The 115,343-nt window shown below is 56.8% G+C and carries 101 protein-coding genes, 1 other RNA gene and 1 pseudogene (2 of these 103 running past the window's edge); 29 read left to right on the top strand and 74 right to left on the bottom strand.

Annotation, left to right across the window (positions count from 1 at the left end):
* The 4 genes and pseudogenes from QZQ97_RS16955 to QZQ97_RS16940 form a co-directional block, all read right to left on the bottom strand.
* A protein-coding gene (locus tag QZQ97_RS16955; RefSeq protein WP_311994392.1) for a carbohydrate porin crosses the window boundary here: on the bottom strand, positions 1–1,225 show its 5' portion. The gene continues 155 nt to the left of window position 1, outside the view; only the first 1,225 of its 1,380 coding nucleotides appear in the window; the start codon lies at positions 1,223–1,225; its stop codon lies off the left edge, out of view.
* 182 nt (positions 1,226–1,407) lie between these two features.
* Positions 1,408–1,610, bottom strand: a pseudogene (locus tag QZQ97_RS16950) (PTS lactose/cellobiose transporter subunit IIA).
* A 74-nt stretch (positions 1,611–1,684) separates the two neighbouring features.
* The gene (locus QZQ97_RS16945) at positions 1,685–3,364 is read right to left on the bottom strand and encodes a glycoside hydrolase family 43 protein (RefSeq protein ID WP_311994391.1); all 1,680 of its coding nucleotides are present in this window, start codon (positions 3,362–3,364) and stop codon (positions 1,685–1,687) included.
* Between the two features lie 66 nt (positions 3,365–3,430).
* On the bottom strand, positions 3,431–4,870 hold the full coding sequence (locus tag QZQ97_RS16940) for an MFS transporter (protein WP_311994549.1): 1,440 nt from the start codon (positions 4,868–4,870) through the stop codon (positions 3,431–3,433).
* Between the two features lie 442 nt (positions 4,871–5,312).
* Between QZQ97_RS16940 and QZQ97_RS16935 the strand changes: the two genes are divergently transcribed.
* Positions 5,313–5,498, top strand: coding sequence for a hypothetical protein (locus tag QZQ97_RS16935; RefSeq protein ID WP_311994555.1), 186 nt, complete (start codon positions 5,313–5,315; stop codon positions 5,496–5,498).
* 80 nt (positions 5,499–5,578) lie between these two features.
* Here QZQ97_RS16935 and guaA read toward each other — a convergent pair whose 3' ends face one another.
* Positions 5,579–7,156 (bottom strand): glutamine-hydrolyzing GMP synthase, encoded by a 1,578-nt coding sequence (gene guaA, locus QZQ97_RS16930; protein ID WP_119804932.1) that lies wholly within the window; start codon positions 7,154–7,156, stop codon positions 5,579–5,581.
* Positions 7,157–7,259: 103 nt separating this feature from the next.
* The gene (gene guaB / locus QZQ97_RS16925; RefSeq protein WP_004952045.1) at positions 7,260–8,723 is read right to left on the bottom strand and encodes an IMP dehydrogenase; all 1,464 of its coding nucleotides are present in this window, start codon (positions 8,721–8,723) and stop codon (positions 7,260–7,262) included.
* Positions 8,724–8,893: 170 nt separating this feature from the next.
* Here guaB and xseA point away from each other — a divergent pair, with 170 nt between their 5' ends.
* Entirely contained in the window at positions 8,894–10,267 is a 1,374-nt protein-coding gene (xseA, locus tag QZQ97_RS16920) for an exodeoxyribonuclease VII large subunit (RefSeq protein WP_311994390.1), read from the top strand.
* A gap of 133 nt (positions 10,268–10,400) precedes the next feature.
* Here the strand turns inward: xseA and QZQ97_RS16915 are convergent, their stop codons facing one another.
* The gene (locus tag QZQ97_RS16915) at positions 10,401–12,767 is read right to left on the bottom strand and encodes a glycoside hydrolase family 31 protein (protein ID WP_311994389.1); all 2,367 of its coding nucleotides are present in this window, start codon (positions 12,765–12,767) and stop codon (positions 10,401–10,403) included.
* A gap of 11 nt (positions 12,768–12,778) precedes the next feature.
* Positions 12,779–14,086 (bottom strand): MFS transporter, encoded by a 1,308-nt coding sequence (locus QZQ97_RS16910; protein WP_311994388.1) that lies wholly within the window; start codon positions 14,084–14,086, stop codon positions 12,779–12,781.
* A 365-nt stretch (positions 14,087–14,451) separates the two neighbouring features.
* Between QZQ97_RS16910 and QZQ97_RS16905 the strand changes: the two genes are divergently transcribed.
* Genes QZQ97_RS16905 through QZQ97_RS16895 form a run of 3 tightly spaced genes read left to right on the top strand, consistent with a single transcriptional unit; the run spans position 14,452 to position 16,961 of the window.
* Positions 14,452–15,534 carry a LacI family DNA-binding transcriptional regulator gene (locus QZQ97_RS16905; RefSeq protein ID WP_311994387.1) on the top strand — a complete coding sequence of 361 codons (1,083 nt, stop codon included), beginning with the start codon at positions 14,452–14,454 and terminating at the stop codon, positions 15,532–15,534.
* A gap of 60 nt (positions 15,535–15,594) precedes the next feature.
* Positions 15,595–16,620 carry a M4 family metallopeptidase gene (locus tag QZQ97_RS16900; protein ID WP_311994386.1) on the top strand — a complete coding sequence of 342 codons (1,026 nt, stop codon included), beginning with the start codon at positions 15,595–15,597 and terminating at the stop codon, positions 16,618–16,620.
* Positions 16,620–16,961, top strand: a complete 342-nt coding sequence (locus tag QZQ97_RS16895; protein ID WP_119804929.1) for a protealysin inhibitor emfourin — start codon at positions 16,620–16,622, stop codon at positions 16,959–16,961. Before QZQ97_RS16900 ends, QZQ97_RS16895 begins: the two co-directional genes overlap by 1 nt.
* 4 nt (positions 16,962–16,965) lie before the next feature.
* On the opposite strand, the gene QZQ97_RS16890 is transcribed toward QZQ97_RS16895, so the two are convergent.
* The 13 genes from QZQ97_RS16890 to QZQ97_RS16830 all read right to left on the bottom strand — a co-directional run bounded on the left by QZQ97_RS16890 (position 16,966) and on the right by QZQ97_RS16830 (position 35,536).
* Positions 16,966–17,187 carry a zinc ribbon domain-containing protein gene (locus tag QZQ97_RS16890; RefSeq protein ID WP_311994385.1) on the bottom strand — a complete coding sequence of 74 codons (222 nt, stop codon included), beginning with the start codon at positions 17,185–17,187 and terminating at the stop codon, positions 16,966–16,968.
* A 13-nt stretch (positions 17,188–17,200) separates the two neighbouring features.
* Positions 17,201–18,157, bottom strand: a complete 957-nt coding sequence (locus tag QZQ97_RS16885) for an AEC family transporter (RefSeq protein ID WP_311994384.1) — start codon at positions 18,155–18,157, stop codon at positions 17,201–17,203.
* Between the two features lie 97 nt (positions 18,158–18,254).
* Positions 18,255–19,736 (bottom strand): ribosome biogenesis GTPase Der, encoded by a 1,482-nt coding sequence (der, locus tag QZQ97_RS16880; protein WP_119804927.1) that lies wholly within the window; start codon positions 19,734–19,736, stop codon positions 18,255–18,257.
* Positions 19,737–19,869: 133 nt separating this feature from the next.
* Positions 19,870–21,051, bottom strand: coding sequence for an outer membrane protein assembly factor BamB (bamB, locus tag QZQ97_RS16875; RefSeq protein ID WP_311994383.1), 1,182 nt, complete (start codon positions 21,049–21,051; stop codon positions 19,870–19,872).
* 11 nt (positions 21,052–21,062) lie between these two features.
* Positions 21,063–21,683: a YfgM family protein gene (locus QZQ97_RS16870; protein WP_311994382.1), complete on the bottom strand. Its 621-nt coding sequence runs from the start codon at positions 21,681–21,683 to the stop codon at positions 21,063–21,065.
* Positions 21,684–21,696: 13 nt separating this feature from the next.
* Entirely contained in the window at positions 21,697–22,971 is a 1,275-nt protein-coding gene (gene hisS / locus QZQ97_RS16865) for a histidine--tRNA ligase (RefSeq protein ID WP_311994381.1), read from the bottom strand.
* A 139-nt stretch (positions 22,972–23,110) separates the two neighbouring features.
* Positions 23,111–24,232, bottom strand: coding sequence for a flavodoxin-dependent (E)-4-hydroxy-3-methylbut-2-enyl-diphosphate synthase (gene ispG / locus QZQ97_RS16860; RefSeq protein WP_004952070.1), 1,122 nt, complete (start codon positions 24,230–24,232; stop codon positions 23,111–23,113).
* Between the two features lie 47 nt (positions 24,233–24,279).
* Positions 24,280–25,263, bottom strand: coding sequence for a cytoskeleton protein RodZ (rodZ, locus tag QZQ97_RS16855; RefSeq protein WP_311994380.1), 984 nt, complete (start codon positions 25,261–25,263; stop codon positions 24,280–24,282).
* Entirely contained in the window at positions 25,253–25,999 is a 747-nt protein-coding gene (gene pilW, locus QZQ97_RS16850; RefSeq protein WP_311994379.1) for a type IV pilus biogenesis/stability protein PilW, read from the bottom strand. Before pilW ends, rodZ begins: the two co-directional genes overlap by 11 nt.
* Before the next feature lie 87 nt (positions 26,000–26,086).
* On the bottom strand, positions 26,087–27,283 hold the full coding sequence (locus QZQ97_RS16845) for a bifunctional tRNA (adenosine(37)-C2)-methyltransferase TrmG/ribosomal RNA large subunit methyltransferase RlmN (protein WP_311994378.1): 1,197 nt from the start codon (positions 27,281–27,283) through the stop codon (positions 26,087–26,089).
* Between the two features lie 268 nt (positions 27,284–27,551).
* A complete protein-coding gene (ndk, locus tag QZQ97_RS16840) occupies positions 27,552–27,977 on the bottom strand; it encodes a nucleoside-diphosphate kinase (protein ID WP_004952077.1) in 426 nt (141 codons plus the stop codon).
* Between the two features lie 181 nt (positions 27,978–28,158).
* Complete coding sequence (gene pbpC, locus QZQ97_RS16835) at positions 28,159–30,483, bottom strand: peptidoglycan glycosyltransferase PbpC (protein ID WP_311994377.1); 2,325 nt, start codon at positions 30,481–30,483, stop codon at positions 28,159–28,161.
* A 61-nt stretch (positions 30,484–30,544) separates the two neighbouring features.
* Complete coding sequence (locus tag QZQ97_RS16830) at positions 30,545–35,536, bottom strand: alpha-2-macroglobulin family protein (protein ID WP_311994376.1); 4,992 nt, start codon at positions 35,534–35,536, stop codon at positions 30,545–30,547.
* Between the two features lie 292 nt (positions 35,537–35,828).
* On the opposite strand from QZQ97_RS16830, the gene QZQ97_RS16825 reads away from it, so the two are divergent.
* The 3 genes from QZQ97_RS16825 (at position 35,829) to QZQ97_RS16815 (ending at position 39,721) form a co-directional block, all read left to right on the top strand.
* Positions 35,829–37,394, top strand: a complete 1,566-nt coding sequence (locus tag QZQ97_RS16825) for a PTS transporter subunit EIIC (protein WP_311994375.1) — start codon at positions 35,829–35,831, stop codon at positions 37,392–37,394.
* Between the two features lie 13 nt (positions 37,395–37,407).
* Positions 37,408–38,766 carry a 6-phospho-alpha-glucosidase gene (locus QZQ97_RS16820; protein ID WP_311994374.1) on the top strand — a complete coding sequence of 453 codons (1,359 nt, stop codon included), beginning with the start codon at positions 37,408–37,410 and terminating at the stop codon, positions 38,764–38,766.
* Between the two features lie 166 nt (positions 38,767–38,932).
* On the top strand, positions 38,933–39,721 hold the full coding sequence (locus tag QZQ97_RS16815) for a MurR/RpiR family transcriptional regulator (RefSeq protein WP_311994373.1): 789 nt from the start codon (positions 38,933–38,935) through the stop codon (positions 39,719–39,721).
* A gap of 11 nt (positions 39,722–39,732) precedes the next feature.
* Here QZQ97_RS16815 and sseB read toward each other — a convergent pair whose 3' ends face one another.
* The 11 genes from sseB to trmJ form a co-directional block, all read right to left on the bottom strand.
* Positions 39,733–40,563 (bottom strand): enhanced serine sensitivity protein SseB, encoded by an 831-nt coding sequence (gene sseB, locus QZQ97_RS16810; RefSeq protein ID WP_311994372.1) that lies wholly within the window; start codon positions 40,561–40,563, stop codon positions 39,733–39,735.
* 89 nt (positions 40,564–40,652) lie between these two features.
* Complete coding sequence (pepB, locus tag QZQ97_RS16805) at positions 40,653–41,948, bottom strand: aminopeptidase PepB (RefSeq protein WP_311994371.1); 1,296 nt, start codon at positions 41,946–41,948, stop codon at positions 40,653–40,655.
* A gap of 83 nt (positions 41,949–42,031) precedes the next feature.
* The gene (iscX, locus tag QZQ97_RS16800; protein WP_006327336.1) at positions 42,032–42,232 is read right to left on the bottom strand and encodes a Fe-S cluster assembly protein IscX; all 201 of its coding nucleotides are present in this window, start codon (positions 42,230–42,232) and stop codon (positions 42,032–42,034) included.
* 32 nt (positions 42,233–42,264) lie between these two features.
* Entirely contained in the window at positions 42,265–42,600 is a 336-nt protein-coding gene (gene fdx, locus QZQ97_RS16795) for an ISC system 2Fe-2S type ferredoxin (RefSeq protein ID WP_004952086.1), read from the bottom strand.
* Positions 42,601–42,602: 2 nt separating this feature from the next.
* Positions 42,603–44,453: a Fe-S protein assembly chaperone HscA gene (hscA, locus tag QZQ97_RS16790; protein WP_311994370.1), complete on the bottom strand. Its 1,851-nt coding sequence runs from the start codon at positions 44,451–44,453 to the stop codon at positions 42,603–42,605.
* A gap of 26 nt (positions 44,454–44,479) precedes the next feature.
* Positions 44,480–45,001 (bottom strand): co-chaperone HscB, encoded by a 522-nt coding sequence (gene hscB, locus QZQ97_RS16785; RefSeq protein ID WP_311994369.1) that lies wholly within the window; start codon positions 44,999–45,001, stop codon positions 44,480–44,482.
* Positions 45,002–45,064: 63 nt separating this feature from the next.
* Entirely contained in the window at positions 45,065–45,388 is a 324-nt protein-coding gene (gene iscA, locus QZQ97_RS16780; protein ID WP_004952089.1) for an iron-sulfur cluster assembly protein IscA, read from the bottom strand.
* A gap of 62 nt (positions 45,389–45,450) precedes the next feature.
* Positions 45,451–45,837 (bottom strand): Fe-S cluster assembly scaffold IscU, encoded by a 387-nt coding sequence (gene iscU / locus QZQ97_RS16775; protein ID WP_004952090.1) that lies wholly within the window; start codon positions 45,835–45,837, stop codon positions 45,451–45,453.
* Positions 45,838–45,861: 24 nt separating this feature from the next.
* A complete protein-coding gene (locus tag QZQ97_RS16770; RefSeq protein ID WP_311994368.1) occupies positions 45,862–47,076 on the bottom strand; it encodes an IscS subfamily cysteine desulfurase in 1,215 nt (404 codons plus the stop codon).
* 54 nt (positions 47,077–47,130) lie between these two features.
* Positions 47,131–47,625, bottom strand: coding sequence for a Fe-S cluster assembly transcriptional regulator IscR (gene iscR / locus QZQ97_RS16765; RefSeq protein ID WP_006318200.1), 495 nt, complete (start codon positions 47,623–47,625; stop codon positions 47,131–47,133).
* A gap of 194 nt (positions 47,626–47,819) precedes the next feature.
* Positions 47,820–48,554, bottom strand: a complete 735-nt coding sequence (gene trmJ / locus QZQ97_RS16760) for a tRNA (cytosine(32)/uridine(32)-2'-O)-methyltransferase TrmJ (protein ID WP_311994367.1) — start codon at positions 48,552–48,554, stop codon at positions 47,820–47,822.
* A gap of 119 nt (positions 48,555–48,673) precedes the next feature.
* Between trmJ and suhB the strand changes: the two genes are divergently transcribed.
* Positions 48,674–49,477 (top strand): inositol-1-monophosphatase, encoded by an 804-nt coding sequence (gene suhB, locus QZQ97_RS16755; RefSeq protein ID WP_004952100.1) that lies wholly within the window; start codon positions 48,674–48,676, stop codon positions 49,475–49,477.
* 63 nt (positions 49,478–49,540) lie between these two features.
* On the opposite strand, the gene QZQ97_RS16750 is transcribed toward suhB, so the two are convergent.
* Both QZQ97_RS16750 and QZQ97_RS16745 read right to left on the bottom strand, forming a co-directional pair.
* The gene (locus QZQ97_RS16750) at positions 49,541–50,563 is read right to left on the bottom strand and encodes a nickel/cobalt transporter (RefSeq protein WP_311994366.1); all 1,023 of its coding nucleotides are present in this window, start codon (positions 50,561–50,563) and stop codon (positions 49,541–49,543) included.
* A complete protein-coding gene (locus tag QZQ97_RS16745; protein ID WP_311994365.1) occupies positions 50,554–51,189 on the bottom strand; it encodes a DUF1007 family protein in 636 nt (211 codons plus the stop codon). The genes QZQ97_RS16750 and QZQ97_RS16745 overlap by 10 nt, the downstream gene beginning before the upstream one ends.
* Positions 51,190–51,367: 178 nt before the next feature.
* Here QZQ97_RS16745 and csiE point away from each other — a divergent pair, with 178 nt between their 5' ends.
* Positions 51,368–52,633 carry a stationary phase inducible protein CsiE gene (csiE, locus tag QZQ97_RS16740; protein WP_311994364.1) on the top strand — a complete coding sequence of 422 codons (1,266 nt, stop codon included), beginning with the start codon at positions 51,368–51,370 and terminating at the stop codon, positions 52,631–52,633.
* On the opposite strand, the gene QZQ97_RS16735 is transcribed toward csiE, so the two are convergent.
* Together QZQ97_RS16735 and glyA are read right to left on the bottom strand one after the other, a co-directional pair.
* Entirely contained in the window at positions 52,630–53,781 is a 1,152-nt protein-coding gene (locus QZQ97_RS16735) for a 3-phenylpropionate MFS transporter (protein WP_311994363.1), read from the bottom strand. The two genes, csiE and QZQ97_RS16735, sit on opposite strands and share 4 nt — an antisense overlap.
* A gap of 154 nt (positions 53,782–53,935) precedes the next feature.
* Entirely contained in the window at positions 53,936–55,189 is a 1,254-nt protein-coding gene (glyA, locus tag QZQ97_RS16730) for a serine hydroxymethyltransferase (protein WP_311994362.1), read from the bottom strand.
* A 373-nt stretch (positions 55,190–55,562) separates the two neighbouring features.
* Between glyA and hmpA the strand changes: the two genes are divergently transcribed.
* Entirely contained in the window at positions 55,563–56,753 is a 1,191-nt protein-coding gene (hmpA, locus tag QZQ97_RS16725; protein ID WP_311994361.1) for an NO-inducible flavohemoprotein, read from the top strand.
* Positions 56,754–56,794: 41 nt separating this feature from the next.
* Here the strand turns inward: hmpA and QZQ97_RS16720 are convergent, their stop codons facing one another.
* The 15 genes from QZQ97_RS16720 to purL form a co-directional block, all read right to left on the bottom strand.
* Positions 56,795–57,982, bottom strand: a complete 1,188-nt coding sequence (locus tag QZQ97_RS16720; protein WP_311994360.1) for a c-type cytochrome — start codon at positions 57,980–57,982, stop codon at positions 56,795–56,797.
* On the bottom strand, positions 57,979–59,889 hold the full coding sequence (locus QZQ97_RS16715) for an NAD(P)-binding protein (RefSeq protein ID WP_311994359.1): 1,911 nt from the start codon (positions 59,887–59,889) through the stop codon (positions 57,979–57,981). The genes QZQ97_RS16720 and QZQ97_RS16715 overlap by 4 nt, the downstream gene beginning before the upstream one ends.
* Positions 59,890–59,976: 87 nt before the next feature.
* Positions 59,977–61,401, bottom strand: coding sequence for an aminobutyraldehyde dehydrogenase (patD, locus tag QZQ97_RS16710; RefSeq protein ID WP_311994358.1), 1,425 nt, complete (start codon positions 61,399–61,401; stop codon positions 59,977–59,979).
* A 35-nt stretch (positions 61,402–61,436) separates the two neighbouring features.
* On the bottom strand, positions 61,437–62,243 hold the full coding sequence (locus QZQ97_RS16705; protein ID WP_212557638.1) for an ABC transporter permease: 807 nt from the start codon (positions 62,241–62,243) through the stop codon (positions 61,437–61,439).
* Positions 62,233–63,177 carry an ABC transporter permease gene (locus tag QZQ97_RS16700; protein WP_311994357.1) on the bottom strand — a complete coding sequence of 315 codons (945 nt, stop codon included), beginning with the start codon at positions 63,175–63,177 and terminating at the stop codon, positions 62,233–62,235. Before QZQ97_RS16700 ends, QZQ97_RS16705 begins: the two co-directional genes overlap by 11 nt.
* Before the next feature lies 1 nt (position 63,178).
* The gene (locus QZQ97_RS16695; RefSeq protein WP_311994356.1) at positions 63,179–64,207 is read right to left on the bottom strand and encodes an ABC transporter ATP-binding protein; all 1,029 of its coding nucleotides are present in this window, start codon (positions 64,205–64,207) and stop codon (positions 63,179–63,181) included.
* A 54-nt stretch (positions 64,208–64,261) separates the two neighbouring features.
* Complete coding sequence (gene ydcS, locus QZQ97_RS16690; RefSeq protein WP_311994355.1) at positions 64,262–65,416, bottom strand: putative ABC transporter substrate-binding protein YdcS; 1,155 nt, start codon at positions 65,414–65,416, stop codon at positions 64,262–64,264.
* A 73-nt stretch (positions 65,417–65,489) separates the two neighbouring features.
* Positions 65,490–66,953: a gamma-aminobutyraldehyde dehydrogenase gene (locus QZQ97_RS16685; protein WP_311994354.1), complete on the bottom strand. Its 1,464-nt coding sequence runs from the start codon at positions 66,951–66,953 to the stop codon at positions 65,490–65,492.
* 115 nt (positions 66,954–67,068) lie between these two features.
* Positions 67,069–67,992 (bottom strand): LysR substrate-binding domain-containing protein, encoded by a 924-nt coding sequence (locus tag QZQ97_RS16680; protein WP_311994353.1) that lies wholly within the window; start codon positions 67,990–67,992, stop codon positions 67,069–67,071.
* A 457-nt stretch (positions 67,993–68,449) separates the two neighbouring features.
* Complete coding sequence (glnB, locus tag QZQ97_RS16675) at positions 68,450–68,788, bottom strand: nitrogen regulatory protein P-II (protein ID WP_004847623.1); 339 nt, start codon at positions 68,786–68,788, stop codon at positions 68,450–68,452.
* A 13-nt stretch (positions 68,789–68,801) separates the two neighbouring features.
* Positions 68,802–70,424, bottom strand: a complete 1,623-nt coding sequence (locus QZQ97_RS16670) for an NAD+ synthase (RefSeq protein WP_311994352.1) — start codon at positions 70,422–70,424, stop codon at positions 68,802–68,804.
* A gap of 129 nt (positions 70,425–70,553) precedes the next feature.
* Positions 70,554–71,891: a two-component system response regulator GlrR gene (gene glrR / locus QZQ97_RS16665; RefSeq protein WP_004952130.1), complete on the bottom strand. Its 1,338-nt coding sequence runs from the start codon at positions 71,889–71,891 to the stop codon at positions 70,554–70,556.
* Positions 71,888–72,760 (bottom strand): two-component system QseEF-associated lipoprotein QseG, encoded by an 873-nt coding sequence (gene qseG, locus QZQ97_RS16660; protein ID WP_311994351.1) that lies wholly within the window; start codon positions 72,758–72,760, stop codon positions 71,888–71,890. The genes glrR and qseG overlap by 4 nt, the downstream gene beginning before the upstream one ends.
* Positions 72,761–72,763: 3 nt before the next feature.
* Positions 72,764–74,200 carry a sensor histidine kinase gene (locus QZQ97_RS16655; RefSeq protein ID WP_311994350.1) on the bottom strand — a complete coding sequence of 479 codons (1,437 nt, stop codon included), beginning with the start codon at positions 74,198–74,200 and terminating at the stop codon, positions 72,764–72,766.
* Positions 74,201–75,103: 903 nt separating this feature from the next.
* Entirely contained in the window at positions 75,104–78,994 is a 3,891-nt protein-coding gene (gene purL, locus QZQ97_RS16650; RefSeq protein WP_311994349.1) for a phosphoribosylformylglycinamidine synthase, read from the bottom strand.
* Positions 78,995–79,272: 278 nt separating this feature from the next.
* On the opposite strand from purL, the gene mltF reads away from it, so the two are divergent.
* Positions 79,273–80,733, top strand: a complete 1,461-nt coding sequence (mltF, locus tag QZQ97_RS16645) for a membrane-bound lytic murein transglycosylase MltF (protein WP_065506493.1) — start codon at positions 79,273–79,275, stop codon at positions 80,731–80,733.
* Here the strand turns inward: mltF and tadA are convergent, their stop codons facing one another.
* Entirely contained in the window at positions 80,734–81,240 is a 507-nt protein-coding gene (gene tadA / locus QZQ97_RS16640; protein ID WP_004952136.1) for a tRNA adenosine(34) deaminase TadA, read from the bottom strand.
* Between the two features lie 184 nt (positions 81,241–81,424).
* On the opposite strand from tadA, the gene QZQ97_RS16635 reads away from it, so the two are divergent.
* Positions 81,425–82,477, top strand: coding sequence for a DUF2157 domain-containing protein (locus QZQ97_RS16635; RefSeq protein WP_311994348.1), 1,053 nt, complete (start codon positions 81,425–81,427; stop codon positions 82,475–82,477).
* An 85-nt stretch (positions 82,478–82,562) separates the two neighbouring features.
* On the opposite strand, the gene yfhb is transcribed toward QZQ97_RS16635, so the two are convergent.
* The 3 genes from yfhb to murQ are packed head-to-tail and all read right to left on the bottom strand — an operon-like array spanning position 82,563 to position 85,503.
* Entirely contained in the window at positions 82,563–83,219 is a 657-nt protein-coding gene (gene yfhb, locus QZQ97_RS16630) for a phosphatidylglycerophosphatase C (protein WP_311994347.1), read from the bottom strand.
* Between the two features lie 3 nt (positions 83,220–83,222).
* A complete protein-coding gene (locus QZQ97_RS16625; RefSeq protein WP_311994346.1) occupies positions 83,223–84,590 on the bottom strand; it encodes a PTS transporter subunit EIIC in 1,368 nt (455 codons plus the stop codon).
* Positions 84,591–84,609: 19 nt separating this feature from the next.
* Positions 84,610–85,503: an N-acetylmuramic acid 6-phosphate etherase gene (gene murQ / locus QZQ97_RS16620; RefSeq protein WP_311994345.1), complete on the bottom strand. Its 894-nt coding sequence runs from the start codon at positions 85,501–85,503 to the stop codon at positions 84,610–84,612.
* A 343-nt stretch (positions 85,504–85,846) separates the two neighbouring features.
* On the opposite strand from murQ, the gene QZQ97_RS16615 reads away from it, so the two are divergent.
* Together QZQ97_RS16615 and QZQ97_RS16610 are read left to right on the top strand one after the other, a co-directional pair.
* A complete protein-coding gene (locus tag QZQ97_RS16615; RefSeq protein WP_311994344.1) occupies positions 85,847–86,695 on the top strand; it encodes a MurR/RpiR family transcriptional regulator in 849 nt (282 codons plus the stop codon).
* A gap of 53 nt (positions 86,696–86,748) precedes the next feature.
* Positions 86,749–87,009 (top strand): YfhL family 4Fe-4S dicluster ferredoxin, encoded by a 261-nt coding sequence (locus QZQ97_RS16610; protein ID WP_311994343.1) that lies wholly within the window; start codon positions 86,749–86,751, stop codon positions 87,007–87,009.
* A gap of 63 nt (positions 87,010–87,072) precedes the next feature.
* Here QZQ97_RS16610 and acpS read toward each other — a convergent pair whose 3' ends face one another.
* From acpS to lepA, 7 genes are all read right to left on the bottom strand, one after another.
* Positions 87,073–87,453 (bottom strand): holo-ACP synthase, encoded by a 381-nt coding sequence (gene acpS, locus QZQ97_RS16605; RefSeq protein ID WP_126528613.1) that lies wholly within the window; start codon positions 87,451–87,453, stop codon positions 87,073–87,075.
* Complete coding sequence (gene pdxJ, locus QZQ97_RS16600; RefSeq protein ID WP_212557621.1) at positions 87,453–88,184, bottom strand: pyridoxine 5'-phosphate synthase; 732 nt, start codon at positions 88,182–88,184, stop codon at positions 87,453–87,455. The genes acpS and pdxJ overlap by 1 nt, the downstream gene beginning before the upstream one ends.
* Before the next feature lie 72 nt (positions 88,185–88,256).
* On the bottom strand, positions 88,257–88,988 hold the full coding sequence (gene recO, locus QZQ97_RS16595) for a DNA repair protein RecO (RefSeq protein ID WP_004953582.1): 732 nt from the start codon (positions 88,986–88,988) through the stop codon (positions 88,257–88,259).
* Between the two features lie 8 nt (positions 88,989–88,996).
* Entirely contained in the window at positions 88,997–89,905 is a 909-nt protein-coding gene (gene era / locus QZQ97_RS16590) for a GTPase Era (RefSeq protein ID WP_119804913.1), read from the bottom strand.
* On the bottom strand, positions 89,902–90,582 hold the full coding sequence (rnc, locus tag QZQ97_RS16585; RefSeq protein ID WP_004953587.1) for a ribonuclease III: 681 nt from the start codon (positions 90,580–90,582) through the stop codon (positions 89,902–89,904). The genes era and rnc overlap by 4 nt, the downstream gene beginning before the upstream one ends.
* Before the next feature lie 182 nt (positions 90,583–90,764).
* Entirely contained in the window at positions 90,765–91,742 is a 978-nt protein-coding gene (gene lepB, locus QZQ97_RS16580) for a signal peptidase I (protein ID WP_311994342.1), read from the bottom strand.
* 32 nt (positions 91,743–91,774) lie between these two features.
* Positions 91,775–93,574, bottom strand: coding sequence for a translation elongation factor 4 (gene lepA, locus QZQ97_RS16575; RefSeq protein WP_311994341.1), 1,800 nt, complete (start codon positions 93,572–93,574; stop codon positions 91,775–91,777).
* A gap of 540 nt (positions 93,575–94,114) precedes the next feature.
* Here lepA and QZQ97_RS16570 point away from each other — a divergent pair.
* Positions 94,115–94,954, top strand: a complete 840-nt coding sequence (locus QZQ97_RS16570; protein ID WP_311994340.1) for a hypothetical protein — start codon at positions 94,115–94,117, stop codon at positions 94,952–94,954.
* On the opposite strand, the gene rseC is transcribed toward QZQ97_RS16570, so the two are convergent.
* From rseC to rpoE, 4 genes are read right to left on the bottom strand one after another with little or no spacing between them, the layout of a single operon-like run.
* Positions 94,951–95,427 carry a SoxR-reducing system protein RseC gene (gene rseC, locus QZQ97_RS16565; RefSeq protein WP_311994339.1) on the bottom strand — a complete coding sequence of 159 codons (477 nt, stop codon included), beginning with the start codon at positions 95,425–95,427 and terminating at the stop codon, positions 94,951–94,953. The genes QZQ97_RS16570 and rseC overlap by 4 nt on opposite strands.
* Entirely contained in the window at positions 95,424–96,383 is a 960-nt protein-coding gene (gene rseB, locus QZQ97_RS16560; RefSeq protein ID WP_311994338.1) for a sigma-E factor regulatory protein RseB, read from the bottom strand. Before rseB ends, rseC begins: the two co-directional genes overlap by 4 nt.
* A complete protein-coding gene (rseA, locus tag QZQ97_RS16555; RefSeq protein ID WP_006318469.1) occupies positions 96,383–97,036 on the bottom strand; it encodes an anti-sigma-E factor RseA in 654 nt (217 codons plus the stop codon). The genes rseB and rseA overlap by 1 nt, the downstream gene beginning before the upstream one ends.
* A gap of 30 nt (positions 97,037–97,066) precedes the next feature.
* Complete coding sequence (gene rpoE / locus QZQ97_RS16550) at positions 97,067–97,642, bottom strand: RNA polymerase sigma factor RpoE (protein WP_004929136.1); 576 nt, start codon at positions 97,640–97,642, stop codon at positions 97,067–97,069.
* A gap of 214 nt (positions 97,643–97,856) precedes the next feature.
* Here rpoE and nadB point away from each other — a divergent pair, with 214 nt between their 5' ends.
* Positions 97,857–99,458 (top strand): L-aspartate oxidase, encoded by a 1,602-nt coding sequence (gene nadB, locus QZQ97_RS16545; protein ID WP_311994337.1) that lies wholly within the window; start codon positions 97,857–97,859, stop codon positions 99,456–99,458.
* 28 nt (positions 99,459–99,486) lie between these two features.
* Here nadB and trmN read toward each other — a convergent pair whose 3' ends face one another.
* Positions 99,487–100,236: a tRNA(1)(Val) (adenine(37)-N(6))-methyltransferase TrmN gene (gene trmN, locus QZQ97_RS16540; RefSeq protein WP_311994336.1), complete on the bottom strand. Its 750-nt coding sequence runs from the start codon at positions 100,234–100,236 to the stop codon at positions 99,487–99,489.
* A gap of 132 nt (positions 100,237–100,368) precedes the next feature.
* Here trmN and srmB point away from each other — a divergent pair, with 132 nt between their 5' ends.
* Positions 100,369–101,694, top strand: a complete 1,326-nt coding sequence (gene srmB / locus QZQ97_RS16535) for an ATP-dependent RNA helicase SrmB (RefSeq protein ID WP_126484674.1) — start codon at positions 100,369–100,371, stop codon at positions 101,692–101,694.
* A gap of 60 nt (positions 101,695–101,754) precedes the next feature.
* Here srmB and QZQ97_RS16530 read toward each other — a convergent pair whose 3' ends face one another.
* The 3 genes from QZQ97_RS16530 to grcA all read right to left on the bottom strand — a co-directional run bounded on the left by QZQ97_RS16530 (position 101,755) and on the right by grcA (position 104,036).
* On the bottom strand, positions 101,755–102,510 hold the full coding sequence (locus tag QZQ97_RS16530; protein ID WP_311994335.1) for an ankyrin repeat domain-containing protein: 756 nt from the start codon (positions 102,508–102,510) through the stop codon (positions 101,755–101,757).
* Entirely contained in the window at positions 102,503–103,465 is a 963-nt protein-coding gene (locus QZQ97_RS16525) for a phospholipase (protein ID WP_311994334.1), read from the bottom strand. Before QZQ97_RS16525 ends, QZQ97_RS16530 begins: the two co-directional genes overlap by 8 nt.
* 187 nt (positions 103,466–103,652) lie before the next feature.
* Positions 103,653–104,036: an autonomous glycyl radical cofactor GrcA gene (gene grcA / locus QZQ97_RS16520; protein WP_004953623.1), complete on the bottom strand. Its 384-nt coding sequence runs from the start codon at positions 104,034–104,036 to the stop codon at positions 103,653–103,655.
* A 346-nt stretch (positions 104,037–104,382) separates the two neighbouring features.
* Between grcA and ung the strand changes: the two genes are divergently transcribed.
* Positions 104,383–105,066: a uracil-DNA glycosylase gene (ung, locus tag QZQ97_RS16515; RefSeq protein WP_013814190.1), complete on the top strand. Its 684-nt coding sequence runs from the start codon at positions 104,383–104,385 to the stop codon at positions 105,064–105,066.
* A gap of 62 nt (positions 105,067–105,128) precedes the next feature.
* Here ung and grpE read toward each other — a convergent pair whose 3' ends face one another.
* On the bottom strand, positions 105,129–105,701 hold the full coding sequence (gene grpE / locus QZQ97_RS16510; RefSeq protein ID WP_311994333.1) for a nucleotide exchange factor GrpE: 573 nt from the start codon (positions 105,699–105,701) through the stop codon (positions 105,129–105,131).
* 124 nt (positions 105,702–105,825) lie between these two features.
* Between grpE and nadK the strand changes: the two genes are divergently transcribed.
* The 3 genes from nadK to bamE all read left to right on the top strand — a co-directional run bounded on the left by nadK (position 105,826) and on the right by bamE (position 109,152).
* Complete coding sequence (nadK, locus tag QZQ97_RS16505) at positions 105,826–106,704, top strand: NAD(+) kinase (RefSeq protein ID WP_004953629.1); 879 nt, start codon at positions 105,826–105,828, stop codon at positions 106,702–106,704.
* Positions 106,705–106,790: 86 nt separating this feature from the next.
* A complete protein-coding gene (gene recN / locus QZQ97_RS16500; protein ID WP_311994332.1) occupies positions 106,791–108,452 on the top strand; it encodes a DNA repair protein RecN in 1,662 nt (553 codons plus the stop codon).
* Positions 108,453–108,813: 361 nt separating this feature from the next.
* A complete protein-coding gene (gene bamE, locus QZQ97_RS16495) occupies positions 108,814–109,152 on the top strand; it encodes an outer membrane protein assembly factor BamE (RefSeq protein WP_004953634.1) in 339 nt (112 codons plus the stop codon).
* A 114-nt stretch (positions 109,153–109,266) separates the two neighbouring features.
* On the opposite strand, the gene QZQ97_RS16490 is transcribed toward bamE, so the two are convergent.
* Together QZQ97_RS16490 and QZQ97_RS16485 are read right to left on the bottom strand one after the other, a co-directional pair.
* Positions 109,267–109,551, bottom strand: a complete 285-nt coding sequence (locus QZQ97_RS16490; RefSeq protein ID WP_006327391.1) for an RnfH family protein — start codon at positions 109,549–109,551, stop codon at positions 109,267–109,269.
* The gene (locus QZQ97_RS16485; protein WP_004953639.1) at positions 109,544–109,978 is read right to left on the bottom strand and encodes a type II toxin-antitoxin system RatA family toxin; all 435 of its coding nucleotides are present in this window, start codon (positions 109,976–109,978) and stop codon (positions 109,544–109,546) included. The genes QZQ97_RS16490 and QZQ97_RS16485 overlap by 8 nt, the downstream gene beginning before the upstream one ends.
* A 161-nt stretch (positions 109,979–110,139) precedes the next feature.
* Here QZQ97_RS16485 and smpB point away from each other — a divergent pair, with 161 nt between their 5' ends.
* Positions 110,140–110,622, top strand: a complete 483-nt coding sequence (smpB, locus tag QZQ97_RS16480) for an SsrA-binding protein SmpB (RefSeq protein ID WP_004953643.1) — start codon at positions 110,140–110,142, stop codon at positions 110,620–110,622.
* Between the two features lie 49 nt (positions 110,623–110,671).
* Positions 110,672–111,052: a transfer-messenger RNA gene (gene ssrA / locus QZQ97_RS16475) on the top strand.
* A 292-nt stretch (positions 111,053–111,344) separates the two neighbouring features.
* Here ssrA and QZQ97_RS16470 read toward each other — a convergent pair.
* A complete protein-coding gene (locus tag QZQ97_RS16470; protein WP_311994331.1) occupies positions 111,345–112,244 on the bottom strand; it encodes a LysR family transcriptional regulator in 900 nt (299 codons plus the stop codon).
* Positions 112,245–112,384: 140 nt separating this feature from the next.
* Here QZQ97_RS16470 and QZQ97_RS16465 point away from each other — a divergent pair, with 140 nt between their 5' ends.
* The 5 genes from QZQ97_RS16465 to QZQ97_RS16445 form a co-directional block, all read left to right on the top strand.
* Complete coding sequence (locus QZQ97_RS16465; protein ID WP_311994330.1) at positions 112,385–112,708, top strand: superoxide dismutase; 324 nt, start codon at positions 112,385–112,387, stop codon at positions 112,706–112,708.
* Positions 112,705–113,394 (top strand): type 1 glutamine amidotransferase domain-containing protein, encoded by a 690-nt coding sequence (locus QZQ97_RS16460; RefSeq protein ID WP_311994329.1) that lies wholly within the window; start codon positions 112,705–112,707, stop codon positions 113,392–113,394. The genes QZQ97_RS16465 and QZQ97_RS16460 overlap by 4 nt, the downstream gene beginning before the upstream one ends.
* Positions 113,395–113,532: 138 nt before the next feature.
* Entirely contained in the window at positions 113,533–114,567 is a 1,035-nt protein-coding gene (locus tag QZQ97_RS16455) for an amidohydrolase family protein (protein ID WP_311994548.1), read from the top strand.
* A 148-nt stretch (positions 114,568–114,715) separates the two neighbouring features.
* Positions 114,716–115,291 carry an NAD(P)H-dependent oxidoreductase gene (locus QZQ97_RS16450; protein WP_311994328.1) on the top strand — a complete coding sequence of 192 codons (576 nt, stop codon included), beginning with the start codon at positions 114,716–114,718 and terminating at the stop codon, positions 115,289–115,291.
* A gap of 14 nt (positions 115,292–115,305) precedes the next feature.
* Positions 115,306–115,343: the start of a putative quinol monooxygenase gene (locus QZQ97_RS16445; protein ID WP_311994327.1), read on the top strand. 682 nt of this gene lie beyond the right edge of the window; 38 of the gene's 720 nt are visible here — the first part of the coding sequence; the start codon lies at positions 115,306–115,308; the stop codon falls past the right edge of the window.

Genomic DNA, 115,343 nt, shown 5'->3' with positions numbered 1-115,343 from the left:
CGTTCTGCGACAACGTCAGCTTCCAACCCTTGTTATCCCCGCCCTGATCATAGTCCACGCGCTGATAACCCGCTTCCAGCCAGGTGGAATGCACATCGTTCCAGAAATACATCGGCCGCACGATGGCACCGTAGTTTTTACGGTTGTCGGTGTTGTCCTTGCCGTTATCGTAGTCGTGGAAGGCCAGCAGATATTCGATCTGCGCCTGCTGAGTGAATTTATGACCGCCCTCGAAGCTGGCGTAGACAGTGGTCAGGTCGTCGGTTTTGTTGTAGACGCTGTTATCCGAGTTGTCGGAGTAACGCAGAATGACCTTGTTCACCCCGCTGTCGTTGGAGTGGCTCAGTACCAGTCCGCCCTGCCAGGCATCGAGTCGCTCGTCGCCATCCACCGCTTTCGAGTCAAAGCCATAGTTGGCGTACACTTCGACGTCGATCGGCCCGGCCTTGATGCCGTGGGTTTTGGTCGTCAACGCGTAATGGCCGTTATCGCCGGTATCGGAGCTGCCAGTGCAGGTGATACGTGATGGGTTAGTCTCATCGGCCATGACTTCCGGGCTACAGGATTTCACCTGCGACACCGTCGCCACGTCAAACAGTACGCCGCCAATATCAAAGTTCTTCACCCCGGCCCCCTGGCCGTCGTGGTTCATCCAGAAGTAGTCGTTGATCCCCTGTTGCGGACGTTGGTGGAAATCGCGGCCAGCCCAGAGATAAGCATCCGGGTTCGATTCGAGTACGTTGGTGACGCCTACATAAGCCTTTTTCAGGTTCACTTCGTCGCTCCAGTGGTCAAACATGACGTTAATATCCCAGATGGCCCCTTTGGTGCTTTTGAAGGCTTTGCTGATCTGGAATTCGCCGCCGTTGCTTTCGTTACCCAAACGGCCGATCGCCGAAGCGCCGTTATAAGATCCGTCGACGCCGACATATTTCTGATCGCCGGTCTGGAAATGGGCGCCATAACGAGCGTAGCCGCTGAACTTGAGACCGAATGGAATCGCTAAATCCGGTGAGGCCGCAGTGGTTTGCGGGTTGGTAATGACGTCGACATTTTTATCGGCGGCGGCGGTGATTTTCGCCTGCCGTTCGGCCAGCGCTTTATCGACCGCTTTAGCGACGATGGCGTCAATCTGTTCCTGAGTGAATTCCTGCGCCTGTAGGGTAATAGGGCACAGCGCGGCCATAACCGCCATAGCTAAATGAATTTTTTTTACAGTTTTCATGGCTATCTCAAATTAAATATATTCTCAGAAAACAACCATCCCGTTTCGGTGTAAATAGAAAGAACGTCACCAAAACAAGTTGATTTTATTTTTATTTCTCAGAGGTAAAGTTAAATAATTAGCGTAGTGAGTGTCTCCGTAGTCATAATAATTAAATATTAACATTGATAGAGGTGAATAATTTATTCCGCTAATTCACGCACCAGCAAGGAACCCATCAGATAATTCTGTGCATACAGCATTATCATGGTCCTAGGCTGGCGCGCTTCGCCTGCACCTGCTCAATCAACCGGGTTGGTATCTGGTGCGACTGGCAGGCGTAACCATCGGCTTCCCTCAATAGAATTCAAGCTTCCTCAACTTCGTCTTTACGCACGGCGTGCAGCGCTTATCAGTAGCCCCCCTCCTCACCTTCATGGCCGGGCGTTGCACTTATTATCTGAATTCGCGCTTTATTACTTAATTAAATCGTGATTCACTTGCTTCCCAGCAATAAGTGTCATTCGCAATTAATGAATCACCAAGTTCACGATAATCGAAATTATAAAACTCTGCACTGGCAGAGTAACCAGAGTAGTCTACTACCGCAAGGCCAATGAACGCCCCGGTAAAGAACCCACCGTAACTTTGTAGTACGTAATCGTCCGAAAGAATTGCGGCATCTAATTTGACAGGAATTTCAGTGAAGTTCACCCCATCAAAACTATACTCGTAAGTATAGCTTTCCTTTCTAACTTTCGTGCGAAACCAGACATATTCTGTATATTCTGGGATCTTGATTGCTTCATCTTTCAGATATGATGTATATTTCCCACGATTATTCTCCCCTACCTCTATGACTGAACCATTAATTTCATTCCAGGTAATGAAAACAAAGCTCCAATGACGATCATTATAGTAATTCGTTAATCCTGCCATTTGTTGATAATTAAATGGATTAAATTTCACTTTAACTTGAGTATCAAAATAAAAGGCTTGCCAACGCCGGGCAATAAGCGATAGGTCATGAGTATTCGCTAAAGAACCTTGGCCAATTAGAGTCAATTTTCCATCGCCTGTTGCACCCATTTTTTCTGTGAACGGGACACGGAGGGTATTCCAGTTGAGATCGAGTGTCGAAGTTTTAAACTCATCTTGCTGGCTATGATCTTTTGCGCTTTGGGTATAAATGGCGTCCCTTGGCCCTTCGACAAAGGTTTTTCCGCCGTGGCCTCCTTCAATGCGTGGCCAGCCATCTTCATCCCAAAAAACTTTTTGGATAGACGTTTCTCTGCCAAGTGTTGACCAACCTCGGGGATCATAGACAGACTCACCAGCATGATTCCAAGGACGAGCGCAGAGCGAGGCATAATACCATTCTCCTTTGGGGGTTGAAACCAAACTGCCATGTCCCTGTTTTTGGATGTAGCTGTCTGGAGTATCTACGTTAGTTAAGAAAACCTCCCCTGGCGCTGTTTCAAAACTGTTGGCGTCCAAGGTATTTGAACGAGCAACAACTTCCTGGTGGGTAAATACTGTCCCCCCCTGGGCTGCAAAAAGATAATAATATCCGTTCAGTTTGTAGAGATGTGGCCCCTCAACAAGTGCAACGGCAGTGCCTCTATAAATGGTACGCGCTGTTTCTGGTTTTAATTTCAATGTCTTTGGATCAAACTCAGTTAACGTAATACCATTAAAGGGGTGATGGTACTCTCGATGGTCCCAGGTTTGTTGAACTAAATATTTACGGCCATCATCGTCATGGAAAAGTGAAGCATCAAAACCGACACCATTAAGTTTTATTGGATCTGTCCATGGACCATGAATATCTGTTGCGGTGGACAGGTAGTTTGTCATGTCTTTAAAGGCCCCTTCTGTGATTTTCACATCCGTATAAACCAGCCAGAATTTGCCATCGGCATAAGAGAGAGCCGGAGCCCAAATTCCACCGGATGAAGGATTTCCTTTCATATCTAAAAGAGCTGTTGTTGACAATGGGCTAGGGAGAAGATTCCAGTTTTCCAGGTCTTTTGACTCATGTAAACGAACGCCAGGGAACCACTCAAATGTAGAATTTGCGATATAATAAGTGTCATCTACACGGATAATGCTTGGGTCGGCATTGAATCCAGGCAATATGGGGTTTTGAATAAGTGACATAGGGTTTACCTTTTTTAAATGATCTTTTTACGTATTCATTAGTGATTTCAATTAACCAATTAATAACTATATACGTATTTCATCAAGCCGACGATTTATATCTGTGATGTTTTTATCTGAGATGGGATATAATTGAATGACGATCATCGATACAAAAGCTAAAGCTATTGGGATCCAAATCGCTGTCATATTTATTCCGGCGATAGCATTTGCATGTTGATGTGCACCTGCTTCGTTAAAGCCATAAACGGCCAGTAGCCAAAGTGGAACGGCACCACCAATAGTAAAACCAATCTTGAAAAAAAGCCCCATAATAGCATTAATGATTGCGGCATTTCGCTTACCTGATTTTAATTCGCCATAAGCAATAACTTCAGGTACAAGTGCCCACATGAAGCCGGTAGCCGAAGTTAAGCCCCATTGTTTAATAAATGTTGCGATATAAGCAAGCCAGAGTGCATCATGCATTCCATCGAGTGACCAAATGTAAGTCAAAAATTCTCCTACAATAAACATTCCAAGGAAAAGATGGAAGAATCCTTTTTTACCAAAAATTTTCTTGAGCCTTGGCCAAAAAATTGGAAATACAATACCTGGAATTGAGGCAACAAGGCCAACAGCCCCCATCCATTCTGAATGGCCGACAACAAACTGATTGAAAAAACCATTAACAGTGTTCATAAAAAACATGAATGTAAAGGCCAACATGAAAAAAATTCCGAGAACGACAAGCGGTCGATTATTTTTGAGTTCAAGGAATATATCTGTCGTTTTTACATTGGCAGATTGTTCTACTGTAGCTACAACGCGCTCTTTTGTTAATTTATAACAGAGTAAAAGTGCAACAGCCCCTATTATCATATAAACCGAGTAAACGCCAAACCAAGCGTAACCAGCTGATGGATCGGTATAGTTCCCCAGATTGAGCTCAAGTCCAAAAAATCCAGTATCCTTGATGCTTCGATCTTTCGGTGCTGCCATTTGTACAAACATTGGGAACAGGGTATAGACAAGAAGATTGGCACTGTTGGCCAACATCATTCGCGTACTTGTAAGTTTATCAATAGATTCAGGATCTCTTGTTAATGAAGCATTAAGAGAACCATAAGGGATATTCACAACCGAATAAACCAAATCCAGTGCAAAATAAACGACAAATGCAAAAGGAACTGAGCCTCTGACTTCGGGAATTGGTGCAAAAAGTAAAGTGGAAAGAATAACGAGTGGAATTCCTGCTCTTAAAAGCCAAGGACGATACTTTCCGGCTTTTGAACTCCTTTTGTCAACAAAAGTTCCAACAATAGGGTCCCAAAAGACATTGATAATTCTGACAAAAAGAAATATAAACCCTGCAGCTGCTGTGCTGATTGTATTTACAGTCAACATGTGAAGAGCAAGAAAGCCTCCTATCGTGCCAAAAACAAGGTTTTGGGCAAAGTCACCCATTCCATAACCAATACGTTCTCCACGAGTTAGTTTATGATACTCATCATGCCGACTTTGCATTATTTTTCCACTCATTTTAATCACATCTCCTGCCTCTTTTGTGAATGAGAAATACTTTCTGACACAGATTACCTCAGGGAATCCATTACGTTTTTATATTTATTAATTATGTTTTTTTATTTCCGTGACCATTGCAACAAAGGTCTTATATAGGCCACATACCCAAAGTGTTGATTGACAATTCACTAGCAATATCCGCAGTAGGTGAGCGTACCCTACAACGCCGATATTTTATTTAATCTCTTGTCACACCACCGATAAAGCGAATACCCTGGATGACTATTAACGCGTTAAATACATGATCGTATTTTTTGAGATAGGGTTCACATTTGAGTATTATCTTAATCGCAGAGTGAAATAACGTAATTGAGCAACCGGCCGGAAAAATACAGGATGAAATCACACTTGTTTATTTTCCGCTTCCTGGATTACGGAGTTCATTATGCAAGCTTATTTCGATCAGCTTGACCGCAGACGTTTTGAAGGTCCAAAAACAGCAAACCCGCTGGCCTTTCGTCACTACAACCCAGATGAAATCGTTCTGGGCAACCGAATGGGAGAGTACCATCAAAAAACCCCATCGAAAAAACCGTGCTTCCCGTTGCTAGCGGCTGCCAGAAATGCCTGATACAAAAACAAAAAAACCCGCAATTACGCGGGTTTAGTCATTTTATTGCCTGTCAGTACCAGCTATTGCCAGTCGCAGGTTTATTCCCACTCAATGGTAGCCGGTGGCTTGCCGCTGATGTCATAAACTACGCGGGAAATGCCGTCCACTTCGTTGATGATGCGGTTGGAGACGCGGCCGAGGAAATCGTACGGCAGGTGCGCCCAATGCGCGGTCATAAAGTCGATGGTTTCCACTGCACGCAGTGAAACAACCCAGTCGTATTTACGGCCGTCGCCCATCACGCCGACCGAACGCACCGGCAGGAATACGGTGAACGCCTGGCTGACCTTGTTGTACAGGTCGGCTTTATGCAGCTCTTCGATGAAGATGGCATCGGCGCGGCGCAGCAGATCGCAGTACTCTTTCTTCACTTCGCCCAGCACGCGCACGCCCAGACCTGGCCCCGGGAACGGGTGGCGGTACAGCATGTCGTACGGCAGGCCCAGCTCCAGGCCGATTTTGCGCACTTCGTCTTTGAACAGCTCTTTCAGCGGTTCGACCAGGCCCAGCTTCATCTCTTTCGGCAGGCCGCCCACGTTGTGGTGCGACTTGATCACGTGCGCTTTGCCGGTGGCGGAAGCGGCGGATTCGATCACGTCCGGATAGATGGTGCCTTGCGCCAGCCATTTCACTTCGTCTTGCTTGCAGGCTTCTTCGTCGAACACTTCAACGAATACGCGACCAATGATCTTGCGCTTGGCTTCCGGCTCGTCAACGCCGGCCAGCGCGCTCAGGAAGCGGTTTTCTGCCGCGACGTGCACGATGTTCAGGCCGAAGTGGTCGCCGAACATATCCAGCACCTGGTCGGCTTCGTTCAGGCGCAGCAGGCCGTTGTCCACGAACACGCAGGTCAGGCGTTTGCCGATGGCGCGGTGCAGCAGCATGGCGGTAACGGAAGAATCCACGCCGCCGGACAGGCCGAGGATCACGTGATCTTCGCCCACTTGCTCGCGGATACGCTCAACCGCATCTTCGATGATGGTCGCAGGCGTCCACAGGGCTTCACATTGGCAGATATCCAGCACGAAACGCTCCAGCATGCGCTGGCCCTGACGGGTGTGGGTCACTTCCGGGTGGAACTGCACGCCGTAGAAGCGTTTTTCTTCGTTGGCCATAATGGCGAACGGGCAGGTATCGGTGCTGGCGACGGTCACGAAGTCTGAAGGAATTGCGGTCACTTTGTCACCGTGGCTCATCCACACGTCCAGCAGCGGTTTGCCGGCAGCGCTGAGGGCGTCTTCGATGCCGCGAACCAGCGCACTGTCGGTGGTTACTTCCACCTGCGCATAGCCGAACTCACGCTCGTTGGAACCCTGCACATGGCCGCCCAGCTGCATCGCCATGGTCTGCATGCCGTAGCATACGCCCAGAACCGGCACACCGGCGGTGAACACGTATTCTGGCGCACGCGGGCTGTTATGTTCGGTGGTGCTCTCCGGGCCGCCGGAAAGGATGATGCCGCTTGGATTGAATTCGCGGATTTGCTCTTCGCTAACGTCCCAGGCCCACAGCTCACAGTAAACGCCGATTTCGCGCACGCGGCGTGCTACCAGTTGGGTGTATTGCGAACCAAAATCCAGAATAAGGATGCGATGCTTATGGATATTATTTGTCATGTGAGGCGAATTCCAGCAACAGAGAAAAAGAGCGAAAAATAAGGTTTCGGGGCGAGGAGCCAAGCCCCCCGCCCCGGCCTCTCCCGCAGGAGAGGGTCAAGCATTAACCCATGCGGTAGTTCGGTGACTCTTTGGTGATGGTCACGTCATGCACGTGGCTTTCCTGAATGCCGGCGCCGCTGATGCGCACAAATTCAGCCTTGGTGCGCAGATCGTCGATGGTGGCGCAGCCGGTCAGGCCCATGCAAGAGCGCAGACCGCCCATTTGCTGGTGCACGATCGCTTTCAGCATGCCTTTGTAAGCCACGCGGCCTTCGATACCTTCCGGCACCAGTTTGTCGGCGGCGTTATCGGTTTGGAAGTAACGGTCGGAAGAGCCTTTGGACATGGCGCCCAGCGAGCCCATACCACGGTAGGATTTGAACGAACGGCCCTGGTACAGCTCGATTTCGCCCGGGGATTCTTCGGTGCCCGCCAGCATGGAGCCGACCATTACGCAAGATGCGCCGGCCGCGATGGCTTTGGCGATGTCGCCGGAGAAGCGGATGCCGCCGTCGGCGATAACCGGGATACCGGTGCCTTCCAGCGCTTCAACCGCGTCGGCGATAGCGGTGATCTGCGGTACGCCCACGCCGGTCACGATGCGGGTGGTACAGATGGAGCCAGGGCCGATACCCACTTTCACCGCGCTCACGCCGGCGTCGGCCAGCGCTTTGGCGCCGGAGGCCGTGGCGACGTTGCCGCCAACGATCTGCAGATCCGGGTATTTGGCGCGGGTTTCGCGAATGCGCTGCAATACGCCTTCGGAGTGGCCGTGAGAGGAGTCGATCAGGAGTACGTCAACGCCTGCAGCGACCAGCGCGTCAACGCGCTCTTCGTTGCCGGCACCGGCGCCAACCGCCGCGCCAACGCGCAGGCGGCCATGCTCGTCCTTACAGGCGTTTGGCTTGCGCTCCGCCTTCTGGAAGTCTTTTACGGTGATCATGCCCAGCAGATGGAAGTTGTCGTCCACCACCAGCGCTTTCTCAACGCGTTTTTCGTGCATTCTTTGCAGCACGACTTCACGCGCCTCACCCTCTTTCACCGTGACCAGGCGCTCTTTCGGCGTCATCACGGCGGTAACAGGCTGGTTCAGATCGGTCACGAAGCGCACGTCACGGCCGGTGATGATGCCGACCAGCTCGTTCTCTTCGGTCACTACCGGGTAGCCGGCAAAGCCGTTACGCGCGGTCAGTTCTTTCACTTCTTTCAGCGTGGTGGAGGGGGTTACGGCTTGCGGGTCGGTAACTACGCCGCTTTCGTGTTTTTTCACGCGGCGGACTTCTTCAGCCTGACGCTCGATGGACATGTTTTTGTGAATGAAGCCCAGGCCGCCTTCCTGCGCCAGCGCGATGGCCAGGCCAGCTTCGGTTACGGTATCCATGGCTGCGGACAGCATAGGGATATTCAGGCGGATAGTTTTGGTCAGTTGGGTGCCAAGCTCTGCGGTATTAGGCAGAACTGTGGAGTGAGCTGGAACCAGTAGAACGTCGTCAAACGTGAGTGCTTCTTTCGCGATACGTAGCATGGGCAATATCTCACCAGAGTGGGCTGTGAAAAAGATAAAATATTGCCGCGGCATTATACAGAGCGTAATCGGTTGCCTCCAGCACTTTCTCACAAAAACTCTTGATTACCTTTTTCAGCCCTGTAGTATCGACCAATTAAGTGGTTGTTTTGGAATTTGATCTGGGTCACATGTCGCTACCTGTCTCGCCGTCTATTTTTACCGTAAGCCGCCTGAATCAGACGGTTCGACAGCTGCTGGAAATGGAAATGGGCCAAATCTGGCTCTCTGCCGAGATCTCCAACTTCTCTCAACCCTCTTCCGGCCACTGGTATTTCACGCTGAAAGACGACCGCGCGCAGGTGCGTTGTGCGATGTTCCGCAACAGCAACCGCCGCACCACCTTCCGCCCGCAAAACGGCCAGCAAGTGTTGGTTCGCGCCAGCATCACGCTGTATGAACCGCGCGGCGACTATCAGCTGATTGCCGAAAGCATGCAACCCGCCGGCGACGGCCTGCTGCAACAGCAATTCGATCAACTGAAACAGCGCCTGAGCGCCGAAGGCCTGTTCGACCAACAGTTCAAGCAACCGCTGCCCAGCCCGGCCAAACGCGTCGGGGTGATCACCTCCGCCAGCGGCGCGGCGCTGCACGATGTGCTGCAGGTGCTGCAACGGCGCGATCCTTCGCTGCCTATCGTTATCTACCCGACCTCGGTGCAGGGCGCGGAAGCGCCATTGCAGATCGTGCGCGCCATCGAAACGGCCAACCGCCGCGACGAATGCGACGTGCTGATCGTCGGCCGTGGCGGCGGTTCGCTGGAAGACCTGTGGAGTTTTAACGACGAACGCGTAGCGCGGGCGATATTCGCCAGCCGTATTCCGATCGTCAGCGCCGTCGGCCATGAAACCGACGTCACCATTGCCGACTTTGTCGCCGATCTGCGTGCGCCAACCCCTTCCGCCGCCGCCGAACTGGTCAGCCGCAATCAGTTGGAGCTGCTGCGTCAGTTGCAATCTCAGCAGCAGCGGATGGAAATGGCGATGGATTACTATCTGGCCCAGCGTCAGCAGCAGTTCACCCGCATCAACCACCGTTTGCAACAGCAGCATCCGCACCTGCGCCTGGCGCGCCAGCAGACGCTGTTGTTCAAGCTGCAACGTCGGTTGGAAGACGGCATGCAAAACCAGCTGCGCCTGTCTTCACGCCGCAGCGATCGGGTGCAACAGCGTTTGGCGCAGGTACAGCCGCAGGCACGCATTCATCGCTACCAGCAACGCGTACAGCAACAGGAATACCGTTTGCAGCAGGCGCTGGAGCGCCGGCTCAACGCTTACCGCCAACGTTTCGGCGTAGCCTGCAGCCAACTCGAAGCGGTCAGCCCGTTGGCGACGCTGGCGCGCGGCTACAGCGTGACGCAAACCCCGCGCGGCGAATTGCTGAAAACCACCAAACAGGCGCAGGTTGGCGAACTGCTGAAAACCCGCCTGCAGGATGGCTGGGTGGAAAGCGAAGTGAAAACCATCATTGTGGCCAAGAAGCCGCGCAAAAAAGCGCGCGGCTGACTCTACCCGTCATACTTGAAGTTGCATCTGTGTTGGCTGCACCCGCTCACCCGAATCACTTACCTGAGTAAGCTCATCGGGATGAACGTTCTGGCCGCCTTGATGCAACTCCAATTATTTAGGGTATATAACGTTATTTCAGCGTAAAACTCTCGCCCGGCTCACCGTTGATCCACAGTTCCCGCGTCTCTCCGGCAGGCAGGCTGACCGTCAGCGTCCGCCATGCCGGTTTGAACCGCCCTTCGGTGGTGACGTTCAGCATGACGCGCCGATTGTCGCTGTGCATCTCCCAGCGCAGCCACAGCGCGTTGCCCTGCTGCCAGCCATAACTTTCCCCATCGTCTTCGAACAACAGCCCAGAAGCGCTGCCACAGCCTTTAAACGGGTACAGCTGCAACTCGCGCCGATCGTCGGCGGCAACGTCAACGTGCGCCAAGCGTGATGACAGCGGCAACGCCGCCCCGGCACGCACCAACAGCGGCAAACGCTCCAGCGGCGCATCCAGCAGCACCGTCTGGCCACCGCTGAACCATTGGCCACTGTAGAAGCAGTACCAACCTTCGCCGTTATCCGGCAGATAAACCGAACGCGCACGCTGCCCCTGCTCCACCACGCTGGCCACCAGCAAATCGCGGCCAATCATAAAATCATCGGTTTCGTTCAGCGTGCGTTCATCATGCTCGTGATCGAGGAAGGTCGGGCGCAGCATCGGCTCGTCGTCGGCGCTGGCCTGCCACAGCAGGGTGTAGAAATAGGGCATCAGGCGATAGCGCAGGTTGATCGCCTCGCGGACGGCCGGCGTGGCGGCCGGATACATCCACGGCTCGTTAACCGTCGCGTCGTCGTTCCAGGAGTGAATGGTGAAACGCGGGTGCATCACGCCGTTTTGCACCCAACGCACCAGCAGTTCGGCGTCCGGTTTGTCGCCGGAAAAACCGCCGACGTCGTGCCCCAGGTTATACAACCCGGACAGGCTCATGCCCAATCCCATGCGGATGTTGTAGCGCAGGGTTTGCCAGTTGGTGCGGTTGTCGCCGCTCCAGGTCTGCACATAGCGTTGCATGCCGGCACAGCCGGAACGGGAGATCAGATATGGCCGCAGCTCGGGCGCAAAGCGCTGCTGGGCTTCCATCGAAGCGCGCATCATCAGCAACGGCATGACCGGGCGGATATGCTTGATGGCGATCGGCCGGCCAAACCCCTGGCAGCGCGCTTCCGAGTCCCACACTTCGTATTCGTTGTTGTCGTTCCAGGTTGAATCTATGCCCATCTCCAGCAGTTGTTGAGTGACGCCCTGCTGCCACCAGCGTACCGTCGCCGGATTGGTGAAATCGAGGTGCGAGCCTTCGTCGTCCCAAAAGCTGGAACGCTCCGGCTGGTCGCTTTCCGAGTCGCGGATAAACAGCCCCTGCTCCGCCGCCTGCCGGTACTGAGGATGATCCTGCAACAGGCAAGGTTTGATGTTGGCCGCCAGCTTCAGCCCGGCGGCGTGGAACGTCTGGCTCAGTAGCTTCGGCTGCGGCACCTTGTCGTAATTCCAGTTGAACACGTAGCGCTTGTTGCCGATCGAGGTGTAGCCCGAAGACAGCTGGAACGAATCGCAGGGAATATCGTGCTGCTTGCACAAGGCGATGAACTGCTGCAACTGCTGCTGGGCGTCCGGCGCGTCGGTGTAATGCATGGTCGATCCGCTGTACCCGAGGCTCCATTTCGGCCCGAAGTGGGTCTTGCCGGTGAGGCGCACAAAGGCTTTGGTCACGTCCAACACCTGCGGCCCCAGGAACAGGTAATAATCGAGATCCCCCGCCTCGGCCTGGTAGCGGCGGTAGGCCAGATGGTAGTTGTCGATCTCGTTGCCCAAATCCAGCCAACAGCTGCTCAGGTTGTCGTAAAACAGCCCGAAACTGGCCTCTGCACCGCGGGTGATGGTAAAGGGCACATGTTTGTACAGCGGATCGGTGCTGGCGGCGTTGTAGCCCATCGCATCCAGATTGCGCATTTCGAAGCGGCGGCCGCTGCGCTCCAGATCGCCGGCCTTCTCGCCCAGGCCATAATAACGCTCGGTGGCAAAGCGGCGCTGGTAGTGCGCCACGCCGTCACCCTGCGGATTGAGCAGGTAGGCGCTGGTTGGCCGGTCAGCCGCCAGCGGCCGCCATTCACCGGCGGCGTTACGGTGCTCCCACTCCAGCCACAGCGGCTGATGTACGGTAACGCGCAGCGCGGCGCTGGTCACCACCAGCCGATCCTCATGCTGTTGCAGTTGATAGCCCGGCAGGCCAAAACCGGCGACGCTCAGGCGATCGCGCCCCTCCCAGGGCACGTCAGCCTGCGGCGCAATGCTCCAGGTGCGGTCCAGCGCCAGTTCGCCGTTGCGTTTGATCAGCACGCGGAACAGGTTGTCTTCCAACACGTACAGGCAGAACAGGTGACGCTCGTCGACCAACAATTCGATGCGATCGGCATACTCGCCTGCCAGAGTCCATTTTTTTAACGTTTTCATAGGTATCCAACTTAACTATTCAGTGACTTTTTACCGCCACGCTCGGCGATCAAGGCAATCAGGAACACGGCGCCGATCAGATCGAAGAAGCCCATGGCGATAAACAGCGGGTTGAAGCCGACGGTGTCGGAAACCGCACCGATCAGCAGCGTAAACAGGAAGCTGGCGATCCAGGCACTGGAGCCGCGCATGCCGTTGACCGTCGCCATCTGGTTTTTATCGAACGACTCCACCACCAGCGCGCTGAGCATGCAGGAGATCACCTGATGGCCGAAACCGCCGATCGAGATCAACGCGATCGCCACATAGGGATCTTTGGTCACCGCGACAAACGCCAGCGAGACCATCATGAAGGCGCCGGTGACCGAGCTGGCGACCACCGAGTTGACGCGGGTGCAACCGAACCATTTGCGGTACAGGGTGGTGAGATAACCGCTGGCGACGCTGCCGATATCCGCCGCCAAAAACGGCAGCCAGGCAAACATGGCGATGTGCTTTAAATCCATGCCGCGTTCGGTGGCCAGGTACAGCGGCACCCAGAAGCTGAACACCGCCCAGGCCGGTTCGGCGAGAAAGGCCGGGATGGCGATGCCGTAGAACTTTTTGTTTTTACACAAGATTGCCAATGATTTTAAAAACGGCAGTCTCGGCAATACCGGTTCGTTATCTTCGCGGATCAGATCCAGCTCTTGTTGGCTCAGATTCGGGTGCTTTGAGGGTTCGTGGTAGAACAGCCACCACAACACCACCCAGACCAACGCCAGCGCGCCGGAGAACAAAAAGGCGCCCTGCCAGCCAAAGGAGACGTGGGCGATGACGATGATTGGCGGGGCCAGCATGGCGCCGATAGAAAAACCTACGCCCGCCCAACCGGCGGCAATCGGCCGTTCCTTTTTCGGGAACCAGTCGGAAATCGCCTTGGCGTTGCCCGGCGTGGCCGCCGCTTCCGCCCCGCCCATGAAGAAGCGCAGGATCGCCAACTGAAGCCAGCTCCCAGCCCCGGCATGCAACATGCACACCACCGCCCAGATGCTGGCGCAGATCAAAAAGCCCATCTTCAGGCCGATAACATCGATCAGCCAGCCGCAGATCGGCTGAAATACCGTATAGGCCAGCTGAAATGACGCCACCACCCAGGAATATTGCTCGGTGGTCATGTTGAGGCTGGTTTTCAGCTCCGGCGCCAGGATACCCAGCGAATTGCGGGTAATGTAGTTGACCGTAACGCCGAGCAGAAACAGCGCCAGCATCCACCAACGCAGCGATTTGAACTTGCGCCGACTGCTGTGCGCGACCGTCTGATTAATTTCAACACTCATCTGTCTTCTCTCCACGGCGGCTGCCCGGTGAAACAGCTCGCTTTTTGGTAGGGCACGTTTTGGTATCGAAGGTATGGGTTGCGAAAATTTGCGATGGCGATCACGAAAACTCGCACATCATGCTCACAACCACATGATTTATTTTCATTTTATTTATAATTCAGTCGGTAAATTGGACTGATAAGTCTATAAAATTGGTGTACCAATGCAGACTAGCCAGCCGGGAGCGTGAGCGAAACGTGGTTTTTTGCAAAAATTTTCATATGCAGCCTAAAAGCTCGCCATAATGGCGACCCAAGCCAGACAGTACGCTGAAAAAACGCGGTGAAAATATTTTCACCGGCAAATTTGAAGGAGATCACAGAATGAACGGAAAGCTGAAAATACAGGAAATCGCCCGCCAAACAGGGTTGTCGATCAGCACCGTTTCACGCGTACTCGCGGGCAAGTCCAACACCAGCGCCGAAGCGCGTCACAAAGTATTGGCCTGCGCCCAGCAGAACGGTATCTTGCAAGGCCTGTCCAACGGCCGGCTGATGCTGAACAACGTCATGGTGTTTGCCCCGCAACGCGCCTTCGACGTGCGCACCGACATCTTTTATCACAAGGTGATCCAGGGGATCACCGCCGCGCTGGCGGAACATGAAGTGCGCATTCGCTATTGCGGGCTTGAAGAGCAGCACAGCGACGGCGCGCTGTTCCTGGAAAAAATGAGCGATCCGCAGACCGAAGCCGCGCTGATTATCGGCATCGACGACGAGCACATTCACCAGTTGGCCGCCGATCTGCACAAACCCTGCGTGCTGATCAACTGTACCGATCGCCAGATGCGGCTGGACAGCGTATCCCCCGATCATCAGTTGATCGGCGAGTTCTCCGCCAATTATCTGATCCAACAGGGCCACAGCCATATTCTGAACCTGCAATGCCTGCGCCGACACACCATGGAGCTGCGGCTGGCGGGCATCAGGCAGGCCTATGCGCAGCACAATATCGCCTTCGACGAAGGCCGCCATCTGGTTACCACCTCCGGCTTTGGCAGCGAAGAAGCCGAGCAGGCGCTGACCACCTTTATCAATCAGGTCAGCCAGCGTTCGCAGTTGCCGACGGCTATTCTCGCCGGGGGCGACTATATGGCGGTCGGTGCGGTCAAGGCATTGAATAAATTGCGGCTGAACGTACCGGCGGATATCTCGGTCATGAGCACCGACGGTTTTAACCTGGCGGAAATTCATGATGTGCCGCTCACCTCGGTACATGTGCCGCGAGACGAGCTGGGCCATGAGGCGATCCAACTGTTACAGCGCCGGATGCTGCGCGCCGATGCTCCGCCTTGCAACCTGCTGCTGCACGGGAAACTGGCGGTACGCGCCTCGGTCAAGCGCATCAGCCCGCACAAGACCAGCCCGGCGGTCAGCACCCACGATCATCGTCTTTACGATGTCTGAACTACACTTAGTGGTGAAATATTGACTTATTGAGGGTAATTTTGCTTAAGGAGAGCCATTATGCCGACCCTGACCGCTCGTTCAGTCATCCCCCCTTATATGCTGCGCAGAATTATTGAACACGGCAGCGCACCACAGCGCGACTGCGCATTGCACACCCTGAACCACGTTCAAAGCCTGCTCGGCAACAAGCCGCTGCGTGCGCCCGACGCGAAAACCGCCAGCGGCGGCGAAGTCATCCGCGATATCTATGACGCTCAAAACGGCACTCAGCTTCCCGGCAAACAAGTGCGCAACGAGGGCCAGGCCAGCAACCATGACGTGGCTGTTGATGAAGCCTATGACTATCTCGGCGTAACCTACGATTTCTTCTGGCAGGCGTTTGAGCGCAACTCACTGGACAACAAAGGGCTGCCACTGACCGGTAGCGTCCACTACGGGCATGAGTATCAGAATGCCTTCTGGAATGGCCAGCAGATGGTTTTCGGCGACGGTGACGGCGAGATCTTCAACCGTTTTACCATCGCTATCGATGTCGTCGGCCACGAACTGGCGCACGGCGTAACCGAAAGCGAAGCCGGGCTGATTTACTTCCAACAGGCCGGCGCGCTGAACGAGTCCATGTCTGACGTCTTCGGTTCGTTGGTCAAGCAGTTCCACCTGCGGCAAACCGCCGACAAGGCCGACTGGCTGATTGGCGCGGGTCTGCTGGCCAAGGGCATTAACGGCAAGGGCCTGCGTTCGATGTCTGCGCCCGGCACCGCCTACGACGATCCGCTGCTGGGTAAAGATCCTCAGCCGGCCGACATGAAGGATTATATTCAGACCAAAGAGGACAACGGCGGCGTACACCTCAACTCCGGCATCCCCAACCGTGCCTTCTATCTGGCGGCCACCGCACTCGGCGGCTTTGCCTGGGAGAAAGCCGGCTACGTCTGGTATGACACGCTGTGCGACAAAACGCTGCCGCAGGATGCCGACTTCGCCACCTTCGCCCGCACCACGGTGAAACATGCCCAGCAGCGTTTTGATCGCGCCGTGGCGGACACAGTGCAGCAAGCCTGGCATCAGGTGGGGGTGGAATAATGAAACCCTTGCCGTCGCTCAATCAGGACACGGTCATTGAGCTGGCACGTGAAGGCGGTTTCGCCTTTATTCCCAAACTGGCGGGCCAGCGGCGCATTGCGCTGGCCGATATTACGCCGGAGCAGCGCCAACGCCTGAGCCAGTTATTGAATCAAACGCTGCCCTACGCGCAGGAAGAGGGAAAACCGGGTTCCCCCGGCTGCGGCGACCAGCGCTACTTCCGCGTTCAAATCAGCTATTACAGCCAGAATCTGTGCAGTGAAATCGTATTGCTGATCCCGGAAACCAGCGCACCCCAGGCCTTGATCGATTTATGGAAAACCGGTCAGGTGGATGAGTGAATGCTTACACCGGCTGATAATCAAATAGCACGCGCTTTTTGGATACCAGCCCGTGGCCGTTCTGACACAGGTAATCCACTGCGCCGCAGGCCTTCAGCTCCTGCAGCGGCTGCCCGCAGTCCGGGCAATGGGCCAACTGCCGATAATCGCGTTCGCAGGCGGCGCAATGGTAGTGACCATTCACCCACTCCATCGTTTGATCGCATTGTGGACAGTGCGCTTCCATACTGACTCCTGAATTAGATGACGCCCCATGAGCGCAAGAAGTATATCCCCAGCGCGGTGGTGAAAAACGAACCGACGGTGGTGATGGCAATAATATTCGCTGCCAGCGTGGCGTTGCCGCCCATGGCGCGCGTCATGACATAGCTGCCCGAGGCGGTCGGCGTGGCGGAAAACAGGAAGATAATCCCCAGCGCCGCGCCGTGAAACCCCCACAGCCAGCCGCCCAGCGTCATCAATACAGGGACCAGGAACAGCTTGGCCGAAGAAGACAGTGCGGCAACGTTGGATGAACGGAACATGGCGCGCAGATCCAGGCTTGCGCCGGTGCACAACAACGCCAGCGGCAGCGACAACCCGGAGATATAACTGCCGGTCTGCCGGATCACCTGCGGGATTTCCAGGCCGGTTTGCGCGAACAGCAGCCCGCACACCAGGCCGATAATCAGCGGATTGGTGACAATGCTGCGCAGCAGCGACAAACGACCGATCTTCTTGCCGTGCCCGCCCTGCAGACTGCGAGTCAGGGTAATCACCGACAGCACGTTAAACAGGATCACCGTGACCGTCAGGTACAGCGACCCCAACGCCACCCCTTCGTCGCCATAGGCCGTCATGGCATATGCCAGGCCAACAATGGCGGTATTGGCGCGGAACCCGCCCTGCACGAACACGCCCCGTTCACGCGGTTCCTTAACCAACCAGACCGCCGCTACCTCCAGCAGCAGGAAGGTGGCGATGGTGCCGATCGCGCCGTAGAGAACCAACGGCAGGTTGCCCAGCAGTTGCGGATGATTGGTGGCGATACTGAAGAACAGCAGGCAAGGCAGCGCCAGATTGAACACCAAGCGTGTGGCGCCATCAATAAAACGATCGTCCATCAGCCGCCAGTGGCGCAGCAGTATGCCCAGCAACATCATTAAAAGATTCGGTACGGTGACGCTGAACGCAAAACTCCAGGTTTCCCAGGACATGGTGTTCCTTCAACTGGCGGTGGCAATATGCAGATAATAGAACGACTTCGGGCCAATAAAAAAGAGCGCGGTATTGCTACCGCGCTCTTTTTGAAGATTATTTGCTTTTCTTCAGGTGGCTCATCAGGCGTTTACGCTTGCGCATCTGGTTCGGCGTCAGCAGGTTGCGCTTGCCGGCGAACGGGTTGTCACCCTCTTTGAACTGGATGCGGATTGGCGTACCCATTACCTTCAGCGAACGACGGAAGTAGTTCATCAGATAACGTTTGTACGAGTCGGCCAGATCGCTCACCTGGTTGCCGTGGATCACCACAATCGGCGGGTTGTAACCCCCGGCGTGCGCGTATTTCAGCTTCACGCGGCGGCCACGCACCAACGGCGGCTGGTGGTCTTCGGCAGCCATCTGCATGATTTTGGTCAGCATGGAAGTGTTCACGCGACGGGTCGCGCACTCGTAGGCTTCCTGCACGGATTCGAACAGGTTGCCGACGCCGCTGCCGTGCAGCGCAGAGATGAAGTGCACGCGGGCGAAATCGACAAAGCCCAGGCGCAGATCCAGCATCTCTTTCACATGCTCGCGATCTTCCTCGCTCATGCCGTCCCACTTGTTGACCGCAATCACCAGTGAGCGCCCACTATTGAGGATAAAGCCAAGCAGCGAGAGATCCTGATCGGAAATGCCTTCGCGCGCGTCAACCACCAACAGCACTACGTTGGCGTCTTCGATTGCCTGCAGAGTTTTGATTACCGAGAATTTCTCTACGGTTTCCGTTACCTTGCCGCGTTTGCGTACCCCGGCGGTATCGATCAGCACGTATTCGCGCTCGTCGCGTACCATCGGGATATAGATGCTGTCGCGGGTCGTGCCCGGCATGTCGTACACCACCACACGCTCCTCACCGAGGATACGGTTAGTCAGTGTGGACTTACCTACGTTAGGACGGCCAACGATCGCCAGCTTGATCGGCAAATCTTGCGGGTTGAAGTCGTCTTCCGGCTCTTCGTCCTCCGGGATTTCGTCTTCCTGCTCAGCCCAGTAAGCGGCGTTGGCCTCTTCTTCGGTCAGCTCGACTTCTTCGGGTTTTTCACCGACAAAGGGCACCAGCACGTGTTCGATCAGTTGCGCTACGCCACGGCCGTGCGAAGCGGCGATCGCATACACGTCGCCCAAGCCGAGCGAGTAGAAATCGGCGGTGGCCATGTCCGGATCCATGCCGTCGGTTTTGTTGGCGACCAGGAAGGTGGCCTTCTGACGGTTGCGCAGATGCTGGGCAATGCCCTGATCGGCCGGCATCAGGCCGGCACGAGCGTCGACCATGAACAGTACGATGTCCGCTTCTTCAATCGCCAACAGCGATTGGCCGGCCATGCGCGTTTCAACGCCGTCTTCGGTACCGTCAATGCCCCCGGTATCGACGATAATAAATTCATTACCCTCAACTTCGGCACGACCATACTTGCGGTCTCGCGTTAGCCCGGGGAAATCCGCCACCAGCGCATCGCGCGTATGTGTTAAACGGTTAAACAAGGTGGATTTACCCACATTCGGGCGCCCAACCAGCGCGACGACAGGTATCATTGTGAAGCCTCATTACTTAATAATCAATGCGTTACTGCACCATGGATAGACACCAGAAGTGCAGCTTATAAAAATACGAAACGGCCCCTGAACACTCAGGAGCCGTTTGCAAACCGTGCGATGACCGGCAGCGTTAGCGGGTGAAAGCGTAAACTTTTCCGCCTCGGGCCTGGATAACCAGCTTATCGCCGGCCACCATCGGCGCAGACAGGAAGCCGGAGCTATCCACTTCCTGCTGGGCAACAAAACGGCCGTCCGTGGTGTTAATCCAGTGCAGGTAACCTTCGGAATCGCCGGTTACCAGATAACCATTATACATCACCGGCGGGGTCAGGTTGCGGTGCAGCAGATCGCTCTGCGTCCACACTGTTACGCCGCCTTCGGTGCTCAGCGCTACCACGCGATCGTTCTGATCGACCAGATAGATGCGGCCCGCGTCCACGATGAAGTCGTTCACGGAACCCAGTTCACGCTTCCACATGATCTGGCCGGAACGCAGATCCAGCGCCGTCAGGTTACCATTGTAACCTAATGCGTAGACAACGCCTTCAACAATCACCGGCGTCGTGTCCACATCGTTCAGGCGATCAATCTCGGTCGCGCCGCTCGGCTGGGAAATACGCTGTTGCCAGATCAACTGGCCCTGCTGCATCAGCACTGCGCTGACGCGGCCGTTATCACCGCCGACAATCGCCGCGCCGAAGGCAACGGCCGGTGCGGACTCACCGCGCAGTGACAGCGATGGCATGTCCAGGTTAACCGTCCACTTCACCGCGCCGTCAGATTCGTTCAGCGCCTGCAGCAGGCCATTGGAGGTATGGATCAGCACCATGCCGTCGCTGATTACCGGGCGAGAAATCGCTTCGCCGGCTACCTTGGTCTGCCACGCCACTTTACCGTCTGCGGTATTCAACGCGTAAACCACTGCTTTTTCACTGCCGACGTAAACTTTGTCGCCTGCAACCGCCAGGCCGCCTGACAGCAGTGCCGGCAGATTGCTGGAGAAGAAGCCGGTTTTCTCGGAAAGATCGACCTTCCACTTTTCGTCGCCGCTGTCGGCATCCATCGCTTTCACGATGCCGTGACGGTCAGCAGCATAAAGGGTGCTGTCCTGGAAAGCGGGACGCAGGTGAGAATAAAACTCACCGATACCGTCACCTACCGATGTGCTCCACGCCTTGTTCGGCGTGAACTGATTTTCAACTTTTGGCAGCGGCGACATGGTAACCACGTCTTCTTCACTGTTAAACAGCGAGCAACCACTCAGCAAGGCGACGGAAACCAGTCCGACCAAGAGTGTTTTACGCAATTGCATGGGAATTCCCCTTAGCTGGACAAGTTATTCAATTTCATGCGCAGCAGAACCTGCAGCGCCTGAGAAGCGTTGGACTCAATGCCTTTGCTGTAAGCCTCACGCGCACCTTTGGTGTCGCCTTTGGCCAGCAACGCGTCGCCGCGTGTATCTTGCGCCATCGCCGCCCAACCTTCGCCTTTCACGCCATCCAGCGTTTTCAGCGCTTCATCCAGCTTTTTCTCCTGCAACTGGACACGCGCCAGACGCAGGCTAATCATCGCCAGCATATTATCGTCTTTGGTCTGGCCCTGAGCCAACACCAACTGCTGCTCTGCCTTGGCAAAGTCATTCTGCTCAACAAAGTGCTTCGCCAGCTCCAGCGAGGCCAATACGCCATAGCTATTGCTGTTGGCCTTGGCAAACGCCTCCGCTGCGGACACGTCGTCCGGCTTACCGGCCGCCAGACGATCGCTGGCTTCCTGATAGGATTGGGACGCGGCCATCATGTTGGAGTTTTGGTGGTTCTGCCAGAAACGCCAGCCGACCAGGGCACCAATTCCGAGCACCACACCCACCGCCAGCGCTTTGCCGTTCTCGGCAAAGAACCGACGCACGGCGTCGACTTGTTCGTTTTCAGTGGTATAGACTTCCACGGTGTCCTTCTCCTTAACCTAACATCGTTGCCAGACGCACTGCGACTTCGCTTTGCGCCAGCGTTTCTTGTTCACCACTGCGCAGGTCCTTAACCACCACCTGCTGTGCCGCGACTTCGTTCTCACCGAGGATCAAAGCGACGCGCGCGCCCCATTTGTCCGCACGGGTGATCTGTTTCTTAAAGTTGCCGCCGCCGTAGTTGGTCATTAATTTCAACTGTGGTGCCGCATCCCGTACGTCTTCTGCCAACTGCATCGCCGCGCTTTGGGCGCCGGCACCGGAGGAGATAACATACACGTCAATGGTCGCCGGGGCTTTGAAATCCGGATTCACTGCCTGAACCAGCAGTACCAGACGCTCCAGACCCATCGCGAAACCGACCGCCGGCGTCGCACGCCCGCCCAGTTGCTCGACCAGGCCGTCGTAACGTCCGCCGGCACACACCGTTCCCTGAGCGCCCAGACTGGTGGTCACCCATTCGAATACCGTACGGTTGTAGTAGTCCAGACCGCGCACCAGGCGTTCATTGATGGTATATGGGATACCTGCCTGAGCCAAAAGTTCACACAGGCCGTCGAAGTGGGCTTTGGATTCTTCATCCAGGTACTCGGACAGGCGCGGTGCGTCGTTCAGCAAGGCCTGAACTTCCGGATTTTTGGAGTCCAGTACGCGCAGCGGATTGCTGTACATGCGGCGCTTGCAATCTTCGTCCAGCTTTTCTTTATGCTGTTCCAGGAACGCCACCAGGGCATCACGGTAATTGGCGCGCGCCTCCAGCGAGCCGATTGAATTCAGCTCCAGATTAACGTGCTCGGAAATACCCAGCGCTTTCCACCAGCGGGCGGTCAGCAGGATCAGCTCGGCATCGATGTCCGGACCTTGCAGGCCGAACACTTCCACACCCAGCTGATTGAACTGGCGATAGCGGCCTTTCTGCGGGCGCTCATAGCGGAACATCGGACCGATGTACCACAGACGCTGTTCCTGATTGTACAGCAGACCATGTTCGATGCCGGCGCGAACGCAGCCAGCCGTCCCTTCCGGACGCAGCGTCAGGCTTTCGCCGTTGCGATCCTCGAAGGTGTACATCTCTTTTTCCACGACGTCGGTCACTTCGCCGATCGCGCGTTTGAATAACGGGGTCTGCTCTACAATCGGCAACCGGATTTCGCTGTAACCGTAGCTGCCCAGCACCTGCTTCAGTGTGCCTTCAATACGCTGCCATAATGCCGTATCTTCCGGCAGGTAGTCGTTCATGCCGCGAATGGCTTGAATGTTCTTTGCCACGTGATTTCTCTGTCCGTTGTCTATAAAAATGAACCCGATTATAGGGACTTTGCCGCCCCGTATTCAACGCGGGTGCCGCTTTCTGCCTCCCGGGTTCATAAACAAGCGGGCTAATCAGCCCGCCATGTAGCGATAACGCTTATTTTTCCAGCAGATTGACCGAGATGCGATTGCTTTCATCCATCATCGACGCCTTGGCGCGAATTTTCGCCTCCAGTTGGTCAATCATCTGCTCGTTGTCAAAACGCTCTTTCTGGCGCACGCCGTCTTCGTAAAAACCGCTCTTGTTATGACCACCGGTCACGCCCAACGTGGAAACCAGCGCTTCGCCCGGCCCGTTGACCACACAGCCGATAATCGAAATGTCCATCGGCGTGATGATGTCTTCCAGGCGTTGTTCAAGCGCGTTCACCGTGCCGATAACATCGAACTCCTGACGCGAACAGGTTGGGCAGGCGATGAAATTAATGCCGCGCGCACGAATGCGCAGCGATTTCAGAATATCGAAACCGACTTTCACTTCTTCCACCGGATCGGCCGCCAGCGAAATACGCAGGGTATCGCCGATGCCTTCCGACAGCAGCAACCCCAGGCCAATCGCCGATTTCACCGAACCGCTGCGCATGCCACCGGCTTCGGTGATACCCAAATGCAGCGGTTGATCGATACGCGCGGCCAACAGGCGATAAGATTGCACCGCCAGGAATACGTCGGAGGCTTTGACGCTGACCTTGAACTGATCGAAATTGAGGCGATCGAGGATATCCACATGACGCATCGCCGATTCGAGCAGCGCTTCCGGCGTAGGTTCGCCGTATTTTTCCTGAATGTCTTTTTCCAGCGAGCCGCCGTTCACCCCAATACGAATCGGGATGTTTTTATCGCGCGCGCAGTCCACGACTGAGCGGATACGCGACTCGTTGCCGATATTGCCCGGATTGATACGCAGGCAGTCCACGCCGTATTCGGCAACCTGCAACGCGATGCGGTAATCGAAGTGGATATCGGCGACCAGCGGCACGTTAACCTGCTGCTTGATCAGCTTGAACGCCTCGGCGGCGTCCATGGTGGGAACTGAAACGCGGACGATATCTACGCCCACGCGCTCCAGCGCTTTGATCTGATTAACCGTTGCTTCAACATCGGTGGTACGGGTGTTGGTCATCGACTGCACGGCAATCGGCGCGCCATCACCAATAGGCACCTTGCCGACGTAAATTCGCGTTGATTTTCGACGGTTGATGGGCGCTTGGTTATGCATTACTTACTCTCCATTGTTGCTCTGGCTTAACGACAATGGCCGCGCAATTACTGCGCGGCAATGGTCAGACGAGCAACACGGTTTGATTTAACAAACCGGCTTAAATCCACCGGCTTACCTTGATATTGAATCTGTACTGCGGCCGGTGCGCCAATAGTCAGTTTATATGGCGCGGTACCTGCCAGGTTCAGCTTGCCGCCGCTCTTTTGGGTGCCGCTGAACAACGTCTTGCCGCTGGCGTCGCTTACCTGCAACCAACAGTCGGAGGAGAAGTTCATCACCAACGCATTGGGATCTTCAGCCGGTGCTGCCAGGCCCGCTTCGCCGGTCGGCAGCGGCGCTTGCGCCGTCGGAGCCGCAGGCGTGGTCTCTGGGATCGGAGCTTGGCTTGGCGAAACCACCGCAGGTTGCTGTGCGGTTTCACTGCCGGTTGCGGCCGGAGCCTGTGCTGCCTGTTGCGCAGGCGCAACGCCGGTATCTACCGGCGTTGAACCATTGTCAGCCATAGGTGCGCTGTTGTCGGCATTGCTGTCGGTCAACGGCACTGATTGGCCTTCATTGTTTTGTGAAAGTTGGGCGGAAGATTGATCGGCCATGGTGGCGATCTCTTCTTGCTGCGCCTTGTGGTTTTGCCACCACCAGGCACCGGTCAGACCGACTACCACGAAAACAATCAGCCAGGTGAAGCTCATCAGCCAGCCGTCGCGTTTTTTGCGGCGCTTGCCTAACGAGAAACTCTGCATTGGCGCAACTTTTGCCACCTTCAGCGGAGCCTGCTTGGCCAGCATCGGCAGCAGTTCATCTTCCGGCAAATGCACCAGCTTGGCGTAGGAACGGATATAACCACGCACGAAAGTCGAAGCAAGGTCTGCGGAGAGATTGTCTTCTTCTATGTCGCGCACGGTAGACATTTTGAGGCACAGGCGTTCTGCAACGGCCTGTTGACTCAGCCCGAGTTGCTCACGGGCTTGACGCAGACGTTGGCCTGTCGTCATGGATACGGTTTTATCTTGGGAGGCTTCAGTATTCATTAGCTAAGAACTGCTGGTACTGTTTGGATTGTGGAAAACTTCGCGCTAGCTGCTTGCCATAGCGTTGAACGCTATCCTGGCGACCTGCTAACGCGGCGAAACGAATCTGTAACCATAAGCTGTCGGCGCTAGCCGGCAGAACATGTTGATAACTATCCAATAAAAGTTGCGACTGAGCGCGCTTCCCTTCTCCAAATTGCTTTTCCGCCTCCACCAACAGTGGAGTGCCTTTGTCCGGATCGACCTTCAGGGCACGCGTTAACAAGGTGCGTGCTTCATCGTTCTGTCCGGCCTTGAGAAAACAGTAACCTGCGTTTTCCAGGCTGTCGGCAACCTGACCATAATCCGGTGCCAGAGCCGCGGCGCTAAACTGCTGTTGTGCCGGTACATACTGCCCTAAACTGCAAAGAAACGCACCGTAATTATTCAGCACGGTGCCATTGTTTGGCGCAAGTTTGAGCGCCTGCTGATAACGTTGTTCAGCCGCGCCATTCTCGCCCATCCGCTGATCAACGAGCGCCATGCCCAATTGGGTACGGTAATCCTGCGGGGCGGCGTCCGCCGCTTTTTCCAGATTCTGCCGCGCGGCGTTCAAATCGCCCTGCTTCAGATATTCCAGCCCCAGTTGCAAACGCGTCTGGCCCGCTTCAGGTTGCGCGTCTTTTTCCGGTGACGACCCGGAACAGCCGGCCAGTAAACCGGCCGCCAGCAACATGCCCCACAGATTCAGCTTCATGCCCGCATTCATTTCCTTATTTGATGTCATCTTGACGTCTATTCACATAACAGACTGTTAGATAACAAAAAAATCATGCTATAGGACTCAGACCGCACGCACGTTGATAGGTTCCCCGGCCATTTTCTTTTTCAGGGTACGCTTGGTACGGTCGATCACTTCACCTGCCAGTTGCCCGCAAGCGGCATCGATATCATCACCACGGGTTTTACGAACAATAGTCGTAAAGCCGTATTCCATCAACACTTTGGAAAAACGATCCACGCGGCTGTTGGAACTGCGGCCGTAAGGCGCGCCGGGGAACGGGTTCCATGGGATCAGGTTGATCTTGCATGGCGTATCCTTCAGAACCTCCGCCAACTGGTGCGCATCGTCGGTGCTGTCGTTGATATGATCCAGCATCACGTACTCGACCGTCACCCGGCCCTGATTGGCGTTGGATTTTTCCAGGTAGCGGCGTACCGCAGCCAGGAAGGTTTCGATATTGTATTTGCGGTTGATGGGGACGATTTCATCGCGGATCTTGTCGTTTGGCGCATGCAGCGAGATCGCCAGCGCAACGTCAATCATATCGCCCAATTTGTCCAGCGCCGGCACGACGCCGGAAGTAGACAGGGTAACGCGGCGTTTGGACAAGCCAAAGCCGAAATCGTCCAGCATGATTTCCATCGCCGGCACGACGTTGTTCAGGTTGAGCAGCGGCTCGCCCATGCCCATCATCACCACGTTGGTGATCGGGCGTTCGCCGGTGACTTTCAGTGCGCCGATGATTTTCGCCGCACGCCACACCTGGCCAATGATTTCCGACACGCGCAGGTTACGGTTAAAGCCCTGCTGAGCGGTCGAACAGAATTTGCACTCCAGCGCACAGCCCACCTGGGATGATACGCACAGGGTCGCGCGATCGCCGTCCGGAATAAACACGGTTTCGACCTGCTGATCGCCTACCTTGATCGCCCATTTAATGGTGCCATCGGCTGAACGCTGTTCTTCTGACACTTCCGGCGCGCGAATTTCGGCGACGCTCTGCAGTTTGTTGCGCAGCACCTTGTTAATATCGGTCATCTGCTCAAAATCATCGCAGCAATAGTGGTATATCCACTTCATGACCTGATCGGCGCGGAAAGGTTTTTCGCCCATTTTGGCGAAGAATTCACGCATTTGCTGACGGTTCAAATCCAGCAGGTTAATTTTGGCCGCAGCCGGAGTTTCCGCGTTAACGGATTGAGTAGTCAGCGAATTATTTTCAGACACGATGTGCTCGGACGTGATGGGTTCTAACATGATGATCTCTGGCCTCGTTGTTACACGTTATGGCGCTAAAGAATGGAAAGTAAGTGTGCGTTTAAATCGCACTGAAAAACGCGCCCCTGACAAGACGACTCATCAGGGGCGCGGCATTGTACAAATTTTAGTAGCAGGTTGCCATGACTGAAAGGCATTCAGGGCATTTTTATTGTTTCAGCCGGTGAATGCCACGCCATGCAAACCGCAATACCCTATGGATTTCAAGTGGCAGCCAACCACGCTGCAGCTTGAAAGACGACGGGTATTAACGTGGGCAGATTTCGCTTTCGTTGAAGAAATAAGCGATTTCGCGCTGGGCAGATTCTACTGCGTCGGAGCCGTGTACGGCGTTGGCAGTGAAGCTGTCCGCGTAGTCAGCACGCAGGGTGCCGGCCAGTGCGTTGTCCGGGTTGGTTGCGCCCATGATGTCACGGTTGCGCTGTACTGCGTTTTCAGCTTCCAGAACCTGAACCACGATTGGGCCGGAGGTCATGAACTCAACCAGACCGTCGAAGAATGGGCGGCCTTTGTGCTCAGCGTAGAAGCCTTCGGCTTGTTCGCGAGTCAGACGCAGCATTTTGGATGCGATGATTTTGAAACCGGCACGCTCGAAGCGAGCATAGATTGCGCCGATGTCGTTATTGGCTACAGCATTTGGTTTGATGATGGAAAAGGTACGTTCTACGGTCATGATGGCCTCTGTATGGCTTCCAAAACTGACCGGTCTGCAATTAAACGCGTGCCGGCCTTCTTAAGTGGCGCAGATTATATGTGCGCTGTTAACGCTTGCCTACGGGAAAATCAACATTTCATTAAAAATTATTATCTTCATTCTTCACTTTGCACCCTGCGGCCGGGTGTGAAAAACCGGCTTAATCGAGGCTAAATCCACGCAGCGCTACCTGGCCACTCTCATCCAGCAGGCTGAGCTGATAGCGGCCCGGCTGCGTCAACGTCTGCAATAGCGACTCCCCTTCCCCCACCAACTGACCGTTCAAGAACCACCAACGCTGCCCGCTCCCTCCCTGGGCGCTGATTCGCAAATCAAGCGCATTTTTACCCGGCAGGCGGCGCAGTATCGCGCCGTCGCGTACGCCCAGCATCAGCAGAGGCGGTGCCTCCTGTTGTTGCAAGGGCGGGCACTGCGGATCGACGGCCGGCAAACGCTGGGCACGACGTTCCGCCGGCGGCAACCATGGCTCCAGTGGCGTTGGCCACAGCGCCAAACGATGCGCCACTGCCCCCGGGCAATCCGCCGCCACGCGCAGCCCGCGAGCATTCAGCCACACCAGGGGTTGGCTGCCCAACGCGCTTTCCTGTCCCGGTGCAGGCAGCGTCGGCGGCAAGGTTCCGTCGAGGATCCAGCTCAGACGCCGCTGGCGGCAGTTACTGTCACCGGCGGCAAGCGGCTGCCCGCCTGGCCAGCAGATCTCCGCCCGGCCGACGCTTGCCGGACGCGGATCGACCGGGATCCCCTGCCCGCGCTGGCGCAAAGAGGCCAACAACAAATTATTGACCTGATTCAGCAGCGGTACCGCCGTGGCGAAGCCGAACTGCCCGGCGACCGGCGTACCGTCAGGTCGCCCAACCCATATGCCCAGCGTATAGCGGGGATTAACGCCCACCGCCCAGGCATCGCGGTAACCGTAACTGGTGCCGGTTTTCCACGCCAGCGGCACACCGGCAGGCAACATGTCATCCGGCAACGGCCGCGCTTCTCCCGCCAGGATACGCCGCACAATCCAGGCTGCACCCGGCGACAGCAACTGGCGATCGTAAAGCCCTTGCCGAGGCGTAAAACGCAGCGGCGCCACTTTGCCTTGCCGGGCCAATGCGCTGAACCCGGCGACCAACTGATCCAACCGCGCACCGGCTCCGCCCAGAATCAACGCCAGGCTCGGCTCGGCGTGGGCCGGCAGCCGCAGCTCCACGCCCACGTTGCGCAAATTGGCGGCAAAGCGTTTGGGACCGTAAGCCTCCAGCAGTTGCACCGCCGGCAGATTAAGCGAGCGCGCCAGCGCCTCGCTGGCACTGACCGGACCGTGAAAACCGGTATCAAAATTGCCGGGCCGGTAATCGCCGAAGCGACGCGGCACATCCTGCAGCAGCGATTCAGCGTGGATTAACCCGTCATCCAGCGCCAGTCCATACAAAAAGGGTTTGAGCGTCGAGCCCGGCGAGCGCCAGGCGGCCACCATATCAACATGACCGAAACGGCCGTTGTCATTGAAATCCAACGAGCCCAGGTAGGCGCGCACCTTCATGTTGGTGTGATCGACCACCAGCACGCCGACCGAGGTTTTTTCCGGCAATTGGCTCTTCCAGCCGCGCGCCAGTTCTTCAAGCCGCCGCTGTAACGTGGCGTCCAGCGTGGTCGTTACGACCTGGCTGCGGTTACCCTGTGTCATGCGCCGCGCCAGCAACGGCGCTAACTGCGGCACCTGACGCGGAGCCAGCCACAAGGCTTCCTGGCGAATTTCATTTATCTGCTGCGCCGGCCAAACGCGGTAATGCGCCAGCCGCTCCAGCACCTTGTCCCGTGCAGCCTGCGCGCGTTCCGGATAGCGATCCGGCCGCAAACGGCTGGGCGCTTGCGGCAATACTGCCAGCAACGCCGCTTCTCCACGCGTGAGCGCCGAAGGCGGTTTGCCCAGATAGGTCCAGCTTGCCGCGCCAATCCCCTGCAACGTGCCGCCATAGGGCGCCCGGTTAAGGTAGATTTCGAGGATTTGATCCTTCGATAAATGCCATTCCAGCTGCGCGGTTCGCCACACCTGCCGTAATTTGCCGGCCACTGTGCGCGGATGAGGATCGATAAGGCGCGCCACCTGCATCGACAGCGTACTGCCGCCGGAAACAATCTGCCCATTGCGCAGGTCCTGCCAGGCGGCTCGGGCCAGCGCCAGCGGGTTGATGCCGGGATGCCGATAAAACCAGCGATCCTCATAGGTCAGCAAGGCTTGCAGATAATAGGGCGACACCTGCCGCAAAGTCACCGGATAACGCCACACGCCGTCGCTGTCGGCATAGCGCCACAGCGGCGTGCCGTCTTCCGCCACCACCACTCGGGCCATCTCGGCATCTTTCAGCGGCAACGGCCACAGCCGGTCCGCCAGCCACAGCAAAGCGGGCGGCAGGAAAATCACCAGCAGCCAGATTAACCCGCGGCGGCGCAAATGGGCGAGGAAGAGAGTCATAAGAAAAGCATCGCTCCCTTGCCCCGCCACCGGTTAAACCACCGGGGCGGGACAGGGTAAGTCATCGGGCAATCTCAAGTCGCGGCGGCGTAGCGCCCAATGCGCGCCAGGCGGGCACATACATCGACTCAACCTGAGGTGCCGGCACCAGATAGCTACCCGGCGTCACCGCACGCGCCAGATACAGCAGCGTGGTATGACGGTAGCCGTCGATATTCACCGCCGCCACGTAGCGATCGTCGCGGAACTCCTGGTGTTTGATATCTGCCTGCTGCATATCCTGCAACAATTCGGTCACGCTGCTGGCGCTTTCGCCCAGGCTGGCGCTGCTGTCCCCCAGATTCTGATTTTCCAGCTCCAGACCGGCCGGCAGCAGATCGACGACCAGCGCGTCCGGCACCGCGTTATCGGCCCAGACATCCAGATGCACCAGAATCAGCTGTCCGCTTTTCAACTGGGTCAGATCCGCAGGTTTGCCGTCCAATCCCAGGAATTCGCGGCGAATGTTCAGCACGTTGCTCTGCGGCTGCGGCGCCTGCTCCGGGTAACCCACCAGATCGGCGCGGCTGTACAGCGTACCGCTGCCGGTATTGGTGAGTTGCAGCCCCGCAACCACCTGCTCGGCGGACAGGTTTTGCGTCAGTGCCTGGCTGCCGGACAGCGCCTTGCCCTGCACCGTTTGCGCCTGCCACGGCGTTTCAGCACTGCCGATCAGGTTACGCGCAGCCAGGAACAGCGCGTTGCTCTCCTGCGTGGACAGATAACGCTCGCCGTTAAGCCGTTCAGACAACGACAGCAAGCGCTGGTCGCGTACCGCAGGCAACAGATTATTTTCGGTCAGCAGTGCCAGGATCATCGCATCGTCACGCAGCGGGCTGCCGTAATCTTCCAGCCAGTAATCCTTGGCGTTGCGTTGTGTCGCCAGCCCTTGCTCGATCGCCTGGTTGGCGCGCGGCATATCCCCCATCAGCTTCAGCGCGACGCCAAGCTGCACCAGCGGCAAGCCTGAGCGAGCGTCGGCACGGCGTTCATACAGCTGCCGCAGTGCGCCAAGCGGCGCCTGTTGTTGGCGAGCAAGCACCAACCCGGCATAGGCTTGCACCGCAAAACGAGTGTGGTCAGGGAACGGGGTATAGGCGACGTCGATCTGGTTGCGGTCCTGTAAATAGCGCTGCAGGCGGTTATTCGCCGCGGTCAATGCATCGGCCGGTACGCTGTAATTCTGCTCGCTGGCGCGGAACAGGAAGTCTGTGGCGTAGGCGGTCAGCCAGAACTCTTCCTGACTGTCGCGGTTCCACAGGCCAAAACCACCGTTAAAGCGCTGCATGCTGAGCAAGTGCTCAATGCCGGCATCGATGCTGCTGCGGCGGCTTTCATCGCTGCCGGTTTTGATGCCCAATGCGCTCAGTTGCGCCCGGTTGGTATACAGCGACGGATAAAGCCCGCTGGTCGTTTGTTCCAGGCAACCGTACGGATAGGCGTAAAGCTCGCTGATATAACGCGCCAGATTAATCGGCGGTCTGCTGGTTAACAGCCATTGCCCCTCCAGGGTTGTCGGCACCAGGCCGACGGCGGCATCTGCCGGCAGGCTCCAGCTTTCACCGGCGCGGATCACGCTGGCGAACTGGCGGGTTTGCGCCGGGTAAGCCGGACGCACGCCAATCTTCCAGGTATGTTGATAATCTTTCAGCGTTTCACCCGGCAGCGTCAGGCCACTGACCCTCAGCGCCACCTCACCCTGGCCAAAGCCCACCAGCGCCTGCACCGGTATCTGCAGCGTGGTGCGTTCGCCGTTTGCCAGGCTGACCTGTTGTTCGCCCGCACCTTGCAGCGCCACCAATCCGCTGGCGGCCAATTTCACCGTCAGCGTCTGCGGCTGGCCGGACAGATTGCTGACGTCCAATGCCAACTGGGTACTGTCGCCCCCAGCCAGGAAACGCGGCGTCGCCAGCTCTGCTACCACCGGTGCGGCGACCCGGGTTTTGGCCTCTGCCTTGCCGAAGTCTTCGTCGCTCCACGCTTGTGCCATCAGCCGCAGTTCGCCGTTAAAATCCGGAATGGCGATCTGGATCTCGCCCTCTCCCTTGGCGTCCAGTTTAACCGGCTGCGCCTGTTGGGCCACGATGGTCACTGCGGTAATAGGTTTTTTACCGCCGCGCGACAGCGCATCTTCGTCGTCGCCGTCACCGCCGTAACGCAGGTTGGCCAGGCGCCCTTTGCCCTCAATCAACTGCCCGTAAACATCGTACTGATCGGCGCTATAGCGCTTGCGGCCAAAGAATGCCTGATACGGGTCCGGCGTCGCGTAGTCGGTTATATTGAGAATGCCGCTGTCCACGGCGGAGAGCAGTACGTTGATTTGCTGCGGCGGTTTGCCTTCGCTATGGGCCGCCTTGACCTTCACCGTCAGAGTTTGATTCGGCCGCATGCGCTGCGGCGCATCCAGCGTTAGCGCCAGTTTGCGCCCTTCATCCACCAGCGGCAGATGCAACAAACCCACTGCCCGCTTCGGCGTCGACTGCTGCAGTTTGTCTCCAGGGCGGATCACCAGCGCGCTGAGATACAGATCGTGGCGCTTCCAGTCCTGGTTAATCGGCACATCGACATCGGCACCGCCGGCCGGCACCTCCAGCTCCTGCCACCACAACGGGCCATCGCTGGATTCCACCAGCAGATACCCCTTGCCGGCGGCCGGCGCTTCAATATGCAGTTTTACTTTTTCGCCCGGCTTATAGGCCGGCTTGTCCAGTTTCAGTTTCACCTGGTCCGGCCGCACCACACCGCTGCCGTTGGTGTTGTCTTGCCAGCTGTAACCTGCCCAGAATCGCAGGCTGGTAATCAGGTTGCTCTGCGGATCCACCACTTCAATGCGATACGCGCCCCATTCCACCGGGAAACTCACCTTGGCGCTGCCGTTGGCGGCAATATCCAGGGTCTGTTCCGCCAGCGGCAGATCTTTCTTGTCATACAGCGACTGCCAGCCTTCCCCTTCCGACCATTGCCAGTAATAGTCACGGCGCTCACGCACCAGCCGGGCCTTCAGCCCGCTGGCCGCCAGCTTCTCCCCGGCGGCATTGGCGTAAACGATATCAAAGCCGGCCTGGGTGTTTTCATCCACGACCGGTTGGGCCTGATAGCTGTCGCTGCGGTAGTCATAAATCTGCTGTTTGTTGAACAACGGCCGAATGCCGGGCAGCGCATCGGCAGGCCAGATCGCCTGTTCGGCGCGACGCGTTACCGGGCGGCCACCGGATTCCAGCAGGCTGGCCTGCAGGATCGCTTTCAGCGGGGATTTCACCTCGGCCCAACTGCTGTCTACCGCCACCTGCGCCTTGCCCGCATTGTCCAGCGCCTGATCGAACTCGTCCATATTGCGTGACAGACTTTCTTCCGTCACCGAACCAAATTCATAGCCCGGCAGGCTGCTGACCGCCTCGCGCTGGGGCCGCAAGAATACCTGCCCTTGCAGGCGGTTACCGGAAGCCGGCGCACCGTACAGATAGCGGCCCGTGACGTCAAACACCAGCTGCGCGTCGGGCCGCAGCGGGGTTTTCTGTGCGGTGATGTCGAGCGCCATGCGCTCCGGCAGGAAATCCTCGACCTTGAAGCTGTAAAGCCGCGGCTGGTTATCCCCCAGGTTAAAGCGCAGCGACCAGTTGCCGGTCGGCCCGCCCTCGGGGATTTGATACTGATATTGATACAGGCCGTCCTGCGGCTGCCAGACAAAGCTGCGTGCCACCTGATCGTCCGGCTTGACGATATCCACTTTCACCGGTTGGGCCGGTAGCGGCTTGCCGTCGGCATCGCGCAGCAAAGCGTTGACGATCAGCATTTCGCCCGGTCGGTACAGATCGCGCGGGCCAAAGGCGAAGAACTGCTTGCTGTAGCCTTCCGGCCCGGCGATATCAAACTCGGCCAGATCCAGCGCCGGCGTCGAGAGATCTATCATGCTGGTCTGGCCCTGTTGGGTGGCCAACAACAAACGCGCCTTGCTGTTTTTCGCCAGCTGAGCGTGTCCTTGCTTATCGGTCGTGCCCTGGGCAAGGGTTTGGCCTTTTTCATCCAGCAGGCGCAGCTCAACCTCGCTTAGCGCCGCGCCGCCTTCCAGCCCCTGGGTAAAGATGTCGAGACGATCGTGGTAGCTGTGCAGCGAAACGCCGATATCGCTGAGAGTGAACAAGGTCGCCGGGTTGGTATATCCGTAATGACCGGCTTGCTGCATCACCGCCAAATAAACGCCGGGCTGCTGCAAGGCCTCAATGCCGTTCAGCGGCAGCAGCAGACGTTCACGGGTATTGCGTTGCGGGTTGAGATCGAAACGGCCGCTGTAGACCAGGTCGGCCATTTTCAACAGCTCTTCCGACTCCCAGCTGGAAAGCGCGTTGCGATATTCCCAGTTGGCCAGGAACGCCGGCAAGGCATCGGCCTTCACCCGGAAGAAGTTAACGTCCACATTGTCGACGTTCAGCGCCATCACCGGTAACCCCTGCGCCAGCTTGGTCGGCAGCAGCGAGCCTTTGCCGGCAAAGCCGACGCTGGGTTTGATATCGCGGGTGGCGAGGGTTTGTTGCTGTTGTTGGCCCAGTTCGGCACCGTTGATCGCTTTCAGGCCACCTTCGACGGTCAGCACCAGCTTGCGGTTGGGTTGCAGATGGCGCAAACGCAGCTCCATCAGGTTATCCGACAGCTCCCAGGCACCGTCGATTTTACCGCTGACGCTGTCGACCAGGTGCACCCGCGCGGCGAAATCCTGGTTCGGCTCCAGCGGCAGAGAAAACGTCAGCACCATAGCGCTGGTGCCATCGAGTTGCAGTTCGGAAGCATCCAGCAACGTCAGCGGCTTGCCTGCGTCGCGTTTCGCCAGCACCGCCAGTGCGGCGGCATCCGGCCGTTTCGCCTGGATGGCGCTGCTCGTCGGCCCATCGGCTTGCGCCGCAGTGGTTTTTTGACCGCCATCATCACAGGCGGCCAGCAGCAGCAAGCCCCCCGCCAATGCGATCCCCTGACAAAGTTTCTTGCCTGATGCGAATGCCCCTGAACGGCATGGTTTCATCGTTTAACTCCCTGGCAGCGTTTGCGCGACTCGTCGGCGCAATATCCGGATATGGATGAATAATAGCAGCGCTGCTCCCCAGGCCGTGAAACATTTCAATCTGTGTCGAGCCTAATGACGAAGCGCTATGCAAAGAACTGTTACGCCGATCACACTGCGTAACGTTACTTGTTACCATTAGAGTTATTTGTTTTTAAAACAACAGGATAGATAGATAAGCAGCCACGGCACTGCTAGCATCAGGTTCAATCCGATTGACCCCCGATACAAATAGCAATAATGAGGGCATGCAATGAACAGAGCAGTTAACGTGCTGCAGGATTTTGGCAAGTCGCTGTACGGACCGGTATTGATTCTGCCGATCGTCGGGCTGTTTATCGCCCTCGGCAACCTGTTTGGCAACGGCAATCTGGCAGGCTATATCCCCCTGTTGAATCACCCGCTGGTGCAAGACTTTGGCCAGTTGGTTTCCCGTTCCGCCGTCGCCATTCTGGCCAACCTGGCGCTGGTGTTTGCCGTCGGCATTCCCATTGGGCTGGCGCAGCGTGACAAAGGCTACGCGGCGCTGATCGGCCTGGTGACCTTCATCATTTTTATCAATGCCATGAATATCACCTTGCAGTTGCACGACAAACTGGTGCCGGCAGAACAGATGCGCGCGGCCGGCCAGGGCATGGTGCTGGGCGTGCAGGTGCTGGAGATGGGCGTGTTCGCCGGCATTCTGATCGGCGGCATAGCGGGCTATCTCTATAACCGCTACTCCGGCGTGCAATTCAACGGGGTGATGGCGATCTATTCCGGCCACTGCTTCGTCACCATTCTGGCGATCCCACTGGCTATTGCGCTGGGTTTTGCCCTCAGCTACCTGTGGCCGTACGCCCAGCAGGGCATTACCCATCTGGCCTATGCGATTCACGGCGCCGGCGCATTTGGCGTGCTGGTTTACGGCTTTCTGGAGCGCATTTTGATCCCGACCGGCCTGCATCACCTGGTCTATACCCCTTTCCTGTACACCGAACTGGGCGGCACGCAGGACGTTTGCGGCACCGCCTACCAGGGTGCGCGCAATATCTACTTCGCTGAAATGGCCTGCCACAGCGTGAAGCAGCTCAGCCCAACGGTGGTGTGGGACGCACGCGGTATCAGCAAAATGTTTGGCCTGACCGCCGCGGCGCTGGCGATGTATGTCACTGCCAAACCGGAACGCAAAAACGCCGCCAAGGCGATCCTGATCCCGGCGGCTTTCACTTCGTTCCTGCTCGGCGTTACCGAACCGCTGGAGTTTTCGTTCCTGTTCGTCGCCCCGCTGCTGTTCGGCGTGCATGCGGTGCTGGCCGGGGTCGGCATGATGCTGTTTTACCTGTTCGGCGTGCATGCCATCGGCGCCAACGGGGTGATCGACTTCGTGTTGTATAACCTGCCGCTCGGCATCGAAAAATCCAACTGGCCGATGTACATCCTGGTCGGGTTGATTATGGCGGCGCTGTATTTCCTGTTGTTCCGTTTCCTGATCCTGAAGTTCGATCTCAAAACCCCCGGGCGCGAGAGCGATGAAACGGAAACCCGGTTGTATTCCAAAGCAGATTACCAAGGCAAAGCCCCCATCACCGCACCGCCAGCCGCGGGTGACAGCGTCGGCCATATCATCATCGCCGGGCTGGGAGGCAAACAAAATATCGAGGTAGTGGACAACTGCTATACCCGTCTGCGGGTCAAGGTTCGCGATATCTCAACCATCAATGAGCAGCAGCTAAAAACCACCGGAGCCAAGGGTGTCATTCGCTCCGGCAACAATGTGCAGGTGGTGTATGGGCTGCACGTCAAGAAAATGCGTGAAGCGGTCGAAACCGCGCTTTAACAGGAGAATTACCATGACCAAACCCCCGTTCATTCTCGCCATTGCCGGTGGCGGCAGCACTTACACACCGGGCATCGTCAAAAGCCTGATGGTACGTCTCGCTGATTTTCCGCTGGCGGAGATCCGCCTGTACGACATTGACGGCGAGCGGCAGGACATCATCGCCCCAGTGGTGGAGAAGGTGATCCGCGATCACAGCCAGAGCATCAAACTGACGGTCACCACCGATCCGGAAGTGGCATTCAGTCACGCCCACTTCGTGTTCGCGCAAATGCGCGTCGGTCAGTACAAAATGCGTGAACAGGATGAGAAAATTCCGTTGCGCCACGGCGTGGTGGGCCAGGAAACCTGCGGACCCGGCGGGCTGGCGTACGGGCTTCGCACCATTCTGCCGATGGTTGAACTGATCGACCTGGTCGAGCGCCATGCGGACAACGCCTGGATCGTCAACTACTCCAATCCGGCGGCGATCGTGGCCGAAGGGGTGCGCCGTCTGCGTCCGCAGGCGCGAGTGCTGAACATCTGCGACATGCCGGTGGCGGCGATGCGCAATATAGCGGCGGTACTGGGGGTCGATCGCGAAGCGGTGACCGTAAATTACTTTGGTTTAAACCACTTTGGCTGGTTCACCCAGGTCCTGGTCGACGGCGTCGATCGCCTGCCGCAGTTGCGCGAACACATCGCCAGGTTTGGCCTGCTGACCGAAGACGCGGCAGCCACCGATCCGCAGCATTCCGATCCTTCCTGGGTCAAAACCTGGCGCAACATCAAGCCGCTGATGGACCACTTCCCGGAATATCTGCCGAACCCCTATATGCAGTATTACCTGATGCCAAATCAGATCGTGGAACATCAAAATCCGGGCTATACCCGCGCCAACGAAGTGATGGACGGGCGCGAGAAAAAGCTGTTTGCCGCAGCGGCCGAATATAAACGAACAGGCATTCTGCCCGATGCTTTCCACGTTGGCGTGCACGGCTCGTTTATTGTCGACGTGGCGCGCTCGCTGGCCTTTGATCTGCGTCAGCGCCATTTGGTGATCGTTGAAAATCGCGGCGCCATCGCCAACCTGCCTTACGATGCCATGGTGGAAGTGCCGGCCTACATTACGGCTAACGGCCCGGAAGCGGTGACGGTCGGTAAAATCCCGCTGTTCTACAAGGGGTTGATTGAACAACAACTGGCCTGCGAACAGCTGCTGGTAGAAGCGACGCTGGAAGGCAGCTATGAGAAGGCGCTGCAAGCGTTCACTCTCAACCGTACCGTGCCAACCATGCAGCATGCCAAAGCGATTTTGGACGATATGATAGCCGCCAATCAGGATTATTGGCCGCAGTTGGCGCAAGCCTATAAAGAAGGCATCGCGCAATAATTTGTGCCCGGTAGCCGTCATCTTCTGTTTTAGTATGATTCAGTGGTTTTCCGGCGCCCATTTCAGTACCCGGCCGGCCTTTCGGGGCTGGCCGCTCTCTTTTGCATTGAATCGCCGCCCTGCGCCCCCTAGGATAAGGCAACGCTTGCCACCGGAGGCATATTTCTTGGATAACCGTCTGGCTTCTTTGCTGCAACGCGGCGAGGATCTCACCCGCGCCGAATACCGGGTGCTGGCCTTTATCGCCGACCATGCCCTGCAGGTAGGCAAACTCACCGTGCGCGAGCTGGCGCGCGAAACCTTTGTCTCCACCGCTACCGTGATGCGTTTATGTCACAAACTGGGGTTCAGCGGCTACAGCGAGCTGCTGTTCACCATCAAACAGCTGCTGAGCGACAATCCAACGCTGGTGCTCACCTCCCCTTCGCCCGGCAATCTGCCGGCGGCGTTTCAACAGTTTATCGCCAACTACCAGCGAACCTTTGCCTACGTCAGCGCGGAGAAAATCGCCGCATTCAGCGACCTGTTACAGCGGGAAGAAAGTTTTTACCTGTACGGCACCGGCTTTTCGCATCTGTTTGCCGAATACCTGGAAAAGAAACTGCAGATCCTCGGTAAAAGCGCCTTTGTCTCCGGCGGCGGCGACAGTCGCGGCATTTTCCTCAACAACGCGCCTAAATACCGGGTACTGATCGCGATTTCACGCAGCGGGAAGACCGAGCAAGTGCTGGACAAGACGCGCATCGCGCGCAACATCGGCATGAAAGTGGTGGCTTTTACCCGCGCCTCCATCAACCCGTTAGCGCCGCTGGCGGATATCCACTTTCCGTTGTACGACGACGCCAGTGACGCGGCGGTCGATGCCGGTGAGATAACCTCGTTCGAATCGAACCTGGTGATGTTGATGGATTTATTGTTGTTGAGCGCTACCGGCGGGCTGCACGCCGCACGGTAGCAATAGAAGGGTTACTGCGTTTTGTCTGTCGAGGGAATGATGTTACGCAACCAACTGCCCCAGCGGCGCTGGTAGAAAGGTTGAGTATGGGTGATCAAATAATGGCTGACCCCACGCTCTTTTTCCGATACCAGACAAAAATCCACCGGTTCGTCGTTGGGCGCCGTTTCGCTGGCCACGCTGCCGGCTTCGTTGATCAAGGCTTCGATATCCCCTTGATCGCCATCCACTTCCAGCCCCACCAGCAGGTTAGGCTTTTCATCCACCGCCTGATCATGCATCAGTGCCAAAAACGCGCGGCGTACCGGTTTGCGCTGGCTGAACAACGTGGTCAACGCATCCACCATCGCCGACGGATACTCTTCCGGCTGGCCCAGCAGGATCTGGGTATCCTTATCGATATAGCGTTCCGCAGGCTTGGCTACGCCGCCGCTAGCCAGCAGCATCGCGACTTCCTCGGGATAGAACTCTTTGCCGTATTCGGCTTTCGGGTTGAGGAACAGATCCGCCCCTTCGGTAATCTCAAACAATACTCGCGCCGGCATGGCGATAAACGGCTGTTCATCCTCGACGGCTTTCTGCAACGCTTCCAGCGAGGAGAAGAACGGAATGATGCTGCCGCCATCCTGTTTTTCCCAGTGCTGGATATTCACCGGAGTATCGGCATTCAGCGTAATGTCGCCGTCCTGCTGAACCTGATCGCTGTCGCCGAGAATCAATACCGTGGCATCGAGCAACTCGCGGAAAAACGCCGGGCGATGGGCCGGCTCCGTCACCGCCAGCTTCAGCAGACGTTCAAGTTCGTTCTCGCCCGGGGCGGCATCGTGATGATGGGAACTCATGGCAAACTCCAGCAATTAAATAACGGGGCCCAGCATGCTGGGCCCCGAGGATAAACCATATTCTACCGCCCGCTGCTGCGGGCTTTCAATTATTTGGCTTTGCTCAGCAGCAGATTGGCCAAAGTCCGCACGCCCAGACCGGTCGCGCCGGCAGACCACTGATCCACTGCGCCTTTACGGTAGGTAGCGGAACAGTCGATGTGCAACCAGCCTTGCTGATAGTTTTTCACGAAATGCGACAGGAAGGCGGCCGCGGTGCTGGCACCGGCGGTGTAAGCCGGGCCGGCCACGTTGTTCAGCTCGGCAAAGTTGGACGGCAATTGGCTGCGGTGGAACTCGGCCAGCGGCAGGCGCCAGAAAGGTTCTTGCTCCGCCGTCGCGCTGGTCAGCAGTTCCTGCGCCAGCGCATCGTCAAAGCTGAACAGCGCATGGTAATCGTTACCTACCGCCGTTTTCGCCGCGCCGGTCAGGGTGGCGCAGTCGATAATCAGCTCCGGGTTTTGCTCGGAGGCGTCAATCAGGCCATCAGCCAGCACCAAACGCCCTTCCGCATCGGTATTCATCACCTCAACGGTTTTGCCGTTGCGGTAGCGGATGATATCGCCCAGTTTGAAGGCATTGCCGCTGACCATGTTGTCGGCACAGCACAGGTACAGCTTCACGCGCTGCTTCAGGCCACGAGCGGCAGCCAGCGCCAGTGCGCCGGTAATGGTGGCAGCGCCGCCCATGTCGGACTTCATCGAGTCCATAAAAGCGCTTTGCTTCAGGCTGTAACCGCCGGTGTCAAAAGTGATGCCTTTCCCCACCAGGCAAGCGAATACCGGCGCATCCGGGTTGCCGGTCGGGTTGAAATCCAACGCCAGCAGCACGGGGGAACGGTCGGAACCGCGGCCCACGGTGTGGAGGCCGGCGTAGTTCTGCTCGCGCAGATCTTCACCCTTGGTGATGCGGTAACTGACGGCATCGCAGCCGACATCACACAGCAGATCGACGGCACGGGTTGCCAGTTGCTCCGGCCCCAGATCTTCAGCCGGCATATTGATGGTGTCGCGTACCCAGTCAACAATTTTCAGGCGCTGTTCCAGCTCTTTGCGGTCGGCTTCCGGCAGCTCTGCCCACTCGACGCTGCGTTTGCCTTTCGGCCCACGGAACCCCTGCCAGAATGCCCAGCTGTTTTCCAGATCCCAGCCCTCACCGGCCAGTTTGACGTTTTTGATGCCCTGGCCGTCGATTTTACGCGCGGCGCGCTGAACGCTGCCCAGCTTGTCGTTGCCGGTCAGGTGAATGGTCATCCCTTCCGCATTGGTACTCAGCAACGCTTTCTCGCCCCAGCGAGCGTCGGCAGGTTGGTGCGACAGCGTTACCAGCATAATTTCAGTTGTCATAGCCTTCTCACTCCGGATTATTCTTTTATTAATCTTGTCGGATACAAAATAAACGGGCTGCCCAAGGCAGCCCATTACGCTATTTACTCCGCTTCATCTAACCAGACCAGCAGAATCGCTTCCAGTATTTTTTCGTTGGAAGCCTGAGGATCGTCGTCAAACTCTTCGAGATCGCAAATCCACTGATGCATGTCGGTAAAACGTACGGTTTTCGGATCGGTATCCGGGTATTGGTCGTACAGGGCTTCGCCGATTTCACGGCTGTCGGTCCACTTCAGTCCCATTATGATCTCCAGCTTTGCGCCGCAACTAGCAATTAATGCTCACGCGCGTGGTTGACGGTATAACGAGGCATTTCTACCACCAGGTCCTCATCGGCGACCAATGCCTGACAGCTCAGACGGCTTTCCGGCTCCAGACCCCAGGCCTTGTCCAGCATGTCGTCTTCCAGCTCGCTGCTCTCTTCGAGCGAATCAAAGCCTTCGCGCACGATGCAATGGCAGGTGGTGCAAGCGCAGGATTTCTCGCAAGCGTGCTCGATTTCAATCCCGTTGCGCAGGGCAACGTTAAGGATTGATTCCCCTTGTTCGGCTTCCAGTACCGCCCCTTCCGGGCAGAGATCTTGATGGGGCAGAAAAACAATTTTAGGCATGATTAAACCTCATCCACAGAATGGCCAGCCAGCGCGCGACGAATGGAAGCGTCCATACGGCGTGCGGCAAAATCTTGCGTTTGTGCATCTAATGTTTTTATTGCGGCTTCAATGGCGGCGGGATCGGTGCCCTGCGTCGCCTGTTGCAGGTCTTCCACCGCAGCGCTAATCGCCGTGCTTTCCGCTTCGCTCAACAAGGCGGCATCGCTGGCCAGGGCGCCCTGCAGGCTTTCCAGCACCCGCGACGCCTCTACCCGCTGTTCCGCCAGCATGCGCGCGCCAACGTCGCTCTGCGCATTGGCCATCGAATCTTTGATCATGTCGGCGATTTCGCCGTCGGACAGGCCATAAGACGGTTTCACCTGGATCGAAGCCTCAACGCCGGTGGATTTCTCCATCGCAGTGACGCTCAGCAGGCCGTCCGCATCCACCTGGAAGGTGACGCGGATATGCGCACCGCCGGCAGGCATTGGCGGTAATCCGCGCAGCGAGAAGCGCGCCAGCGAACGGCAATCCTGCACCAGCTCACGCTCACCCTGCAACACGTGGATCATCATCGCGCTCTGGCCGTCTTTAAAGGTGGTGAATTCCTGCGCGCGCGCCACCGGAATGGTGGTATTGCGCGGGATCACTTTCTCTACCAGACCGCCCATGGTTTCCAGACCGAGCGACAGCGGGATCACGTCCAGCAACAACATGTCGCTGTCCGGCTTGTTGCCCACCAGGATATCGGCCTGGATCGCCGCGCCGATGGCGACCACTTTGTCCGGATCGATAGACGTCAGCGGCGTGCGGCCAAAGAACGCTCCCACCTGCTCACGTACCAGCGGCACGCGAGTGGAGCCGCCCACCATCACCACTTCCAACACCTCTTCCGCACTGACACCGGCATCTTTCAGCGCGCGGCGGCAGGCCATCAGAGTGCGTTTAACCAGGGGGGCTATCAGCGCATCGAACTGCGCGCGGGTCACTTCGCCTTGCCAGTTGGCCACGTCGACACTGACGCTGTCGGCATCGCTCAACGCAATTTTGGCGGCGATGGCCGCATCCAATAACTGGCGCTGAACGCCGTGATCGCTGCGATCCGCCACGCCGGCCTGCTCGCGCAACCAGTCGGCCAGCAGGTGGTCAAAGTCATCACCGCCCAGCGCAGAGTCTCCGCCGGTGGCCAGCACTTCAAACACCCCGCGGCTCAGGCGCAGAATGGAAATATCAAAGGTCCCGCCGCCCAGATCATAAACCGCAATGGTGCCTTCCTGACCGGAGTCCAGGCCATAGGCAATCGCCGCAGCGGTCGGTTCGTTCAGCAGGCGCAGCACATGCAGGCCGGCCAGACGCGCAGCGTCTTTGGTGCCCTGGCGCTGTGCATCATCAAAATAAGCGGGAACGGTGATAACTACACCGTCGAGCTCCCCTTCCAGCGCCGCTTGTGCGCGAGCGGAAAGTGCCCTGAGAATGTCGGCGGAAACACCTACCGGATTCACCAGACCGGCGGCGGTGACGATCATCGGCAGACCGTTATCGCTGGACTGGAATTGGTACGGCAGGTTCGGGTAACGCAGTTGAACGTCGGCCAGCGAGCGGCCCATCATGCGTTTGATCGAGCTGATGGTATTGGCCGGATCCTGCGCCGCCTGCCGGCGCGCTTCCCAACCTACACGCAACCCGTCAGCCTGATAGTGCACCACCGAGGGCAGTAAATCGCGCCCCTGCGCGTCGGCCAGCGTTTCCGCCTGCCCACTGCGTACCGTGGCGACCAGAGAATTGGTGGTGCCTAAATCAATACCGGCAGCCAGACGGCGCTGGTGCGGCGCGGCGCTGAGGCCAGGCTCGCTAATTTGTAATAAGGCCATATTGAAGCTTCCACAATCAGAATGTATTACTCAAAACCCAGCAGTTTTTCTTCGAGTTGTTCAACCTGTTGCTGGAGTTTGTCCAAAAAGCGCAGCTTACGCACGGTGTCGGCGGCATCAGGCCACTGCTGGCTATCCAACTGCTGCACCATCAGCGCGCTGCGCTGTTTGACCGTCTCGTTCACCCGCGCGCCAAAATCGGCCAGCAGGCTTTCCGCATCCGCTTTGCGTTCAATGGCGTCGAGCTCTTCACGCAGTTCCAGCTGTTCCATCAGGAACGCGGTATCGCGCAAAGTGTGCTGTTCGTTGCCCAAATCAAAACCGTGCAAAGATAACATATACTCCGCGCGTTTTAATGGGTGCTTCAGCGTCTGGTAGGCTTCATTGATGGTCGCCGCCTGCTGCAACGCCATCAGGCGTTCGCGCTCTGGCTGGAGGGCGTTGCGATCGGGATGGAATTGGCGCTGCAGATCCTGATAGCGAGATGCAAGCAGGCCGCCGTCCACGGAATAGCGAACCGGCAGCCCGAATAAAGTAAAATAATCCATAGCGTGCTCTGGGCGTTATCGGATGGAGTTCCCCCGCACGCTGCGGGGGAGCACGATGGGCTGTCAGACGTTGAAACTTTCGCCGCAACCACACTCGCTCGAGACATTGGGGTTGTTGAACTTGAAGCCTTCGTTCAAGCCTTCCTTGACGAAATCAAGCTCGGTGCCGTCAAGGTAGACCAGGCTCTTGCCGTCGATGATCACCTTGACGCCTTTGTTTTCAAAAACGATGTCGTCATCGTTCATTTCGTCAACAAATTCCAGCACGTACGCCATCCCGGAACAGCCGGAGGTTCTTACCCCCAGACGCAGGCCTAAACCTTTGCCACGGTTATTCATAAAAGCCTGAACACGCTGCGCAGCGCTGTCGCTCATGGTAATTGACATCACAACCTCACACTTCAAATCAAAGCCCAGCCAGGCCGGCCGGGCCCACTGACTCAGAAAAACTACTTGGCGCTGTGCTTGCTCTTGTAGTCGGCGATCGCTGCTTTGATGGCGTCTTCAGCCAGAATGGAGCAGTGAATTTTAACCGGCGGCAATTCCAGTTCTTCGGCGATCTGAGTGTTTTTGATCGCTTCGGCCTGATCAAGAGACTTGCCTTTCATCCATTCGGTCACCAGCGAGCTGGAGGCGATGGCGGAACCGCAGCCGTAAGTTTTGAAACGTGCGTCTTCAATGATGCCTTCATTGTTGACTTTGATCTGCAGCTTCATCACGTCGCCACAGGCCGGTGCACCCACCATGCCGCTACCGACGGTAGGATCTTCGTTGTCAAACGAGCCCACATTACGTGGGTTTTCATAATGATCGATTACTTTTTCGCTGTAAGCCATGACCTTGCTCCTGAATCCTGAGAATTAATGATGTGCCCATTCGATGCTGTTGATATCCACGCCCTGTTTGAACATGTCCCACAGCGGAGACAGGTCGCGCAGGCGGCCGATGGATTTACGCACCAGTTGAATGGTGTAATCGATCTCTTCTTCCGTGGTGAAACGCCCCAGAGAGAAACGGATCGAGCTATGCGCCAACTCGTCGGTCATTCCCAACGCGCGCAGCACGTAGGAGGGTTCAAGGCTAGCGGAGGTACAGGCGGAGCCTGAAGAGACGGCCAGGTCTTTCAGCGCCATGATCAGCGATTCACCCTCAACATAGTTGAAGCTGACGTTGAGGATGTTCGGAACGCCGTGTTCCAGATCGCCGTTCAGATACACTTCTTCCATATCTTTCACGCCGTTCCACAGACGATCGCGAAGCGTACGCAGGCGTGCCATTTCCGTCGCCATTTCTTCTTTGGCGATACGGTAGGCTTCGCCCATACCGGCGATCTGATGCACAGGCAGGGTGCCGGAACGCATACCGCGCTCGTGACCGCCGCCGTGAACCTGGGCTTCGATGCGAATACGCGGTTTACGACGCACATACAATGCGCCAATGCCTTTCGGGCCATAGATTTTGTGGCCGGAGAACGACATCAGATCGACTTTCAGCTTGCTCAGATCGATAGGCAGTTTGCCCACGCTCTGGGTAGCGTCAACGTGGTAAATGATACCGCGCGCACGGCACATTTCGCCGATAGCTTCAATATCCTGCACCACGCCGATTTCATTGTTCACATGCATGATCGATACCAGGATGGTGTCTTCACGCATGGCGGCTTCGAGAGCCTGCAAACTGATAATCCCGTTGCTCTGCGGCGCCAGGTAGGTCACTTCAAACCCTTCACGCTCGAGCTGACGACAGGTGTCCAGCACGGCTTTGTGTTCGGTTTTGCTGGTGATGATGTGCTTGCCTTTCTTTTGATAGAAATTGGCCGCACCTTTAATCGCCAGGTTATCGGATTCGGTCGCTCCGGAAGTGAACACGATTTCACGCGGGTCGGCGCCAACCAGTTCAGCAATTTGGTTACGGGCGATATCTACCGCTTCTTCCGCTTGCCACCCGAAACGGTGGGAACGGGAAGCCGGGTTACCGAAAGTCCCGTCCAGGGTCAAAAACTGCATCATTTTCTCGGCAACGCGCGGATCAACCGGCGTCGTTGCTGAGTAATCGAGATAAATCGGTAATTTCATTGCTCTTGTGCTCCGTACATCACTTCCAAAAACTAAAAAAATATCGCCAGCTGCTTATGCGCGCAGATTAACGTTGATAGTTTCTTGCGGACGACCGTTGGCCGTGCGACGGGTATCGTTGTTCTGACGGTCCGCCACCACCAGCACTTCCTGGTTGTTCACCAGTTCTGCCAGCGTAATGTTGTTCAGGAACCCGCTGATGCGCTCGCTCAGATCGCGCCACAGGGTATGAGTCAGACAGCGATCACCACCTTGGCAGCCTTCTTTACCCTGGCAACGGGTTGCATCTACCGATTCATCGACAGCGGTGATGACAGCGCCAACGGCGATCTCACTTGCGTCTTTTCCCAGCAGATAACCACCGCCCGGCCCACGCACGCTGGCAACCAGGCCATTTTTACGCAGACGGGAGAATAATTGTTCCAGATAAGAGAGCGAAATCCCTTGGCGCTCGGAAATATCCGCCAGAGGAACGGGCCCTTCCTGGGAGTGCAATGCCACGTCAAGCATAGCGGTTACGGCATAACGGCCTTTGGATGTCAGTCTCATAGCTAAATGGTTACCTGTTGGTGAAACATGGCCGAAATTCTGACATTCCCGAGTAAATCAGTCAACTATTTAACCTACTAATTTACTCAAGTATTAGCACGTTTTGGCCTTAGCCAGATCTAAAGCATATAAAATGCATGTTATAACCATTGGATAACTAATACTATTATTACCGACCGTTACGCCACATCAAATTAATTACCTTGATGTTTATCCTGTTTCTCTATCGACGTCAGCATGCCGCGCAGGATACTCAGCTCCTGAGCTTCCGGGCGCGCACGGGTGAATAAACGGCGTAATCTGCTCATCACCTGCCCCGGATGTGCCGGGCGGATAAAGCCGCTGTGCTGCAGCGTTTGTTCCAGATGTTGGTAGAAACGTTCGAGGTCGTCCACCAGCGGATACGGCGTCTCTTCCAACGGCGGCACGCCCACTTGCTGACGATCGAGATAGGCAACGCGCACTTCATAAGCCAGGATCTGCACCGCCATCGCCAGGTTCAACGAGCTGTAATCCGGGTTGGCGGGAATGGCGACGTGATAATGGCACTTTTGCAGTTCATCGTTGGTCAGGCCAACGCGTTCGCGGCCGAACACCAGCGCGACCGGCGCATGTTCGCCTTCGTGCACGGCGCGTACGCCGCACTCGCGCGGTTCCAGCATCGGCCACGGCAACGTGCGTGAACGCGCGCTGGTGCCGACCACCAGGCTACAGCCGGCGATAGCATCATCAAGGGTGTCGACGATAGTGGCGTTGCCGATTACGTCGCTGGCGCCTGCGGCCAGGGCAATCGCCTGCGAATCAGGTTTTATCAGCGGATTAACCAGATAAAGGTTGGTCAACCCCATGGTTTTCATGGCTCTTGCGGTCGAGCCCATGTTACCGGTATGGGAGGTTTCTACCAGAACAATGCGGATGTTGTGCAGCATACAAACTCTGAGCGTAGCGGAAAATCACAGCATCTTAACACAGCCGTAGGCATTTTGCCGAACAGCTGCTATACTTCGCGCCGTTTCCTGTTCTTTAACATCCTAGTTGGAAGATACCCATGCATCCGATGCTGACTATCGCCGTGCGCGCTGCGCGCAAGGCCGGTAACCTGATTGCCAAAAACTACGAAACCCCGGACGCTGTAGAAGCGAGCCAGAAAGGGACCAATGACTTTGTCACTAACGTCGATCGCGATGCAGAGCATCTGATCATCGACGTGATCCGCAAGTCTTATCCGCAACACACTATTGTTACCGAAGAACGCGGTGAGCTGGTCGGCGAAGATCAGGATGTGCAATGGGTGATCGATCCACTGGATGGCACCTCAAACTTCATCAAACGTTTCCCACACTTCTCCGTTTCCATCGCCGTACGCATCAAAGGCCGTACTGAAGTGGCTGTGGTTTACGATCCAATGCGCAACGAACTGTTTACCGCTACCCGCGGCCAGGGCGCACAGCTCAATGGTTACCGTCTGCGCGGCACCAATGCCAAAGATCTGGATGGCACCATCCTGGCCACCGGCTTCCCGTTCAAGGTTAAACAGCACGCTACCCCTTACATCAACGTGGTTGGCAAGCTGTTTACCCAGTGTGCAGACTTCCGTCGCACCGGTTCCGCAGCGCTGGATCTGGCCTATGTGGCCGCCGGCCGCGTCGACGGTTTCTTCGAAATTGGCCTGAAACCGTGGGACTTTGCCGCCGGCGAACTGCTGGTGCGCGAATCTGGCGGCCTGGTGACCGACTTTGTTGGCGGCCATAACCACTTCAGCTCCGGCAACGTGGTTGCAGGCAACCCGCGCGTAGTGAAAGCCATGCTTTCTACCATGCGTGAAGAGCTGAGCGAAGCGCTGAAGCGTTAATAGCGCCAAGTGAATTGAATACGAAAAAGCGCTGCATTTTTGCAGCGCTTTTTTTTATGCCTGTCAGCGGGAAAAAGGCCGCATACCGCCACCGAATTCCGGCTGGGCGCTGGCATACAGCAGCAATCCGGCGAACAGCAGAATCAGGCCACCGGCCAACGCCAGCGCTCCCCAGGCTACGGCGCTCCAGGCGGCAGGCGCGCGCGAACGGCTGAGCCTCACCGCCAGCCGGCGGCTGTAATGCACCAGCAAGGCCAACAATGAAATGGTCAACGACGTGCCAAACGCCATCGCCAACGCCGAAATAACACCCCAGGTGAACACGCCGATCACCTTGGAAAACAGCAGCACCAGTATCGCCCCGGAGCAGGGGCGCATGCCCATCGCCAGCACGATAGCGGTTTGCGTACGCCAGTCGCTGCCCGCCTGCAATTCGCTGTCGCTCGGCAAATGACGGTGCCCGCAACCACAGTGTTCGTTGTGAACATGATGAGTCGGCAACGGTTGCAAGCTGCTGATACGCAGCGCCGGTGACGGGCGCATCGCCTTCACCGCATAATACAGGCGTTTCAGCGCCCGCCAGCTCAGCAACACGCCGAGCAGCATGACCAGAATAAAACTGCCCTTCTCCAGCCAGAAACTGCTTTGGTGCAACTGGCGAGAGGATAACTGCAACACCACCAGCATCAGAGTCACCAACGCGATAGCCACCAGCCCCTGAACCAAAGAGGCGGCGAAGGTCAGTTTCAGGCTGCTTTTCAGCCGCGCCGGGTGAGTGGCCAGATAGGTGGCGATCACCACCTTGCCGTGTCCGGGGCCAAGCGCATGCAGCACGCCATAGCTCAGGCTAAACAGCATCAACGCCAGCCCGGCCTGCTGGGGGGCGGCTTTTACCTGCTGCAACAGGCCGGCCAGTTGCTGGTGCAGCCCCTTTTGCCACACCACGCTTTGCATCAACAACTGCGGCCAATAATGCCACGCCAGCTGCGCCGCCAACGCCAGCAACAGCGCAAACAACAACAACGGCCACAGGCTGAAGGCCCAGTGCCGCCTGCGCGCTGCGTTCTGGCTGAGGTTTATCGACATTGCAAACTAACCCGCTGCGCAAACTGCTGCCCGAGCGCCATATCTTCGCTGGGTGCATCGTTCTTATCGAGGGACAATGCGTATGCCTGCAAAGAGGAATCCGGCTTCGGCGTCATCAGGCTGAACTTGCACTGTGGGGCCATTTCCGGCGGCAAATGCAGCGCCGTTTTATCTTTGTAGGTCATATCGACAAAATAGGTGGGATCGTAGGTGGAGATTTCAAACGGCTTGCCTGCCAGCGGCTGCGGTTCGGCCAGTGGCAGCACAAACTCCAGCACCGCCTGGTGCCCCTGGCGTGACAAATGGTATTCGGTCGGCAGATTCAGGTATTTCACCGGCTTGCCGTCGCGATACACGTCGGTGAAATAGTGCTGACCGAGCACGTTGGCCATCACTTCCGCCGCCAGCTTTTTCCACACTTCCGAGTCGCTTTTCGCGTTCTGCGCATCGTACAGCAGATCCGCAGAGGTGATTTCATCCATTACCCAAACCATTTTCAAGCCGACCAGTTTTTGATCTTTCGCCACGAAGGTGGTGTTCATATCAATAAAGCTGTGCGGGTGAGCGACAGCGCCGGCGCTGAATAACGCTAAAAAACCGGCCACGATAAAACGTAAGGTCATCATCAAATAATACTCATTATTGTTATAAAGTAACATTAACCAATCTTCAACCGCCGTTAATCGGCACAATAATTGTGACGAAAGTTGTAAGCCGAAATAAAACCGGATGCCGCAGCCACGCCGTTGCACAGCCTTTTGCTATGCTTATTCATAATTTAAACGTTACCTGCCAGAAGGTGATATGAGCCTGGACACTGCTCCCGTGCCTGAGCTCTCCGGTCAACAACGGCGCTGCCATCTGTTACTGATGCTGTATGCGCCGGTGCCCGCAGTACAACTGGAGACTATCAGCCAAGTCAACGGCGTCGACCACCCTACCGCCCGGCAAGATATAGCCGAGGTTGCCAGTGAAATCCAGCGTTTCCACCATCTGGAGATCGTCGGCAATTCCGACGAAGGTTACCGGCTCAAGGGAAGCGCGCTCAACCAACGCCTCTGCCTGCTCCACTGGTTGCGCAGAGCCCTGCGCTGCAGCCCGGAATTTATCGACCAACATTTTTCCCCCTGGCTGCATCAGGCGCTGGCGGTAAACGCCGATCCGACGCCACAGTTGGAAAGTTACATCAGCAGCTGTGAACCGCTGCTCAACCGCCCTCTCGATCAACGCGATCGCCAATTTCTGCAGCATTACCTGTGTTACTGCGCCTGGGAAATCCAGTGCCAACGGCACCCGCTATTCAACGCCACCCAGCGCACCTGGTTGCATCAGAAACCTGAGTACCAGGCGGCCAGCGTGCTGCATCAATCGCTAAATCAGCTTTTCGCCCTGCAACCCGAGACCAGCGAAAGCGATTTTCTGGTGCTGATGTTCACCATGCTGAAAAACCACAGCTACCACAGCAACGACTCGGAGGAAGATCTGCGGTTAATGAGAGCGATTGAAAACATGGTCGAGCGCTTCCAGCAGATTTCCGGCATGACCTTCAGCAGTAAAGAGGATTTGATCAGCCAGCTTTTCGCCCATCTGGCGCCTGCGGTCGAGCGCTGTCGTTTCGACATCGGCATTGACAACATGTTGCTTGAGGAAGTGTTACGCATGTACCCGCGCCTGATGCGCACCACTCAGGAAGCGCTGGCACCGCTCGAACAGGAATATGAAATTCGTTTTTCCAGTGAGGAGGCGGGGTTGGTTGCCATCAGTTTCGGCGCCTGGCTGATGCAGGGTAACGCGCTGCAGGAAAAACAGGTGCTGTTACTGACGCTGGACAATCCGCAATTGGAAGAGGAAGTGGAATATCAGATCCGCGAATTAACGCTGCTGCCGTTGAACATCAAGTATCTGCCACTGCGCGATTACCTGCGCTCCGGCGCGCCGCAGGGTGTCACGCTGGTGATTAGCCCTTATGCGGCGGTGCACAGTGAGCCGCAACCGCCGCTGATTTATACCGAGTTGCCGTTAGAACGCCAGCAGCGCAAAGCCATCCGCGCGCTGCTGGAAGCCTCTTAACGGCTGCCGCTGACCGCAACGGCCGGCGGGCGGATAAACAACGCCGGCAACGCCACTGCCGCCATCACCCAGAATACCCCGCCTTGCAGATGTTCAAACAGGAAGCCGGCAATCACCGTCATAATCGCAATACCGCCGCCCATCGCCAGCGCCGAGTAAATCGCCTGCAACCGGATCACCTCCGGCCCTTTGCGCGCAGCGATAAAACGCATCGCCGCCAGATGGCAAACGGTAAAGGTGCCGCAATGCAGGATTTGGATCACCAACAGCCAGCCCAGCTCGGTGCTGGTGGCCATCAGGCTCCAGCGCAGCACCCCGCAGCAGGCGGAAAGCAGCAGCAGGTTGCGCGCATTCCAGCGGCGGAACAGGAAATTGCTGCTGGCGAAAATGACGACTTCTGCCACCACGCCCAGCGACCACAGATAACCGATCGTCGAAGCCGAGTAACCGGCCTCCTGCCAGTAGATAGAACCAAAGCTGTAATAACCGGCGTGCGCGCCCTGCAGCAAAGTGACGCACAGCAGAAAACGCCAGACCGGCCCTTCCTTGAGCATGTCGCGCAGTGAGCGGTCTGGCCCGCTTTGGGTACGCGTCTCCCCTTGCGGCATAACGCTCGGTTTCAGCATCATGCCCAACAGCATCGCCAGCACGCTGACGATCAAGCTATAGAGAATGGCGTTATGGCCCCAGACCGACACCATTTGCCCGGTCAGCGCCGAGCCGATCACAAACGCCAGCGAGCCCCACAGCCTGACACGCCCGTAATCCATGGTGATTTGTTTTTGCCAGGTGGCGGCCAGCGCGTCGGTCAACGGCACCAACGGCGAGAAGAACAGGTTGAAGCCGGCAATCACCAGCATCAGCCAACCCCAGCCATTACCGAAGCAGAACCCGACGGCAAAGGCCAGCGTCAGCAACGCCAGCAGGCGTAATGCCGTCACCAGATGGGAAGGATCTTTAACCCGGGGAGCAATCAGCAAACTGCCGAGGAAACGCGCGATCAAACCGGCACCGAGCAAAATGCCGATGGTTTCAGGCGCTATGCCTTCGCCTTTCAGCCAGACGCCCCAAAACGGTAAGAAGATGCCATAAGAAAAGAAGTAGGTGAAATAACTGAGAGCCAGCCAACGCGTTGATTGCAGAACCATGATCCCTCCGGTGTGTAGGCGATACTTTGACAGAGCTCACACCCACGAGCAATGCTCATTCACGATCAAGGGGATAGAGTGCTAAGCAGTTCACAGTTTGCCGGTACAGGCATAAAAAAACCCGCCGAAGCGGGTTTTTAAAGAGAAAGCAGAATTATGCGTAGACCGGCAGGCGGGCGCAGATATCCAGTACTTTCTTCTTGGTGCGTTCGATGGTGGCTTCATCGTTGATGTTGTCCAGCACATCGCAGATCCAGCCGGCCAACTCAGTCACTTCAGCTTCTTTGAAGCCGCGACGGGTCACAGCCGGCGTGCCGATACGTATGCCAGAGGTAACGAACGGGCTCTTCGGATCGTTCGGCACGCTGTTTTTGTTCACGGTGATGTTGGCGCGGCCCAGGGCAGCGTCAGCTTCTTTACCGGTCAGGTTTTTGTCAACCAGGTCCAGCAGGAACAGGTGGTTATGAGTCCCGCCGGAAACCACTTTGTAACCGCGCTCCAGGAACACCTTCACCATCGCTTTGGCGTTCTTGGCGACTTGCTGCTGGTAAACCTTGAACTCAGGCTCCATCGCTTCTTTCAGCGCTACCGCTTTACCGGCAATCACATGCATCAGCGGGCCGCCCTGGCCGCCTGGGAATACGGCGGAGTTCAGCTTCTTGTACAGATCTTCATCACCGCCCTTCGCCAGGATCAGGCCGCCACGCGGGCCCGCCAGGGTTTTGTGGGTGGTGGTGGTAACGATGTGCGCGTGCGGAACCGGGTTCGGATAAACGCCGGCGGCGATCAGGCCCGCAACGTGCGCCATGTCAACGAACAGGTAAGCGCCGATACTGTCGGCGATTTCACGCATTTTTGCCCAGTCAACCAGACCGGAGAAGGCCGAGAAGCCGCCGATGATCATTTTTGGTTTGTGGGTCTGAGCCTGTTTGGCCAGATCGTCGTAGTCGATTTCGCCTTTTTCGTTGATGCCGTAAGGCACCACGTTGTACAGCTTGCCGGACAGGTTGACCGGTGAACCGTGGGTCAGGTGGCCGCCGTGCGCCAGGTTCATGCCCAGAATGGTGTCGCCCGGCTGCAGCAGCGCGGTGTAGACGGCGAAGTTAGCCTGGGAGCCGGAGTGCGGCTGCACGTTGGCGTAATCTGCGCCAAACAGCTCTTTAGCACGGTCAATGGCCAGTTGCTCAACGATATCCACGTATTCGCAGCCGCCGTAATAACGCTTGCCCGGATAGCCTTCAGCGTATTTGTTGGTCAACTGGGAACCCTGAGCCTGCATTACGCGCGGGCTGGTGTAGTTCTCAGACGCAATCAGCTCAATGTGCTCTTCCTGACGCACGACTTCTTGCTCCATTGCACGCCACAGTTCGGCATCGTAATCGGCAATGTTCATTTCACGCTTTAACATCCGGCATCTCCTGACTTAAATCGGCTAACTAAAAAATCACCAAATAACTACCCGTTTGGGTTCTGGGCAACAGTGTAAACTGTTTTCCCCTACCGAGGATAGGTCTTGACAGAGGTTTTTACGCAAACGATTGGCATGACGAACTGCAAGGCTTTGATCCGATAAATCACGCCATCCGGCAACGGACTTTTACTCATGCCGAGGATGCGTTTTTTTCATGTTCTGTGAGCGGGATCGTCGCTTAACAATTCCGCAACAGAAATAAGGGTATTTACAGCCCCGGCGGAAATCGCTAGTATTTGTGCAAATCAAAAGATGCATTTAAAATGCACCTTTTGAATACGCCAATAATTGAAGTCAAAGGAGCGCTACCATGCTGGATAGCCAAACCATCGCCACCGTAAAATCCACCCTCCCCCTGCTGGCTGCTACCGGGCCTAAACTGACCGCTCATTTCTACGATCGCATGTTCGAACACAATCCTGAGTTGAAAGATGTTTTCAACATGAATAACCAGCGCAACGGCGATCAACGCCAGGCGTTGTTCGATGCGATCTGTGCCTATGCGGCCAATATCGAAAACCTGGCGGCGCTGCTGCCGGCGGTAGAGCGTATTGCCCAAAAGCACACCAGCCTGAATATTCAGCCGGAGCAGTATCAAATTGTCGGCGGCCACCTGCTGGCGACGCTGGACGAAATGTTCAGCCCAGGCCAGGAAGTGCTGGATGCCTGGGGCAAGGCCTACGGCGTATTGGCGAACGTGTTTATCCAGCGTGAAGGCCAGATTTATCAGGAGAGTGAAAACGCGAACGGCGGCTGGCGCGAGCGGCGCGCTTTCCGCATTGTCAAAAAGCAGCCGCAAAGCGACGTGATTTGCAGCTTCGTGCTGGCGCCGGTGGACGGCGGCCGCGTGATTGACTTCAAGCCGGGGCAATATCTGGCGGTCTATATCAATGACGACAGCATGGAAAATCAGGAAATCCGCCAATACTCGCTGACCACCGCGCCTAACGGCGAATACTACCGCATCGCGGTGAAGCGTGAAGATCAAGGTAAGGTCTCAAATTTCCTGCATCAGCAAGCCAAAGAGGGCGATGTACTTTATCTGGCGCCGCCGCACGGAGATTTCTTCCTTGACGTGCAGCCAACCACCCCGGTAGCCCTGATCTCCGCCGGCGTGGGCCAAACGCCCATGCTAGGTATGCTCAATACCCTGCACGACAGCCTGCATCAGGCGAACGTGCACTGGTTGCACGCAGCGGAAAACGGCAGCGTTCACGCCTTTGCAGATGAAGTGGCGGATATCGCCGGCCGCATGCCAAACCTGAGCAGTCACGTCTGGTACCGCGAGCCGGGCACCGACGACGTGGAAGGCCGCGATTATCAGAGCCGTGGGCTGATGAACCTCAGCGCACTGCGCGAAAGGCTCGAGGATCCACAGATGCATTATTACTTCTGCGGCCCGGTGCCGTTTATGCAGCATGTGGGCAAACAGCTGCTGGACATGGGCGTGAACGCCGAGAACATCCATTACGAATGCTTCGGCCCGCATAAGGTACTGTAATCAAACGGGGCGCGGTCTGTGAACAGCACCGCGCCCCGCTGTTATTTCTCCGCCAGCCTGCGCGCCTCCTGCACCTGCTGCACCGTTACCGCTCCAGCCTGATTACCCCAACTTCCGCGTAAATAACTCATCAGATCGGCAGCCTGCCGGTCGTTCAATGCCCAGCCGTAACCTGGCATGGCGATCGCGGTGGCCTGTTGAGTGATCGGCGTTTGCGCCCCTTCCAGCAGGACACGCAGCGCAGTCAGCGGATTGTCCGCCGTCACCGTCGCGTTGCCTGCCAATGCCGGAATGGTGTTGTCGCTGCCCTCGCCTTTATTGCCGTGGCAGGTTGAACAGTACATTGCATAGGTGCGCTGCCCGGCCTGTTGACTGCCGGCCACCGGGGCAACGGCTTTCTCTGCCGGGGAGTTTTCCGCCGCCAGACTGTGCAGATAAGTGGCAATGGCGTTCAGATCGCCATCGGTAAGATACTGCGTACTGTGGGTGACCACCTCGCTCATCGGCCCAGCTACCGCAGCATGTCGGCTGCGGCCGGTTTTCAACAGTGCCGCCACCTCTTCCTGCGGCATGCCGCGCAGGTTAGACGCGTACCAACCGTCCAGCTCGGCCCCGCTCAGGAAGGCAGGCTCCTTGCTGTCCAGCCCCTTTTCCTGCATTGCCCAGCCGCGTGGCGTATGGCAGCTGCCGCAGTGGCCCGCGCCCTGCACCAGATAAGCGCCGCGGTTCCACTCGGCGCTCTGCCCGTTGTCCGGCTGATATTGGGCATCGTCATGGAACAGCTGATTCCAAACCGCCAGCGGCCAACGCATCGACAACGGCCAACGGATATCGCCGGCGCGGTTGGCAGCGTTCTGCGCCGGCACTTCCTGCATCAGATAATCGTACAGCGCGCGCATATCCGCCGCATTCATCTTGGCGTAAGAGGTATAGGGCATCGCCGGATACAGGCGATGGCCATCTTTGGCGATGCCCTGACGCATGGCGCGGTCAAACTCGTCAAAAGAATAGGCACCGATGCCGTGCTGCTTATCCGGCGTGATATTGGTGGCGTAAATAGCGCCCAGCGGCGTCGGGAACTTCATGCCGCCGGCCAGCAAGGCGCCGCCCGGCGCGGTATGGCAGGCGGTGCAGTCACCGGCCTTGGCCACGTATTCCCCGGCCGACATCGCCTGAGCCGAACCGCCCGCCGCCAGCAAGGTCAGCAGATACCATGAACGTAGACTCATGCTCCCTCCTTGACGGCCGCCTGGCCGAAGGCCAGTTCATTGACTGCGCGCCATGCCTGATCGATTGCCGAGTTGGCGTACGGGCTCCAGTCCGAATCCGAGTTGGCTATGACAATCTTGCCTATCGGCTTACGCGCCGTCTCAATGATTTTTTTCGCCTCCTCTTCATCATCAAACAGCCCATTGAGGAAGTAGGAATAGCCGTGCGACCAGCGGTTAACGGTGATCGCCTGAATATCGCGCTGATGGTCGAAACCGGCGGAACCCAGCATGCCCTGTAACTGTTCGCGGATCATCTGCTCATGCACCTCAAACGGCGTGCCCAGCAGCAAGGCGCGGCCTTTGCGCGACTGTTCGCGCGGGCTCAGCCCGCTGCCCGCCAGCGTCGGCACATACACCATGTGCAGGCCGATCGGCCGATTCGGGTCGCGAGGATGTTCATAACCGCCCATGCTCACCGGATAATCCAGCTTCACGCGGCAATAAGGCGCGGTCGGCGAATACACCTCATGCACACCCAGCTTGATAAACGACTGCCAGTTGCGGATCACCACTTTGCTGTACACCAGCGGTGATTTCACGTTCTGCTTCAGCGCCTCTTGCTGCTCATGCGACATTTCCGGCACCAGATACGGGATCATCATGTTGTAACCGGCCATCACCACCTGCCCGGCGCGCACCTTGGTCATTTTCTCGCCGGTCATATAGGTCACTTCAACCTTGTCGCCGACGTTCGCCGCGTGCAAGCCGGTGCTGTTCAGGCGCAGTTTTACCGGCGATTCCGGTCGATCGAGCCGGCTGTAGTCGAACGTCGCCAGCACGATGTCGTTCATGTCCTTGCCGCCCGGTGCCACGTCCGGGATCAGATGACGGACCATCAGGCGCGCCAGCGTGGCGTTGCCATCCGGGAAGTGGAACACGTAAGGATCGTCGAGATCCGCCTGCGACTCCTCATCCAGCGGCGGCAGGTTCATGCCGTTGAGGCCGGGCAGATCGCAGATGCGCGCATCGCTGCACGAGGTGGCGTCAATGCCCACCGCCTGGAAATCGCTGGTGGTCTGCTGGAAATAACGGATAGCCATTTCGCTCAGACCGACCTTTTCACGCAGGAACTGGGTATAACTGTGCTTGTCGAGCCATTCGCCCTTTTGTTCCTGAGTCAGGTCAGGCAGATAATCCTTGTCCACCGTGTGCAGCGCGATCAGCGCCTGTCGATCACTTTCCGGCAGCGGGAAATCGCCGATAAAGGCTTCGTAGGAGCGGCCATTGAGCCGATCATGCGGAATATCATCCGCCACCATACGCCCTGGATCGCCATTCACCACTTTGTCGACGCCGAAGTTTTTACGATCGAAATAGACGCCGCGGCTCAGGTTCAGATCAGGGTAGAAGGTTTTATCGAATGCCTTTTCCAGGTTGTCGATGCTGACGCCGAGCTTTTGCAGCAGTCCCATCGCCACCGGGCTGAAGTTCGAGCGTGGCGATTGCAGCGACTCACTGCCGCCATAGCCGAGAATAGTGCCGTTTTCGCTGCTGAATTCATTGCGCTTGGCATGGCCGCCAAAGTCATCGTGGTTGTCGATCAGCAAAATACGCTGCTGTGCGCCCTTCATTTGCTGCCAGAAGCAGGCGGCGGCCAGCCCGCTGATGCCCGCACCGACCACGATCAGGTCAAACTCTTCCGTGGCGGGTACGCTGCCGAAATCGAATGCCTTGCCGTCGCGCCCCAGTTGGTGCGCGTGCTCGAACGAGCCCGGATGGTTACCACGCAATCCGGTCAGCGTCGGCGGATAGTACAGGGTTTGATTGGCGGTTTGCGGTGACGCGCGCAAGATCTGCATCGGCGTCAGTCCGGCGGCAATAGTGATCGCTACCCCATTAAGAAAATCGCGTCTGGTGATACCCATAATTGGCTTCCTTTCAATTCTTATTATCAGTCAGACCGGTCGAAGCCGGTCTGAAGGCGCGCTATTTTGCGGATAAATACAGTAAAATCAATGTTTGAACATCACATGCCGGATCGCGGTGTAGTCCTCCAGCCCGTACATCGACATATCCTTGCCGTAGCCCGACAGCTTCTGGCCGCCGTGCGGCATTTCGCTCACCAGCATGAAATGGGTATTCACCCAGGTGCAACCGTATTGCAGGCGAGCGCTCAACCGATGCGCACGGCCCACGTCACGGGTCCACAGCGACGACGCCAGTCCGTAGTTGGACTCATTGGCCCAGGCCAGCACCTGCGCCTCATCGTCAAACTCGGTGATGGTGACTACCGGGCCGAACACCTCCCGCTGCACGATTTCATCTTCCTGCAACGTGCCGGCCAGCAGCGTCGGCTGGAAATAGTAGCCGGGGCCGTTAACCCGCTCACCGCCGGTCACCACCTGCACATGCGGCAGCGCCTTCGCCCGCTCGACAAATCCCGCCACCCGCTCCAGATGCTGGGCGGTGATTAACGGGCCGAGCTCGCTGCTTTCGTCTTCCGGCGGCCCGATTTTCAGGCTGGCGACCGCCTCGCCCAACCGCTTCACCAGTTCGGGGTAAATGCCTTTCTGAGCATAAATGCGGCAAGCGGCGGTACAATCCTGGCCGGCGTTGTAATAACCGAAGCTGCGGATACCTTCTACCACCTGTTGCAGGTCGGCATCGTCAAACACCAATACCGGCGCCTTGCCCCCCAGCTCCATATGGGTACGCTTAATGCCCGGCGCGGTATGGGCGATAATGTGCTCCCCGGTGGCGATCGAACCGGTGAGCGACACCATTCGTACCTTGTCATGGCCGGTCAGCCGATCGCCGACACCGATGCCCTGGCCGAACAACACGTTAAGCACGCCCGGCGGGAACAGCCCGGCGGCCAGTTCGGCCAGCTTAAAGGTGGTCAGCGGGGTCTGTTCCGACGGTTTAATCACCACGCAATTGCCCGCCGCCAGCGCCGGAGCCAGTTTCCACGCCGCCATCATCAGCGGGTAGTTCCAGGGAGCGATAGAGGCCACCACGCCCAGGGGATCGCGGCGGATCATCGAGGTGTGCCCGGCCAGATACTCGCCGGCCGCCAGCCCGCTCAGGCAGCGGCTGGCACCGGCGAAGAAGCGGAATACGTCGGCCACTGCGGGCAGTTCATCGTTCAGCACGCAGTGATAAGGCTTGCCGCAGTTGAGCGATTCCAACCGGGCAAAGGTTTCCGCGTGGCTATCGATCAGACTTGCCAGCTTCAGGAGGTAGTCGGCACGCTCTTTCGGCGTGGTCTGTCCCCATTCGGTAAACGCGGCATCGGCCGCCAGCACGGCCTGATCCACCTGCTCCAGACTGGCTTGCGCTACCTGCAAGATCACCTCTCCGGTCGCCGGGTTATACACCGGCAGCGACGTCCCCTGGCCGGTAACCAGTTGGCCGTTAATCAACAATTGGCTTTGCATAGGGTTATCCTTTTGTAAGATGTCGGGTCAGGAAATTATTTGCCGCTGCCGGCGACGCTTTCGCCGCCCTTGGTCAGGTAATAGGCACCCAAAATCGGGATCATGGTCAGCAACATCACCGATAACGCCACCACGTTGGTGATCGGCACATCGCGCGGGCGGCCGAGCTGGTTTAGCAGCCACAGCGGCAACGTGCGCTCATGCCCGGCGGTGAAGGTGGTGACAATGATTTCGTCGAACGACAGCGCGAACGCCAGCATGCCGCCAGCCAGCAGCGCCGACCCCAGGTTGGGTAACATCACGTAGCGGAAGGTTTGCCAACCGTCGGCGCCCAGATCCATAGACGCCTCGATCAGGCTGTAAGAGGTGCGGCGGAAACGGGCAATCACGTTATTGAACACGATCACCACGCAGAAGGTGGCATGACCGATGACTATGGTCAGCACCCCCGGCTCGATATTCAGCGCCTTGAACGCCGCCAGCAGCGCCAGACCGGTGACGATGCCCGGCAGCGCGATAGGCAACAACAGCAGCAGCGAAATGCTGTCCTTGCCGAAGAAATCACGCCGGTACAGCGCCGCTGCCGCCAGTGTGCCCAGCACCAGCGCCACGGCGGTCGCCAGCGCGGCTATTTGCGCCGAAAGCAGCATCGCATCGAGGATATCCTGCCTGCCTGCAGCCACGCTGAACCAATGCAGCGTAAACCCTTTTGGCGGGAAGCTGAAGGCAGCGTCCTCGGTGTTGAAGGCATAGATGGCGATAATCGCCAGCGGGAAATGCAGGAAGATCAAACCGCCCCAGGCGGCCAACTTCAGCCCTAACGGCGCGCGTTCAGAGTGCATCGAAGGCCCCCAGACGTTTCACAATGGAAAGATAAATCGCGATCAGTACGATCGGCACCAGGGTAAAGGCCGCCGCCATCGGCATATTCCCGATCGCCCCCTGTTGGGCGTACACCATGCTGCCGATAAAGTAACCCGGCGGCCCCACCAGCTGCGGCACGATGAAGTCCCCCAGCGTCAGCGAGAAAGTGAATATCGACCCGGCAGCAATGCCCGGCACCGCCAGCGGCAAGATCACGTAACGGAAAGTCTGCGCCGGGCGCGCGCCCAGATCCGCCGAGGCATGCAACAGCGAAGGCGGCAAGCGCTCCAACGCGGCCTGGATCGGCAAAATCATGAACGGCAGCCAGATATACACGAACACCAGAAAACGCCCCAGTCCGGAGGTCGACAGGGTGTTGCCCCCTACGCCCGGCACGGTCAGGATTGCCGCCAGTACCGGTTCCAACCCGAGGTGCTGCAGGAACCACTGGGCTACGCCGTCTTTAGCCAACAGCAGCGTCCAGGCATAGGCCTTGACGATGTAACTGGCCCACATCGGCATCATCACCGCAATATAGAAAAACGCTTTGACGCGGCCGCTGGTATAGCGCGCCATATAATAGGCAATCGGGAACGCCAGCACCGCGCTGGCCAGCGACACCAGCACCGCCATCGTCAGGGTACGCAAGATGATGTCGTAGTTGGCCGGATTGAACAGCGCCCGCAGGTTATCGAAGGTCAGATCCGGCGTCACCGTCATGGTGAAGTCGTCGAAGGTGTAGAACCCCTGCCACAGCAGCGTCAACAACGAGCCGAGATACACCGCGCCAAACCACAGCAACGGTGGCACCAACAGCAGCAACAGATACAGCGTCGGGCGGCGATAGAGCCAGGTTGACAGAGCGCGCAGGGTACCGCGGCGCGACGCGGGAAAGTCGATGCTCATATCCATCTCACCTCTCCTCCAGCAGCGGTACCATCGCCTCACGCGACCAGCAGGCGATGACCGGCTGCCCGATCAAACGCTGCTGCCCGCCGGCATGCCACTGAGGATTTGCCTGGCTGACCAGCAGTTTTTCGCCGCTGCTCAACGTGATTTCATAACGCGTTGCCGCGCCCTGATAATGGATCTCCTGCAACGTGCCCTGCACCTGGATTTCATCCGGTGCCGCGCCGGCCTGATCCGCCAGACGGATATGCTCCGGACGAATAGAGAAGGTGGCGGTTTGGCCGAGCAACCGCTGCGCCAGTTCGCTGCGCACCACGTTGGAGGTACCGACAAACTCGGCGACGAACGGCGTCTTCGGCCGCATATACAGCTCGCGCGGCGCATCGACCTGCTCGATGCGGCCATTGTTGAACACCGCCACGCGATCGGACATCGACAGCGCTTCGCTTTGATCGTGGGTGACGAAAATAAAGGTGATGCCCAACTGGCGCTGCAGTTTTTTCAGTTCGCCCTGCATCTGCTCGCGCAGTTTGAGATCCAGCGCGCCGAGCGGCTCGTCCAGCAACAGCACCCGTGGCCGGTTGACCAAGGCTCGGGCCAGCGCAACGCGCTGCCGCTGACCACCCGATAGGTGCGCCGGCTTGCGTTCGGCCACAAACCCCAGCGCCACGCTGTCCAACGCCTCCTGTGCGCGCGCCAGCCGTTCGCGTTTGGCGACGCCTTTCACCATCAGCCCGTAGGCGACGTTTTCCAACACCGACATGTGCGGGAACAGGGCGTAATCCTGAAATACGGTATTCACGTCACGCTGGTACGGCGGCAGGTTGGCGGCCTCCTGACCGTGGATGCGGATCGAACCGGCGCTGAGCTGCTCAAAACCGGCAATCAACCGCAGGCAAGTGGTTTTGCCCGAGCCCGACGGCCCCAGCATGGAGAAGAATTCCCCGTCCTGTATCTCGATAGACACCCGGTCTACGGCGCGAACATCGCCGAAGGTCCGCGAAACATCGATAAATTGCACGGCAATGGTCATGATGTACGCTCCACACTTATGCTGTTTGGGCGCAGCGAACTGCGCCCCTGCTCGTTACCGGCCGCCCATGATGGCGATATAGTCCTGCGTCCAGCGGCTGTACGGCACAAACTTGCCGCCCTGCGCCTGCGGCGTTTTCCAAAAGGCGATCTTGTCGAACTGATTAAAGCCGTTGGTTTCACAGCCCTTCTCGCCCAGCAGCGTGCTGGCCTTGCAGCCCGCCGGGGAGGCAGGCACTGAACCGAACCAGGCGGCAACGTCGCCCTGTACCTTCGGCTCCAGCGACCAGTTCATCCACTGGTAGGCGCAGTTCGGATGTTTGGCGTCGGCATGCAGCATGGTGGTATCCGCCCAGCCGGTAACCCCCTCCTTCGGGAATACGGTGGCGATTGGCTGGCTCTCGCCTTTCAGGGCATTGGCCTGATACGGCCAGGCGCTGGAAGCGACCACGCCTTCATTTTTGAAATCACTCATCTGTACCGAGGTATCGTGCCAGTAGCGGTGGATCAACGCGTGTTGAGTGCGCAACAGCTTCAACGCCGCCTGATACTGCTCTTCATTAAGCTGATACGGATCGCTGATGCCAAGTTGCGGCTGAGTGGCCTTCAGGAACAGCGCCGCATCGGCGATATAAATCGGCCCATCGTAAGCTTGCACCCGGCCCTGATTGGTTTTGCCGTCCGGCAGGTTCTGTTGCTGGAACACCACGCCCCAGCTGTCCGGCGGGGTCGGGAAGGTTTTGGTGTTGTACATCAACAGATTCGGGCCCCACTGATAGGGCGTGCCGTAAGTTTTGCCGTCCACGGTGTACCAGGCGCCGTTCAGCAGACGCGGGTCGATATTTTTCCAGTTGGGGATTAGCGCGGTATTGATCGGTTGTACCCGCTTGCCGAGGATCAATCGCAGTGAGGCATCGCCGGAAGCGGTGACCAGATCGTAACCGCCTTTGGCCATCAGACTGACCATTTCATCGGAGGTCGCGGCGGTTTTCACATTCACCGCGCAGCTGGTTTGTTTCTCAAACTGGGTGACCCAGTCATAGTTTTTGTCGGACTGGCCGCGCTCGATGTAACCGGGCCAGGCGATGATATCCAGCCGCCCTTCGCCTTTACCGAGCGCCTGCGGCAACTCGGCCGCCTGGGCCAAGCCGCAAAGCACGGTGATACAGAGCGCGGAGAGCGTGGTGGTGACTGCGGTAGTTTTTCCCATCGTAATTACCCCTGTGTTGCGTATCTGTGTGCGGCAGGGAACGGCTGCCGCCGTTTTTTGCTTTATGAAACCGCTAGAAGCTGGCTTTGAATTTCGCCATTACGTGTCTTACAACGCTGTAATCCTGCAGCGAATCGCTGGAAAGATCCTTACCGTAGCCGGAGCGCTTCAGGCCGCCGTGCGGCATCTCGCTCGCCAGGGTGAAATGGGTGTTGATCCAGGTAGTGCCGTATTGCAGATGGGCTGCGATATGCAGCGCCCGATCGATATTCTGCGTCCATACCGATGAGGCCAGCCCGTATTCGGAATCGTTGGCCCAGTTGACCGCCTGCTCCAGATGGTCAAAGCGGGTTACGCTCACGACCGGGCCAAACACTTCGCGCTGAACGATCTCATCGCTTTGCAGGCAACCGGCCAACAGCGTTGGCTGGTAGTAAAACCCTGGGCCGGAGTGCGCGGCGGCACCGGTGATCAATTCGATATGCGGCTGGCTAAGCGCCCGCTCGACAAAACTGGCGACACGATCGCGCTGACGGCTGCTGATCAGCGGGCCGATTTCATTGTCTTCATCGCGCTTGCGGGCAAAGCGCAGGCTGGCGACGGCTTCACCCAACGCGTCCACCAGCTTCGGATAAATCCCCGCCTGCGCGTAGATACGACAGGCGGCGGTGCAATCCTGGCCGGCGTTGTAATAGCCGTAAGTGCGGATGCTGCTGACCACCTCGTCGAGATCGGCATCGTCACAGACAATAACCGGCGCTTTACCTCCCAGTTCCAGATGAGTGCGCTTCACGCTTTTCGCCGCCGCCTGCAGAATTTTTTGCCCGGTAACGATGTCGCCGGTCACCGATACCAGCCGAACCTGCGGGTGGCCGACCAAATGGCTACCGACCCCCTCTCCACCGCCGTACAGAATGTTCAGCACCCCCGGCGGCAGGATCTCCTGCAACGCAGGCACCAGCGCCAAAATGCTCAGCGGGGTATGTTCGGAAGGCTTGAATACCACGGTGTTGCCCGCAGCCAGCGCCGGCGCGATTTTCCACGCTGCCATCATCAACGGATAATTCCACGGCGCAATAGAGGCCACCACGCCGATCGGGTCGCGGCGGATCATTGAGGTATGCCCTTCAATATATTCACCGGCCAGTTGCCCTTGCTGAGTGCGTACCGCACCGGCAAAAAAGCGGAAAACGTCGATGGCCGCCGGAAGATCGTCGCTACGCGCCTGATGCAGCGGCTTGCCGCAGTTAAGCGCCTCCAACCCAGCCAAATACTCGGCCTGCCGCTCGATAGCGTCGGCGATGCGTAACAAAATAGAAGCTCGGTAAGCCGGGGTGGTACGCGACCATTGACCAAAAGCCTGGTGTGCAGCCTTGACCGCGCTACCGACCTGCGCCGATGAAGCCTCGGTAATCGAAACCAGCGTTTCGCCATTGGCGGGATTAACGATGCACTCTTGCTGGCCTTCGCCTTCGACCGATTCACCGTTAATAAATTGCTGACAGGTCAAGCCTGTAAGGAAGTGCACATCTGCCATCGCCTGACGCCCCTGAGTGACAAAAACGTTAACTAAATGTGAATAAGTTAGTTTTAATCAGACTATGCGAGCATCAGGCAGCCAACAAATTCTAAATACTGAAGGCCGCGTTCGATTAAATCGAATGCTTCAGGCCGGCAGCATGCATATTGCCATTCTCACGCGCGATGGTAAGAAACGGCGTGACCAGTTCCGGCCGCGCACTGCCCCGCCGCCACGCCAGGCCGATATCCAGCGGCTCCAGCAGATCCGCCAGCTTGCGCGCCTCAATCATATTGCCTTCCAGCGACCAGGCGCGGTACGCCATGTCCGGCTGGATGGAAACCCCCATCCCCGCCGCCACCAGGCTACGCACCGCTTCGGTCGAGGCGGTTTTCATGGCGATCTCCGGTTTCAGCCCGGCGCGCGCCCAGATGCGCCGCGCATGCACGTCCATTTCGTCGGCGTTAAGCTGGATCAGCGGTTGCTTTGCCACATCTGCCAGACTGATGCTTTCGTGCTCCAGCAACGGGTGCAACGGCGGTAACCACAAGCGATAGGGCGAGTGCATCAATACTTCGGTTTGCAGCGCATCGCGGTCTTCGATATTCGACAAGATCAGCACACCGATGTCGATCTCCCCGCTCACCAGCAGGTGCTCAATATAGGGGCGTTCATCTTCTACCACCTGAATGGTGACGTTGGGATAAGCCGATTTAAACCGCTTCAGCAGTTCCACCAAAAAGTAGCCCGCCACCAGACTGGTGACGCCAATGGTCAGTTTGCCGGTCAGGCTTTCGGTACCGAGTTGCAGGCTGCGTTTGGCGTTATCCACCGTGGCGAGGATCAGGTAAGACTGACGCAGGAACTGATGACCCTGATGCGTCAGGTTCATGCCCTTGGCGTGGCGCTCGAACAGCCGCACGCCGATTTCGGTTTCCAGCTGTTGGATAGCCAGCGTCAGCGAAGACTGGGAAACAAACACCGCCTGGGCGCCGGCAGAGATGGAGCCGGTTTCCGCCACGGCGATAAAGTGACGGATCTGGCGCAGCGTCATCATACCCATCGCCTTTCAAGCCGCTGCGTTGTTGTCTGCGCGCTGTTACGTGGCCCATCCGTGGGCCACGCCCTAAAGGGCCGCTGCGAGCAGCATTCAAATCTGCTCCCGGCAGATTTGTCACCCCAGCCACTGACTTGAGTAAGCTCCTGGGGATGCACGCCCTTGCCGCCTGGCCGCAACTTGACATTCATGGGGGATCGCCTAAATCAAGATAGTTGAGTTGAGTGTAGATCCCGTGAGGAAAGCGATCGAAAAAACTATCAAAAACGCGATAGCCTTCGCTTTTTTAGAATGCTGATGGCAGAAATGACTGAGCGATAAAGCCTTGGGGGGAGTTTAGCGCAGGGTGAGAGGGGTCGGGGTATCGCTCAAGCCAGCAGTGCCCCGAAACACCCAGTACGCGAGGAGGCCGAGCACTGCCCAGGTTCAAGCCGGCGGTGCTCGGTAGACGATCGCATTAAATCGCTTCTTCGTCCTGCTCACCGGTACGAATACGCACCACGCGCGCCACGTCGAAGACGAAGATTTTACCGTCGCCGATTTTACCGGTTTGCGCGGTCTGCATGATGGTTTCCACGCAGGTGTCGACGATATCGTCGGCCACGACAATCTCAATTTTCACCTTCGGCAGAAAATCGACCATGTACTCCGCGCCACGGTACAGCTCGGTGTGGCCCTTCTGGCGGCCAAAGCCTTTCACTTCGGTCACGGTCATACCGGTAATGCCGACTTCAGCCAGGGCCTCGCGGACGTCATCCAGTTTGAACGGCTTGATAATCGCGTCAATTTTTTTCATCGTCTTTCCTTAATTACCAATTTTTGCGGCCAAAGCCGGATGTGATTGGGTAGCGGCGGTCTTTGCCGAAATTGCGGGCGGTGATGCGCGGCCCGACGGCGGCCTGACGCCGCTTGTATTCGTTGATATCCACCAGGCGGATAACCTTGCGCACGATCGCTTCGTCAAAGCCTTCAGCCACCAGATCGGCAACCGATTTATCGCGTTCGACGTAACCTTCCAGAATCGCATCCAGAATGTCGTACGGCGGCAGGCTGTCCTGATCGACCTGATCCGGTGCCAGCTCGGCGGACGGCGGACGATCGATAACGCGCTGCGGGATCACGTAGGAGACGGTATTGCGGTATTCGGACAATTTGAACACCAGCGTTTTCGGCACGTCCTTCAGTACGTCAAAGCCACCGGCCATATCACCATACAGCGTGGCGTAGCCTACGGCCATCTCGCTTTTGTTACCGGTGGTCAGCACGATGCTGCGACGCTTGTTGGACAGTGCCATCAGCACCACGCCGCGGCAGCGCGCCTGCAGGTTTTCTTCGGTGGTGTCGCGTTCGGTGCCGGCGAACATCGGCGTCAGCTGGCCCATAAAGGCGTCGAACATCGGTTCGATGGAGACGATATCGAACTCGACGCCGAGGATTTCAGCCTCTTCCTTGGCGTCGGCAATGCTGATATCCGCGGTGTAGCGGAACGGCATCATCAGCGCCTGCACCTTGTCTTTGCCCAGAGCATCGACGGCAATCGCCAGCGTCAGCGCCGAGTCAATACCGCCGGACAGCCCCAACACCGCGCCCTTGAAGCCGTTTTTGGTCACGTAGTCGCGCACTGCCAACACCAGTGCTTCATAGACCTGCGCCAACTGCGGCAGCTCGGCGGCCGGGTCAGTCATCGGCACCACGTCCAGATCATCGAACTCCAGCAGGGTAACCTGCTCGGCAAATGCCTTCAGACGGTGGGTCATATTGCCGGCCGCGTCGAACACCTTCGAGCAACCGTCAAAAATCAATTCATCCTGCCCGCCAATCTGGTTCAGGTACACCAGCGGCAGGTGGGTGCGCTGGCAATGGCCGGCCATCAGCGTCTTGCGGATATACGGCTTCTCGCGATTGTACGGCGAGGCGTTGATCGACAAAATCATTTCGGCACCGGCGGCCCTGGCAGCATCGACCGGCTCCGGGAACCACAGATCTTCGCAAATCAGCAAGCCCAGACGATAGCCTTTCAGATCCACCACGCAGGTATCGCTGCCGGCATTGAAGTAGCGTTTCTCATCGAAGACGCCGTAGTTCGGCAGCTGTTGCTTGAAATAGCGCGCCAACAGTTGTCCTTCAGAGAACAGCGACAACGCGTTATACAGCTTGTCGCCTTCGCGCCACGGGTGGCCGACCAAAATCGCCACCCCGGCGGACGCCTGCTGCAGGCGATGAAGCTGCGCGTCACAGCGCTGGTAGAAGTCGTCGCGATACAGCAGGTCTTCCGGCGGATAACCGGACAGCGCCAGCTCGGTGAACATGACCAAATCGGCTCCCGCCTTCTGCTGCTCTTGCACGGTTTGCAACATGCGTTCGGTGTTGCCTTCAATGTCACCGACCAGCAAATTCAGCTGGGCCAATGCGATGGAAAGTGATCTGCTCATTGTTTAGGATCCTGCTCAATACGTTCCATGGTTCTCTACGCCCGATCATGCCACGACAAAGAGAACGGAGTGTAAATCATTCCGCCGCGTTTGTTGAGAACCTGCATTCGCAGGCCCTGACGGAAAACATCATTCTTTAAAATCGTTGGCGTCCAATTCATGGCGCGACAGCAATTTATAAAACTCGGTACGGTTGCGTCCCGCCATGCGCGCGGCCTGGGTTACGTTACCCTTGGTGATCTGCAACAGCTTGCGCAGATAGTGCAATTCAAACTGATTACGCGCCTCGACGAAGGTCGGCAACGCGGTATTTTCCCCTTCCAGCGCCTGTTCCACCAGCGCTTCGCTGATCACCGGCGCGGACGTCAACGCCACGCACTGTTCGATCACGTTTACCAGTTGACGCACGTTGCCCGGCCAGGTGGCGGTCATCAGGCGTTTCATGGCATCGGAAGAGAAGCTGCGGACGAACGGCTTGTGGCGCTTGGCGGATTCACGCAGCAGATGATTGGCCAGCAGCGGAATGTCTTCAGCCCGTTCATTCAGCGCAGGGATCTTCAGGTTCACCACGTTCAGGCGGTAGTAGAGATCCTCGCGGAACTCGTTTTTCGCCATTGCCTTTTGCAGATCACGGTGGGTGGCGGAAATAATCCGCACATCGATGTCCAGATCGCGGTTGCTGCCCAATGGGCGCACCTTGCGCTCCTGCAGTACGCGCAGCAGCTTAACCTGTAACGACAGCGGCATATCGCCGATCTCATCGAGAAACAGCGTGCCGCCCGCCGCCGCCTGGAACAGCCCTTCACGGCTGCTGACCGCGCCGGTAAAGGCCCCTTTGGCGTGACCGAACAGCTCAGACTCCAGCAGTTGTTCCGGCAAGGCACCGCAGTTAATGGCGATAAAGGCTTTCTTGCCGCGTGGGCTGGCGCCGTGGATAGCCTGGGCCAACACTTCTTTACCGGTGCCGCTGTGGCCGTTGATCAGTACGCTGACGTCGGACTGCGCCACCATTTTCGCCTGTTCCAGCAGGCGCAGCATAATCGGGCTGCGGGTGACGATATCTTCGCGCCAACTGTCATCACCGGCCGGCAGGGAGAGCGACAGCGCTTCATCAATGGCCTTGTACAGCGCATCGCGATCCACCGGTTTGGTGAGGAAGCTGAACACGCCCTGCTGAGTGGCGGCTACCGCATCCGGGATCGAACCATGGGCGGTAAGAATGATCACCGGCATGCCAGGCTGATGCTTTTGAATTTCGGCAAACAGCGCCATGCCGTCCATTTCGTCCATCCGCAGATCGCTGATCACCAGATCAATCTGTTCACGCCCCAACAGGCGCAGCGCTTCCTGGCCGCTTTCCGCAGTGGTGACATGAAAACCTTCGCTGGTCAGGCGCATTCCCAACAGCTTGAGCAGGCTGGGATCGTCGTCAACCAATAACAAATTGGCCGGTTTGCGTGCTGTCATCGCGCGTGAGACTCCTTGTTGGCGGGGGGCGGCGCGTAGGTATCTTCCGGATCCACCGGCAGGGCGGTGCCCTTTTCCGGTTCGGCTTCCGGTTCTGCGGCCTTGCCCGACGCGGCGTTTTTATCTGCGGCGTCGGTTTTTTGCTGTGTCGTGCCGTTATCCGGGATTTCGCCCTGCAGTTGCTTGCGCGAGGAGAGCTGACGTTCGATATCGGTCAGATTCTCCAGCTTGCGCGAGGTATCCTGTAACTGAGCCTGCAAACGGATCTGGCTCTGCCGCAGCGCATCTATCTGGCTGTCCGAGCCTTCCTGCAGATGCTGATAGCGCGCCTTTTCATCGAACAAGGTGATCTGCAGAACCTGCTGCTGGCGCCACAGTTGCAGCAACGGGCGCAAGGAACTTGGGAACGCCAGACGGTAACTGTTCAGACGATCGATCATCTGGCGACGTTCGCCCGACGTCGGCTCGGCGCTGCCCAGCAGAATACTTTGCTTGAAAATGCCGTCCCAGCTGTCGCCAGGCAGGGTTTTCGCCAGCGAGCGCGCCTGGGTCGACCCAACGCGATCGGCGCAATCCATCGCGCGCAGCCAGTAAAGTGAATTATTCAAAGCGTCTTTGTCGTCGAGCTGCCACAGGGTATCGCAGGCCGCGATGCGGTAATCCACCACTTTGGTGTCTGGGATCGCTTCTTGCTGCTGCTGACTCAGGCCGCTGCTGACCGCGCGATCGACGCAGCCTGCCAGCAAGAACGGCACACAAAGAACGCTGCCTAAAAAGGAAAGACGACGCTTGCCGAGTGGCGCGCTCTGCGTGGCACGCGGTGAACGTTCGGTCTGCGATAGACGAAGGCGTTTAGACCATGTGTACATTATTTATTCATTCTCGGCGGTTAATGGCAATTCAATGCGGAAGCAGACGTCTGCACCGGCGACTTCCACCAGCTGCAACTCACCGCGCATCCGGCGGATACAATCCTGAGCGATGCTCAACCCCAGACCGCTTCCTTTTACTGCCCCTTTTCGCTGGTGGCTACCCTGGAAAAAAGGCTCAAAAATCATGGCTTGTTCAGCTTCGGGGATTGGCGTGCCGCTGTTGGCGACATCAATCTGCACCCGTTGCCCAACCTGACGGCTGCGAATCCAAATGTTACCGGATTCCTTGCCGTAGTGCACCGCATTGGAGTAGAGATTATCCAGCACGCGCATTAAAAGCGTAGGCTCTGCCCAACAAATTTCCGCATCCAATTTGATCTCGGTACGGATCATTTTGGCCCTGGCCGGCAGACTGTGCGCGGCGACCACCAACTCGACCATATCGCGCAGCTCGACATTCTCATGCTCCGCCGGGCCATCGGCCAGTTTACGGTTGTAATCCAGCAGTTGTTCGATCAGTTGCTGCAAGTGGCGGCTGCTGCCGTCGAGAATGGTCACTACCTCTTTCTGATCGGAGGTCAGCGGGCCAGCCACTTCGTCGGCCAACAGCTCGGTGCCCTCGCGCATGCTGGCCAGCGGCGTCTTCAATTCATGCGAGATATGGCGCAGGAACTCATGCCGCTGCGACTCCAGCCACGCCAGGCGCTCACTCAGCCAGATAATGCGTTGCGCCAACGAACGCAGCTCACGCGGGCCTTTAAACGACTCGGCGTTGCCCAGCGCCCTCCCTTCCCCCAGACGGTTGATCATGCGCTCCACCGCTTTTACCGGGCCGATAATCATGCGGGTGAAGAGCACCACCAGCAGCACGCTGACCAGAAACAGCATCAGCGCCTGCCAGCCGAAGAACTGACCGCGCTCGGCAATCGCCTGCTGCAACTGCTGGCCACGCGAGAACACCACGGCGCGGGTGGCCTGTACCATCTCGGCATTGGAACGCGAGAAAGACTCCAGCAGCGTCGATGCCTGTTTGTCCGGCCCGCTACTCTGGCATTTAATCGCGGCCAGTTGGGTCAGCAGGCTGCGCAACGTTTGATAATAGCGTTCATCCGGCAGGATTGGCGCATGGGCGTCCAACATCTGCGAATACTGTTTACGCTGGTTTTGGTACAGCCGCTCCAGGGTGGGATCCACCAGCACGCAATACTGACGATAGCTGCGCTCCATCTCCAGCGCCACGCTGGTCATCGCCTCGCTGCGCCGTGCATCCACCAGCGTGGTACGGTTGATGTCCGCGGCCTGCGCGCTGAGATGATCCAGGCTTTGATAAGCCTGATAAGCCAACACCAACAGCGGCAGCAGCACCAGCAGAAACGCCATCAGTACCAACTGACGCAGCGAGCGGGGGAATAAACGCCATCTTTTCAACGAAATCATCTCATTGTCTCTCATCTGCTTCGATGCTAACCGAGTCACCGGTGAGAGGAAAGCCCGGCGTTCAGCGGAGCGTCAGGAAAATAGGGGGAGTCGAGCTGTGAGGATGGGGAGTTTGTGTTTGGACCTATCGTATATACCCAAAATAATTGGCGTTGCGTCAAGGCGACAAGCTTGTAAGTCCCCAGGAGCTTACTCAAGTAAGTGACTGGAGCGCAAAAGCGCAGTCAACACAGATGCAACTTCAAGTATGAAGGGTATTTGACGCTGGGGCAAAACTGCCCCACCGCAAGAAAGAGTGGATGCCCTTGAATCTCGTCCCCAGGGTGATGTAGCACAAGGCTGGCATCGAACAGGACGAATAGCATCCATAAGTATCCGGGATTGATGAACACTCATCACAGTTGGATACAGGCGGTGCCTCACTCCACGTGTCGCCCGATGCTTGATAAAGCCGCTTGCGCGTCTGTTATCGGTTTGGTTGGACGATAGGCACCATTTCTTTGGCATCATTCGGAGGCTTATGAGGCAAATTTTCCGTTTAAATACGGGCCATCATAAAAAGTTGAATGAGCAACTGGAGAGAATAATGCACTTAGCATGCCAACTTTTCAACAAAATAATTAACTCATTGAATACATGTAAAAATAAATAAAAATACAGCCCATAAATCCAAATTGACTCGCCGGGGTGCGTTTAAAAAACAACCACCCTGTCGTCAAAAGCCGACAACTTAAGCCAATTAATTTTTCAGCATTATAAATCAATGAGTTAAATGTCTCTTTTTAGAGACATGGAAAACAGCCTCTGTCGCAAAATGCAGACAATGATAAACCGGCATCAGCGCAATAAGTAAAAAGGAGGCGCAATCTCTTGCGCCCCCTTTCGTTACCGCGTGGTAACCGCTTAGCCCAGTTGCTTGCGGGCGTTGCGGAACATGCGCATCCACGGGCTGTCTTCGCCCCACTCTTCCGGGTGCCATGAGTTGCTCACGGTACGGAATACACGTTCCGGGTGCGGCATCATCACCGTCGCACGGCCGTTGCTGCTGGTCACTGCGGTGATGCCGTTTGGCGAACCGTTAGGGTTGGCTGGATAGGTTTCCGTTACCTGGCCGGCATTGTCCACAAAGCGCAATGCCACCAGGCCGTTGCTTTCCAGCGCCGCCAAGTGCGCGGCATCACGCACTTCAACATGCCCTTCACCGTGGGATACGGCGATCGGCATGCGTGAACCGGTCATACCCTGCATGAACAGCGACGGGCTGGCCGCCACTTCCACCAGGCTGAAACGCGCTTCGAAGCGGTCTGACAGGTTGCGTACGAAACGTGGCCAGTGTTCGGCACCCGGGATCAGATCTCGCAGGTTCGACATCATCTGGCAACCGTTGCACACGCCCAATGCCAGGGTCTGCGGACGGTGGAAGAAGGATTCGAATTCGTCACGAACGCGGTCGTTGAACAGAATCGACTTCGCCCAGCCTTCGCCGGCGCCCAGTACGTCGCCGTATGAGAAACCGCCACAGGCAACCAGCGTATGGAAGTCCTGCAGATCACGACGCCCTTCCAGCAGATCGCTCATGTGAACGTCTACCGCATCGAAGCCGGCGCGGTGGAACGCGGCAGCCATCTCAACGTGGGAGTTAACGCCCTGCTCGCGCAGCACCGCCACTTTAGGGCGTGCGCCCCTGGCAATGTAAGGCGCGGCAATGTCTTCTTCCGGCGCAAAGGTCAGCTTGACGTTCAGTCCTGGATCGCGATCGTCCTGCTTGGCCTGATGTTCCTGATCGGCGCATGCCGGGTTATCGCGCAGGCGTTGCATCTGCCAGGTGGTTTCCGCCCACCAGGTGCGCAGGGTCGCGCGGCTTTGGCTGTAAAGCGCTTTGTCGCCTTGAGTAATGACAAAGCGATCGCCGGCCTGCACGCTGCCGATGTGATGCACATTGTCCGTCAGGCCGTGTTGAGCAAATACCTGCTGCACCGCTTCAAGCTGTCCGGCCGTGACCTGAATCACCGCACCCAGCTCTTCGTTGAACAGCGCTGCCAGCGCATCGTCGCCCAGCCCTTTGATATCCACGTTCACGCCGCAGTGACCGGCAAACGCCATTTCCGCCAGCGTAACCAGAAGGCCACCGTCGGAACGGTCGTGGTAAGCCAGCAGAGCGCGATCGGCCACCAGTTGCTGCATCGCGTTGAAGAAGCCCGCCAGTTGTTCTACGTTGCGCACGTCGGCCGGTTTGTCGCCCAGTTGGCGATAAACCTGCGCCAGTGCGGTAGCGCCCAGCGCGTTGTGGCCATTGCCCAGGTCGATCAGCAGCAGCGCGCTGTCGCCCTTATCGGTACGCAGTTGCGGCGTCACGGTGTGGCGAACGTCTTCTACGCGGGCAAAACCGGTGATTACCAGTGACAGCGGCGATGTCATTTCGCGTTGCTCTTCACCTTCCTGCCAGCGGGTTTTCATCGACATCGAGTCTTTGCCCACCGGAATGGTGATGCCCAGCGCCGGGCAAAGCTCTTCGCCCACCGCTTTCACCGCGGCATACAGGCCGGCGTCCTCACCTGGGTGACCCGCTGCCGCCATCCAGTTAGCGGAAAGCTTCACACGCTTGAGCGAACCGATTTCGGTCGCTGCCAGGTTAGTCAGCGCTTCCCCTACCGCCAGGCGGCCGGAGGCGGCGAAGTCCAGCAAGGCAACCGGCGCACGTTCGCCGATCGACATCGCTTCACCATAGTAACTGTCCAGGCTGGCGGTGGTCACCGCGCAGTCGGCTACCGGGATCTGCCACGGGCCAACCATCTGGTCACGCGCCACCATGCCGGTTACGGTACGGTCGCCAATAGTGATCAGGAAGGTTTTCTCTGCCACAGCCGGCAAATGCAGAACGCGTTTTACCGCATCCTCCAGGGTGATGTTCGCACGTTGAATCGGCTCGCCCTTGACCTGCAGACTGGTCACGTCACGCGTCATCTTCGGCGTTTTGCCCAGCAGCACGTCCAGCGGCATGTCGATCGGTTGATTGTCGAAATGGCTGTCGTTCAGCGTCAAATGCAGCTCTTCGGTGGCTTCGCCGATGACCGCATAAGGTGCGCGCTCACGGCGGCAAATTTCGTCAAACTGCGCCATCTGCGCCGGCGCAATCGCCATCACATAGCGTTCCTGCGATTCGTTGCACCACACTTCCAGCGGGCTCATGCCCGGCTCGTCGTTAAGGATATCGCGCAGTTCGAAACGGCCGCCGCGGCCCCCGTCGCTGACCAGTTCCGGCATGGCGTTAGACAGGCCGCCGGCACCTACGTCGTGGATAAACAGAATCGGGTTTTGTTCGCCCAACTGCCAGCAGCGGTCGATCACTTCCTGACAGCGACGTTCCATTTCCGGGTTGTCGCGCTGCACCGAGGCGAAATCCAGATCGGCATCGGACTGACCGGACGCCATGGAAGAAGCCGCGCCGCCGCCCAGACCGATATTCATCGCCGGGCCGCCCAGCACCACCAGCTTGGCGCCCACGGTGATCTCACCTTTCTGCACGTGATCGGCGCGGATGTTGCCGATACCGCCCGCCAGCATGATGGGCTTGTGGTAGCCGCGCAATTCGACGCCGTTGTGGCTGTTGACCTGCTCTTCATAGGTACGGAAGTAGCCTACCAGCGCAGGACGACCGAATTCGTTGTTGAACGCCGCGCCGCCCAATGGGCCGTCGGTCATGATATCCAGTGCGGTAACGATGCGATCCGGTTTGCCGAAATCCTGCTCCCACGGCTGTTCGAAACCGGGAATACGCAGGTTGGAAACCGAGAAGCCCACCAGACCGGCCTTGGGCTTGGCACCGCGGCCGGTGGCACCTTCGTCGCGGATCTCGCCGCCGGAACCGGTAGCGGCACCCGGCCATGGGGAGATCGCCGTCGGGTGGTTATGGGTTTCCACCTTCATCAGGATATGCGCGTCTTCCTGATGGTAGTCGTACTGGCCGTTTTCCGGCGCGGCGAAGAAACGGCCGACCTGAGAACCTTCCATGACCGCCGCGTTGTCTTTATAAGCGGACAGTACGTAATCCGGCGTCTGCTCGAAGGTGTTTTTGATCATTTTGAACAGCGACTTCGGTTGCTGTTCGCCGTCGATGATCCAGTCGGCGTTGAAAATCTTGTGGCGGCAGTGCTCGGAGTTGGCCTGCGCGAACATATAGAGTTCGATATCCGTCGGGTTGCGCCCCAGACCGGTAAAGGCATTCAGCAGATAGTCGATTTCATCCTGCGCCAGCGCCAGCCCCAGCTTGAGGTTGGCCTGTTCCAGCGCGCTGCGCCCTTCGCCCAGCATGTCGACCGCCTGGTACGGCGCCGGCTGATGCTGAGCAAACAGTTGTTCTGCCTGCTGCAGGTCGCTGAATACCGTTTCCATCATGCGATCGTGCAGCAACGCGGCAAGTTGTTGCCACTGCGCTTCGGTCAGCGTCGGCGCCTTGACGTAAAACGCCAGGCCGCGCTCCAGCCGCACCACTTGCTTCAAACCGCAGTTGTGGGCGATATCGCTGGCTTTGGAGGACCAGGGTGAAATGGTACCCGGACGCGGCGTCACCAACAGCAGGCGGCCTTCAGGGGCATGTTCGGCGAGAGAGGGGCCGTACTTGAGCAGGCGCGTGAGCTTGCCATGTTCTTCGGCACTTAGCGGTGCGCTAACATCGGCAAAGTGGACGTACTCGGCGTAGATATCACTGACCGGAAGTTGAGCGTCCTGACAGCGGGACAGCAGTTTGGTAATACGAAAAGCCGACAAAGCGGGCGAACCACGCAGTATTTCCATAATCAAAGTTCTCTCGTCTTCGAAGCAACTGACTTCAGCACTTCTTTGGGCGCAACAGGGGAAAACGCGCGCCATTATAGAGAATCTGCGCCGCCGACGAAACCGTTTGCGCAGCTATTATTGATAAAAGCTGTCGCCACCCTCGAATTGTCATAACGTGTCAATAAAGTTGCACGCTGGCGTTTTGTTGCGCAAAATGCTCCCGCACTGGTGATTTAACCATAAGAAAAGACTGACCATCGGTCACCGGCGCACCCGTGCCACCACTGGATAACTATTTGAAACGCCTAAAAATAAACTACATTCTCATCGGTGTTGTTACCTTGCTTCTGGCGCTTGCCCTGTGGCCCAATATTGCCTGGCGCGGTGGCCAGGGAGGGCAGCTCGAAGAGATCAAATCCCGTGGCGAGCTGCGTATCAGTACGCTGAACACGCCGCTAACCTATTTCACCACCAAACAGGGGCCGGGTGGGCTCGATTACGAGCTGGCGAAACGCTTCGCCAATTACCTGGGCGTGAAGCTGGTGGTGATCCCGCACAACAATATCAATGACCTGTTTGACGATCTGGACGATGACGACGCCGATCTGCTGGCCGCCGGCCTGATCTACAATCGGGATCGCCTCAGCCGCGCACGCACCGGCCCGGCCTATTATTCCGTATCCCAGCAGTTGGTCTATCGCCTGGGCACCCCTCGGCCAAAAACCTTTGCCGATATTAAAGGCAAGCTGGCGGTCGCCTCCGGCTCCGCGCACGTCAGCACGCTGAAACAGCTTAAGCAAAGCAAATTCCCGGACCTCAGTTGGGAAGCCTCCAGCGATCTGACCTCAAAAGAACTGCTGGAACAGGTGGCCGACGGCAAACTGGACTATACACTCGGCGACTCCGTGACTATCGCCCTGCTGCAGCGCATCCATCCGCAACTGGCGGTCGCGTTTGACGTCACCGATGAAGAACCGGTCACCTGGTATCTGAAGCGCGGCAACGACGACAGCCTGTATGCGGCGATGCTGGATTTCTATAGCCAGATGGTAGACGACGGCACGCTGGCGCGGCTGGAAGAGAAGTATCTCGGCCACGTCGGCAGTTTCGATTACGTCGATACCAGAACCTTCCTGTCGGCCATCGACTCGGTGTTGCCGACCTTCCGCTCATTGTTTGAAAAGTACGCCAATGAGATCGACTGGAAATTGCTGGCGGCCATCGCCTATCAGGAATCGCATTGGAACCCGCAGGCAACCTCCCCCACCGGCGTACGCGGCCTGATGATGCTGACGCGGGCCACCGCAGACGGCCTGGGGGTCAACGATCGCCTGGATCCCGAGGAAAGCATTCAGGGCGGCGCACTTTACCTGCAAAGGCTGATGGCCAAGGTGCCCGACAGCGTGCCGGAAGACGAACGTATCTGGTTCTCGCTGGCGGCGTACAACATGGGCTGGGGCCATATGCTCGACGCCCGCAAGCTGACCAAAATGCAAAAAGGCAATCCGGACAGCTGGGTAGACGTCAAACAGCGCCTGCCGATGCTCAGCCAAAAACGTTATTACCCGCAGCTGACCTACGGCTATGCGCGCGGGCGCGAAGCTTATAACTACGTGGAAAACATTCGCCGCTATCAGGTCAGCCTGGTCGGCTATCTGCAAGAAAAAGAGAGGAAGGCGGCGCAGGAAGCAGCCGAACGCGAGGCGTTAGGGAAAGGCTATCCGGCCGTTATGCCGGAACTGGCGCTTAACCACTGATTACTCCGGCTTATCCGCCGCACGCTGCGCCAGCTTAAGCGCTTTTTTCTGCTCGCGGCGCAGGCGGAAAAAGTTGCTCAGCGTCGCGGCGCATTCGTCCGCCAGCACACCTGAAGCGATCTCAACCTGATGGTTCATGCCGGGGTGGCGCAAAATATCCACCAGCGATCCTGCTGCACCGGTTTTCACATCGGCCGCGCCGTACACCAGCCGACGAATGCGGCTGTGTACCATTGCGCCGGCGCACATCACGCAGGGCTCCAGGGTGACATACAACGTGGCATTCAACAGGCGATAGTTCTGTAACACCGCTCCACCTTGCCGCAACGCCATGATCTCCGCATGCGCGGTAGGATCGTGGCGGCCAATCGGCCGGTTCCAGCCTTCGCCAATCACCTGATTGTCCAGCACCAGCAGCGCACCCACCGGCACCTCGCCTTCTTCCTGAGCACGTTGGGCAAGCAGCAACGCCTGGCGCATCCAGTATTCATCGTTATATTCAGTCATCGCATAATTCCTCGTGCGCTTTTGCGGCGGGCATTATACACAGTAGGTGCGCTGCATGCTGCGCCCGCGTTAACCAGGGTGAATATATTCGCCCCCAGCAGGCCGGGGACGGCGTCGAACGCTGCGGCTTGAAATGCGGCGGGTATATACTGAACGAATAGCGATGTTATCAGGGATAAGAAACATGAAATTCAGCAAGAAGAACGCCGCCGTGGTACGCAAAGCCCTGAACGGCTGGGTCGGCGAAGGCGCACTGACGGCGCAACAGCGAGAGCAGTTGTTGCAGCATGTGGAAGTCCAGCCTTTCGACTGGCGGCGGCTGGCGCGTTATGCGTTTCTCGCCGCGCTGGCCTCGCTGGTCATTGCCATCACCAGCCTGTTCGCCGACAGCGATTTGTTGGATTGGCTGAGCGGATTGTTCCGCTTCGATGCTCCGGTTCGCATGGCGATGGCCGGCGTATTGGCGGCGCTGGCCTATGTCTGGGCCTTTCGCCGTCGCCGTCGCCATCCGGAAAAACGCTATGGCAATGAGGCCGCTCTGTTCATTGCCGTGCTCTTCACCGCCTGCGCTCTGTGGCAAATGGGCGTCTGGCTGGACAACGGCAGTGGCCGGGTTTCATTGCTGCTGATGTTCGCCGCTCTGCTTTACGGCGTGATTGGCTGGTTCAGCCGCACCGGGCTGGTGTGGTGGTTTGCCCTGCTGTCGCTCGGCAACGCCTTCGGCGCCGAAACCGGTTACCTTTCCGGCTGGGGGGCTTACTGGCTGGGCATGAGCTTCCCGATCCGCTTTATCGCCTTCGGCGCAGTCCTGATCGCCGCGGCATTGCTGCTGCAACCGCTGTTGGCCCGGCGCGGGCTGGAGCGGGTTTCGCTGGCAATGGGGCTGCTGTATCTGTTTATCGCCCTGTGGCTGCTGTCGATCTTCGGCAATTACGGCGATCTTGACAGTTGGTACAGCGTGCGCCAGATCGAACTGTTCCACTGGAGCCTGCTGTTCGGCATCGCTGCCGCAGTGGTCATCTGGCTGGGGCTGAAACGAGATGACGCCATGCTGCGCGGATTCGGGCTGACCTTCCTTTGCATCAATCTTTATACCCGCTTCTTCGAGTTTTTCTGGGACAGCATGCCCAAGGCGATTTTCTTTGTGGCGCTTGGCCTGAGCCTGTGGGCGTTGGGGCATTATGCAGAGAAGATATGGCAGTTGGGACGCAAACCGCATGATCTGACCGATGATTAAGGCGTTATGGCAGCCGTCTTTCAAGCTGCAATTCGAAAACCAGAGGGGATATAAAACGGCAAAGGGCGGAAATCCGCCCCTTTGCTTACTCCAACTGCTGCAACTCCCCCAACTTACTGACCCGCCAGCGGTGCTCGCAAAAGTACAGCAGCGGGTTGTCCTGCTTGCTGTCGCTGTAACCGCTGTACAACCTGAGCGGCGTACCGAGGCGCTGTTCCAGTTGCATCACTTTCTGGACGCCAAGACACCGCATAGCCAGCACCCAGCCGCCGTGACGGCGCACAATGCGGCTGCCGACCAGGCGCACCCGCGACAGAAAAGCGGAGTCCCGATAAACCTGTTCCACCAGCCGCTCCGGTGAACCGGTAATCAGCCACACCTGCGCATCGTGCACATCGAGGTACTGACGCAGGCGCATTTGCACCACCGGAAACGCGGTCACCTTGTCGCGGAAATAGCTGACGAACTGCAGTTCCAGCGCCTTTAACCTGGCCTCCGAACGGCCAAAGGTGATCGACCACAGCAAGACGCTCATCGGCCAGCGCGCAGCACGCCCCATCACCAGCATCGCCAGCCCGACCACCGGCAGCAGCGGCACCACCAACAGCAGATTCAGCGGCAGGTGGCGCAGCAAGAAACGCAAGAAACTGCCAAACATGTCTTCCTGATGCAACGTACCGTCCAGATCAAAGAACACCACACGGCGGCCTTCCACAGCCTCCTGGCTCTGTTTCTCACTCAAACGTTACTCCTCAGGATCGTTGAATCCCATTATCCAGGTGAAAATAAATCCAGCCACAATCGTAATCACCATACCGGCCAGATACAACATCACCTTACCCGAGACAATGGTCAGCGCCAAAGGTAAACCCGAGATACCGAAGGTAATCACCGTCGCCACTTTCCAGTAACTGATCAATGCGCCCCCCACCGCACCGCCGAGGCAGGCGGCAATAAAAGGTTTACCCAGCGGCAGGGTCACGCCGAAAATCAGCGGCTCGCCAATGCCGAGAATACCGACCGGCAGCGCCCCTTTGATCACCTTTTTCAGGCGCGCATTGCGAGTTTTCATTAATACTGCCAGTGCAGCCCCCACTTGCCCCACTCCCGCCATCGCCAGGATCGGCAACAGCGGGTTGGAACCGTGCGCCTGCACCAGCTCGACATGTATGGGTACCAATCCCTGATGCAAACCGGACAACACCAGCGGCAGGAACAGCCCGGACAGCACCGCGCCCACCAGCAACCCGCCTTTGTCGATCGCCAGATTGGCGCCGTGGGCGATGGCGTCCGAGATGTAGCCGCCGAGCGGTTGCAAAATCACAATCGCCAGCGACGCGGTCACCAACGTGGTCAACAGCGGATTGAGGATAAGCTCGATCGACTCCGGCAGCAGGTTGCGCAGACGTTTTTCCACCCAACACATCAGCGCCACCACCAGCAGCACCGCAATCACCCCGCCACGCCCCGGCTGCAACGCCTCGCCGAACAACGTAATCTGCGCCAGCGCCGGGCTGGAGAGAATGCCGGCCATCACGCCGCCCATCGCCTGCGAACCGCCAAACACCCGGGCGGCGTTAACCCCCACCAAGATGTTCATGATGGCGAACACCGCGCTGCCGAAAATCGCCAGCAGCCCGAGCACGTTGGGGTAGTTAACCGCCAGCTCGCCGGCGATGTCGGGCCGCTTCAGCAGGTTGATGATGCCGGTAATCAGGCCCGAGGCAATGAATGCCGGTATCAGCGGGATAAAGACATCGGCCAGTTTTTTCAGTGCGCCGCTCATCGGCGCCGCGTATTTTTGCTTGGCCTGCGCCTTGGTACGAGCGATATCACCACCGCCCACCAACACGGCGGGAGCACCGTTGAGCAGCGCACGCATGGCGTCCACCACCTTGGCGGCGGCACCCGGACCGACAATAAACTGATGCTGATCGCCCTGCTTGATATAGCCCTTAACGCCCGGTAACTGCTTGAGCGCCGGTAAATCAAGGCGCTGTTCGTCACGGACCTCGACGCGAACCCGTGTCATGCAGTTCTCCAGCTTGAGGATATTCTCCTCTCCGCCAATCCCCGCAAGAATCTGTGTTGCCAGTGCCGTTGTCTTGTCCATCGCCCGCCCCAAGTGTGGTTTAACGCGTCAATGCCGCGCGCAAATAGCCGTCGTGCTGCTGCAAGCGACATTGCGCTTCTTCAGCGTCAATACCGGCCAGAATCATCAGAATCGCCGGTTTGACTTCAAAACCGGTCTGCGTCAGCGCCGCCTCCGCCTGGCCGCGTTCGGCGCCGGTGGCTTCCACGACGATGCGGCAGGCGCGATCCACCAGTTTTACGTTGGTAGCCTTCACGTCCACCATCAGGTTTTGATAAACCTTGCCCAGTTTGACCATCGCGCCGGTCGACAGCATGTTCAGCACCAATTTTTGCGCGGTGCCTGATTTCATGCGCGTCGAGCCGGTCAGCGCCTCTGGCCCCACCACCGGTGAAATCGCCACCTGCGCTTCATGGGCGATGGGAGAATCCGGATTACAGGAAATCGCCGCCGTCGGGCACCCCAACTGACGCGCGTAGCGCAGGGCGCCGATCACATAAGGGGTCCGCCCCGATGCCGCCAGCCCCACTACCATGTCGGTGGCCGTCAGCGACAGCGCTTTCAAATCAGCCTCTCCCAACGCTGCGTCATCTTCTGCACCTTCCACAGCCTTCAGCAACGCACCAGGGCCACCGGCAATCAGCCCAACGACCCTGCCGTGCGGCACGCCGAAGGTGGGCGGGCATTCGGAGGCGTCAAGCACGCCGAGACGGCCGCTGGTACCCGCCCCCAGATAAATCAACCGGCCGCCGGCCTTCAGCGCCGTCGCCGCCAGATCTACCGCCTGCGCTATGGCCGGCAGCACCTTCTCAATCGCCTCCGGCACCTTGCGGTCTTCCCGGTTAAAGCAGCTCACCATTTCCAGCGTCGACATTTCATCCAACCCCATGGTGGCCGGGTTTCGTGTTTCAGATACCAATGCACCCAAGTTCATTTTTTACCTCTGAATTTTTAATTCCAAACATGAAATCATTATTTGAATATTTTATTCAACAAAGCGAGTACTATTTGCTATTTTAAAGACGAGCTCACAAAAAATTTTCACTGCGCGTTTTCGCCACCGGCGTGGCAGAATACCCGCTGGTTTCCAGGGAAATACGGGTTGCGCCCCATAATTGCACGTGAGCACCGCTGGCGGTCATTTGAGCGCGCAACCAGGCACGAGTCGTGAGGTTTGCTGGGCCAAATAAGCGCCTCGTAACACCGATGCGCGTTCAAATGACCCCCAGCCCTGTGGGGCTGCGACGGTGCCACGATCAATTATGGGACACAACCTTATGAGCACCCTTCTTCGCATTCGTCAGATGTACCCGACGCTGGCTCAAAACGACCGCAAACTGGCGGATTTCCTGCTGCATAACGCCGAGCAGGCACGCCATCTCAGCTCGCAAAAGCTGGCCCAACTAGCTGGGATCAGCCAGTCGAGCGTGGTGAAATTTGCTCAGAAGATGGGTTACAAAGGCTTCCCTGCATTGAAGCTGGCGCTGAGCGAAACTCTGGCTCAGCCGCAAGCTGAACCGGCGGTCACCGTGCATAACCGGATCCTCAGCAGCGATGCGCTGAAAACGGTCGGTGAAAAGCTATTGGTAGAAAAACAGGCCGCACTGCGCGCTACGCTGGATATCAACAGCGAAGAACGTCTGCATCAAGCGCTGGACATGCTGCGCCAGGCGCGAAGGATCATTTTGGTGGGGATCGGCGCTTCGGGGTTGGTCGCCAAGGATTTCTCCTACAAGTTACTGAAAATTGGTGTGATGGCGATAGCAGAGCCGGATATGCATGTTCAACTGGCGGCGGTACAGGCGCTGGATAAGCGGGATTTGCTGCTGGCGATCTCTTTCAGCGGGGAACGGCGGGAAATCAACCTGGCGGCGGAAGAAGCTCGCCTGGCCGGCGCCAAGGTGCTGGCATTAACCAGTTTCTCGCCGAACGGGCTGCAGCAACGCGCCGATCACTGCCTGTATACCATCGCAGAGGAACCCAACACCCGCAGCGCCGCTATTTCCTCCAGCACCGCCCAGTTCGCCCTCACCGACCTGCTGTTTATGGCCTTGATTCAGCATGATCTCGATCATGCCCGCGACCGAATCAAACACAGCGAACAGTTAGTGAAAAAACTGGTTTAGACGTTATAATCCGCGCTGCGCAAAATACCCCTACCAATGATGAGAGATAAACCATGGCCCTGCTAATCACACGCAAATGCATCAACTGCGATATGTGCGAGCCGGAATGCCCGAATCAGGCCATTTCGATGGGGGAGGATATCTACCAGATCGATAGCGATCGCTGTACCGAATGCGTTGGCCATTACGATATTCCAACCTGCCAGCAGGTATGCCCGATCGATAACACCATTGTGGTTAATCCGCAGCACCGTGAAAGTAACGAACAGCTGTGGGACAAGTTCGTGGTGCTGCATCACGCCGATCGAGTGTAACCGCTACCTTCCGATCGACAAGGGCGCCAACAGGCGCCCTTTGGTTTTACGGCCGATACCGCGTTACCCTTCGATAATTACCGTTGCACAGGCGTAACGGCGTTCATCCGCCAGCGAGACGTGGATAGAGGTAACGCCCATCTCCTGCGCCAACTCTGCGGCGCGAGCGTGCAGACGAATGTTCGGCTTGCCGAGACCGTCATTGAAGACTTCAAACTGATTAAATGCCAGCCCGTTGCGGATACCGGTACCGAAAGCCTTGGCGGCCGCTTCTTTCACCGCAAAGCGCTTGGCGAGAAAGCGTACCGGCTGCTGATGCTGCTGATATACCTCCCACTCGGCCGCACTCAACACGCGGCGTGCCAGGCGATCGCCGCTGCGCTCCACCACGGCTTCAATGCGCGCCATTTCAACGATGTCGGTACCCAGCCCCAGTACGGCCATTAGCGACGCGCTTCCCGCATCAGCAATTTCATGTCGGCAACCGCTGCCGGCAATCCACTCATTACTGCCTGGCCAATAATTGCATGCCCGATATTCAGCTCATACATTTCTGGCAGCGCAGCTATCGGCTGAACGTTATGGTAAGTCAGCCCATGACCGGCGTTGACTTTCAACCCCTTGCCGGCGGCGTAGGTAGCCGCGACTGCAATACGATGCAGCTCGGCCTTCACCGCCAGTTCGCCTTCGGCTTCGGCATAAGCACCGGTATGGATTTCAATATAAGGAGCACCAACTGCCACTGCCGCATCAATCTGGCGATGATCCGGGTCGATAAACAGCGAAACCAAAATGCCGGCCTGTGTCAATCGCTCAACCGCCACGGCCATTTTGTCCTGTTGCCCGGCAACGTCCAGCCCACCCTCGGTGGTCACTTCTTCGCGTTTTTCCGGCACCAGGCAGCAAAACTGCGGCTTCACTTCAATGGCGATATCCAACATTTCGTCGGTCACGGCCATTTCAAGATTCATGCGCGTCTGGATAGTTTGACGCAGAATACGCACGTCGCGATCGGTGATGTGGCGGCGATCTTCACGCAGGTGCACGGTAATGCCGTCAGCGCCTGCCTGTTCGGCGATAAATGCCGCCTGAACCGGATCCGGATATTGGGTTCCGCGCGCGTTACGTAACGTGGCGATGTGATCGATATTAACGCCCAGCAGCAAATCAGCCATGACTACCTCTAAAAAACAATTTTCAGTGTCAGCAGTTTACACGCGGGCGCAGGGCCGCAAAAGAGGAAAAGGTCAGGCGTCGTCGACCGGCGTATCCGGTTGCTTGCGGACAAACTGGCGAAACAGTTCGCGACTCTTCAGCGGCTTGCCGCCAAGATAGGGTTTTAGCGCCATGCGGGTAAAGCGTTTGGCGGCGCGCAAGGTTTGCGCATCGGGGAACTGACGCTCCGCCAGCGCGCGCAGTTCGCGGCCGGTAAAGCTGTAATGATCGACCACCAGGCTGGCGATAAAACCCTTTTCCTCGCGGTAACGGTAGGTCATGCCATCGTCCACCGGCTGGCCGCTGCCGGCGCAGTGCAGGAAATCGAGGCCGTAGCCCAGGTGATTCAGCAATGCGAGTTCAAACTGACGAAGCGCCTGCTCCGGGGAAATGTCTTCCGCCGCCAGCGCCTGCAAACATTGCAGATAATCGAAGAATAATACCGAGTAGTTGGCTTCCTGCTCCAGCACCCGCGACAGCAGTTCGTTCACGTACAGGCCGCTGTACAGCATCATGCCGCTGAGGGGTAAACCGAGGGAGACCGCTTCGGCGTTACGCAGCGTTTTCACTTCGCCACGGCCGCCCCAGCGCACCAGAAGGGGAGTAAAGGGTTGCAGGCAACCCTTCAGGTTGGAGCGGCGGCTGCGAGCGCCTTTTGCCAGCAAGCGCACCCGCCCATGACCTTCCGTGAACATATCCAGCATCAGACTGGTTTCACTGTACGGTCGCCCATGCAGGACGAAAGCGCGCTCCCAACCGTCCATTGGAGAGGTTATTTCAGATCGTCGGTATAGCCCAGACTGCGCAGCGCACGTTCGTCGTCCGCCCAGCCGGATTTCACTTTCACCCACAGTTCCAGATGGACTTTGGTTTCAAACATCTGTTCCATGTCGTGGCGAGCTTCGATACCGATAGTTTTGATCTTCGCGCCTTTGTTGCCGATGACCATTTTCTTCTGGCCTTCGCGCTCAACCAGGATCAGCCCGTGCACGTTGTAACCGCCGCGTTCGTTCGGCACAAACTGTTCGATCTCAACCGTGACCGAGTAAGGCAGCTCTTCACCCAGGAAACGCATCAGCTTTTCACGGATGATTTCCGACGCCATAAAGCGCTGGGAACGGTCGGTGATGTAATCGTCCGGGAAGTGGTGTTCCGCTTCCGGCAGCAGCTTGCGCGCGATAGCGGCGATAGTGTCCACATTCATGCCTTTTTCGGCAGAAATTGGCACCACGTCGAGGAAATTCATCTGCTGGCTCAAGAACGCAATGTGCGGCAACAGCTTGGATTTGTCGGTAACGTTGTCGACCTTGTTGATCGCCAGCAGGACCGGGCATTTCAGGCTGCGCAGCTTGTTGACCACCATTTCATCGTCGGCAGTCCAGTTAGTGCCTTCCACTACGAAGATCACCAGCTCGACGTCGCCGATTGAGCTGCTGGCCGCGCGGTTCATCAAACGGTTGATGGCGCGTTTTTCTTCGATATGCAGACCCGGGGTGTCGACGTAGATAGCCTGATAGGCACCATCGGTGTCGATACCCATAATACGGTGACGGGTCGTCTGCGGTTTACGCGAGGTGATGGAGACTTTTTGCCCCAGCAGTTGGTTGAGCAACGTGGATTTGCCCACGTTGGGACGACCGACTATCGCAATAAAACCACAGTATTGTTTTTCTTCGCTCATTCAAGCTCCAGCTTTTTCAACGCTTGTTCCGCTGCCGCCTGCTCGGCTTTACGGCGGCTTGAGCCGGTACCCACTACCGGTTCGCTCAAACCACTCACCTGGCAGTGGATAGTAAACTCTTGATCGTGCGCCTCACCGCGAACCTGCACCACCAAGTAAGAAGGCAACGGCAGATGACGACCTTGTAAAAACTCCTGCAAACGGGTTTTCGGGTCTTTCTGCTTATCACCGGGGCTGATTTCGTCCAACCGGCTGCGATACCAGTCCAAAATCAGTCGTTCGACGTTTTGAATATCGCTATCCAGGAACACGCCGCCAATCAATGCCTCCACCGTATCCGCCAAGATTGATTCGCGGCGGAATCCACCACTTTTCAACTCACCCGGTCCGAGACGCAGACATTCGCCCAGGTCGAACTCGCGCGCCATCTCTGCCAGCGTATTACCGCGCACCAACGTGGCACGCATGCGGCTCATATCGCCCTCGTCTACGCGAGGAAAACGATGGTAGAGCGCATTGGCGATGACAAAACTAAGAATAGAGTCACCCAGAAACTCAAGACGTTCATTGTGTTTACTGCTGGCGCTACGGTGAGTCAACGCTTGCAGCAAGAGCTCCTGCTGTTGAAAAGTGTAGCCCAGCTTCCGCTGCAGCCTGTTTATTACGATGGGGTTCATGAGTTACCAATAGATCAAGAATGCGTCAAAAACTTGCAGCATACGGAACAGGCCTGCTTCGCCGAAAGCCAATCCAAAGCTGTTTCGTTTGCAGTGGCTCCCAACAGGGAGCCAACTTTTTATCGCTCGAGGGGGTATTCTACAACGAGTGGAAATATAATGCTGCGTTTATAAGCGCGCGATTAATGAATTCCACCGATGCGGCTAAACCTTACGCCGGTTGGCCATTCACCTTCCTGCTTTTCAAAACTCATCCAGATAGCCGTGGCTTTACCCACCAGATTTTTCTCCGGCACGAAGCCCCAATAACGGCTGTCGGCGCTGTTGTCGCGGTTATCACCCATCATGAAGTAATGCCCCGCCGGTACAACCCATTCCGCCAGTGGATTACCCGGCTGCTGGTTGTAAGCGCCCACCTGATCCTGCGTGCCCGGCACGGTCAGAATATGGTGAGAGACAGTGCCCAGCGTTTCCTGGCGCTCACGCAGGCGAATCCCGCCCTGTGGCACGTTATCGCTCTGCGGGATCTGGTAGAAACCGTTGCTGGCTTCGCCCATGCCGCTGCGGCTGAACATCTGTACAAAATCGCTTGGTTGCGCATCGGTGTATGTCACCGCCAGTGCGGTATCGCAAGACTGGCCCTTATTACAGGATGGCTGAACGGTCACGCGTTTATTAACCGGATCGTAAGACACCCGGTCACCCGGTAACCCCACGACACGCTTGATATAATCCAGCTTCGGATCCAGCGGATATTTAAATACCGCAATATCGCCGCGTTTCGGATGGCCGGTTTCAATTAGCGTGGTCTGGGTAATCGGATCTTTAATGCCATAGGCATATTTCTCCACCAGAATAAAATCGCCAATCAACAACGTCGGCATCATTGAACCTGATGGGATCTGGAAAGGTTCGTAAATAAACGAACGCACCACAAAGACCAACAGCAATACCGGGAAAACCGACGCGCCGGTTTCGATCCAACCAGGCTGCTTCGCCACTTTCGCCAGCGTTTTATCGTCTACAGCGCCCGCAGTCTGTGCATTCACCGCCGCAATCTTCTCCCGGCGGGCCGGCGCCCATTTGAAGCGCTCAAAAGCCCATATGATCCCGGTAACCAATGTGGCTATGGCCAGGATCAAGGCAAACATATTCGCCATGCAAACTCCCTAATTACGCGACCTTATCGCGGTTACTTGCCGTCTTTACCCACGTGCAGAATGGCCAGGAACGCTTCTTGCGGCAACTCAACGTTACCGACCTGCTTCATGCGTTTCTTACCGTCTTTTTGTTTCTGCAACAGCTTCTTCTTACGGCTGACGTCACCGCCATAGCATTTTGCCAGAACGTTTTTACGCAGCTGTTTCACCGTTGAGCGCGCGATGATATGGGTACCGATCGCTGCCTGAATGGCAATATCGAACTGCTGACGCGGAATGAGCTCTTTCATCTTCTCCACCAGCTCACGACCACGGTACTGCGAGTTGTCGCGGTGGGTGATCAAAGCCAGTGCATCTACTCGCTCGTTGTTGATCAGCACGTCGACGCGCACCATGTCAGACGTCTGGAAACGTTTGAAATTGTAATCCAGCGACGCGTAACCGCGGGAGGTGGATTTCAGACGGTCGAAGAAATCGAGCACCACTTCCGCCATCGGGATTTCGTAGGTCAGCGCAACCTGGTTGCCGTGATAGACCATGTTGGTCTGTACACCGCGTTTTTCGATACACAGCGTGATTACGTTACCCAGGAATTCCTGCGGCATCAGCATGTGACACTCGGCGATCGGCTCGCGCAGCTCCATAATATTGTTCAGCGGCGGCAGCTTGGACGGGCTGTCGACGTAAATGGTTTCTTTGCCGGTGGTTTCAACTTCATAAACTACCGTTGGCGCAGTGGTAATCAGCTCCAGATCGTATTCACGTTCCAGACGCTCCTGGATGATCTCCATATGCAACAGGCCGAGGAAGCCACAGCGGAAACCGAAGCCCAGCGCAGTGGAGCTCTCTGGCTCATAGAACAGGGAAGCGTCGTTCAAGCTCAGTTTGCCCAGCGCGTCGCGGAAGGCTTCATAGTCGTCCGAGCTGATCGGGAACAGGCCTGCATAAACCTGTGGCTTCACTTTTTTGAAGCCTGGCAGCGCTTTATCCGCCGGTTGACGTGCCAGCGTCAGGGTATCGCCCACCGGCGCGCCCAAGATGTCTTTAATGGCACAAACCAGCCAGCCTACTTCGCCGCAGTTCAGCACGTCGCGATCGACGCGTTTCGGGGTAAAGATCCCGAGACGATCGGCGTTATAAGTTTGGCCGGTGCTCATCACCTTGATCTTGTCGCCCTTGCGCATCGTGCCGTTCTTGACGCGCACCAGGGAAACAACGCCCAGATAGTTGTCGAACCAGGAGTCGATGATCAATGCCTGCAGCGGCGCCTCGGGATCGCCTTCCGGCGGTGGGATGTCACGCACCAGGCGTTCGAGAACCTCTGGCACCCCAACGCCGGTTTTGGCCGAGCAGCGCACCGCATCGGTAGCATCGATGCCAACGATGTCTTCAATCTCCTGCGCGGCGCGATCGGGATCGGCGGCCGGCAAGTCAATTTTGTTCAGTACCGGCACCACTTCCAGATCCATATCCAGTGCGGTGTAACAGTTGGCCAGCGTCTGAGCTTCTACGCCCTGCCCGGCATCCACCACCAGCAGCGCGCCTTCGCAAGCGGCCAGCGAACGAGAAACCTCGTAGGAGAAGTCAACGTGCCCGGGGGTGTCGATAAAGTTGAGCTGATAGGTTTGACCGTCTGTCGCCTTGTAATCCAGCGTGACGCTCTGCGCTTTGATGGTGATGCCACGCTCGCGCTCAAGATCCATGGAATCAAGCACCTGCGCAGCCATTTCGCGCTCGCTCAAGCCACCGCAGATTTGGATAATACGGTCGGACAGCGTCGACTTACCGTGGTCAATATGGGCAATAATGGAGAAATTTCGTATATGCTTCATTATAAAAGTTTTTCTGCCTTGGTATTTCTGATTACTCGCCTATAGAAACCCGTACGGACCTAAAGCGACAGTGAATGGGTTCGGCCGTCTTCCGCCTGAATCGCTGCATTCTACATGCCACAACACTGAAAACCTAGCGATCGGTGCAGTGAAGGCATTCTATTATGCGCACTTTAGTGTTACACGGCGCTCCAGGTTGTGAAAGCAGATGTTAACAAAAGCCGAACAATGAAAAACCACTGCTTGCACCGCCGAATCCACGGAAATTATGTGCTGCGCATACATTCACTTTCGGCGCTAATACATAACCGCCGATAACGCAATAAACCCCTTCCTAAATAAGAAAAAAATAATATTGGGATCAACATCTTAGAATTGACTTTCTCCTCGCCGGCTTTCGGAAAATACCCATATACGCTCTTCGGAGCCTCCTATAGAAATGGGGCAGGACTCCGCGACAAAATATTATTCAGGGCTCTACATCGGCATGCCCACCGGAGTTCACCGGCATATCTCTGTACGTTGATTGGAAGGTGCGTAATGATCGATAAAGGGCAAATGCTGAGCCGGCACGATTTTTCTAAGGTCAATTGGGGCATTCTGGCAGCGGCATCGCTGCTGTTAACTGTCGGTGCGGCGCTGCTGTTGCTGCCGCTGCTGAGCAACATGGATGAAAATGCGGTATTGATCTTGCTGCAAACCGGCGCAGCTACTATTTTACTCGGCGGTACACTGCTGGCGCTGCGCCATTGCCTGCGGCCCACGCTGACTTATCGCCTGTACGAACACGGCGTTCGGGTGATTAATGACCATAGCCATAAAGAACGGTTTATCCCCTTTGAAAAAATTGGTGATATCTATCGTTTTCGCGGCGGGCGTTTTTTGGGCGGGCTGTTCAACGTGATGGCATTTCGTACCACTGCCGAACACCCTTGGTGCACGGTGTTCAGCAATCTGTCCCATTCCTGGCGGTTGGTCGATGTCATTATCAACCAACAAATCCAGCAGCGTGGACCGCAGGCGCTGAATGCGCTTTATCAGGGTGAGGTGCTGTCATTTAGCTATCTGAGTTGCAGTGCCCTCTGGCTGAACCATTTGCTACCGGGCAATCGCAAGAAGCAAACGCCCCAAACGCTGCAGCTGAGCGCTACGGCGCTGATCACGCCGCAGGAGAGTATCCCGATTGAGCAGATCCGCGCGCTGGAGAATAACACGCAGCGCGGCGTCATCCGGTTACTGGATAATCAGGGTAATGCGCTGTTTACGATAGGATATTTTTCTCTGCTCAGCGCCGATCTGTTTATGGCGCTGCTGGAGCATATGATCTACAACCGCATCCCCGCCTATCATAATCCGGCGATGACGCGGCAGCAGTTTTAACGCAGGGGCTCACTGTCCGTCTGCAGGCGCATAGCCCCAGGCGGCAAACCGATTTGCAGAACTATGGGTTGGTAATTCGCCTGCTCGCCGAGGCGGTGCGCCAGGCTACGCGCCAACAGAAAGGCCGCACCGCCGCCAAGCAGCGCGCCGAGCGCCGCAGAAGCATCGGTGCCCAGCCAGTATTGCAGCAGGCTCCCCCCCAGCATCATGCCCAGCAAAGGCGTCAGATAAACCAGCATAGCCGAACGCAGCAAGCTGCCCTCGGCAATCCCCACCTCGACCCTCTGGCCCGGCTCAAGCGGCTGCTCGATACGCACCTGCAGCTGATGTTCCGTTTCCGGCACCAGTTCGTTCAATGCGCGCGCGCCACAGCCCGACCGGGCAGTGCAACTGCCGCAGCCGGCTTTGGGTTCGCAGCGCAGCAACGCTACGCCTTGTTGCCACGAAACCACCGTGGCCCACTCTTTCATCATTGCGGTGACACCTTGAAGGAAATACTGTCAGCGATACGTTTGGCTGTCGCCGGCGGCAGTTCGCCAACGATAGTGATCTCGTTGCCGTTACGCACTTCAGTCTGAATAGTACGCCGCCCTTGGCGATAATACTGCTGGCCGGCGCCACTTCCCGCCGGGCTGACGTTGACCGAGAAACTGAACAGGCCATCGCTGTATAACCGCGTCTCGACGGGTTCGGTCACATTCGGCAGTTTGCGGCGGTTACGCGCCACCTCATTCACGCCTGCCGGCAACCAGCCAGTGCTCCAGCCCAGTTTGACGTTTTCGATCGCAGGAAGCGACAGCAACGGCGGCAGATTGGCCTTGATCAGCCCCTGCATCACGCCCTGCACTTCCGGCCCCACCACGAACGAAATAACCCGATATTGCTCCAGCGTTTCGCCATCGCGATCGAGTAAATCCACACGCAGCGGCAGCTTGGTATCCACATCCATCCAGACAATATAGCTGTAGCGCGAACCATCACGGGCAACCACACGAATCACCTCGCAAGGGCGATCGGAGATTCGGGTGCTGCCAACAGAGATAAAATCGTAATATTTCGCCAGACGGTCAAAATCGGCGTAAACGATAGCCGGCAACGCATCGACGATATGATCGCCGGACAACGTAAAGGGCTCCAGGCCTGGTTCAAAATAACTGATACCCTCACCACGCTGCAATACTTCACGGCGCGGGCCATCCATATGCAAAAGTTGACCCAGTGGCTGCTTGTCGATTACCGCATGGCGATAACGCAGCGACTCAATCCCCTGCTTGCTGATGCTGATATAGGCGAGTTCGTAATTGAGTGAACGGCTGGCACTGCTCATCTGTTGTAACAACGCCCCGGACGCAGTGGGCTGCGCCGGGGCGATGTTTGAGTAGAGCAGGCTGCCCGTCAATAGACAGACGGAGAACCAAAGTTGCTTCATTACTGCTGTTGCATTCCTAAAGACTGAGTTCCGGGAACCTGAACGGCAGCCTGTTGTGGGTTGCTTTGCTCAAGCTGCAATTGATCGGAATGCAAACGGCGTTGCAATTCATAATCCTGCAGCATGGCGTTAATACGTTTGCGCTGTTCCTGCACCTGCTGCTGTTGCCCGCTGCCGGTGGAGAAACTGTCTGCCGGCACGCCGAGGCTAACCGGGGACGCCTGCCCCATGATCGGCAGGGTGTTAAACGCCGGCGATTCAGCTGCGCCAGACTGCGCGGCCGGTTGATTGTATTGCTGTACGCCTACAATCACCGCCAGCGAAACACAGGCAGCCATGCCAATCTGAGTGATCTGGCTGGCCCAGGGACGCACTTTGTCCCAGAACGGCATTTTCTGCCAGGTGTGCGGTTGCGGCTGAGACTCCGGTACTGCAGAAGGAACCAGACGTGCAGGTTCTTTCTCAAGTGCAGCAGCAACACGATCTGCGATATCGAGATGCATTACTTGTCCGATATCACCCCGTAGTGTGTCACGTATCAGGTGATAGCTCTGCCAGGTTTGTTGAAGCGCCCTGTCATTAGACAATGAACTCAGCAGCTCAGTGTCGAGCGATTCCCCATCCATCAGAGCGGAAAGCTTTTCTTTCTGCATGCCTAAGTACCCTTCCTGTGTCCGCCATTGCTAACGTTGAATCAGCGGTTGAACTTTATTATCGATAGCCTCCCTGGCGCGGAAAATACGCGAACGTACGGTTCCTACCGGGCAATCCATGATGGCAGCTATCTCTTCGTAGCTTAGACCATCCAGCTCCCGCAGGGTAATCGCCATGCGAAGATCCTCGGGGAGAGACTCAATGGTACGGAAAACTATCTGTCTCAGCTCTTCTGACAACATTAAGTTCTCAGGGTTCGAAATTTCTTTCAGTGCGCCCGCACTTTCGTAATTTTCAGCATCGTTGGCATCCACATCGCTGGATGGCGGACGACGCCCCTGAGCAACCAGATAATTCTTTGCCGTGTTCACGGCAATTCGATACAACCAGGTATAGAAAGCGCTATCCCCACGGAATGATTCCAGTGCGCGATAGGCTTTAATGAACGACTCCTGCACCACATCGGGCACATCGCCCTGCGGTACATATCGGGAAACCAGGCTCGCAACCTTATGCTGGTAACGCACTACCAGTAAGTTAAACGATTTCTGATCGCCCTTTTGGACCCGCTCAACCAGAACTTGATCCGTTAACTGCTCGCTCATCCGAGGTAAATTCTCCCCAAATCCGTCTCCACGCGTAAAATTGTACTGCCAGCCATACATTATTTTCCTGAGCAAGCACTCGCTTGGAGTTCATACAGAACACGAAGTTCCGTATCGCCATTGTTTTTTCTGTTGATGTCATCCAATCCGTGGCTTTTGCCCGGACAATTAGGCTAACATGAATTTCACTCTTCTTCTGCACACATCATACGTTATGCAACCATCATCTGAACATGTTAGCGATGTCTTGATCGTCGGCAGCGGTGCTGCGGGCTTGTCACTGGCTCTGCGCCTGGCGCAGCATTGCAAGGTTACCGTACTCAGCAAGGGGCCGCTCAACGAAGGCGCCACATTTTATGCCCAAGGCGGGATCGCCGCGGTTTTCGATGAGACGGACAGCATTGCCTCACACGTTGATGACACTTTGATTGCCGGAGCCGGCCTGTGTGACAAGGATGCCGTTGAGTTCATCGCCGGCAATGCGCGCCACTGCGTGCAATGGCTGATCGATCAGGGCGTACTGTTCGACACCGAAGTCAATGCTCAGGGCGAGGAACATTACCACCTGACGCGTGAGGGAGGACACAGCCACCGCCGTATTCTGCATGCCGCCGACGCTACAGGTAAAGAAGTAGAGACCACCCTTGTAGGGAAAGCAAGCACCCACCCGAATATTTGCGTGATGGAACGCCGTAACGCGGTCGATCTGATCACCTCGAACAAAATCGGCCTGCCGGGTACCCGCCGCGTGGTCGGCGCCTATGTCTGGAACCGCGAGCTGGAGCAGGTGGAAACCTACCGCGCCAAAACGGTAGTGCTGGCCACCGGCGGGGCAGCCAAGGTGTATCAGTACACCACCAACCCGGACATCTCTTCCGGGGATGGTATCGCCATGGCCTGGCGTGCCGGCTGCCGGGTCGCCAACCTTGAATTCAACCAGTTTCATCCGACCTGCCTGTTCCACCCGCAGGCGCGCAATTTCCTGCTGACCGAAGCGTTGCGCGGCGAAGGAGCCTATCTGAAACGGCCGGACGGCAGCCGCTTTATGCCCGATTTTGACCCGCGGGGCGAACTGGCGCCTCGCGATATTGTAGCGCGCGCCATCGACCACGAAATGAAACGCCTGGGTGCGGACTGCATGTATCTGGATATCAGCCATAAACCGGCTGAATTCATTACCCAACACTTCCCGATGATCCATGAAAAATTGCTGACGCTGGGATTCGATCTGACAAAACAGCCGATCCCTATCGTGCCCGCCGCGCATTACACCTGCGGCGGCGTCATGGTCGATCAGCACGGTCGTACCGATCTGGACGGGCTTTACGCCATTGGCGAAGTCAGCTACACCGGTCTGCACGGCGCCAATCGCATGGCGTCCAACTCGCTGCTGGAATGCCTGGTCTACGGCTGGTCGGCAGCGGAGGACATCAAACTGCGCCTGCCGTTTATCAAGCTGGCAAAACAGTTGCCGCAGTGGGATGAAAGCCGTGTAGACGATGCGGATGAGCGGGTGGTGATTCAGCACAACTGGCATGAGCTGCGGCTGTTCATGTGGGACTACGTCGGGATCGTGCGCACCACCAAACGGCTGGAGCGCGCCCTGCGCCGTATCAATACGCTACAGGCCGAAATCGATGAGTACTACGCCAATTTCCGTATTTCCAACAATCTGCTGGAGCTGCGTAACCTGGTGCAGGTGGCGGAACTGATCGTCCGCAGCGCCATGGAGCGCAAAGAAAGCCGCGGGCTGCACTATACGCTGGACTATCCGGCTATGTTGCCGGAAGCGCTGCCGACCATACTGCAGCCTTGATTGACACCGCCGGGGCGCCCTGGCGGTTTCAGTAAAAAAGATAAAAATCGGTAATCAGGCGGCGGAAATCATCGGTGTAACTGCCGTCGGCCTGTTTAATCGCCAGGCTCTGCTCTGTTTTTTCTTCGGCCGGCTGACGCGTCAGCACCAACAACACCCGGTGCAGCGGCGTATCGGCACGGTCGCTGACGTTCAATCGCTGTGCAGTATGCCAGCCACGCCGTTGCGCATTGCTTTCAAATGCCTCACCAATATCATGCGGCAACACCACGCAAAAAGCGCCCCGCTCGGCGATCAGTTGCTCCGCGCTGACCAGCAAGGCGTCGTGGGTCAGGGTTTCGGTATAGCGTGCATTGTGGCGCGCCTGATCGCGGCAGGCGACCGCCGGCTCGAAATACGGCGGGTTGCTGACGATCAGATCATACTCACCCGCGTGATGCCGGGCAAAATGGTGAATATCCTGCGCATGTACCCGAATGCGCTGCGGCCACGGGGATTCCAGCACGTTGTCACGCGCTTGTTCGGCGGCGGCCTCGTCCAACTCAACCGCATCGATCAGTACGTTATCGGCCGATCTTTGCGCCAGCATCAGCGCAATAAGCCCGCTGCCGCTGCCGACATCCAGCACCCGCCGCGCCTGCGCCAGCGGTGCCCAGGCGCCGAGCAGCACGCCGTCGGTGCCCACTTTCATTGCGCAACGATCGTGAGCAACAAAAAATTGTTTGAAGGTAAAACCGCCGCGACGCGGGGTAAAATTTGCTTTCGATTGATTGCTCACAATAACCACCTGGATTCAAAACTGGCGTAGCATAAGGCAATCTGATTTGTGGGAAAAGAGCTGCTTTCCGCTTAAATAGGTGAAGAACGCGGCCAACCCGTCTATAATCGGCGCCCCAAGTAGAGGTAGACCATGACAGCAACCAATTTTTCCGAACTCGATCTCGATGAACGCCTGATAAAAGCCCTGCGCGATAAAGGCTACGAACGCCCGACCGCCATTCAAGCCGAGGCTATCCCACCTGCGATGGATGGGCGCGACGTATTGGGTTCGGCGCCAACCGGCACCGGCAAGACCGCCGCATTTTTGCTGCCGGTATTGCAGCATCTACTGGACTTCCCACGCAAGAAGTCCGGCCCACCGCGCGTACTGATCCTCACCCCGACGCGCGAACTGGCGATGCAGGTAGCCGACCAGGCACGTGAACTGGCTGCCCATACTTCGCTGGATATCGCCACCATTACCGGCGGCGTCGCCTATATGAACCACGCGGAAGTCTTCAGCGAAAACCAGGACGTGGTAGTCGCCACTACCGGTCGTCTGCTGCAGTACATCAAAGAAGAAAACTTCGACTGCCGCGCGGTAGAAACGCTGATCCTCGATGAAGCCGACCGCATGCTGGACATGGGCTTCGCGCAGGATATCGAAACCATCTCCGCGGAAACCCGCTGGCGCAACCAGACTTTGCTGTTCTCCGCGACGCTGGAAGGCGACGCCATCCGCGAATTCGCCGAGCGTATTCTGAAAGAACCGGTGGAAGTTGAAGCCGACCCTTCACGCCGCGAGCGCAAAAAAATCCTGCAGTGGTACTACCGTGCCGACGACGTGCAACATAAAACCGCCTTGCTGGTGCATTTGCTGCAACAGCCGGACGTGCTGAAATCCGTGATCTTCGTACGTAAACGCGAGCGCGTGCACGAGTTGGCGGCCTGGCTGCGCGAGGCAGGCATCAATACCTGCTACCTCGAAGGCGAAATGGTGCAGGCCAAACGCAACGAAGCGGTAAAACGCATGATGGACGGCCGCGTCAACGTGCTGGTCGCCACCGACGTCGCTGCCCGTGGTTTGGATATCCTGGATATCACCCACGTATTCAACTTCGACATGCCGCGTACTGCGGACACCTATCTGCACCGCATCGGCCGCACTGGCCGCGCAGGGCGCAAAGGTACCGCGATTTCGCTGGTTGAGGCGCACGACCACCTGCTGTTGGGCAAAGTGGGCCGTTATCTGAACGAACCGCTGAAAGCGCGAGTGATCGATGAGCTGCGGCCGTCAACCAAAGTGCCAAGCGAAAAGAGCAACGGCAAACCTTCGAAGAAGGTGCTGGCCAAACGTGCGGAAGACAAAGAAAAGAACAAAGAAAAAGCCAAGGTGAAGGTCCGTCATCGCGATGCGAAAAACGTTGGCAAACGCCGCCAGCCAAAGGCCAAGCCTGAGAGCAACGGCGCAAAGTAATGCTGCCGCCGTGAATAAAAAACGCCTTCACTCACCTGAAGGCGTTTTTTTATGCCTCCATTACGGCTGTGCGTAATGCGTCGCCTGGTGATGGGCTTTTAACCAGACATCCAGTTGCCGATAACGATCGCGCATCTCTTCACTCTGCAAGTGTGCAGGCGTCAGTGAGAAATAGAACTGGAAGGTCATGCCTTGCCGGTTACGGGCTTTGCCGTCCGCTCCCGCCTGCAGCAACATCAACGCCAACTGCGGCGCATTGATTTTCGCCGCCACGTGCAAAGGCGAGTCCCCCAGCCTATCGCTCAATGTGGTATCCGCCCCGGCTGCCAACAGCAACCGCAATTGCTCCTCACGCCCCGCCAGTACCGCGGCGGACAGCGGCGTCGCGTCGGTCACCGTATTGCGCAGGTTAACCGGCACGCCATGCGCCAGCAGCAGCCGTAAATACTGCGGATCCTGCACCGTTGCGGCGGTATGCAGCACGCTGTTACCCTCCAGCCCCGACACGGCGACATCAGCCCCCAGCGCCAGCAGCGAGCTCAGGCTTTGCGGTTGCTGCGAGAGAATCGCCCATTGAGGCAGCGTGACCTGGCGATCGCCCTGCTCACTCAAGCGCGGCTGTGTTGCCTGTTCGGCAATGCCCTGCGTATCACCGCGCATCACCGCCTGCGCCAACGCCTGATTGCCGCGCCCGTTGAACGGGGAAATAGACTGATTCATCTGTTGTTCCTTAGCCATAATCAGCAAACCGGCGACCGCTATCATCGCCAGCACGACGATAATCAACGTCTGCCGCACCCGACGCCTTTCAGGCATTGGCCTTCATCTCCCACGGTTTTTGCTCCACCATCGAACTGATGACCTTATCAATACCGTGTGCGGTCAAGCTGCGATCCACATGTTTACTCGGTCGCCAGTCGTCAATGCCGCTCAGGGTATCGTTATTGGCCAGGGTAATTTTATGCCCGATGGCATCCGGGATCAGCGAAGTGGATTCCTGTGTTCCGGTCAGCATGTCGTACTGTTCGCTGTAGCGGCGAATACCGCCAGCTTGCGCATCCTGCTTAGCCGCCGCCGGATCGATACCCATACGGTTTAATGTATAGTCAGAGACGCCCGCCGCGTTGAAAGTGACCGCCACCGTACCGGTCGCCAGTGCCGCCGTTGCCGCCAACCCGCCGCCGAGCGAATGGCCGGCAATCACCAGTGCTGCGCCAAACGCCGCCTTGGCGCCTTTAGCCACCGCGACTGCCTGATTGTACTGCACATCATCATAACCGGTCGCCTGCCGCACATTGCTGAGCCAATCGCGCATATCATTGGTGCCGGCAAAGGCCAGGACATACTGTTGGTTGTCGCTATAGATACCGGCCTGAAAACCCGACGCCGCATCGTGCAAACTGGCGGGGTCAATACCCGCGCCGAGCAAAGCGCTGTCGCTCAGGCGGTTGAATCCTTCCACACCCTGGCCGTTCAGGCTGTAAACGTCTTTAGCCAGCAACGCGAGCGTATAATCTCCCTGTTGTGGCTGCTGGCCGCGCGTGACTCCCTGAGGCGTCGCGGCCGGCGCAGCAGCCGACATATCACTCACCAAAGCGTTCAGCAGGTTGCGGGTATTCAGGTTATTCGGTGAAAGCGTGGCCGCAACGGCCCCGGCTGCCGGTGATTCAACGGGCTCCGGTGAACTCACCGGTTGCAGTGCCGCACGCGCTACAGGGGGGTTAATGGCCGCAGGGTTAACCGCAGAGGTAAAACTCAAAGACATACTCATGCCGACTCCTTGTCGATAGGCTTATCAATGCCGCACCCAATACGGGTGCCAGAGTAGCTATCGGCAGGTCGGAGCAGTTCTGTAATGCAGACGATTATCTTTGCGAGGAATGTGATCCGGATTCACTTTACTGGCTGGCGAGCAATAAAAAAGGGAGCCGAAGCTCCCTCAGTAACTGCGCAGGTAATTACAGGCTGGCAGTAAAGGTACGAGCGATCACGTCACGTTGCTGTTCTGGCGTCAACGAGTTGAAGCGCACCGCATAGCCGGACACGCGAATGGTCAACTGCGGGTATTTTTCCGGGTGCTTGACCGCATCTTCCAGCGTCTCGCGGCGCAGTACGTTCACGTTCAGGTGTTGGCCACCCTCTACACGCACGGTTGGCTGCATTTCCAGCGGCACTTCACGGTACTCGATCTGGCCCAGATCGTTGACCGGCACAACCTGATCTTCGACGTAGTTGGCTTTAGCGCAAACGCAGCGGGCTTCTGACGTTTCATCGTCCAGCAGCCAGAAAGAGTTCACCAACGCCTGGTCGTTCGCTTTAGTGATTTGAATACCAGTAATCATTTTGTTGCCTCCGTACAAGGACGAAAAATTCTCTTTCGTGAGAAAATTCAATTTTGGTTTCGGCCATTTGGTAAAACCATTGTTGTCTTATTGTTCTGTATACCAGTCTGGCCTGGGCAATTCTTTGATTAAAATCAATTTTCATAATGTACCCCTACATAACAAAGGGGCAAGTTTATGTTTTGTGTCAATTTTCTCTTTGCCGCCGAGAACAATTATTTTTGTAAATTTTAAAAAATCCTTGTGCCAAGATAGGTGGCTCAACGGCAAAAGCGGGTTTCACTGCGTGAAGCTAAACGGTAAGCTATGGCCAGTGAATTGTTAACGAAAACAAAGGAGAGCGTTTATGTCTACCTCCCTCACCTGGCATGACGTCATCGGCAAGGAAAAAGAGCAACCCTATTTTCATGAAACGCTTGCCTTTGTTGCCGCTGAACGCCAGGCCGGTAAGACCATTTATCCACCACAAAAAGACGTGTTCAATGCCTTCCGCTACACCGAACTGGCGGACGTCAAAGTGGTGATCCTCGGCCAGGATCCCTATCACGGTCCGAATCAGGCTCACGGCCTGTCTTTCTCGGTGCTGCCCGGCGTGCCGGCTCCCCCTTCGCTGGTGAACATGTATAAAGAATTGGCGACGGATATCCCGGGCTTTGAGCGGCCAAGCCACGGCTGCCTGCAAAGCTGGGCGGAACAGGGCGTACTGCTGCTGAACACGGTATTGACCGTTGAACGCGGCCAGGCGCATTCCCACGCCAAACTGGGTTGGGAAACCTTTACGGATAGAGTGATCGCCGCCCTGAACGACAACCGCGAAGGCGTGGTGTTTCTGCTGTGGGGCTCGCATGCCCAGAAGAAAGGCAACATTATCGACAGCAAGCGCCACCACGTGCTGAAAGCGCCGCATCCTTCGCCGCTCTCGGCCCACCGCGGCTTCCTCGGCTGTCGCCATTTCTCGCAGGCCAATCAACTGCTGGAACAACAGGGGCTGAAACCTATCGACTGGCTTCCGCAACTGCCGCAGGCATGACACAGACAGAGCCCAGGCGCAAAAAAGGCACCCGCAGGTGCCTTTTCCTTACTTAATTCCGCTTAAGCCTTGGCTTTGGAAACCGCAACCATCGCCGGGCGCAACAGGCGGCCATTCAGCGTATAACCTTTCTGCATCACCATCATTACATGGTTCGGCTGGTGATCGGCAGACTCCATCAGGCTCATCGCCTGGTGCACGTCCGGATTGAACGGCACGTTGATGTCGCCGACGATTTCGATACCGTACTTGCTCACTGCGTCTTGCAAGGATTTCAGCGTCAGTTCGATGCCTTCGATCATTGCCGTCAGTTCCGGATTGTTTTTATCCGCCAGATCCAGCGCGCGCTCCAGGTTATCGATCACCGGCAGCAAGTCGCCCGCGAATTTCTCCAGCGCAAATTTGTGCGCTTTTTCGATATCCAACTCGGTACGGCGGCGAACGTTTTCCATTTCCGCTTTGGCGCGCAGCAGGCTGTCGCGTTCATGCTGCTGGGATTCAGCCAGCTGAGCTTCCAGCTCGGCAATGCGTGCATCCCGCAGATCGACGCCCTCAGCCGCTTCCGGCAAGACTTCCTGCTGGTCCATTTCTTCCGAGACTTGCTCGTTTGGCGTCTTCTGTTCTTTACTACTCATGAATATCTCCGCGTTTTAGCATTAATCTCGCAACTTGGCTTATTATGGGGATCAAAACCGGGGTTTCAAGTCAACCGGTCACAATGTGGGGCATAAACTCGTCCCGGTGAGGAAAATCACAACAATGAATAAAAAATTCGCCTGTATTGGCATTGTGGGTCACCCGCGTCACCCTTCAGCGCTGGCAACGCATGAGATGTTGTTTCACTGGTTGGTCGCCCGAGGCTACTCGGTGATGCTCGAGCGGCAGATAGCCCAGGATTTGGGCTTGAAAGACGTCGTGACCGGCAGCCTGGCAGACATTGGCCAGAAAGCCGACCTGGCCGTGGTGGTCGGCGGCGACGGCAATATGCTCGGCGCAGCGCGCGTGTTGGCGCGTTACGATATCAAGGTGATCGGCGTCAACCGCGGTAATCTCGGCTTTTTGACCGATCTCGACCCCGACAACGCCCTGCAGCAATTGGCCGACGTGTTGGAAGGCGAATATATCGATGAACAGCGCTTCCTGCTGGAAACCATCGTGCACAAAGAGAACCAGCAGTGCCGAATCAGTACCGCCATCAACGAAGTGGTGCTGCACCCCGGTAAAGTGGCGCACATGATCGAATTCGAAGTGTATATCGACGATCGTTTCGCCTTTTCGCAGCGTTCCGACGGGCTGATTATCGCCACGCCGACTGGGTCAACCGCCTACTCGCTCTCCGCCGGCGGGCCGATCCTGACGCCTTCGCTGGAGGCCATTGCGCTGGTGCCTATGTTCCCGCACACCCTTTCCGCCCGCCCGCTGGTGATCAACGGCAACAGCACCATTCGACTGAAGTTTTCGCAGATCGGCAGCGATCTGGAAATCAGCTGCGACAGCCAGATCGCGCTGCCTATCCAGGAAGGCGAAGAGGTATTGATACGCCGCAGTGATTTCCATTTGAATCTTATTCATCCAAAGGACTACAGCTATTTCAATACGTTAAGCACAAAGCTCGGCTGGTCAAAAAAATTGTTCTAAAAACGTCGCCAGCTACTTTACTGTATATAAAACCAGTTTATACTGTATGAAACTACAGTTATGTGTTTATACACAGGAAGGTTCCCATGCTGGCGCAATTGACCATCAGCAATTTTGCTATCGTTCGTGAGTTGGAGATTGATTTTCAACCGGGTATGACGGCGATTACCGGTGAAACCGGCGCCGGCAAATCCATCGCCATCGACGCGCTGGGCCTGTGCCTCGGCAACCGCGCCGACGGCAATGTGGTGCGCCTGGGGGCCGCCCGTGCCGATATCTGCGCGCGCTTCTCGCTGGCGGATACTCCCTCAGCCCGCCAATGGCTTGAGCAGAACCAACTGGACGACAGCAATGAGTGCTTGCTGCGCCGGGTGATCAACGCAGATGGCCGCTCGCGCGGCTTTATCAATGGCACCGCCGTGCCGCTTTCGCAACTGCGCGAACTTGGCCAACGCCTGATTCAAATCCACGGCCAGCATGCTCATCAGCTGTTGCTCAAACCCGAGCATCAAAAACAGCTGCTGGACGCCTATGCAGATGAACCTGCCCTGTTGGCGCAAATGCAACAAGCTTACCAGCGCTGGCACCAAAGCTGCCGCGAACTGGCGCACCACCAACAACAGTCCCTCGAACGTGACGCGCGCAAACAGCTGCTGCAATACCAGTTGAAAGAGCTGAACGAATTCGCCCCGCAGACCGGTGAGTTCGAACAAACAGACGCGGAATACAAACGCCTGGCCAACAGCGGCCAGTTGCTGACCATTAGCCAGCAAACGCTGCAATTGCTGGCCGATGACGAAGAACACAACATGCTCAGCCAGCTCTACACCGCCAAACACTTGCTGGTCGAGCTGGTCGGCATGGATGAAAAACTGGGCGAACTGCTTAACATGCTGGAAGAAGCCTCAATCCAAATCAGCGAGGCCAGCGATGAACTGCGCCACTATGCCGATCGCATGGATCTCGATCCCAACCGCCTGCATGAATTGGAACAGCGCCTGTCGCGGCAAATCAACCTGGCGCGTAAGCATCACGTGGCACCAGAGGAACTGCCGCAGCTCCACCAGCAGTTGCTGGATGAACAACAGCTGCTATCGCAACAGGAAAGCGACCACGAGCACCTTAACGAAGCGGTCACCCTGCACCATCAGCAGGCGCTGGTTCTGGCGGAACAACTGCACCAGAAACGCCAGCATTACGCCGCCGAACTGACCACACTGATTACCGACAGCATGCAGGCGCTCTCCATGCCACACGGCAAATTCAACATCGATGTGCGCTTCGAACCCCAATATTTGAGCGCCGAAGGAGCAAGCCGCACCGAGTTCTGCGTGTCCACCAACCCGGGTCAACCACTGCAAGCGCTGGCTAAAGTGGCGTCCGGCGGCGAATTGTCACGCATTGCGTTGGCGATTCAGGTCATCACTGCGCGCAAGATGGAAACCCCGGCGCTGATTTTCGACGAAGTGGACGTGGGTATCAGCGGCCCGACCGCCGCCATCGTGGGCCGCCTGCTTCGCCAGTTGGGCGAGTCAACGCAGGTCATGTGCGTTACCCACCTGCCGCAGGTCGCGGGCTGTGGGCATCAGCATCTGTTTGTCAGCAAGCAGACCGACGGGACGGAAACCGAAACGCAGATGTCGCCGCTGGATAAACGTGCCCGTTTGCAGGAGTTGGCGCGCCTTCTTGGCGGCAGTGAAGTCACCCGCAACACATTGGCAAACGCAAAAGAACTGCTGGCCGCATAAAAAAGCTCAACTTTTTCACTTTTCCGAGGTCTGACTTTGGCGCTGTTTACCTGGCAGATTTCAAGTTGCGGCAAGGCGACACCCGCCCTATCCCCCAGACGCTTAGTCAGCTAAGTGGCTGGGGTGTGAGAGGGAAGCAATCGCAGCAGCAACTTGAAAGATGAAGGGTACACCCAATAGATTTCAATCTGTAGCAAGGCGGCAACCGAGAGAATCCTCAGGAGCTTATCCAACTAAGTGACTGGGGTGAGCGAGGGAAGGCAACGCTGCTACAACTTGAAAGATGAAGGGTATAAAGGTTTCCAACTGCTGCAAGGTCTATTATCATCGGCATCCTATGCCCTAAAGGAATGTGATTACTATGCGCTGTAAAACGCTGGCTGCTGCCGCTGTGGTTCTTGTGATGCTGACTGCAGGCTGTTCTACTTTTGAGAAGGTGGTTTATCGGCCTGACATCAACCAAGGGAACTACCTGACGTCGACCGACGTGGCTAAAATCCAAAAAGGTATGACCCAGCAACAGGTCGCTTATACATTGGGTACCCCAATGTTACAGGATCCGTTCGGTACTCAGACGTGGTTCTATGTATTCCGCCAGCAACCTGGCCATGAAGATATCACCCAGCAAACCCTGACGCTGACCTTTGATAGCGCGGGCGTGTTGACCGATATTCAGAACAAACCGGCACTGACCAAGTAATCAGCGCAGGAGCTATCGTCCGGCCCGTGAGGGGCGATTCAGGTTCTTCATGACAGTAACAGGCTGCAACTCGGAAGATAAAATTCTGATAAAAAACAAGGCGCATTCAGCGCCTTATTTTTTTGCTTTCTCTGCTCGTTGCCGGCGCAGTTCCTTAGGATCGGCAATCAGGGGGCGATAAATTTCTACCCGGTCGCCATCGTTTAGCACATCACCCAACTTGGCCGGGCGGCTGTAGATGCCCACTTTATTGCTTTGCAAGTCAATGTCACCACGCAGCTCCAGCAACCCGGAGGCCGTAATGGCCTGCTCAACGCTGCTGCCTTCCGCCAGCGTAACCTTGCGCAGATACTGACGCTCCGGCAAGGCGTAAACCACCTCCACCCGAATATCAGACACTGTAAACCTCTTTCGCCCGCTGGGTGAAGGCTTGCACCATATTACCGGCCAGCTCTTTGAACACCTTGCCGAACGCCAGCTCGATCAGTTTGTTGGTAAATTCAAAATCCAGGTGCAGCTCGACCTTACAGGCTTCCGGGCTCAGCGGCGTAAACTGCCAGCCCCCCATCAGCTTGCGGAATGGGCCATCAACCAGTTGCATATTGATGCTCTGGTTATCCTGCAGCGTGTTGCGCGTAGTGAAGGTTTTGCTGATACCGGCTTTGGCAACATCAACCGCGGCGGTCATTTGATTGTTGGACGCGTCAATCACCCGGCTGCCGGTGCAACCTGGCAGAAAATCGGGGTAAGAGTGAACATCGTTAACCAACTGATACATCTGCTCGGCGCTGAACGGCACTAACGCAGACCGACTGATCTGGGGCATATCATTTCCTGTGAGACACAAAACATACAGATAATACCATTTATCTATCGCCAAACAAAAAATCTGCTATGCAACGCGAGGGCCAAAAATGCGAAAAATTGCGCAGGTGCTGAGCGGTAAAGGATTTCTTTCGTCGAATCATCCAGTATAATGAACAAACTATGACAAAGAAAAAAGCACACAAACCCGGTTCCGCCACCATTGCGCAGAACAAGCGAGCGCGTTTCGAATACTTCATTGAAGAAGAGTTCGAGGCGGGCCTGTCGCTGCAAGGCTGGGAAGTAAAATCGCTGCGTGCCGGCAAAGCCAACATTAGCGACAGCTACGTGACCTTCCGCGATGGTGAAGCCTATTTGTTTGGGGCCACCGTCTCACCGCTCAACGTAGCCTCGTCACATGTGGTCTGCGATCCGACACGTACCCGTAAATTGCTGCTGAAAAAACGTGAGCTGGACTCACTGCTCGGCCGCGTAAACCGCGACGGCTACACCGTGGTTGCCTTGTCCATGTATTGGAAAAATGCCTGGGCCAAGATCAAAATCGGCGTAGCCAAAGGCAAGAAAGAACACGATAAACGCGATGACATCAAAGATCGTGAATGGCAGACGGCGAAATCCCGTATCATGAAGCATGCCAACCGATAAGCCTCTGGCTTAACGGGTTAAACTTCTGGTATACTGAACAAAGTTACTTGGGGCTGATTCTGGATTCGACGGGATTGTGAGGCCTTAGGAGCATGCCGAGGGGCGGTTGGCCTCGTTAAAAGCCGCAAAAAAAATAATTGCAAACGACTCGCAATTCGAATCTGCTGCTTTAGCAGCTTAATCAGCCTAAGAAACTGAAGATTCCCTCTCTCCCTAGCCTCCGCTCTTAGGACGGGGATCAAGAGAGGTCAAACCCAAAAGAGATCGCGTGGATGTCCTGCCTGGGGCTGAAGCGTTAAACCCAATCAGGCTAGTTTGTTAGTGGCGTGTCCATCCGCAGCTGACCGGCGAATGTAATGATTGGACTAAGCATGTAGTGCCGACGGTGTAGTAATTCCGGACGGGGGTTCAAATCCCCCCAGCTCCACCAAATAGGTCACCGGTGATACCAGATAGATCCGGCGATAATAGCGAGAAAGCCCGCAACTCAGTTGCGGGCTTTTTTGTGTCTGTAATACCCCGAGGGTATCCAGTTAACCTGGGATTTATGGGTCTACGTTGCGGAACAGGGGGCGCAGCTGGCCTTCCGCCTCGTGGCTTTCCGTTTCCGTGTCTTTCTTCCTTCGCGAGAGACTCCATCCCTTTTAAGACAGTCAGTTTGATAAAAACCAAGGCATATAGAATGTCGCTCATGTATGAGATTTACATGAACGACATTCATTTTAAACGGCTTTTCTTTCCGTTAAAAAATCAATTAATGTCTTCACTCTTTTGGTCTTGCCCGCATTTTTCGGGTAATAGAGATAAACGGCTGGGTATGTTTTCCAGTAACTCTCCATCACGGGAATAAATTTCTCTTTGTCGGGCTGCAACCTGTGAATGGGCTCGAACAGCCTTCCTATGCCCAGTCCGTTACGTATTCCATCGGCCATAACGTCAATATCGTTGCTGATTAACTGGCCAGGCATCTCAACGGTTAACTGCTCCCCTTTATGATCCAGAATCAGCGGAAGGATGCGGTTATTGGTGATGAATCGATAGCCGATAAGTTTGTGCTGATGGAGCTCTGCCGGCGTCGTGGGTGTACCGTACGCCTCCAGATAGGCCGATGAAGCATACAGCCCTTCCCTAAACGGCTTCATCAACTGGCGAGCCACCACTCCGCCTTCAAGAATATCGCCAAAGCGTATCCCCAGATCAAAGCGGTCATCAATAATATTGACGGTGCCGTCGTAAACCGAAATTTCAAGTTTAATGCCGGGATATTGCCGGCAAAAGGCCGCCATAGCCGGTTTAAGTATGAGCAGATAAGCGAAGCGGGAGAGCGTAATCCTGACCAGGCCGGAGGGTTCCTGGTTCTGGTCGCGGATGTTTTCCAACGACTTTTCAAGCGAGTCCACTGCCGCTACAGTTTGCTCCAACAGCTGTTGCCCAGCTTCCGTCAGTTCAATGCGCCGTGTCGTACGGACAAAAAGAGGGTGACCGATGTGTTGTTCAAGCAGCTTAAGCGCCTTACTGACGGAAGGAGGTGTGATCTCGAGCTTTCTGGCCGCAGCCGAAATATTGCCTTCCCGGGCAATGCTCTGAAAGATGCGTATCTGGTTGTAAATCACGTTATTCATCACGGCATCCGGAAGCAAATGGCCCACTGATTATTAACTACAGGCTAAATATCCTTAAGTCAATAAGAGCCTAATCTTATCAAAATCGCGAGCTTATACTTTTTCAGTGCCCCCTTCATCGTTAAGTTCAGGAGACTGAAATGCGAATTTTGTGTTTGGATATTCCCGCTTCCGGCGCCTCGCTGGAAAAATACGCTCCGCATCTGACTTCAGAAGTGTTGCATACCTGGGGTTTGTATAAATCCGGCAGCATCCGGGATATTTATTTTCGACAGGATCGACCCGGCGTAGCGATTTTTCTTGAATGTGACTCGGTGGAAAGCGCCCGGATGGTGATGGCCGATTTTCCGCTGGCAAAAGCCGGTCTGCTTACCTTCGAATGTATCCCTTTGGGGTCGTTTACCAATTGGGAACACCTGTTTGCCGGAGAGTTCAAAAATCGGCCAGAGGGGGAAATGATATGAAATCAGACCGCAACCCCGTGCTGTGCGTCGTCACCAGCCATCCGATAAAAGGCGTTTCCGGTGTGCCTACCGGTTTTTTCATGGCTGAGCTCACTCATCCCCTGAAAGTGCTGGAAGATGCGGGGATCCCAACAGTGATTGCCAGCATTCGTGGGGGCCAACCGCCGGTTGACGGTTTCGACCTAAGCGATCCCGTTAATGCCTGGTTCTGGAACGAGACCGATTTCCAGCATCGCCTCGCCACCACGCCACCTTTGTCTGAGCTGAACGGGGCCGATTATTCCGCGGTCTTTTTTGCCGGCGGGCACGGCACAATGTGGGACTACCGCGATAGCCCGGATGCGCAACGCATTATCAGGGAAGTATACGAAAGCGGTGGGATAGTGTCGGCAGTATGCCATGGCCCGGCCGCGCTTGTTGATGCAAAACTCAGCAATGGTGAATACCTGGTGAAAGGGAAGAACCTGGCAGCCTTCACCAATAAAGAGGAAGACGAAGTTCAGGGAACGGCTGTTGTCCCTTATTTGTTGGAAACAGCCCTGCGCGAGCACGGCGCACTCCATCATGAAGCACCCAACTGGTCTGAGAATGTGGTGACGGATGGTCGCCTGATCACCGGTCAGAATCCTGCCTCAGCGCACGGCGTGGGCGTGGCGTTGGTGGAGGCACTGCAAGTGCAGCGTTGAAATCAGTGTGTTCGCTCGGACGTCGCAATGTCCTCAAGACAGGACTCCGCGTTCTGGCAGGCATCGCCATTTCAAGCATTCTCCCTTGTTCTGCAGCTGTTTTCCTATGTCAAAAACACTGAGCGGAAATCAAACGCGATGAAAATCATATGCCTTGAAGAACATACTCTGGACAAAGCGCTGGTTATGGCATCCATGCCGACTGCACTTGAGCAGGCGCCGTTTCTGAGCGACTGGGGAAAAACGATAACTGACGGCAATCTTCCCGACCGAAGCCGCCCCCAAATTGAAAAGAACGATCTGATTAACATCAAGGGCGCAGACCTAGGTCGCGGGCGTCTGGACGATATGGACAAGGCCGGTATCACCATGCAGGTTCTTTCGGTTGGAGGATTTCCACACCTGACATCGGCTTCTGAGGGGGTGGATCTAAACCGCGCGGCTAACGACCGCCTAGCCAACGCGGTTAACGCTCATCCAGACCGTTTTGCCGCATTCGCCACGCTTCCATGGACTCAGCCCGATTCGGCCGAAAAAGAACTTGAGCGAGCGGTCGAAGAGTTGGGTTTTAAAGGCGCTCTGCTAAACGGCAGGCCATCAACCCATTTTCTCGACCATCCGGATTACGACGGGCTGTTGGCCCGCTTTAACGCTCTTGGCGTCCCGCTTTATCTCCATCCAGGGCTTCCCGTTCGCGGCGTACAACAGGCTTATTACAGCGGCTTCAGTGATGAAGTTACCGCCAGGCTATCGATGTTTGGTTGGGGCTGGCATCACGAAGCGGGCATTCATCTGCTGCGTTTAATCCTGTCCGGGGCCTTTGATAAATATCCGAATCTGCAGGTCATAAGCGGCCACTGGGGAGAGATGCTGCCATTCTGGTTACAGCGTTTGGACGATAGCCTCCCCCAGGCCGCTACGGGGTTACGACGCACCATTACGCAAACCTTTAAGGAACAGGTGTATGTGACCCCCTCCGGAATGCTGACGCTGCCGCATTTTCAGTTTATCTATGCGCTGTTGGGGGCCGAGCGGATTCTTTTTTCTGTTGATTATCCCTACCAGACACTGGATGGCGTGAAGGCATTTATCCAAAGTTTGCCTGTTCCTGAAGAGGCGAAAGAAGCGATAGCCTTCCGTAACGCTGAGCGGTTACTCGGATTAACGTCTTGATAAAACAGGCTTTGCGAAAGCATTGAGTCAATCAGGGTAATTATTAGCTTTTGGCTAAAAGTGATTGAGCCATTAATACTCTAAAAAACAGAATACGGTCAATCTATACTGGAGACCTATTAAACAATTAATTTTTAAGCTATTGAAAATGAAAAATATCCTGATTATTTCCGGACATCCGAATCTTAACGAGTCAATCGGTAACGCGACGATCCTGGATGAGATAACCCTGGCATTGCCGGAGGCTGAAATTCGCCGTCTGGATTGGCTCTATCCGGACAACAAAATCAATGTAAAAGCAGAGCAGGAGAGCCTGCTGAAAGCCGATGTGATCGTCTGGCAATTTCCCTTCTCCTGGTATTCGCTTCCGGGCGTAATGAAATTATGGCTGGATGAGGTTTTTGTGCACGGGTTCGCACATGGTTCAACGGCAAAACTTGGCGGTAAAAAACTTATTCTTTCGTTTACCACCGGCGCACAGCAAGCGCTTTATTCATCGGAAGGATTTTTTGGCCATAGCCTTGAAAATTACCTTACCCAGTTTGAAACCACCGCCAGGCTTTGCAATCTCGATTTGCAAATGCCGGTGTATACCTGTGGCATCAGTTATGCCGACAGGGATGAAAATAAAATAGCGCAACAGAAAATAATGGCCAAAGAGCATGCCTCACGACTGATCGCGCTGTTGAAATCCTTATCCCCAGAATTGAAACTGGCCGTATAAAATAAAGGCATCCTGTGAAAAATATCATAACCATGACGCTCTGCCTGCTGGT

This window comes from Serratia sp. root2 (assembly GCF_031931805.1).
GTDB classification, from domain to species: domain Bacteria; phylum Pseudomonadota; class Gammaproteobacteria; order Enterobacterales; family Enterobacteriaceae; genus Serratia; species Serratia inhibens.
The sequence above is the reverse complement of the archived record's forward strand: the minus strand, read 5'-3'. Positions and strand labels throughout refer to the sequence as shown.

What these genes read in the sequence shown, in the direction of transcription:
- QZQ97_RS16945 (WP_311994391.1), bottom strand. Translation starts at nt 3,364, where the DNA reads ATGTCACTTATTCAAAACCCCATATTGCCTGGATTCAATGCCGACCCA.
- QZQ97_RS16940 (WP_311994549.1), bottom strand. Translation starts at nt 4,870, where the DNA reads ATGCAAAGTCGGCATGATGAGTATCATAAACTAACTCGTGGAGAACGT.
- QZQ97_RS16935 (WP_311994555.1), top strand. Translation starts at nt 5,313, where the DNA reads ATGCAAGCTTATTTCGATCAGCTTGACCGCAGACGTTTTGAAGGTCCA.
- guaA (WP_119804932.1), bottom strand. Translation starts at nt 7,156, where the DNA reads ATGACAAATAATATCCATAAGCATCGCATCCTTATTCTGGATTTTGGT.
- guaB (WP_004952045.1), bottom strand. Translation starts at nt 8,723, where the DNA reads ATGCTACGTATCGCGAAAGAAGCACTCACGTTTGACGACGTTCTACTG.
- xseA (WP_311994390.1), top strand. Translation starts at nt 8,894, where the DNA reads ATGTCGCTACCTGTCTCGCCGTCTATTTTTACCGTAAGCCGCCTGAAT.
- QZQ97_RS16915 (WP_311994389.1), bottom strand. Translation starts at nt 12,767, where the DNA reads ATGAAAACGTTAAAAAAATGGACTCTGGCAGGCGAGTATGCCGATCGC.
- QZQ97_RS16910 (WP_311994388.1), bottom strand. Translation starts at nt 14,086, where the DNA reads ATGAGTGTTGAAATTAATCAGACGGTCGCGCACAGCAGTCGGCGCAAG.
- QZQ97_RS16905 (WP_311994387.1), top strand. Translation starts at nt 14,452, where the DNA reads ATGAACGGAAAGCTGAAAATACAGGAAATCGCCCGCCAAACAGGGTTG.
- QZQ97_RS16900 (WP_311994386.1), top strand. Translation starts at nt 15,595, where the DNA reads ATGCCGACCCTGACCGCTCGTTCAGTCATCCCCCCTTATATGCTGCGC.
- QZQ97_RS16895 (WP_119804929.1), top strand. Translation starts at nt 16,620, where the DNA reads ATGAAACCCTTGCCGTCGCTCAATCAGGACACGGTCATTGAGCTGGCA.
- QZQ97_RS16890 (WP_311994385.1), bottom strand. Translation starts at nt 17,187, where the DNA reads ATGGAAGCGCACTGTCCACAATGCGATCAAACGATGGAGTGGGTGAAT.
- QZQ97_RS16885 (WP_311994384.1), bottom strand. Translation starts at nt 18,157, where the DNA reads ATGTCCTGGGAAACCTGGAGTTTTGCGTTCAGCGTCACCGTACCGAAT.
- der (WP_119804927.1), bottom strand. Translation starts at nt 19,736, where the DNA reads ATGATACCTGTCGTCGCGCTGGTTGGGCGCCCGAATGTGGGTAAATCC.
- bamB (WP_311994383.1), bottom strand. Translation starts at nt 21,051, where the DNA reads ATGCAATTGCGTAAAACACTCTTGGTCGGACTGGTTTCCGTCGCCTTG.
- ispG (WP_004952070.1), bottom strand. Translation starts at nt 24,232, where the DNA reads ATGCATAACCAAGCGCCCATCAACCGTCGAAAATCAACGCGAATTTAC.
- rodZ (WP_311994380.1), bottom strand. Translation starts at nt 25,263, where the DNA reads ATGAATACTGAAGCCTCCCAAGATAAAACCGTATCCATGACGACAGGC.
- pilW (WP_311994379.1), bottom strand. Translation starts at nt 25,999, where the DNA reads ATGAAGCTGAATCTGTGGGGCATGTTGCTGGCGGCCGGTTTACTGGCC.
- QZQ97_RS16845 (WP_311994378.1), bottom strand. Translation starts at nt 27,283, where the DNA reads ATGTTAGAACCCATCACGTCCGAGCACATCGTGTCTGAAAATAATTCG.
- ndk (WP_004952077.1), bottom strand. Translation starts at nt 27,977, where the DNA reads ATGACCGTAGAACGTACCTTTTCCATCATCAAACCAAATGCTGTAGCC.
- pbpC (WP_311994377.1), bottom strand. Translation starts at nt 30,483, where the DNA reads ATGACTCTCTTCCTCGCCCATTTGCGCCGCCGCGGGTTAATCTGGCTG.
- QZQ97_RS16830 (WP_311994376.1), bottom strand. Translation starts at nt 35,536, where the DNA reads ATGAAACCATGCCGTTCAGGGGCATTCGCATCAGGCAAGAAACTTTGT.
- QZQ97_RS16825 (WP_311994375.1), top strand. Translation starts at nt 35,829, where the DNA reads ATGAACAGAGCAGTTAACGTGCTGCAGGATTTTGGCAAGTCGCTGTAC.
- QZQ97_RS16820 (WP_311994374.1), top strand. Translation starts at nt 37,408, where the DNA reads ATGACCAAACCCCCGTTCATTCTCGCCATTGCCGGTGGCGGCAGCACT.
- sseB (WP_311994372.1), bottom strand. Translation starts at nt 40,563, where the DNA reads ATGAGTTCCCATCATCACGATGCCGCCCCGGGCGAGAACGAACTTGAA.
- pepB (WP_311994371.1), bottom strand. Translation starts at nt 41,948, where the DNA reads ATGACAACTGAAATTATGCTGGTAACGCTGTCGCACCAACCTGCCGAC.
- iscX (WP_006327336.1), bottom strand. Translation starts at nt 42,232, where the DNA reads ATGGGACTGAAGTGGACCGACAGCCGTGAAATCGGCGAAGCCCTGTAC.
- fdx (WP_004952086.1), bottom strand. Translation starts at nt 42,600, where the DNA reads ATGCCTAAAATTGTTTTTCTGCCCCATCAAGATCTCTGCCCGGAAGGG.
- hscA (WP_311994370.1), bottom strand. Translation starts at nt 44,453, where the DNA reads ATGGCCTTATTACAAATTAGCGAGCCTGGCCTCAGCGCCGCGCCGCAC.
- hscB (WP_311994369.1), bottom strand. Translation starts at nt 45,001, where the DNA reads ATGGATTATTTTACTTTATTCGGGCTGCCGGTTCGCTATTCCGTGGAC.
- iscA (WP_004952089.1), bottom strand. Translation starts at nt 45,388, where the DNA reads ATGTCAATTACCATGAGCGACAGCGCTGCGCAGCGTGTTCAGGCTTTT.
- iscU (WP_004952090.1), bottom strand. Translation starts at nt 45,837, where the DNA reads ATGGCTTACAGCGAAAAAGTAATCGATCATTATGAAAACCCACGTAAT.
- QZQ97_RS16770 (WP_311994368.1), bottom strand. Translation starts at nt 47,076, where the DNA reads ATGAAATTACCGATTTATCTCGATTACTCAGCAACGACGCCGGTTGAT.
- iscR (WP_006318200.1), bottom strand. Translation starts at nt 47,625, where the DNA reads ATGAGACTGACATCCAAAGGCCGTTATGCCGTAACCGCTATGCTTGAC.
- trmJ (WP_311994367.1), bottom strand. Translation starts at nt 48,554, where the DNA reads ATGCTGCACAACATCCGCATTGTTCTGGTAGAAACCTCCCATACCGGT.
- suhB (WP_004952100.1), top strand. Translation starts at nt 48,674, where the DNA reads ATGCATCCGATGCTGACTATCGCCGTGCGCGCTGCGCGCAAGGCCGGT.
- QZQ97_RS16750 (WP_311994366.1), bottom strand. Translation starts at nt 50,563, where the DNA reads ATGTCGATAAACCTCAGCCAGAACGCAGCGCGCAGGCGGCACTGGGCC.
- QZQ97_RS16745 (WP_311994365.1), bottom strand. Translation starts at nt 51,189, where the DNA reads ATGATGACCTTACGTTTTATCGTGGCCGGTTTTTTAGCGTTATTCAGC.
- csiE (WP_311994364.1), top strand. Translation starts at nt 51,368, where the DNA reads ATGAGCCTGGACACTGCTCCCGTGCCTGAGCTCTCCGGTCAACAACGG.
- QZQ97_RS16735 (WP_311994363.1), bottom strand. Translation starts at nt 53,781, where the DNA reads ATGGTTCTGCAATCAACGCGTTGGCTGGCTCTCAGTTATTTCACCTAC.
- glyA (WP_311994362.1), bottom strand. Translation starts at nt 55,189, where the DNA reads ATGTTAAAGCGTGAAATGAACATTGCCGATTACGATGCCGAACTGTGG.
- hmpA (WP_311994361.1), top strand. Translation starts at nt 55,563, where the DNA reads ATGCTGGATAGCCAAACCATCGCCACCGTAAAATCCACCCTCCCCCTG.
- QZQ97_RS16720 (WP_311994360.1), bottom strand. Translation starts at nt 57,982, where the DNA reads ATGAGTCTACGTTCATGGTATCTGCTGACCTTGCTGGCGGCGGGCGGT.
- QZQ97_RS16715 (WP_311994359.1), bottom strand. Translation starts at nt 59,889, where the DNA reads ATGGGTATCACCAGACGCGATTTTCTTAATGGGGTAGCGATCACTATT.
- patD (WP_311994358.1), bottom strand. Translation starts at nt 61,401, where the DNA reads ATGCAAAGCCAATTGTTGATTAACGGCCAACTGGTTACCGGCCAGGGG.
- QZQ97_RS16705 (WP_212557638.1), bottom strand. Translation starts at nt 62,243, where the DNA reads ATGCACTCTGAACGCGCGCCGTTAGGGCTGAAGTTGGCCGCCTGGGGC.
- QZQ97_RS16700 (WP_311994357.1), bottom strand. Translation starts at nt 63,177, where the DNA reads ATGGATATGAGCATCGACTTTCCCGCGTCGCGCCGCGGTACCCTGCGC.
- QZQ97_RS16695 (WP_311994356.1), bottom strand. Translation starts at nt 64,207, where the DNA reads ATGACCATTGCCGTGCAATTTATCGATGTTTCGCGGACCTTCGGCGAT.
- ydcS (WP_311994355.1), bottom strand. Translation starts at nt 65,416, where the DNA reads ATGGGAAAAACTACCGCAGTCACCACCACGCTCTCCGCGCTCTGTATC.
- QZQ97_RS16685 (WP_311994354.1), bottom strand. Translation starts at nt 66,953, where the DNA reads ATGGCAGATGTGCACTTCCTTACAGGCTTGACCTGTCAGCAATTTATT.
- QZQ97_RS16680 (WP_311994353.1), bottom strand. Translation starts at nt 67,992, where the DNA reads ATGATGACGCTGCGCCAGATCCGTCACTTTATCGCCGTGGCGGAAACC.
- glnB (WP_004847623.1), bottom strand. Translation starts at nt 68,788, where the DNA reads ATGAAAAAAATTGACGCGATTATCAAGCCGTTCAAACTGGATGACGTC.
- QZQ97_RS16670 (WP_311994352.1), bottom strand. Translation starts at nt 70,424, where the DNA reads ATGAGCAGATCACTTTCCATCGCATTGGCCCAGCTGAATTTGCTGGTC.
- glrR (WP_004952130.1), bottom strand. Translation starts at nt 71,891, where the DNA reads ATGACAGCACGCAAACCGGCCAATTTGTTATTGGTTGACGACGATCCC.
- qseG (WP_311994351.1), bottom strand. Translation starts at nt 72,760, where the DNA reads ATGTACACATGGTCTAAACGCCTTCGTCTATCGCAGACCGAACGTTCA.
- QZQ97_RS16655 (WP_311994350.1), bottom strand. Translation starts at nt 74,200, where the DNA reads ATGATTTCGTTGAAAAGATGGCGTTTATTCCCCCGCTCGCTGCGTCAG.
- purL (WP_311994349.1), bottom strand. Translation starts at nt 78,994, where the DNA reads ATGGAAATACTGCGTGGTTCGCCCGCTTTGTCGGCTTTTCGTATTACC.
- tadA (WP_004952136.1), bottom strand. Translation starts at nt 81,240, where the DNA reads ATGACTGAATATAACGATGAATACTGGATGCGCCAGGCGTTGCTGCTT.
- QZQ97_RS16635 (WP_311994348.1), top strand. Translation starts at nt 81,425, where the DNA reads ATGAAATTCAGCAAGAAGAACGCCGCCGTGGTACGCAAAGCCCTGAAC.
- QZQ97_RS16625 (WP_311994346.1), bottom strand. Translation starts at nt 84,590, where the DNA reads ATGGACAAGACAACGGCACTGGCAACACAGATTCTTGCGGGGATTGGC.
- murQ (WP_311994345.1), bottom strand. Translation starts at nt 85,503, where the DNA reads ATGAACTTGGGTGCATTGGTATCTGAAACACGAAACCCGGCCACCATG.
- QZQ97_RS16615 (WP_311994344.1), top strand. Translation starts at nt 85,847, where the DNA reads ATGAGCACCCTTCTTCGCATTCGTCAGATGTACCCGACGCTGGCTCAA.
- QZQ97_RS16610 (WP_311994343.1), top strand. Translation starts at nt 86,749, where the DNA reads ATGGCCCTGCTAATCACACGCAAATGCATCAACTGCGATATGTGCGAG.
- acpS (WP_126528613.1), bottom strand. Translation starts at nt 87,453, where the DNA reads ATGGCCGTACTGGGGCTGGGTACCGACATCGTTGAAATGGCGCGCATT.
- pdxJ (WP_212557621.1), bottom strand. Translation starts at nt 88,184, where the DNA reads ATGGCTGATTTGCTGCTGGGCGTTAATATCGATCACATCGCCACGTTA.
- recO (WP_004953582.1), bottom strand. Translation starts at nt 88,988, where the DNA reads ATGGACGGTTGGGAGCGCGCTTTCGTCCTGCATGGGCGACCGTACAGT.
- era (WP_119804913.1), bottom strand. Translation starts at nt 89,905, where the DNA reads ATGAGCGAAGAAAAACAATACTGTGGTTTTATTGCGATAGTCGGTCGT.
- rnc (WP_004953587.1), bottom strand. Translation starts at nt 90,582, where the DNA reads ATGAACCCCATCGTAATAAACAGGCTGCAGCGGAAGCTGGGCTACACT.
- lepB (WP_311994342.1), bottom strand. Translation starts at nt 91,742, where the DNA reads ATGGCGAATATGTTTGCCTTGATCCTGGCCATAGCCACATTGGTTACC.
- lepA (WP_311994341.1), bottom strand. Translation starts at nt 93,574, where the DNA reads ATGAAGCATATACGAAATTTCTCCATTATTGCCCATATTGACCACGGT.
- QZQ97_RS16570 (WP_311994340.1), top strand. Translation starts at nt 94,115, where the DNA reads ATGATCGATAAAGGGCAAATGCTGAGCCGGCACGATTTTTCTAAGGTC.
- rseC (WP_311994339.1), bottom strand. Translation starts at nt 95,427, where the DNA reads ATGATGAAAGAGTGGGCCACGGTGGTTTCGTGGCAACAAGGCGTAGCG.
- rseB (WP_311994338.1), bottom strand. Translation starts at nt 96,383, where the DNA reads ATGAAGCAACTTTGGTTCTCCGTCTGTCTATTGACGGGCAGCCTGCTC.
- rseA (WP_006318469.1), bottom strand. Translation starts at nt 97,036, where the DNA reads ATGCAGAAAGAAAAGCTTTCCGCTCTGATGGATGGGGAATCGCTCGAC.
- rpoE (WP_004929136.1), bottom strand. Translation starts at nt 97,642, where the DNA reads ATGAGCGAGCAGTTAACGGATCAAGTTCTGGTTGAGCGGGTCCAAAAG.
- nadB (WP_311994337.1), top strand. Translation starts at nt 97,857, where the DNA reads ATGCAACCATCATCTGAACATGTTAGCGATGTCTTGATCGTCGGCAGC.
- srmB (WP_126484674.1), top strand. Translation starts at nt 100,369, where the DNA reads ATGACAGCAACCAATTTTTCCGAACTCGATCTCGATGAACGCCTGATA.
- QZQ97_RS16530 (WP_311994335.1), bottom strand. Translation starts at nt 102,510, where the DNA reads ATGCCTGAAAGGCGTCGGGTGCGGCAGACGTTGATTATCGTCGTGCTG.
- QZQ97_RS16525 (WP_311994334.1), bottom strand. Translation starts at nt 103,465, where the DNA reads ATGAGTATGTCTTTGAGTTTTACCTCTGCGGTTAACCCTGCGGCCATT.
- grcA (WP_004953623.1), bottom strand. Translation starts at nt 104,036, where the DNA reads ATGATTACTGGTATTCAAATCACTAAAGCGAACGACCAGGCGTTGGTG.
- ung (WP_013814190.1), top strand. Translation starts at nt 104,383, where the DNA reads ATGTCTACCTCCCTCACCTGGCATGACGTCATCGGCAAGGAAAAAGAG.
- grpE (WP_311994333.1), bottom strand. Translation starts at nt 105,701, where the DNA reads ATGAGTAGTAAAGAACAGAAGACGCCAAACGAGCAAGTCTCGGAAGAA.
- nadK (WP_004953629.1), top strand. Translation starts at nt 105,826, where the DNA reads ATGAATAAAAAATTCGCCTGTATTGGCATTGTGGGTCACCCGCGTCAC.
- recN (WP_311994332.1), top strand. Translation starts at nt 106,791, where the DNA reads ATGCTGGCGCAATTGACCATCAGCAATTTTGCTATCGTTCGTGAGTTG.
- bamE (WP_004953634.1), top strand. Translation starts at nt 108,814, where the DNA reads ATGCGCTGTAAAACGCTGGCTGCTGCCGCTGTGGTTCTTGTGATGCTG.
- QZQ97_RS16485 (WP_004953639.1), bottom strand. Translation starts at nt 109,978, where the DNA reads ATGCCCCAGATCAGTCGGTCTGCGTTAGTGCCGTTCAGCGCCGAGCAG.
- smpB (WP_004953643.1), top strand. Translation starts at nt 110,140, where the DNA reads ATGACAAAGAAAAAAGCACACAAACCCGGTTCCGCCACCATTGCGCAG.
- QZQ97_RS16470 (WP_311994331.1), bottom strand. Translation starts at nt 112,244, where the DNA reads ATGAATAACGTGATTTACAACCAGATACGCATCTTTCAGAGCATTGCC.
- QZQ97_RS16465 (WP_311994330.1), top strand. Translation starts at nt 112,385, where the DNA reads ATGCGAATTTTGTGTTTGGATATTCCCGCTTCCGGCGCCTCGCTGGAA.
- QZQ97_RS16460 (WP_311994329.1), top strand. Translation starts at nt 112,705, where the DNA reads ATGAAATCAGACCGCAACCCCGTGCTGTGCGTCGTCACCAGCCATCCG.
- QZQ97_RS16455 (WP_311994548.1), top strand. Translation starts at nt 113,533, where the DNA reads ATGAAAATCATATGCCTTGAAGAACATACTCTGGACAAAGCGCTGGTT.
- QZQ97_RS16450 (WP_311994328.1), top strand. Translation starts at nt 114,716, where the DNA reads ATGAAAAATATCCTGATTATTTCCGGACATCCGAATCTTAACGAGTCA.